This is a genomic window from Streptomyces sp. NPDC058274 (genome assembly GCF_042881375.1).
Lineage (GTDB): Bacteria > Actinomycetota > Actinomycetes > Streptomycetales > Streptomycetaceae > Streptomyces.
The window spans coordinates 536,249-626,642 of sequence record NZ_JBHVXW010000003.1 but is presented as its reverse complement, the minus strand read 5'-3'; the positions used below and the strand labels follow the sequence as shown (position 1 = coordinate 626,642).

The 90,394-nt window shown below is 71.5% G+C and carries 66 protein-coding genes and 4 pseudogenes; 37 read left to right on the top strand and 33 right to left on the bottom strand.

Annotated elements, in window-relative coordinates:
- Positions 1-93: 93 nt before the first annotated feature.
- Together ACFVYF_RS10005 and ACFVYF_RS10000 are read right to left on the bottom strand one after the other, a co-directional pair.
- The gene (locus ACFVYF_RS10005; RefSeq protein ID WP_389453550.1) at positions 94-726 is read right to left on the bottom strand and encodes an MBL fold metallo-hydrolase; all 633 of its coding nucleotides are present in this window, start codon (positions 724-726) and stop codon (positions 94-96) included.
- Complete coding sequence (locus ACFVYF_RS10000; RefSeq protein ID WP_389453547.1) at positions 726-1,811, bottom strand: S-(hydroxymethyl)mycothiol dehydrogenase; 1,086 nt, start codon at positions 1,809-1,811, stop codon at positions 726-728. Before ACFVYF_RS10000 ends, ACFVYF_RS10005 begins: the two co-directional genes overlap by 1 nt.
- A gap of 345 nt (positions 1,812-2,156) precedes the next feature.
- Here ACFVYF_RS10000 and ACFVYF_RS09995 point away from each other — a divergent pair, with 345 nt between their 5' ends.
- Positions 2,157-3,911, top strand: a complete 1,755-nt coding sequence (locus ACFVYF_RS09995; RefSeq protein ID WP_389453544.1) for an ABC transporter ATP-binding protein — start codon at positions 2,157-2,159, stop codon at positions 3,909-3,911.
- A gap of 15 nt (positions 3,912-3,926) precedes the next feature.
- Here the strand turns inward: ACFVYF_RS09995 and ACFVYF_RS09990 are convergent, their stop codons facing one another.
- Both ACFVYF_RS09990 and ACFVYF_RS09985 read right to left on the bottom strand, forming a co-directional pair.
- Entirely contained in the window at positions 3,927-5,387 is a 1,461-nt protein-coding gene (locus tag ACFVYF_RS09990) for an aldehyde dehydrogenase family protein (protein WP_389453541.1), read from the bottom strand.
- 235 nt (positions 5,388-5,622) lie between these two features.
- On the bottom strand, positions 5,623-5,919 hold the full coding sequence (locus ACFVYF_RS09985; RefSeq protein WP_389453538.1) for a hypothetical protein: 297 nt from the start codon (positions 5,917-5,919) through the stop codon (positions 5,623-5,625).
- A gap of 171 nt (positions 5,920-6,090) precedes the next feature.
- On the opposite strand from ACFVYF_RS09985, the gene ACFVYF_RS09980 reads away from it, so the two are divergent.
- Positions 6,091-6,456 (top strand): nuclear transport factor 2 family protein, encoded by a 366-nt coding sequence (locus ACFVYF_RS09980; RefSeq protein ID WP_389453535.1) that lies wholly within the window; start codon positions 6,091-6,093, stop codon positions 6,454-6,456.
- 285 nt (positions 6,457-6,741) lie between these two features.
- Here the strand turns inward: ACFVYF_RS09980 and ACFVYF_RS09975 are convergent, their stop codons facing one another.
- Positions 6,742-7,737 (bottom strand): CU044_5270 family protein, encoded by a 996-nt coding sequence (locus ACFVYF_RS09975; protein ID WP_389453532.1) that lies wholly within the window; start codon positions 7,735-7,737, stop codon positions 6,742-6,744.
- A gap of 370 nt (positions 7,738-8,107) precedes the next feature.
- Positions 8,108-8,614: pseudogene (locus tag ACFVYF_RS09970) on the bottom strand (RNA polymerase sigma factor); the annotation flags it as partial.
- Positions 8,615-8,719: 105 nt separating this feature from the next.
- Between ACFVYF_RS09970 and ctaD the strand changes: the two are divergent.
- Together ctaD and ACFVYF_RS09960 are read left to right on the top strand one after the other, a co-directional pair.
- Positions 8,720-10,411, top strand: coding sequence for a cytochrome c oxidase subunit I (gene ctaD, locus ACFVYF_RS09965; protein ID WP_389453529.1), 1,692 nt, complete (start codon positions 8,720-8,722; stop codon positions 10,409-10,411).
- A gap of 5 nt (positions 10,412-10,416) precedes the next feature.
- Positions 10,417-10,758, top strand: coding sequence for a hypothetical protein (locus ACFVYF_RS09960; RefSeq protein ID WP_389453526.1), 342 nt, complete (start codon positions 10,417-10,419; stop codon positions 10,756-10,758).
- 96 nt (positions 10,759-10,854) lie between these two features.
- Here the strand turns inward: ACFVYF_RS09960 and ACFVYF_RS09955 are convergent, their stop codons facing one another.
- On the bottom strand, positions 10,855-11,517 hold the full coding sequence (locus tag ACFVYF_RS09955; RefSeq protein ID WP_389453523.1) for a TetR/AcrR family transcriptional regulator: 663 nt from the start codon (positions 11,515-11,517) through the stop codon (positions 10,855-10,857).
- A gap of 254 nt (positions 11,518-11,771) precedes the next feature.
- Here ACFVYF_RS09955 and ACFVYF_RS09950 point away from each other — a divergent pair, with 254 nt between their 5' ends.
- Entirely contained in the window at positions 11,772-13,019 is a 1,248-nt protein-coding gene (locus tag ACFVYF_RS09950; protein ID WP_389453520.1) for a YncE family protein, read from the top strand.
- On the opposite strand, the gene ACFVYF_RS09945 is transcribed toward ACFVYF_RS09950, so the two are convergent.
- Entirely contained in the window at positions 13,016-14,884 is a 1,869-nt protein-coding gene (locus ACFVYF_RS09945; protein ID WP_389453517.1) for a cellulase family glycosylhydrolase, read from the bottom strand. The genes ACFVYF_RS09950 and ACFVYF_RS09945 overlap by 4 nt on opposite strands.
- A gap of 164 nt (positions 14,885-15,048) precedes the next feature.
- Positions 15,049-17,031, bottom strand: coding sequence for a GTP-binding protein (locus ACFVYF_RS09940; RefSeq protein ID WP_389453514.1), 1,983 nt, complete (start codon positions 17,029-17,031; stop codon positions 15,049-15,051).
- A 304-nt stretch (positions 17,032-17,335) separates the two neighbouring features.
- Here ACFVYF_RS09940 and ACFVYF_RS09935 point away from each other — a divergent pair, with 304 nt between their 5' ends.
- Positions 17,336-18,652: an XdhC family protein gene (locus ACFVYF_RS09935; protein WP_389453511.1), complete on the top strand. Its 1,317-nt coding sequence runs from the start codon at positions 17,336-17,338 to the stop codon at positions 18,650-18,652.
- A gap of 71 nt (positions 18,653-18,723) precedes the next feature.
- Here the strand turns inward: ACFVYF_RS09935 and ACFVYF_RS09930 are convergent, their stop codons facing one another.
- Entirely contained in the window at positions 18,724-18,924 is a 201-nt protein-coding gene (locus tag ACFVYF_RS09930) for a hypothetical protein (protein ID WP_389453508.1), read from the bottom strand.
- A gap of 294 nt (positions 18,925-19,218) precedes the next feature.
- Here ACFVYF_RS09930 and ACFVYF_RS09925 point away from each other — a divergent pair, with 294 nt between their 5' ends.
- Positions 19,219-21,243 carry a sigma-70 family RNA polymerase sigma factor gene (locus tag ACFVYF_RS09925; protein ID WP_389453506.1) on the top strand — a complete coding sequence of 675 codons (2,025 nt, stop codon included), beginning with the start codon at positions 19,219-19,221 and terminating at the stop codon, positions 21,241-21,243.
- A gap of 47 nt (positions 21,244-21,290) precedes the next feature.
- Here ACFVYF_RS09925 and ACFVYF_RS09920 read toward each other — a convergent pair whose 3' ends face one another.
- Positions 21,291-22,514 (bottom strand): Ig-like domain-containing protein, encoded by a 1,224-nt coding sequence (locus tag ACFVYF_RS09920; protein ID WP_389453504.1) that lies wholly within the window; start codon positions 22,512-22,514, stop codon positions 21,291-21,293.
- Positions 22,515-22,865: 351 nt separating this feature from the next.
- On the bottom strand, positions 22,866-23,705 hold the full coding sequence (locus tag ACFVYF_RS09915) for a helix-turn-helix transcriptional regulator (protein WP_389453502.1): 840 nt from the start codon (positions 23,703-23,705) through the stop codon (positions 22,866-22,868).
- A gap of 101 nt (positions 23,706-23,806) precedes the next feature.
- Between ACFVYF_RS09915 and ACFVYF_RS09910 the strand changes: the two genes are divergently transcribed.
- A complete protein-coding gene (locus ACFVYF_RS09910) occupies positions 23,807-24,514 on the top strand; it encodes an SDR family NAD(P)-dependent oxidoreductase (protein WP_389453499.1) in 708 nt (235 codons plus the stop codon).
- A 56-nt stretch (positions 24,515-24,570) separates the two neighbouring features.
- Here ACFVYF_RS09910 and ACFVYF_RS09905 read toward each other — a convergent pair whose 3' ends face one another.
- The 3 genes from ACFVYF_RS09905 to ACFVYF_RS09895 form a co-directional block, all read right to left on the bottom strand.
- Positions 24,571-25,479, bottom strand: a complete 909-nt coding sequence (locus ACFVYF_RS09905) for an aminoglycoside phosphotransferase family protein (protein ID WP_389453496.1) — start codon at positions 25,477-25,479, stop codon at positions 24,571-24,573.
- A gap of 148 nt (positions 25,480-25,627) precedes the next feature.
- Entirely contained in the window at positions 25,628-26,131 is a 504-nt protein-coding gene (locus ACFVYF_RS09900) for a metallophosphoesterase family protein (RefSeq protein ID WP_389453493.1), read from the bottom strand.
- A 32-nt stretch (positions 26,132-26,163) separates the two neighbouring features.
- Positions 26,164-28,596 (bottom strand): SpoIIE family protein phosphatase, encoded by a 2,433-nt coding sequence (locus ACFVYF_RS09895; protein ID WP_389453491.1) that lies wholly within the window; start codon positions 28,594-28,596, stop codon positions 26,164-26,166.
- Positions 28,597-28,802: 206 nt separating this feature from the next.
- Between ACFVYF_RS09895 and lanKC the strand changes: the two genes are divergently transcribed.
- From lanKC to ACFVYF_RS09875, 4 genes are all read left to right on the top strand, one after another.
- The gene (gene lanKC / locus ACFVYF_RS09890) at positions 28,803-31,535 is read left to right on the top strand and encodes a class III lanthionine synthetase LanKC (RefSeq protein ID WP_389453489.1); all 2,733 of its coding nucleotides are present in this window, start codon (positions 28,803-28,805) and stop codon (positions 31,533-31,535) included.
- A 35-nt stretch (positions 31,536-31,570) separates the two neighbouring features.
- Positions 31,571-31,690: a SapB/AmfS family lanthipeptide gene (locus ACFVYF_RS09885; RefSeq protein WP_383272885.1), complete on the top strand. Its 120-nt coding sequence runs from the start codon at positions 31,571-31,573 to the stop codon at positions 31,688-31,690.
- A gap of 104 nt (positions 31,691-31,794) precedes the next feature.
- Positions 31,795-33,537: an ABC transporter ATP-binding protein gene (locus ACFVYF_RS09880; RefSeq protein ID WP_389453486.1), complete on the top strand. Its 1,743-nt coding sequence runs from the start codon at positions 31,795-31,797 to the stop codon at positions 33,535-33,537.
- Positions 33,534-35,528 carry an ATP-binding cassette domain-containing protein gene (locus tag ACFVYF_RS09875; protein WP_389453483.1) on the top strand — a complete coding sequence of 665 codons (1,995 nt, stop codon included), beginning with the start codon at positions 33,534-33,536 and terminating at the stop codon, positions 35,526-35,528. The genes ACFVYF_RS09880 and ACFVYF_RS09875 overlap by 4 nt, the downstream gene beginning before the upstream one ends.
- Here ACFVYF_RS09875 and ACFVYF_RS09870 read toward each other — a convergent pair.
- Positions 35,451-36,029: pseudogene (locus ACFVYF_RS09870) on the bottom strand (LuxR C-terminal-related transcriptional regulator); the annotation flags it as partial. The gene ACFVYF_RS09875 and the pseudogene ACFVYF_RS09870 sit on opposite strands and share 78 nt — an antisense overlap.
- Positions 36,030-36,240: 211 nt before the next feature.
- Between ACFVYF_RS09870 and ACFVYF_RS09865 the strand changes: the two are divergent.
- A complete protein-coding gene (locus tag ACFVYF_RS09865) occupies positions 36,241-38,388 on the top strand; it encodes a SpoIIE family protein phosphatase (protein WP_389453480.1) in 2,148 nt (715 codons plus the stop codon).
- A gap of 138 nt (positions 38,389-38,526) precedes the next feature.
- On the opposite strand, the gene ACFVYF_RS09860 is transcribed toward ACFVYF_RS09865, so the two are convergent.
- A complete protein-coding gene (locus ACFVYF_RS09860; protein WP_389453477.1) occupies positions 38,527-39,891 on the bottom strand; it encodes a S1 family peptidase in 1,365 nt (454 codons plus the stop codon).
- Between the two features lie 628 nt (positions 39,892-40,519).
- Between ACFVYF_RS09860 and ACFVYF_RS09855 the strand changes: the two genes are divergently transcribed.
- From ACFVYF_RS09855 to ACFVYF_RS09840, 4 genes are all read left to right on the top strand, one after another.
- Complete coding sequence (locus ACFVYF_RS09855; protein ID WP_389453474.1) at positions 40,520-40,735, top strand: type A2 lantipeptide; 216 nt, start codon at positions 40,520-40,522, stop codon at positions 40,733-40,735.
- A 91-nt stretch (positions 40,736-40,826) separates the two neighbouring features.
- Positions 40,827-41,636: an HlyD family efflux transporter periplasmic adaptor subunit gene (locus ACFVYF_RS09850; RefSeq protein ID WP_389453471.1), complete on the top strand. Its 810-nt coding sequence runs from the start codon at positions 40,827-40,829 to the stop codon at positions 41,634-41,636.
- Positions 41,633-43,870: an NHLP family bacteriocin export ABC transporter peptidase/permease/ATPase subunit gene (locus ACFVYF_RS09845; RefSeq protein ID WP_389453468.1), complete on the top strand. Its 2,238-nt coding sequence runs from the start codon at positions 41,633-41,635 to the stop codon at positions 43,868-43,870. The genes ACFVYF_RS09850 and ACFVYF_RS09845 overlap by 4 nt, the downstream gene beginning before the upstream one ends.
- A 1-nt stretch (position 43,871) precedes the next feature.
- Positions 43,872-46,688: an NHLP bacteriocin export ABC transporter permease/ATPase subunit gene (locus tag ACFVYF_RS09840; RefSeq protein WP_389453465.1), complete on the top strand. Its 2,817-nt coding sequence runs from the start codon at positions 43,872-43,874 to the stop codon at positions 46,686-46,688.
- Between the two features lie 46 nt (positions 46,689-46,734).
- Here the strand turns inward: ACFVYF_RS09840 and ACFVYF_RS09835 are convergent, their stop codons facing one another.
- Positions 46,735-47,271 carry an SRPBCC family protein gene (locus tag ACFVYF_RS09835; protein WP_389453462.1) on the bottom strand — a complete coding sequence of 179 codons (537 nt, stop codon included), beginning with the start codon at positions 47,269-47,271 and terminating at the stop codon, positions 46,735-46,737.
- A 6-nt stretch (positions 47,272-47,277) separates the two neighbouring features.
- Positions 47,278-47,631, bottom strand: coding sequence for an ArsR/SmtB family transcription factor (locus ACFVYF_RS09830; RefSeq protein WP_389453460.1), 354 nt, complete (start codon positions 47,629-47,631; stop codon positions 47,278-47,280).
- A gap of 187 nt (positions 47,632-47,818) precedes the next feature.
- Here ACFVYF_RS09830 and ACFVYF_RS09825 point away from each other — a divergent pair, with 187 nt between their 5' ends.
- Positions 47,819-49,318: an MFS transporter gene (locus ACFVYF_RS09825; protein WP_389453457.1), complete on the top strand. Its 1,500-nt coding sequence runs from the start codon at positions 47,819-47,821 to the stop codon at positions 49,316-49,318.
- Between the two features lie 55 nt (positions 49,319-49,373).
- Here ACFVYF_RS09825 and ACFVYF_RS09820 read toward each other — a convergent pair whose 3' ends face one another.
- On the bottom strand, positions 49,374-50,957 hold the full coding sequence (locus ACFVYF_RS09820) for a bifunctional phosphatase PAP2/diacylglycerol kinase family protein (RefSeq protein ID WP_389453454.1): 1,584 nt from the start codon (positions 50,955-50,957) through the stop codon (positions 49,374-49,376).
- Between the two features lie 418 nt (positions 50,958-51,375).
- Between ACFVYF_RS09820 and ACFVYF_RS09815 the strand changes: the two genes are divergently transcribed.
- The 6 genes from ACFVYF_RS09815 to ACFVYF_RS09790 all read left to right on the top strand — a co-directional run bounded on the left by ACFVYF_RS09815 (position 51,376) and on the right by ACFVYF_RS09790 (position 55,494).
- A complete protein-coding gene (locus ACFVYF_RS09815) occupies positions 51,376-52,395 on the top strand; it encodes a Ppx/GppA family phosphatase (protein WP_389453451.1) in 1,020 nt (339 codons plus the stop codon).
- Between the two features lie 504 nt (positions 52,396-52,899).
- Entirely contained in the window at positions 52,900-53,895 is a 996-nt protein-coding gene (locus ACFVYF_RS09810) for an iron-containing redox enzyme family protein (protein ID WP_389453448.1), read from the top strand.
- Between the two features lie 21 nt (positions 53,896-53,916).
- Entirely contained in the window at positions 53,917-54,570 is a 654-nt protein-coding gene (locus ACFVYF_RS09805; protein ID WP_389453445.1) for a HemK2/MTQ2 family protein methyltransferase, read from the top strand.
- Positions 54,551-54,760 carry a CDGSH iron-sulfur domain-containing protein gene (locus tag ACFVYF_RS09800; protein WP_383272853.1) on the top strand — a complete coding sequence of 70 codons (210 nt, stop codon included), beginning with the start codon at positions 54,551-54,553 and terminating at the stop codon, positions 54,758-54,760. The genes ACFVYF_RS09805 and ACFVYF_RS09800 overlap by 20 nt, the downstream gene beginning before the upstream one ends.
- Positions 54,761-55,018: 258 nt before the next feature.
- Positions 55,019-55,288: an STAS domain-containing protein gene (locus ACFVYF_RS09795; RefSeq protein ID WP_389453442.1), complete on the top strand. Its 270-nt coding sequence runs from the start codon at positions 55,019-55,021 to the stop codon at positions 55,286-55,288.
- Positions 55,285-55,494 carry a hypothetical protein gene (locus ACFVYF_RS09790; protein WP_389453439.1) on the top strand — a complete coding sequence of 70 codons (210 nt, stop codon included), beginning with the start codon at positions 55,285-55,287 and terminating at the stop codon, positions 55,492-55,494. Before ACFVYF_RS09795 ends, ACFVYF_RS09790 begins: the two co-directional genes overlap by 4 nt.
- Before the next feature lie 261 nt (positions 55,495-55,755).
- On the opposite strand, the gene ACFVYF_RS09785 is transcribed toward ACFVYF_RS09790, so the two are convergent.
- Complete coding sequence (locus ACFVYF_RS09785) at positions 55,756-56,190, bottom strand: protease inhibitor (protein WP_389453437.1); 435 nt, start codon at positions 56,188-56,190, stop codon at positions 55,756-55,758.
- Between the two features lie 320 nt (positions 56,191-56,510).
- On the opposite strand from ACFVYF_RS09785, the gene ACFVYF_RS09780 reads away from it, so the two are divergent.
- Entirely contained in the window at positions 56,511-57,065 is a 555-nt protein-coding gene (locus ACFVYF_RS09780; RefSeq protein WP_389453434.1) for a hypothetical protein, read from the top strand.
- A gap of 67 nt (positions 57,066-57,132) precedes the next feature.
- On the opposite strand, the gene ACFVYF_RS09775 is transcribed toward ACFVYF_RS09780, so the two are convergent.
- A complete protein-coding gene (locus ACFVYF_RS09775; protein ID WP_389453431.1) occupies positions 57,133-58,173 on the bottom strand; it encodes a LacI family DNA-binding transcriptional regulator in 1,041 nt (346 codons plus the stop codon).
- Positions 58,170-58,484 carry a fibronectin type III-like domain-contianing protein gene (locus tag ACFVYF_RS09770; RefSeq protein ID WP_389453428.1) on the bottom strand — a complete coding sequence of 105 codons (315 nt, stop codon included), beginning with the start codon at positions 58,482-58,484 and terminating at the stop codon, positions 58,170-58,172. Before ACFVYF_RS09770 ends, ACFVYF_RS09775 begins: the two co-directional genes overlap by 4 nt.
- 291 nt (positions 58,485-58,775) lie before the next feature.
- On the opposite strand from ACFVYF_RS09770, the gene ACFVYF_RS09765 reads away from it, so the two are divergent.
- A complete protein-coding gene (locus tag ACFVYF_RS09765; RefSeq protein ID WP_389453425.1) occupies positions 58,776-60,581 on the top strand; it encodes a coagulation factor 5/8 type domain-containing protein in 1,806 nt (601 codons plus the stop codon).
- Positions 60,582-60,647: 66 nt separating this feature from the next.
- Here the strand turns inward: ACFVYF_RS09765 and ACFVYF_RS09760 are convergent, their stop codons facing one another.
- Positions 60,648-63,782, bottom strand: coding sequence for a discoidin domain-containing protein (locus tag ACFVYF_RS09760; protein WP_389453422.1), 3,135 nt, complete (start codon positions 63,780-63,782; stop codon positions 60,648-60,650).
- A 455-nt stretch (positions 63,783-64,237) separates the two neighbouring features.
- Between ACFVYF_RS09760 and ACFVYF_RS09755 the strand changes: the two are divergent.
- The 7 genes and pseudogenes from ACFVYF_RS09755 to ACFVYF_RS09725 all read left to right on the top strand — a co-directional run bounded on the left by ACFVYF_RS09755 (position 64,238) and on the right by ACFVYF_RS09725 (position 72,501).
- Positions 64,238-65,555: pseudogene (locus ACFVYF_RS09755) on the top strand (ABC transporter substrate-binding protein).
- Positions 65,552-66,502, top strand: coding sequence for a carbohydrate ABC transporter permease (locus ACFVYF_RS09750; protein ID WP_389453419.1), 951 nt, complete (start codon positions 65,552-65,554; stop codon positions 66,500-66,502). The pseudogene ACFVYF_RS09755 and the gene ACFVYF_RS09750 overlap by 4 nt, the downstream one beginning before the upstream one ends.
- A gap of 1 nt (position 66,503) precedes the next feature.
- Positions 66,504-67,376 carry a carbohydrate ABC transporter permease gene (locus tag ACFVYF_RS09745; protein ID WP_389453416.1) on the top strand — a complete coding sequence of 291 codons (873 nt, stop codon included), beginning with the start codon at positions 66,504-66,506 and terminating at the stop codon, positions 67,374-67,376.
- Between the two features lie 3 nt (positions 67,377-67,379).
- Positions 67,380-68,015 carry a hypothetical protein gene (locus ACFVYF_RS09740; RefSeq protein ID WP_389453413.1) on the top strand — a complete coding sequence of 212 codons (636 nt, stop codon included), beginning with the start codon at positions 67,380-67,382 and terminating at the stop codon, positions 68,013-68,015.
- 8 nt (positions 68,016-68,023) lie between these two features.
- Positions 68,024-70,150 carry a hypothetical protein gene (locus tag ACFVYF_RS09735; RefSeq protein ID WP_389453410.1) on the top strand — a complete coding sequence of 709 codons (2,127 nt, stop codon included), beginning with the start codon at positions 68,024-68,026 and terminating at the stop codon, positions 70,148-70,150.
- A 226-nt stretch (positions 70,151-70,376) separates the two neighbouring features.
- Positions 70,377-71,243: pseudogene (locus ACFVYF_RS09730) on the top strand (family 16 glycosylhydrolase); the annotation flags it as partial.
- A 73-nt stretch (positions 71,244-71,316) separates the two neighbouring features.
- A complete protein-coding gene (locus tag ACFVYF_RS09725) occupies positions 71,317-72,501 on the top strand; it encodes a glycoside hydrolase family 64 protein (RefSeq protein WP_389453408.1) in 1,185 nt (394 codons plus the stop codon).
- Between the two features lie 6 nt (positions 72,502-72,507).
- Here ACFVYF_RS09725 and ACFVYF_RS09720 read toward each other — a convergent pair whose 3' ends face one another.
- The 5 genes from ACFVYF_RS09720 to ACFVYF_RS09700 all read right to left on the bottom strand — a co-directional run bounded on the left by ACFVYF_RS09720 (position 72,508) and on the right by ACFVYF_RS09700 (position 79,274).
- On the bottom strand, positions 72,508-73,869 hold the full coding sequence (locus ACFVYF_RS09720; protein WP_389453405.1) for an MFS transporter: 1,362 nt from the start codon (positions 73,867-73,869) through the stop codon (positions 72,508-72,510).
- A gap of 206 nt (positions 73,870-74,075) precedes the next feature.
- The gene (locus tag ACFVYF_RS09715) at positions 74,076-75,242 is read right to left on the bottom strand and encodes an alpha/beta hydrolase fold domain-containing protein (RefSeq protein ID WP_389453402.1); all 1,167 of its coding nucleotides are present in this window, start codon (positions 75,240-75,242) and stop codon (positions 74,076-74,078) included.
- Positions 75,243-75,784: 542 nt separating this feature from the next.
- A complete protein-coding gene (locus ACFVYF_RS09710; RefSeq protein ID WP_389453399.1) occupies positions 75,785-76,468 on the bottom strand; it encodes a TetR/AcrR family transcriptional regulator in 684 nt (227 codons plus the stop codon).
- 117 nt (positions 76,469-76,585) lie between these two features.
- Complete coding sequence (locus ACFVYF_RS09705; RefSeq protein ID WP_389453396.1) at positions 76,586-78,046, bottom strand: glycoside hydrolase family 76 protein; 1,461 nt, start codon at positions 78,044-78,046, stop codon at positions 76,586-76,588.
- Between the two features lie 238 nt (positions 78,047-78,284).
- Positions 78,285-79,274 carry a LacI family DNA-binding transcriptional regulator gene (locus ACFVYF_RS09700; RefSeq protein ID WP_389453394.1) on the bottom strand — a complete coding sequence of 330 codons (990 nt, stop codon included), beginning with the start codon at positions 79,272-79,274 and terminating at the stop codon, positions 78,285-78,287.
- A 536-nt stretch (positions 79,275-79,810) separates the two neighbouring features.
- Between ACFVYF_RS09700 and ACFVYF_RS09695 the strand changes: the two genes are divergently transcribed.
- A complete protein-coding gene (locus tag ACFVYF_RS09695; protein ID WP_389453392.1) occupies positions 79,811-81,391 on the top strand; it encodes a purine-cytosine permease family protein in 1,581 nt (526 codons plus the stop codon).
- Between the two features lie 9 nt (positions 81,392-81,400).
- Positions 81,401-82,081, top strand: coding sequence for a cyclase family protein (locus tag ACFVYF_RS09690; protein ID WP_389453389.1), 681 nt, complete (start codon positions 81,401-81,403; stop codon positions 82,079-82,081).
- 26 nt (positions 82,082-82,107) lie between these two features.
- Here ACFVYF_RS09690 and ACFVYF_RS09685 read toward each other — a convergent pair whose 3' ends face one another.
- Positions 82,108-83,298 carry a PucR family transcriptional regulator gene (locus ACFVYF_RS09685; RefSeq protein WP_389453386.1) on the bottom strand — a complete coding sequence of 397 codons (1,191 nt, stop codon included), beginning with the start codon at positions 83,296-83,298 and terminating at the stop codon, positions 82,108-82,110.
- A gap of 113 nt (positions 83,299-83,411) precedes the next feature.
- On the opposite strand from ACFVYF_RS09685, the gene ACFVYF_RS09680 reads away from it, so the two are divergent.
- Together ACFVYF_RS09680 and ACFVYF_RS09675 are read left to right on the top strand one after the other, a co-directional pair.
- Positions 83,412-84,581: a lactate 2-monooxygenase gene (locus ACFVYF_RS09680; RefSeq protein WP_389453383.1), complete on the top strand. Its 1,170-nt coding sequence runs from the start codon at positions 83,412-83,414 to the stop codon at positions 84,579-84,581.
- Positions 84,578-85,579 (top strand): 2-hydroxyacid dehydrogenase, encoded by a 1,002-nt coding sequence (locus tag ACFVYF_RS09675; protein WP_389453380.1) that lies wholly within the window; start codon positions 84,578-84,580, stop codon positions 85,577-85,579. The genes ACFVYF_RS09680 and ACFVYF_RS09675 overlap by 4 nt, the downstream gene beginning before the upstream one ends.
- Positions 85,580-85,689: 110 nt before the next feature.
- Here ACFVYF_RS09675 and ACFVYF_RS09670 read toward each other — a convergent pair whose 3' ends face one another.
- The 3 genes from ACFVYF_RS09670 to ACFVYF_RS09660 form a co-directional block, all read right to left on the bottom strand.
- Complete coding sequence (locus tag ACFVYF_RS09670) at positions 85,690-87,618, bottom strand: ricin-type beta-trefoil lectin domain protein (RefSeq protein WP_389453378.1); 1,929 nt, start codon at positions 87,616-87,618, stop codon at positions 85,690-85,692.
- Between the two features lie 552 nt (positions 87,619-88,170).
- Entirely contained in the window at positions 88,171-88,779 is a 609-nt protein-coding gene (locus ACFVYF_RS09665) for a hemerythrin domain-containing protein (RefSeq protein ID WP_389453375.1), read from the bottom strand.
- Positions 88,776-90,389, bottom strand: a complete 1,614-nt coding sequence (locus tag ACFVYF_RS09660) for an MFS transporter (protein WP_389453372.1) — start codon at positions 90,387-90,389, stop codon at positions 88,776-88,778. Before ACFVYF_RS09660 ends, ACFVYF_RS09665 begins: the two co-directional genes overlap by 4 nt.
- Positions 90,390-90,394: the final 5 nt, after the last annotated feature.

Genomic DNA, 90,394 nt, shown 5'->3' with positions numbered 1-90,394 from the left:
GGTGCGGGTGCGTTGTGGCATCCGTCCGCCCTCGTGGGGGCGAGGGCCGCCCGGCCGGCTGACCGGTCGGCCGTCGCCGCTGCAGGTGGACCGTCAGTGGCCGCGGGCGATCCACTCCTCCAGGTGCGGAGCCTCCGCGCCGATGGTGGTCGTCTCCCCGTGCCCGGTCCGCACGACGGTGTCCGCCGGGAGGCCGAGCAGCCGCTCCCGGATCGAGTCGACGATCGTCGGGAAATGCGAGTAGGAGCGGCCGGTGGCTCCCGGGCCGCCCTGGAAGAGGGTGTCACCGGTGAACACGGTGCCGAGGCCGGGGGCGTACAGGCAGACCGCGCCCGGCGCATGGCCCGGCGTGTGCAGCACGGTCAGGTCGGTGCCGGCGGTCTCGATCACCTGCCCGTCGGCCAGCCAGGCGTCCGGCAGCCGGTCCGGGTGGGTCTGCTTCCACAGCGGCAGGTCGTCGGGGTGCAGCCAGATGGTGGCTCCGGTCCGCTCCGCGAGGGCGGGCGCGGCGTCGATGTGGTCGTTGTGAGCGTGCGTGCACACGATGGCCCGCAGCCTGCGGTCGCCCACCGCTTCGGCGATGGCGTCGGCGTCGTGGGCGGCGTCGATGACGATCGCCTCATGGTCGTCGCCGACGATCCAGACGTTGTTGTCGACGTCCCAGGTGCCGCCGTCGAGCGAGAAGGTGCCCGAAGTGACCAGGTGATCGATACGCGCGTGCGTCATCAGAACACCACCACCGAACGCAGGACATCGCCCTGGTGCATCCGGTCGAAGGCCTCTTCGACCTGGTCGAGTGCGATCGTCTCGGACACGAACGCCCCCAGGTCCAGCCGTCCCTGGAGGTGCAGGTCGATCAGCATGGGGAAGTCGCGGGACGGCAGACAGTCGCCGTACCAGGACGACTTGAGGGCTCCGCCGCGCCCGAAGACGTCCAGCAGGGGCAGTTCGAGCCGCATCTCCGGGGTCGGGACGCCGACGAGGACGACCGTGCCGGCGAGATCGCGGGCGTAGAAGGCCTGTTGGTACGTCTCCGGGCGGCCGACCGCATCGATGACGACGTCGGCGCCGAAGCCGCCGGTCAGTTCGCGGATCGCCTCGACGGGGTCGCTCTCGCGGGAGTTGACCGTGTGCGTCGCGCCGAGCTTTCGGGCGGTGGTCAGTTTGCGGTCGTCGATGTCGACGGCGATGATCTTCGCCGCACCCGCCAGCCGGGATCCGGCGATCGCCGCGTCGCCGACGCCACCGCAGCCGATGACCGCGACGGCGTCCCCGCGTCCCACGTTCCCGGTGTTGATGGCCGCGCCGATGCCGGCCATCACTCCGCAGCCGAGCAGTCCGGCGACCGCGGGGGAGACCGCCGGGTCGACCTTGGTGCACTGTCCGGCGGCGACCAGGGTCTTCTCGGCGAAGGCGCCGATGCCCAGGGCCGGGGACAGCTCCGTGCCGTCCTTGAGGGTCATCCGCTGCCGGGCGTTGTGCGTGTCGAAGCAGTACCAGGGCCGTCCACGCAGACACGCACGGCACTGACCGCACACCGCACGCCAGTTGAGGATCACGAAGTCGCCGGGCGCGACGTCCGTGACGTCCGAGCCCACCGACTCCACGACGCCCGCCGCCTCGTGGCCGAGCAGGAAGGGGAACTCGTCGTTGATCCCGCCCTGTTTGTAGTGCAGGTCCGTGTGGCAGACCCCGCAGGCCTGGATCTGCACCACGGCCTCACCGGGCCCCGGATCCGGTACGACGACGGTCTCGACACGCACCGGCTGGTCCTTGCCCGGTGCGATCACGCCACGTACTTCCTGCGCCATGGTGATGAGCCCTTCCGTAGGTCGACGTTCCGTCGAACGACCCTACGGTGTGACCGGCCGGAAGAAGGGCAGGTGGCGTTCGTCCGACCCGGTCTCCGCGAACTCGGCGGGTGCCGTCGGGGCCCGGATGACGGGCGGCGCCTTCGACGGCTCGGCCGTCGTCCTCGGGGGGCCGGGTGTGCCCGGCGGCCAGGGTCTCCCGCGCCTGTGCGCCCACCTCGCCGGCACCCGCACCGACGGCTCGGGGCCTCGCGAACGCCGCCAGGTCCCACCGCCTGGCCGGTCCGGGCGGGCACGTCGGCGACGTAGCCTGAATACTCCGCGTCGACTGCCGCTAGGAGCACTGTGAGCATTGCTGCAACGGAAGCCCCACCGCCCGCCTGGCGGCTGCTTCTCGGGTATGTACGGCCGCATCGGTGGGCGCTGCTGACGGGCGCGCTGCTGGCGCTCGGGACAGGAGCCACCGGTCTGGTGCTGCCGCTGGTGGCGCGGGGCCTGATCGACGATCTGTCGCACGACCGGCCCATCACCGGCGCCCTCATCGGCATGGCGGCGCTGGTGGTGGTCAACGCGGCGGTCGGCGCGCTGGGTTCGTACGTCCTGCGGCGCACGGCGGAGTCCGTGGTCCTCGGCGCCCGGCGCAATCTGTCGTCGTATCTGCTGCGGCTGCGCATACCCGCCGTGGACCGCAGCGAGCCGGGCGATCTCATGGCCCGCATCACCTCGGACACCACGCTGCTGCGCGAGGTGACGACCGACTCGCTGGTGGGGGTCGGCACCGGCGGTCTGACTCTGGTCGCGACGGTGGTGATGATGGGCCTGGTCGATCCGGTGCTGCTCGGCGTCACGCTGGCCGTGATCGTCGGCGCGGGCACCGTCCTCGGCGTGATCGTGCCGCGTATCAACCGGGCGAGCCGCCGGGCGCAGGACGCGGTCGGTGTGATGGGCGCGTCCCTGGAACGGATCCTGGGCGCCCTGCGCACGATCAAGGCGTCCGGGGCGGAGCACCGCGAGGAGCAGAGCATTCACGCGGCCGCGCACGAGTCGTGGCGGCAGAGCGTCAGCGCGGCCAAGTGGTCGGCGGCGGCGGGCAATACGGCGGGCCTCGCGATGCAGATCGCCTTCATCACCGTGCTCGCGGTGGGCGGTGCCCGGGTGGCGACGGGCTCCATCGCCGTCGGCACGCTGGTCGCCTTCCTCCTCTACGTCTTTTATCTGATGTCGCCGATCCAGCAGGTCGTCGGCGCGGTCACGCAGTACCAGACCGGCGCCGCGGCGCTCGCCCGGATCCAGGAGGCGCTGACGCTGCCGGCCGAACCGGCCGCCTCCCCCGCCGCGTTGCCGTCCCCCGGCGCCGAGCCGGCCGCGCTGGCCTTCGAGGACGTCCGCTTCCGTTACGCGGACGACCTGCCGTACGTCCATCACGGGGTGACGTTCGCCGTCCCGGCCCAGGGCATGACCGCGTTCGTCGGACCTTCCGGGGCGGGCAAGACCACGGTCTTCTCCCTCATCGAGCGGTTCTACGACCCCGAGGCGGGCCTCATCACGCTCGACGGCCGCCCGCTGGAGGAGTGGCAGCTGCCCCAACTCCGTGCCGCCATCGGCTACGTGGAGCAGGACGCCCCGGTCCTGTCGGGTTCCTTGCGCGACAATCTGCTGCTGGGCAATCCGGAGGCGGACGAGGCCGAGCTCAACCGGGTGCTGAAGACCACGCGGCTCGACGGCCTGATCGGACAGCTGCCCCGTGGTCTGGACACGCTGGTCGGCCACCGCGGCACCAAGCTGTCCGGCGGCGAGCGCCAGCGGGTCGCCATCGCCCGGGCGCTGCTGCGCCGCCCGCGCCTGCTCCTCCTCGACGAGGCCACCTCGCAGCTGGACGCCGTGAACGAGGCCGCGCTGCGCGACACGGTCGCCGATGTCGCCCGCACGACCACGGTCCTCGTGGTCGCCCACCGGCTGTCGACCGTCACCATGGCGGACCGCATCGTCGTGATGGACGCGGGCCGCGTCCGTGCGGTGGGCACGCACCGCGAGCTGGTCACCGGGGATCCGCTCTACGCCGAACTGGCGGCCACGCAGTTCCTGGCCACGACCGGCTGAGGCTCCGGTCAGGTCTCAGAAGGGGAAGGGCGCGTGCTGCGTGGCGATGGTCACCCAGCGCGTGCTGGAGAACGACTCGATGCCCCAGCGGCCGCCGAAGCGCCCGTAGCCCGAGCCCTTGACGCCGCCGAAGGGCGCGTGCGGCTCGTCGGCGACCGACTGGTCGTTGATGTGCACGATGCCGGTGCGGATACGGCGCGCGACGGCGAGTCCGTGCGTCGCGTTCTCGGTGATGACACCGCAGGTCAGGCCGTTCTCGGTGTCGTTGGCGACAGCGATGGCGGTGTCGTCGTCGGCGAAGGTCTCGATGACGCAGACGGGACCGAACGCCTCCGCGTAGTACAGGTCCGCGTCCTTGGGGACGGCGGTGAGCACGGTCGCCGGGTGCACCGCGCCCTCCGGCTCGCCGCCCCCGGTGAGCACTTCGGCGCCCTTGGCGACGGCGTCCTTCACGAGAGCGGCGACGCGCCGGGCGGCGGAGGGGGTGACCAGTGGACCGATGACAGTGTGCGGGTGGCCGGGGTCTCCGGCCTGGAGCGAGGCGACCTTCGCGGTGAACTTCCGGGTGAACTCCTCGGCGAGGGACTCGTGGACGAGGACGCGGTCACCGGACATGCAGATCTGGCCGGAGTTCAGGAGCACGCTGAAGGTGACGGCCTCGACGGCGTAGTCCACGTCGGCGTCGTCGAGCACGACGACGGCGTTCTTCCCGCCCAACTCCAGTACGGCGGGCTTGAGGTGAGCGGCCGCGTGGGTGCCGATGATCCGGCCTACGCCGGTGGAGCCGGTGAAGTTGACGGCGCGGACGCGGGAGTCGGCGATCAGCACCTCGGCGATCTCGGCGGCGTCCTCGCGGGCGTTCGTGATCACGTTCAGCACGCCGTCGGGCAGCCCCGCCTCGCGCAGCACGTCGGCGACGAACAGGGCGCAGGCGATCGGCGCGTCCTCGCTTGCCTTCACGACGACGGTGTTGCCCGCGGCGAGCGGGGCGGCGACGGCGCGAACGCCGAGGATGACGGGCGCGTTCCAAGGTGCGAAGGCGGCGACGACGCCGAGCGGTTCGCGGACCGCGAGGCCGAGCGTGCCCTCCTGCTGGGCGCTGAGCACCTCGCCGCGGGGCGCGGTGATCGCGGCGGCCGCCTCGCGCAGGAAGTTCGCGGCGAGCCCCACGTTGAAGTATGCCCAGGGCCGGGTGGCGCCCGCCTCCCGTGCCATCAGCTCCGCCACCTCTTCGCGCTTGGCGTCGACGAGGTCCGCCGCCCTGAGGAAGATCGCGCGGCGGGCGAAGGGGGCGAGCGCGGCCCATTCGGCGAAGGCGGCGTCGGCCGCGTCCACGGCTCGTGTGACGTCCTCGGGTCCGGCGGCGGCGACCGTCGCGTACAGCTCACCCGTAAAGGGGTCGATGTCCTCGGCGGTGCGGCCCGAGACGGCGGGCACGTCCTTGCCGCCGATCAGCAGTTCACGGGTGAGGGACATGGCGTGGGTTCCTTCGTTACGTGCGTACGACGGTACGCAAGTGGGGCGCTCGGGGGCGAACGAGACGGCTGTTCGCCCGGTGAAATTTGATTCATCAACCATTCGGATGCTCTGACCGAGCCCCGGGAATGTCAAGGGCCCCCGCCGTGGCGGGGGCCCTGGGGCGCGTACGCGCGTGACGCGGTGAAGCGGTGCGGGACCGGCCTGGGGCCTGTCCTGATCCGCCCGGCGGTCCCTAGTACTCGAGGCCCGGGAGGAGGTTGGTGACGGGCGCGACGAGGTCGGTGACCTGGTGCAGCTGGTTGAGGTCGTGCAGGCGGTTGAGGCCGGCGATCTGCTGGGAGACCCGGGGCAGCTTGTCCCGGTGCTCCGCGGGGATCTCGCTCACGGCGAGCGAGTCGAGCATGGTGACCGGGTTCAGCTTGCCCGCGCCCGGGGCCTCGGGACCGGCCGCGTTCGCCATCGGAGCGGCAAGGCCGGTGATTCCGACGGCAAGACCAACGGCGGCGACGATACGTCGTGTTGAGATCATGCATTCTGCAACGGCGCGGAGCCTCGGCCGGACACGGCCGGGCCGCCCCCCTCACCCGAGAGGCGCACAGGGCGGCAGCGCTTGCCGTCCGCCGCCCGGCGGAGGAGTCTCGGAGGAGAGGCCCTTCGCGGCCCGCTCCTCACCGGGCCGCGGCCTTCTAAGGAGGTCACCATGGGCACCGCGGCAGGCCCCGCATTCGACGCCGAAGCGCTGCGTCGAGGCATTGAAGGACAGAGCGCAGCAACTCTTCTGTCGCTCTACGCGGACGACGCGGAGATCCGCGTAGTCGACCACAACTCCCAGCCCAGCCATCCGATGGTCATGCACGGACGCGACAAGATCGGCGAGATGCTGAACGACGTCTACAGCCGGGACATGACTCACAAGATGGAGCAGTGCATCGTCCAGGGCGACCACGTCGCCTTCACCGAGTCCTGTGAGTACCCGGACGGCGTGAAGGTGTACGCCAGCTCGATGATGTCGCTGCGGGACGGCAAGATCGTCGACCACACCATGCTGCAGGCATGGGACGAGTAGGAAGGAACTGGCCGAAGGTCCAGATCAACTCCCGTGTGACCTGGACCTTCTCGGCGCGAGCGGCGATGGGACGCTCGCGTCCCGGCCCGGCCCGGCGGCCACGCCCACTGTCCGCGGCAGGCCGGCACGCGTCTCTATCTCTGCTGCGAGCACTCCTGCGGGCAAGGCGTTCCCGTCCGCTTGCTCCGATGCCGCGTACTGCTCCACGGCGGCACATCCGGCCCCGCTGAGCCGCATCCGGACGCGACGACGGTCGGCGACCGGCGATGCCCGCTGGGCCTGTGATCAGCGCATCCACGCGCTGTACGACATCACGTCGCCGGCCTCGAGGCCGTACTCGGGATCGTTCCTCGTGACGGTGTCCTCCAGCCCGAGGACGGCGCCGGTCGCCGGATCCAGGATCAGCATCCGGCGCACGGAGTGCTCCGTGTCGTCGTACACGTACGCCTGTCCCTCGCGTCCCAGCCGGTCGGTGACCTCGCCGACCGGGCGCAGTCCTGGCGCGTCGGCAAGGACCCGCGCCAGCGCGGCGGACTCACGGCTGCCGAGCGTCCAGTGGTCGAGCAACTCGGCCATGGCGTCCAGGAGTTCGGGGGTCCGCAGGGTCCCGGTGGTGTCGATCTCGTCCAGGTAGGCGCGCAGCCGCGCGGCATTGTGCGGCGGCCGCGCCCGCGGTGGGGCGTCGCTCCAGCTCGGCGGGTAGGACTGCCGGCTCAGGACGTGCCCGTCCTCGACCGTGCGCGGGGTGTCGTCACTGTCGGTGATGACCGGCCTGCCCGGGTGGCGCGGGTCGGTCGCCACGACGAGTTCCGTGTGACTCCCGTCGGCCTTCCAGCGCACGATGCGCTCCTCGGGAAGCGTGATCGGCGGCCGGGCGCCGGGCCCGCTCGTCATGGACAGGCTCCACGACTGGACGTGCGTTCCCTGGCGCAGAGGGAGCGCGGCACCGGACGCGGCGGCGCGCTCCGCCACCTCGTCCAGGGGTACGGCGGCGGAGCCCGCCTCGACGACCAGGGGGCGGGGTGCGGCCACGGCGGGAGTGGTGGTGGTCCCCGACAGGAGGAGCGTGAGGGCGATCGCCGCGACCACGGCGGTGGTGGCGAGGCTCCAGGCCCAGCGCCGGGCCTGCCGGGATCGCCGGGATCGCCGGCTCCCCTGCTCACCGTGCAGCAGCTGGTTCAGACGGCGTTCCGCGTGGTGGTCCAGCGGCCGGTCCTGGTAGCGGGTCTCGCCGGCCGGGACCGGGTTGGCGCGGCGCAGCAGTTCGAGTTCGTCAGCCATGGCCGTGCTCCTTCGGGGTGCCGCGGCGGTGCGCCTCGGCGCCGTGGGCGAGGGTGAGCGGCGTGCGGTCGCCGCTCGGCGCGGCTTCGCTGATCGGCGCGGCTTCGCTGCTCGGCGTACGGTCGGCCGCTCGGCGAATGCGGTCGGAGTTCTGGCGGTCGCATCGGGAGCTCTGGTAGTCGCCACCGGAGTGCGGGCGCTCGCCGCCGGAGTTCTGGTAGTCACCGTCGGAGCTCTGGTAGTCGCCACCGGAGTGCGGGCGGTCACCGCTGGAGTTCTGGTTGTCGTCACCAGAGTTCGGGCGGTCACCGCCGGAGTTGAGGCGCTCGCCGCCAGATTTCAGGCGCTCGCCGCCAGAGTTCGGGACTCGGCCGCTGCTCCGCATACGGTCGATCTCGGCTCTCAGCCGCCGCCGGGCCCGGTGCAGCCGCATCGCCGCCGCCCTGCTGCCGCAGCCGAGTGCGACGGCGACCTCGTCGACTCCGAGCTCCTCCCACACGGTCAGGCGCAGCACCTCCTGGTCGGCCGGGCTGAGCCGGGCCAGCGCTTCGTGCACCCAGGCGCCGGGAGCCTCGGCGTCGGGGCTGTCCACGGTCTGCCGGCCCTGCGCGGTCTCGTGGTTGCCGATCCGGTCGAGGAGCCGGCGCCGGCGGCCGTAACCGCGTACGGCATTGGCCAGGCAGTTGCGGGCGACGCCGTACAGCCAGGGCAACGGGGTGGCGGGCAGTTCGGACCGCCGGCGCCAGGCGACGGTGAACACCTCGGCCACCACTTCCTCCACCTCGCTCGTCCGGCCGTCCAGTCGCCGCGCAACGTAGCGGCTGACCGCCCAGTAGTGCTCGCGATAGGCAGCGGCGAAGATCTCGTCGTTGCTCATGTTCCGTAGGTGTCCGGCGGGTGGGAGTTCGTCACACCCGCCGATGTGACGCTCGTCGCTTCCCCCGAGTGTGACGGCCGGGTGGGCCCCGGACACAGGCGGGTCATGGAGAGCAACACTGTTTCGACGACGCGGCCCGCGCCGTCCGTCCCGGTACGCACGCGCCGTCCGGGAATCACCGTGGTGAAGTGGCTGACCACCACCGACCACAAGACGATCGGCACGCTGTATCTGGTCACGTCGTTCGCGTTCTTCTGCATCGGTGGCGTCATGGCGCTGCTGATGCGCGCCGAGCTCGCGCGTCCTGGTCTGCAGATCATGTCGAACGAGCAGTTCAACCAGGCGTTCACGATGCACGGCACGATCATGCTGCTGATGTTCGCGACGCCGCTGTTCGCCGGTTTCACGAACTGGATCATGCCGCTGCAGATCGGCGCGCCCGACGTGGCGTTCCCGCGGCTGAACATGTTCGCCTACTGGCTCTACCTGTTCGGCTCGACCATCGCGGTCGGCGGCTTCCTCACCCCGTCGGGCGCGGCCGACTTCGGCTGGTTCGCCTACAGCCCGCTGTCGGACGCGGTCCGCTCGCCGGGCGTCGGCGCCGACATGTGGATCATGGGTCTGGCCTTCTCCGGCTTCGGCACCATCCTCGGCGCGGTCAACTTCATCACCACGATCATCTGCATGCGCGCACCGGGCATGACGATGTTCCGCATGCCGATCTTCGTGTGGAACGTCCTGCTGACCGCGGTCCTGGTCCTGCTGGCCTTCCCCGTGCTCGCCGCCGCGCTGTTCGCGCTGGAGGCGGATCGGAAATTCGGGGCACATGTCTTCGATGCCGCGAACGGCGGTGCGCTGCTGTGGCAACACCTCTTCTGGTTCTTCGGCCATCCAGAGGTGTACATCATCGCCCTGCCGTTCTTCGGAATCATCTCCGAAGTGATCCCGGTGTTCAGCCGCAAGCCGATGTTCGGCTACATGGGCCTCATCGGCGCCACCATCTCCATCGCGGGTCTCTCCGTGACGGTGTGGGCGCACCACATGTACGTCACCGGCGGCGTACTCCTGCCGTTCTTCTCCTTCATGACGTTCCTCATCGCCGTGCCGACGGGCGTGAAGTTCTTCAACTGGATCGGCACGATGTGGCGGGGGTCGCTCAGCTTCGAGACCCCGATGCTGTGGGCCACCGGATTCCTCGTCACCTTCGTCTTCGGTGGTCTGACCGGCGTGATGCTCGCGTCGCCGCCGATGGACTTCCCTCTCTCCGACTCGTACTTCGTGGTGGCGCACTTCCACTACGTGGTCTTCGGTACGGTCGTCTTCGCGATGTTCTCCGGATTCCACTTCTGGTGGCCGAAGTTCACCGGGAAGATGCTCGACGAGCGGCTCGGAAAGATCACCTTCTGGACGCTGTTCATCGGATTCCACGGCACGTTCCTGGTGCAGCACTGGCTGGGCGCGAACGGAATGCAGCGCCGGATTCCCGACTATCTGGCGGTCGAGGGGCTCACGGCTCTCAACACGGTGTCGAGCATCTTCTCCTTCCTCCTCGGCCTGTCGTTCCTGCCGTTCTTCTACAACATCTGGAAGACCGCCAAGTACGGCGAGAAGGTCGAGGCCGACGACCCGTGGGGCTACGGCCGTTCACTCGAGTGGGCGACCTCCTGCCCGCCGCCGCGGCACAACTTCGTCTCGCTTCCCCGGATCCGCTCCGAATCCCCGGCGTTCGACCTGCACCACCCGGAGGTTCCGGCCGCCGGCGCGCAACTCGGTACGGCACAGCGGGCCCTGCGATGACAGCGATGGACGAGCGCCCCCTGGACACACGCGGACTGATCGACGAGCTGGAGGGACATCTGCTCGTCGAGGCCGCGCGCACCGAGGCCCGCGCCGAAGCCGCCCGCTTCAGCCGCTCCCTGGCCTGGCTCACGGACACCCAGCGCGCGGAGGTGGAGGAGCGCTACGCGGACAACCACCTTGCGGTCACCCGTCGTTCCTGGGAGCGGACGGCCCGGCGCGGCGGGGAGCTGAAGGCCGAGTACGAGGCGGCGTACCGTGCGCTGCGACGACGGCTGTGCGGCGGGATCCTGCTCGGTGCCGTCGTGATCGTGATGGTCACAGCCGGCCTGGCCGCCACAAGATGACCCTGCCGCCCGGGGGTCGGAACCGCACCGCAGCAGAACCGCTGCCGGAATGCTGCCCCGGGCGGTCGAGAGGGCCGGGGAGCTCGTCGGCGGCGGTCACGAGCGCCCCGGCCCCCAGCCCTGAGGGCGCAGGATGCCCAGCAGCTGGCGGACCAGTTCCTCGACGACCTGGTCGAGGGTCGCGTCCACCCAGCCGGCGCTCCAGTCGTGGAGGAGTCCGTTGACGCTCCCGATGAAGGCCGCGGCGGCTATCCGGTAGTCGCGCTGGGCCGCCTCGCCGCGTGCGGCGGCCGCCTCGGCCTCGGCGCAGATGAGGTCCACCCAGCGGGCGCGGCGGGCGAGCCGCTGTTCCTCCATCCGGGCGCTGACGCCGATGATCTCGACGAACGTGATGCGGACCCGCCGGGGGTCGCTGGTGACATCGGCCGCATAGGCTCGGAAGATCGCGGCGGCGCGCTCGGCGACCGGCAGACCGTCGACATCGGCCAGGGCGGCCAGGGCGGCTGTCTCGGCCCAGTCGTTGACCTGGAGATGCAGGGCGGCCAGCACGTCTTCGAGGGTGCGGAACGCCTCGTAGAACTGGCGGGTCGACAGGCCCGCCGCCTCGCTGAGCGCCGCGACGGTGGTGGACCGGAAGCCGGGGCTGTCGCCGAACAGCTGGAGCGCGGCGTCCAGGAAGCGTTGGCGCCGCTCGGCCTGTCGCTCCTCGGCGGTCTTACCGCCGTAACGGCCGGTCGGCTGTTTGAGCCTGCCCGCCACACGTCCTCCTTCGCCCGGCCCGACGACGCCGGTGCTCCCGTGGCCGGACAGTCCGTCCGTCGGGGCTCAACTATGCGCCCCGGCCCAGCCGTTGATCCATTCGACAGTTGTCAATTTTGTCTCGTCCGGAGTCTTGTGGAGAGGCCGCCCCCTTCCTTACTTTCCAGTAAATCGACTCTGAATGTGCGCCTGTTCAGATTCACCCTTGTCATGCCCCTTCCACCCCACACTCCCCACCTACGACAAGGACCGCCATGTCTGCCCCCAGATCCAGACACCTCTGCACCCTCACCACCGCGCTCGTCCTCGCCCTCGGCGCCACGGCGACCTCGGCCACCGCTCAGGACACCTCCGCCGATCTGCGCGAGGTGATGTTCGTGGGCAACAACTGGGACGGCACCGCCGACGTCATCAAATCCACCGGCGACTTCGCGAAGATCGGCCGGGTCAACGTCGTGCCGGACAAGGAGGCACGCCTCGCGGAGATCAACGCCGACCCGGTCAAATGGGCCTATTTCATGGGCATTCGCAGCGGCGTCGGGGAGGGCCACGACCAGTTCGTCGACGACATGTACGCCACCCCGGACGGGAGGTCCATGGTCGTCTCCCGCCCGAGCTTCGCCGACGTGGTCTCCATCGACCTCGCCAGCGGGAGGATCAACTGGCGCTTCGCCGTGTCCGGTTACCGTGCCGACCACATGGCGGTCTCCCCCGACGGCAGCCGCGTCGCGGTCTCCGCCTCGACCGCCAACACCGTGCATGTCCTGGACATCACCACGGGCAAGCAGCTCGGATCCATCGCCACCGGCGACAAGCCGCACGAGAACATCTTCACCCGGGACGGCAAGTACATCTGGAACATGTCCATCGGTGACGTCACCACCGCTCTGGACGAACCGTGGCTGGACTGGACGAAGGGCGACCGCCGCATCACCGTCGTCGACGCGACCACCTTCAAGCAGGTCAAGGTGATCGACATGCGCCAGCGGCTCGACGCCATCGGCCTCACCGACTTCTCCGACGCCGTGCGGCCCGCCGTCTTCAGCCCCGACGAGTCCAAGCTCTACTTCCAGGTGTCGTTCTTCAACGGCTTCCTGGAGTACGACGTCGCCACCGACCGGATCACCCGGGTGAAGACCCTCCCGAAGAACCCCGCGACCAGCACCGACCGCACGACCTGGGTCAACGACTCCCGTCACCACGGGATTTCGATGAGCCCCGACGGCACCAAGCTCTGCGTCGCCGGCACCATGGACGACTACGCCACCGTCGTCGACCGGGCCACCCTCCAGGAGGGCCCGCTCGTCACCGCCTCCAAGCCGTACTGGGCAACCGTCAGCGGTGACGGCAAGTCCTGTGTCGTCTCGGAGAGCGGCGCCGACCAGATCACGGCGATCGACTTCGCGACCGGCCGGAAGACGGTCTCGGTCCAGGTCGGCGACCACCCCCAGCGGGTGCGGCTGGCCCATGTCCCGGCGAACTGGACAGGGGCCGTCGGCTAACCGGCCTTCGCCGCGGCCCATGCCGACAGTTCCGTGCGGGCCGCGCTCAGCAGGCCGTCCGAAGGGGCCGAAGCGCCGTTGGTGATCAGTGCGTAGTGCAGGGTCCCCGAGTCCGGGGCGGTGAGCAGGAGCCGGCGGGCTCCGGTGCCGCCGGGCTCGGGGGCCGCCGCCACGGGAGTCGCCCTCGTGTACGCGGGTGGGGCCGAGGTGGTGCCGAGGTCGGAGACCACCGTGGTGGCCGCGGCAGGGAAGGACGCCGGCAGGTGGACCTCCGTGGGAGCGTCCGTGCCGTCGGAGCGCCAGAGCAGAAGGCTGTACTGGCCGCCGCCGACCAGCTGCGACACCTGTGGAAGCGAACTCGGGACGGGGTTCCAGGTCAGGGTGGTCGAGCCGTCCCGCGACCGGTCCTCGTAGGTGAAGGCCACCGTCGTGCCGGCCGTGGCACTGGGGTACACGCGGTCCAGCAGACGGGCGTCCTGGCGCAGGACGGGCTGCCCCGAGCCGTCGAGCGCCACCGCCGAGAGGTCCTCGTCATTCCAGGCGTCGCCGGATGTCAGAACCTTGTCGGGGTTGTCGTTCATCAGCTCCTGGTGGCGGCCGTTGTAGAGGTCCCACTGCCACTGGGTGCCGGACAGGACCGGGCCCGAGGAGGCCGGCCGGTCCCACCAGGTGGAACCCGGCAGCCGGGAGTCGAGTGCCTGGTACATGGCCTTGAGGACCGTGGGGGCCTTGTCCGAGACCGAACCGGACAGCGGATGGCCGAACTCGCTGACGACTCCCGTCGTACCAGCGGCGGAGGCACGGTCGCGCACCGTCCCGAAGTCGGTCGCGTACTGGCCGTCGCGGGCCTTGCCCCACATGAAGACGCCGGAGATCGCCTTCTGGTCGTAGAAGTGGGTGTTGAACACATAGCGCGGGCCCAGGGTGCCCGCGTCCAGCAGCCCGCCCTCCTGCTTCTGGAAGTCGAGGTTGGCGTTCCAGAAGAGGTTCGGTTCGACGAAGGCCGGCTTGGCCTGCCAGCCGGCCGCGTCCATCCGCGCCCGGAACTTCGTGTAGAAGGGCCACAGCACGTCGCGTTCCCAGGTCCGGCTGGTCTGTCCGGAGTCGTACGTGCCCGCGTACGGCTCATTCAAGGGGTCGAAGCCGACGACGCCGGCGAACTCGGCTGCGGACAGGTGCTGTTGGACGTACGCCATCGTCTTCTGAGCCGTGGTGAGGAAGGCGTCCTGGACTCCGTTCGCGTTGTGCCAGAAGTCGTACGACGCCTGTTTCACGGCCTCGTTCTGGGTGATGTTCTGCCCCCAGAACAGGCAGACCCCGCAGGACTCGTCGGGATAGTCACCGGCGTCCACGACCCACTTGGGCGCGCCGTCACCGCTGTACCAGCTGTCCGGGTCGAAGAGATGGCGGGAGTAGAGGTCCTGGTGGAAGTCGGGGAACACCCGGATCCCGGCGTCGAGGAAGGCGCGCAACTGGGCGGTGGCGGCTGCGAGATACGCGGTGTCCACCTGCCCCCGTACGGGTTCGGCGGCCGCCCAGGAGAGCAGGAAGCGGACCGAGTTGCCGCCGCCGAGAGCCCGCAGCGCGGTGGCGGACTTCCTGGCGTCCGCCACCGAGGCGAACGGCAGTCCGTCGTTCTCCGCCAGTTTCGTCTCACCCGAGACGTTGTAGCCGCGGAGCACCACCTCACGGCCGAGGCCGTCGGTGAAATGGCCGTTGTCCGCCGTGAGGGTGGCGGCCGCGGGTTCGTCGAACCACAGGGAGTCGGGGAGGCCGTCCGCCGTGGCGGGCTGGACGCCCGTCACGGTGAGGAGGCCGGTGAGGAGTACGAGGACGCCGAACAGACGTGCGCGCAACTTCGCCATGTCCACAACAGTCGCGGTGGCACCTCGGCACGTCAACACCCCCTGACTCCGCGGTCGTTGCTCGCCTCACTCCGGGACCGGGCGCACCGCGGCGATCGGAGACTCGGCGCACCCGATCCGGCCCGGGGGACGGCGACGGGATGCCGCCGCCCCGCCCGCTCGGCTCAACTCCCGACTCTGCGCGTCACGTTCAGCAGGTACTCCTTGCGGTCGAGCGGGTTGTGGTCGGTGCGCGGCCGGTGCGGGACGACGCCGCGGGCGACCGGTGCGTAGTGATCGAAGGCCCCCTCCAGTTCACCCTCCCCGCGGGTCAACCCGGGGAGCAGCTGCTCCAGTTCATGGACCTGGGCCGCCGGGATCCGGCCCTCCAGCACACTCGCCTCCCCCCTTGTCTCCGTCGTCTGCGGTACGGCGCGCAGTCTCGCCAGCACCGGCAGGACCGCGGCCAGCGTGTCCCCGGGCGTCTCCAGCCGGAAGCGGTGCATCGGCTCGTGCACCCGGCTGCCCGCCCGCCGCAGCGCGGCCATCAGGACCAGCGGGGTCACCCCGCGGAAGTCGGCGCCCGTGCTCGACATGCTCTTGTCGAAGCCCTGGTGGGCGTGGCTCTGGCGGGGCGAGTAGCCGGAGTGGGTCACGGTGACCGTGCAGTCGGTGACCTGCCAGCCGTGGATCCCCTGCCGCAGGGTGTCCCGCACCGAGTCCTCGATCGCCTTGAAGAAGGCGTACGGCATCGACCCGAGCTCGACCTCCAGCCGGAACTCCACACCGCTGCCGACCGGCGCCGGATCCACCCGCAACCCGACCGTCGCGAGGAAGGGATTCGGATCCTTGCCGTTGAACTCGACCGCGCTGCCCGTGCCTTCGGGCCGCTCGATGCAGATGGTCGTCGTCTCCTCGAAGGTGACGTCGAGGCCGAACTCGTCGGCCAGCGTCGCCTGGATGACCTCCTTCTGCACCTCGCCGTACAGCGATACGGAGATCTCCTGCCGCACCTCGTCCCGGCGCAGGTTGATCAGCGGGTCCTGCTCGGCGAGTTGGGTGAGCGCGAGATGCAGGGCGCCCCTGTCGCCGGGCCGGGCCGCGACGACGACCGTTTCGAGGGTCGGCGGGGCGAAGAGATGCTCGCCCTCGGTCTTCGCCGGCACCCCGAAGGTGTCGCCGATCCGGATGTCACCGAGACCCCAGAGCTTGCCGATCCGGCCGGCGGCGACGGACGTGCCGCGGACCTCCGCACCGCGGTCGAACACGCTGATCGCGGTGACCTTGCCCTCCTCGCCGTCCCGGAAGGGGATCCGGTCACGCGTGCGCAGGGTCCCGGAGAACATCCGCGCGTACGCCACCTTCTCGCCTTCGGGCCCTCGCTCGACCTTGAAGACGGTGCCCGAGACCGGGCCGCCCGCATCACACTCGGCGGCGGGGAGCAGCTCCTTGATGCCGGCGATCAGGTCCGGGACGCCCGCCCCGGTGATGGCCGAACCGAAGAACACCGGGTGCACCAGGGCCTGCCCGGTCTGCCGCGCCAGGGCCGAGCGCAACCGCTCGTCGGGCACGCCTCCTTCGACGTACGCGGCGAGCAGCTCGTCGTCGTGCGCGGCCAGTACGTCGAGCAGGGGTGTCCGGAGGCGGGCCGCGGCGAAGGGGGTGAAGCCGGCGTCCCGTGTGCCCCGTAGAGCGACCTCGCCCATGGGGACGATCGCCGGGGTGAGCCTCGCGGAGATGCTCTCCAGCAGCTCCTCGTACCGCGCTCCCCGGCGGTCGATCTTGTTCACGAAGACGAGCGTCGGGATCCGCAGCCGCTGCAGCGTCCGCATCAGCACACGGGTCTGCGCCTGCACGCCCTCCACGGCCGAGACGACGAGCACCGCGCCGTCGAGCACGCCCAGCACGCGCTCCACCTCGGCGATGAAGTCCGGGTGGCCGGGTGTGTCGATCAGATTGACCGTGGTGTCGTCGATCGCGAAGGACACCACGGCGGACTTGATGGTGATCCCGCGCTGCCGCTCGAGTGCGAGGGAGTCGGTCCGGGTGCTGCCGGCGTCGACACTGCCGACCTCGTCGATGATCCCGACGGAGTGCAGCAGCCGCTCGGTCAGGCTGGTCTTACCGGCGTCTACGTGCGCGAGAATTCCCAGGTTCAGCATGTGCACCGCGTGTCATGTCCTTTGAAGAGGGGGTCATTCCTTCCGGGGTGGACATGAACGGTGCGCGCATTGCTGCTCCTGGCATCGGGACGACTGGTTCCCCGTAGTGCAGCAGGCGAGCGTGTGCGACGGCAACGGATTAACGCTCGACAAAGGCCGCGCGGGCAAGGCACTGGTCGTGTCCGGCCCGCGCCCGGATGCGAGGCCGGCCGCGACCCCCGTACGGTCCGGCCGGCCGTTCCTGCTGGCGGGAGTGGTGAAGGGCGCGGAACCTTGAGGGAGATCGTCGTCGCGCCGAAGGGAGCGGGAGATGCGCGAGATCCTTCCGGCGCTGAGCCGGTGGTACGCGGGCGGTGAGCCGTTCGGCCTCGCCACGGTCGTCGCGGTCAGCCGCAGCGCGCCGCGGGACCCCGGGGCGGCCATGGCCGTGGGCCCGGGCGACGAGGTGGTGGGCAGCGTGTCCGGCGGCTGTGTCGAGGGGGCGGTCCTCGAGCTGGCGCGGGAGGTCGTGGCGAGCGGCGAGGCACGTCTGGAGACCTTCGGCTACAGCGACGAGGACGCCTTCGCCGTGGGGCTGACCTGCGGAGGCGAGATCACGGTCCTCGTACGCCGGGTGACACCAAACGAAGACCCGTCCTTCGGGGCGGTCGCCGATTCGGTGGCGGCCGGGCGTCCGGTGACCGTCGCGACGGTGATCGACGGACCGGCACCGCGCGGAGCGACCCTCGTCGTCCGGCCGGACGAGGAGCGCGGCGCGGCCGAGGGAGGGGCGGGCCCGCCCGGCTTCGTCGTCCGGCCTCCGGACGAGGAACCCGGCGCGGCCGAGCGCGGGGCAGGCGCGCTCGGCTTCGCCGACCGGCCGGACAAGGAACCCGGCGCAGCCGAGGAAGTGGCGGCCACACCCGGCCCTGCCGTCCCCCCGGACCAGGAACCCGGCGCGGCCGAGGTACTGGCAGGCACGCTCGGCCCGGCCGGTCTCGACGCCGCCGTCGCCGCCGACGCTCGGGGGGAACTGGCCTTGGGCGCCACCGGACTGCGTCACTACGGCCCGAACGGCGAGCGCCGCGAGGACGACGTCACCGTCTTCCTGCACTCCTTCGCCCCACCGCCGCGGATGCTCGTCTTCGGCGCGATCGACTACGCGGCGGCGGTGGCCCGAATCGGGGCCTTTCTCGGCCATCGGGTCACGGTGTGCGACGCCCGCCCGGTCTTCGCGACACCCGAGCGCTTCCCGGCGGGTGTCGAGGTCGTCGTCGACTGGCCGCACCGCTACTTGAGCGGTACGGACACCGACGCGCGCACGGTGATCTGCGTCCTCACCCATGACCCCAAGTTCGACGTTCCCCTCCTGGAGGAGGCGCTGCGCCGCCCGGCCGCGTACATCGGGGCGATGGGCAGCCGCCGTACCCACGACGAGCGGATGCGACGACTGCGGGAGGCCGGGGTGGGTGAGCGCGAGCTGTCGCGGCTGCGCTCACCGGTCGGGCTCGATCTCGGGGCGCGGACACCCGAGGAGGTGGCCGTATCCGTGGCCGCGGAGATCGTCGCTCTGCGCTGGGGCGGCACCGGGGTCCCGCTGACGGCCACGGCGGGCGCGATTCACCCAACCGGCACGCCAGCGCGGTGAGTTGCGGGACCGCCTGCCCACCGGGGAACAGGCGGAGCCGCACCGCGTGTCACGGCCCGCTCAGCCGGAGGTCAGCGTCCGCGCGTGGTCTCGCGCCGCCGGCGGGCGGGGAAGGACGGAGCGGGCTCGGACACGTCGTCCTCGTCCTCCAGGGGCGGGAGCTCCACTGTGTAGCGCGGCTGGAGAAACAGATCGTGGTGCTGCGGCGCGGCCGGCGCGCCGGCCGTGCTCGGAACGGCAGGCGCGGGTTCGCGACGGGGAGAGGCAGGCATCCATAACCATCCGGAGTCGAGGGCCGCACGGATCAAAGGAGGAGTTGTCGACCGGTGATGCCCGGCATCCGTCCACCCAGCGTGCGGCTGCCCATTAGATCCTATGGACGGCGGAAGGACGACAGGGCACGAAGGTTGGCGCGGTTTCTCCCGATACACGGCGCCGGGACCGGCCCGCTTTCTCTGCGTCGGGCGGGTGAGGACGGACACGGTCGGGCCCGCCGGAACGGGCGGTGCGAAGCTGATGCGCGGATTTCTGTTATGCCGACGCCGAGCGGGAGCCCTCCTCCAGTCATGACCGAGAATTCACCCAGCGGATACGACGGACCGGCCGCGTCCCGGTCGCAGCTCGCGCTCGTGCGTGCCGCGCAGAAGGGCGACCAGCGGGCCCTGGACACCCTCGTGGCCGACTACCTGCCCCTGATCTACAACATCGTGGGACGCGCGCTGGACGCTCCCGCCGACACCGATGACGTCGTGCAGGAGATCATGCTGCAGATGATCCGCGACGTGCGGACGCTGCGGGATCCCGAGGCGTTCCGCTCCTGGCTCGTCGCGATCGCGATGCGGCAGGTGCGCCGGCACTGGCGGGTGCGGCGCGAGGCGCCGGCGACCGCCGGCTTCGAGGGCCTGGAGGAAACGGCCCTGCTCGCCGATCCGGGAGCCGACTTCGTCGATCTGACGATCACCGTGCTGAGCCTGTCGGGACAGCGGCAGGAGACGGCCGAGGCCACCCGGTGGCTGGACACCGACGACCGGCAACTGCTGTCCCTGTGGTGGATGGAGGTCGCCGGCCGGCTGACCCGGGCCGAACTGGCCACGGCGATGGAACTGCCGATGCCGCACGCCGCGGTCCGGGTGCAGCGGATGAAGGCCCGGCTGGAGGTCGCGCGGGCGGTGGTCCGCGCACTCGGCGCGGTCCCGCGGTGCCCGGAGCTGGACGCGGAGCTCCGCGGGTGGGACGGGCGCCCCGCCGGCCTGTGGCGCAAGCGGATCGCCAGGCATGTGCGCACCTGCCCGGCGTGCGCGGGCCTGCCCCTCGACATGGTGCCCGCGGAGCGCCTGCTCGCGGATCTGGCGCTGGTGGCCGTGCCGCCGATCCTGGCGGCGCTGATGGGCTGGGGCGCGGACGGCGGTGGTGCCGGGCCGGCCGGGAGCGATTCGTCCACCGTGGCCTTCCAGGGCTCCTCCGGGGCCGGGCGGGCGGCGGTCCGGGCCGCCCGGAGGTCCGGCGGTGTCCCGGCGGGCAAGGCCGCGGTACTCGCGTCCGCGGCCGCGCTGGCCCTCGTCGCGACCACCGTCGCCTACGTCCTCGGCGTGTTCGGACAGGACGAGCGGGACGGTCGTACGGCGTCCGCTGCCGCCGCCTCGGCCCCGGCCGCCGCCGGCACCCGGCCCACCGCCACCCCGTCCGCCGCGAAGACCACGGCCTCCTCGACCGCACGGCCCAGCGCGAAGGCCTCCCCCAAGTCCGCGGCACCGAAGGCGGCTCCCGCGAACACGGCTGCCGTCACGAACACGAAGCTGCCGGTACGGGCCGCCTTCTACTACCCCTGGTATCCGGAGAACTTCGCCGGCGCAGGCAGCCAGTACACGCCCTCGGCGGGCAAGTACGACGTCGACAGAGCAGCCACCGTCGAGCGCCAGATCAAGGACATGCAGTACGGCGGCCTCCAGGCCGGCATCTCCTCCTGGTGGGGTGAGGGCAAGCGCGAGGACGAGCGGCTGCCCCTGCTGATGTCCAAGGGCGCGGAACTCGGCTTCTCCTGGACGGTCTACTACGAGCACGAGGCGTACGCCGACCCGTCGGCGACGGAGATCAGGAAGAGCCTGGAATACCTGCGCAAGTACTCCGGCGAGAAGACCTGGCTGCACGTCGACGGCAAGCCGGTGATCTTCGTGTACGGCGGCGGCGGCGACGCGTGCGACATGGCCACCCGGTGGACCCGGGCCAACAGGACCGAGGGGTACTACGTCGTGCTGAAGGTGTTCGGCGGCTACCGGAACTGCGCCGCCCAGCCGGAGGGCTGGCACCAGTACGCCTCCGGCCTGGACGTGCAGAAGGGGTACTCGGCCATCGTGTCCCCGGGCTTCTGGAAGAACACCGACAAGAAGCCGACGGTCGCGCGCGACCTCGGCCGGTTCCGCGCCGACGCCACCACCGTCGCCACGTCGGGCGAGCCGTTCCAGCTGGTCGTGACCTACAACGAGTGGGGCGAGGGGACCTCGGTCGAGTCGTCAACGGACTGGCCCAGCTCCAGCGGTCACGGCGCCTATCTGGACATCCTGCACGAGGTCTTCGCCCGGCATCCGCGGTGAGGCGTGGCCGGAGGTGACAGGGGGCGGCGCGCGGTGTCCCTCCCGGGTCACTTGAGCGCGCTGCCCGCCTGCCACTCGGCCCAGTCCACGTTCCAGTCGCCGTAGCCGTTGTTGACCGGCACCGTGTCGTCCTTGGAGTGGACGACGGTGACCGGGTCGCCGTAGTGGACCTGGCTGAAGAACCACTTGGCGTCGGAGGTGCTCATGCCGATGCAGCCGTGGCTTCCGTTGACCCGGCCGAACTTGCCGTCGTTCCAGGGCGCCGCGTGCGCGTAGGTGCCCGAAGTGGTCAGCTGGACATCCCACTTGACCTTGCCGAGGTCGTACGCCTCGGGGCCGAAGATGCCGACGGTCGAGGAGTCCATCCGGATGGTGGGGACCTTGCTCAGCACGACCATCGTGCCGTTCCACGTCTCGAAGCCCTTCTTGCCGGTCGAGACGGGCAGCGTGCGCAGCTTCTCGCCGTCACGCGTGACGGTCATCGTCTTCTTCGTCACGTCGACGGTGGTGACGACGGCTTTGCGGACGGTGAAGTCGATCTTCCGGGTCTGGGTGCCGTACAGCCCGCCGCCGGCTGCGACACCGTCGAGGTTCATGCGCAGGGAGACCTTGGTGCCCGGCTTCCAGTACGTCCGGGGCCGGTAGTCGACCCGGTCCTTGCCGTTGCGGTCCTTGAGCCAGCTCCATGCGCCCACCACGGCGGGCGACGAGGTGACACGGAGGTGGCGCTCGACGGCCGCCTTGTCGGTGACCGGCTTGTTGAAGACGACCGACACGGGCAGGCCGACGCCCACCGTGGAGTCCCGCTCGACGTTGTACTCGCCGATGACGGTCTGCGCCTTGGTGGGCTCGGCGGTGGTGAACTTCTCGTGTTCGGTGAGCTTCTTGCCGTCGGACGCCGTCGCGCCGGCCGTGACCGCGTACGTCACTCCGGGAGCCGGCCCGGCCGTGGACGTCCAGGTACTCCTGTCCTTGGAGAACGATCCGTGGAGTGCGCCGGGTCCGGGGGCCGTCACCTGCACGGAGGTGAGCTTCCCGCTGCCCGCGCGCACGGTCACCTTCTTCTGCACGGAGACCGCCGAGGCGCCGGACGCCGGCGCGACGGATATCCGGTGCGAGACCGGGTCCCCCTTGGCGTCGTCGCCGCCCGACGTCCCGCTGCAGGCTGTCAGGGCGACCGTTCCGGCGGCCGCCACCGCGGCGACTCGGATCCGCGTACGGTGCCCGGCCGCCCCTCCAGCGAGGCTGTGCAGTGTGGACGCCCGGTCCATGACCACCTCCATCGACAGAGCCGCCCAGCGGGTGCGCGGACGGTCTCGTCGCCCGGGTGACCGCGGCTCGTACACCGCGTACCCCTCGACGACACTTCACGTTCGATGACCGCGTACCCCTCGATCGGCCTCTCAGCGCTGCCAACGCGCCCCGAAGCGGGACGAGTCCGGAAACCGCGCACACGGGAGGTGCCGGCGCCGGTTCGGGAGGAGGGCGTGTTCGGGCGACTGGAAGACTCGGACCCGGCCGGAGCCGGAGACGTGCGTAGGACCTGCCGGGCGCCGGAAACTCGTCGTCCGGCGCGAACGGGCCGCGGGATCCGGTGCGCGGTCGCCTCGCCCGGTGGGCGGTTATCCGACGAGCCGCTGGGTGCCGAGCGCGGTCAGCAGGGCAAGGCGGTCGGCGTCCTCGGTGCCGGGCTCGGCCGTGTAGACCATGATGCGCAGGTCGCTGCCGGTCACGGTGAGCACATCGCAGTCCAGCGTCACGGGGCCTGCCTGCGGATGATCGATGGTCTTCTGCGCCGCCTCGTGATGACCCACCGCACCGGACTCCCACCACTCGGCGAACCGGTCGCTGCCGGCGCGCAGCTCCGCGATCAGGCGCCGCAGCTGCCGGTCGGCGGGATACCGGGCGGCGGCCGCGCGCAGATCGGCGACGAGCGCGGCCTCGAACGTGCGCAGGGACTCCGGGGTGTGCCGGGCCCGGCTGCCCGGGCCGACGAAGTGGCGCCACACGCCGTTGCGTTCGGGGCCTCGCCAGCCGGACGGATCGCCCATCAGCGCCGCGTACGGCGGGTTGGCGAGGAGCAGCGTCCAGGACGCGTCGTAGACCGCGACGGGTGTGCCGGTCAGTCTGTCCAGCAGCCGCTGGACGCTCGGCGAGATGTGGGCGGGCACCGTTTCCGGTCCTGGCGGCACCAGACCGGCCAGCCGGAACAGGTGGGCACGCTCCTCGCCCGACAGCCGCAGCGCTCTGGCCAGCGCCTCGACGACCTGGGCCGACGGGTGCGACGCGCGACCCTGTTCGAGGCGGGTGACGTAGTCGACGGAGACGCCGGCCAGCAGGGCCAGCTCCTCACGGCGCAGTCCGGCCGCGCGCCGCTGCCCACCGGCGGGGAGCCCGGCGGCCTCGGGTGGGACCCGGTCGCGCCAGCGGCGCACCGCCTGTCCGAACTCCGCCGTTGCCATGTCTCCAGTGTGCCTGGGGCACCGGCCGGGTGCCTGGTACTGCCGGTCCCAGGAAGACCGGACGCCTGGCTGACCGCGGGCACGGGCCGGAACCTGGGGGCATGACAACAACACTGATCACCGGAGCGAACAAGGGTCTCGGGTTCGAGACCGCCCGCCGGCTCGTGGCAGCGGGCCACACGGTCTACGTCGGCAGCCGGGACGCGGAGCGCGGACGCCGGGCCGCCGAGCGACTCGGCGCGCGGGCGCTGGTCCTGGACGTCACCGACGACGCGTCCGTCGCGGCGGCCGCGCGAGCCGTCGAGGCGGACGGCGGGCTGGACGTGTTGGTCAACAACGCCGGGATCGAGGGGAGGCAGGAGGGCAACACCGTGGTCGGTGCCGCGGACGTGACGGCCGACCTGATGCGGACGCTGTTCGAGACGAACGTCTTCGGCGTGGTGCGCGTCAGTCACGCGTTCCTGCCGCTGCTGCGGCGGTCCGCTGCCCCGGTCGTGGTCAACGTGAGCAGTGGTCTGGGCTCCACGACGCTGGTCAGCGCGGTGGGCACGCCGTCGTACGGCTACCCGGGGGTCGCATATCCGGCGTCGAAGGCCGCGGTCAACATGATCACCGTGCAGTACGCGAAGGCGTTCCCGGGCATCCGGATCAACGCGGTCGAGCCGGGCTACACCGCGACGGACCTGAACGGGAACACCGGCACGCAGACCGTCGAGGAGGGCGCCGAGATCATCGTCCGCATGGCGCGGATGGGGCCCGACGGTCCCACCGGCGGCTACTTCAACGCCGCGGGTCCCCTGCCCTGGTGACCCTCCGGCCGGAGGAACGCGCGGGCCACCGCCGCTCTCCCCGGCCGGCGGCCCGTTCAGGCCCCGTTCTCCCGGTGGTCCTCGATGAGCCCGTCCAGGTGCCGCAGCGCGGCCGTGATCCGGGCCGGATCCTTCTGGAAGAAGGGGTCGTCCGGCACGGGCAGGGAACCGGCCAGCGCCCAGCCGCGGCCCCGCGCCCAGGTCGCGTCGTCGACACCGAGCGCCGCGCGGAAGAGGCCGCGCGTCTCACCGGGCAGGAACTGCCAGGCGGGCAGCAGGTCGACCGCCGGGTCGGCGACCGCGAGTGTCCCGAAGTCGATGACGGCGCTCAGCCTGCCGTCCACCGCGAGGAGGTTGCCGGTCGCGAGGTCACCGTGGATCCACACCGGCGGACCGTCCCAGGCCGGCGCGGCGAGGGCCGCCTCCCACACCGCAGTGACCGCCTCGACGTCGACCATGCCCTCCAGTGCCGCGATCTTGGGCCGGACGCGCGCCTCCGAGGCCAGCGAGTCCCGGTCGTCGCCCAGCGGAACGCCACGGAAGGCGTTGCTCCACTGCGGGCCGGGGCCACCGGTCGGGTCGATCTTCTGCAGGGCCGTGATGAACTCGGCCAGTTGCAGGGCCACTTCGGCCGGATCGGCGAACCCCTGCGGTGTCGCCGTCTCCCCCTCCAGCCATCGGTAGACGGACCAGGGATACGGGTAACCCTCTCCCGGCCGGCCCTGCGCGACCGGTTCGGAGACGGGCAGGGGCAGGTGGGGGGCGAGGCGCGGCAGCCACCTGTGCTCCCGCTCCACCTGCCCCGCCCACCGCTCGAACCGCGGCAGGCGTACGGACAGTTCCTCGCCCAGCCGGAAGGTCGCGTTGTCCATCCCGGACAACGGGACCGGCGAAAGCGGCAGTTGGGCCCACTGCGGGAACTGCGCGGCGAGCAGGCGGCGGACGAGGTCGGCATCGATCAACACCCCGCCATCCCAGCCGCGTACGGGCCGCGTGTCCACTCAATTCCGGGTGACGCGAAACTCCGGGTGACGCGACCCGCCGGCTCCTGACGGATCTGCCCCGGCGCCGGCCCGGCCGACGCCCTTCGTGGCGGACCGGGAGCCGCCGCGGTCAGGTCCGTGGCGGCAACCGGTGCAGGTGTACGTCCGTCAGCGCGCCGTCGGCGACCACCGCGGTCAGATACGTGCAGTGGGGCTGCCGGCGGCGGTCGGTCGGCGAACCGGGGTTGAGGAGGCGCAGCCCGGTCTCTGTCGTCGTGTCCCAGGGGATGTGGCTGTGGCCGAAGACGAGGACGTCGAGGTCGGGGAAGCGCTCGGCGCAGCGGCGCTCGCGGCCCTGGGCGGCGCCGGTCTCGTGGACGACGCCGAAGCGCAGGCCGCCCAGTTCGGCGCGGGCGATCTCGGGGAGGCGGGTGCGCAGATCCGGCCCGTCGTTGTTGCCGTACACGCCGAGGAGCCGGGCCGACCGGTCCTCCAGCAGGTCGAGGGTGGCGGTGTCCACCCAGTCGCCCGCGTGGATCACGACGTCGGCGAGGGGAAGTTCGGCGAGGAGCCGGGCGGGCAGCTCCTTGGCTCGCTTGGGCAGGTGGGTGTCGGACATCAGCAGCAGGCGCACGCTTTCAGGGTGTCATCCGGGGCGATCACGCGTCACTCGAGAACGAGTTCGCTCCACACCTGCTTGCCCCCGCTCACCGGTACGGTCCCCCAGGTCGCCGACATGGCCTCGACGAGGAGGATGCCCCGGCCTCCGGTGGCCTCCCAGCCGATGCTCGTCGGCTTGATCGGCGTACGCGGTGAGTTGTCGGCGACGGCGACCCGCAGCCGGCTGTTGATGAGCGTGAGGTCGAGCCGGACCTGGCCGTCGGTGTGCACGAGGGCGTTGGTGACCAGTTCCGAGACGACGAGGAGTACGGCGTCCGGCTCCTCCGCGACGCCCCACTGGCGCAGGGTGCGCCGGGTGAAGCGGCGGGCGTGCCGCACCGCCTCGGGGACCCGCCAGACCGACCAGCTCTCCCGCAGCGGACGCAGCGCCATGCCGTCGTAGCGCATCAGGAGCAGGGCCACGTCGTCGCTGCGGTTGGCGTCCGCGAGCAGGGCGTCGGCCACGAGGCCGAGGTGTGCGGGGTCGGCGGCGGCGAGCTCGGCGGCGAGCCGGTTCATGCCGTCCTCGACGTCGAGTTCCGCGGACTCCACCAGGCCGTCCGTGGTCAGCGCCACCACGGTGCCGGGCTGGAGGCGCAGCGGGCTCATCGGGAAGTCGGCCTGCCGGATGACGCCGAGCGGGGGGCCGCCCTCGGACTCGGCGATCTCGGTGCTGCCGTCGGGGTGACGCAGTACCGGGGGCACGTGTCCGGCGCGGACGAACCAGGCGGAGCCCTCCTCCATGTCGATGTCGACATAGCAACAGGTGGCGAAGAGGTCGGTCTCCATGTCCATCAGGAGGCGGTTGGCGAGCGAGACGACGACGTCCGGGGGGTGCCCTTCGACGGCGTACGCGCGCAGGGCGGTGCGCATCTGGCCCATCAGGGTGGCGGCTCCGGCGTTGTGTCCCTGGACGTCGCCGATGACCAGGGCCACGTGGTTGTCGGGCAGCGGGATCACGTCGTACCAGTCGCCGCCGACCTCCAGGCCGGCCGTGGTGGGCAGATAGCGGGCGACGGCGACCGCGCCGGGCAGCCGGGGCAGCCGGCGCGGCAGGAGGGTGCGCTGGAGCATGCCGACGAGTTCGTGTTCGGCGTCGAAGGCGTGGGCGCGCATCAGCGCCTGCCCGGCGAGACCCGCGGCGGCGGTGAGCAGGGCGCGCTCGTCGGGGCCGAAGTCGTGCGGGTCGTCCCAGCCGATCAGACAGGCGCCCGCCATGCGTCCGCCGGCGGGCAGCGGCAGCACGGCGAGGCCGCCGGGCCCGACGTCGGCGAGCGCGGGTTCCAGCGGGGTGCCGGCGGGCCAGATGGCGGCCCGGCCCTCGCGCAGGGCCGCCGCGAGGGTCGGCATGGTGCGTACGGGTGCGTCCGGCCACTCCGAGCGCCACTCGTTGCGCCACAGCTCGGGCCACACGCCCGGCTCCGGGGGGTCGAGGACGGTGACGACGAGGCGGTCGCCCTCCAGCTCGGCGAGGGCGATCCGGTCGGCCTGGAGGGGCTTGCGCAGGGCGGCGACCACGGCGTGGCTGACGTCGCGGACCGTGCCGGCGGTGGCCAGTGCGGCCGCGAGCCGCTGGACGCGGGCGACGTCGTTGACCCCGGAGCGCAGTTTCGAGGCGTCGGCGACCGTGCCGACGAGCCGCGCCGGACGGCCGTCACCACCGGGGAGCAGTCTGCCGCGCAGCCGCAGCCACCTGGGCTCGCCGGACGGCTGGAGGATGCGGAACTCCAGTTCGCGGTCGCCGATGGACATGTGGTCGGCCTCGACCACCGACATCAGCGAGGGCAGGTCCTCGGGCACGGTCAGCGCGAGCAGGGTCTCGACCTTGCCGTCGAACTCGTCGTGGTCGATCCCGAACAGGTCCAGCATCTCGTCGTCGACGTCGACCCGGCCGCTGTCCATGGCGAGGCTGAAGGCGCTGGCGGCCAGTTCGTCGGGCTCCCCCGCCGGGGTCCGCGCGGGGCTGGCGGCGGCGTCGGCGAGCAGGGCGAGGCACTCGCGGTCGTCGGTGTCGAAGCCGCCCTCGTGCTCGCTGACGGCGACCAGGCTGCCGCCGTCGCTCAGCGGCAGCACGGCCAGCGAGAACTCCTGGGTCGGCAGCCGCCGGGCGTCCGCCCAGCGGCCGAGGTCCTCCGGAGTGAGCCACAGCGGCCGGCCGGAGCGATGCACCTCGGCGGCGGGAGCTCCCCCGGACGCGGGATAGCTGTCACGCATCCCGTACAGCGTCCTGGGTACGCCGGCCGACTCGACGAGGCACAACTCGTCACCGTTCTCCCCCGGGGCGTACACGGCGGCGAGGGTGGCCCCGGCGAAGACGAGCGCCTGTTCGAGGACGCGGCGCAGTCGTTCGCGGGAGCCGAGGTCGGCGGTGAGCGTCTTGAGGGCAAGTTCGGCACGCAGCGTTCTCGTTCTGCGTCCCGCCACGCCCTCACTGACCACGTCCGCAATTACAGCGCTTCCGGGACGCTCGCGCAGCCCCTGTGACCGTTCCGGGCCCTTGGGGCCTGCGGCAAAGCCCTTTCACTCGAACAGATTCGAACGCTAATTAACTCGTGAGTTCCTCACGGGGATGTAGTGACAGGCGTGACTTTCGGGCTCCCGGACGGACTGGAAGCCTCGAGGACACCTGGCCGAGGGGGGATGGAATGGACAAGCGGTACGAGGTCTACGCGCTGGCCGACAGACACTTCTACGAGACGCCGGACCGCCTGTCCGCGGGCGAGCAGGGTGCCGCTCCCGTCTTCGAGACGGCCCGGCGCGAGGCGCCCGAGGGGTGGCAGGCGGACCGGATCGGCGACTGGCTGACGCTGACGCCGGTCGACGACGAGGGACTTCCGCTCGCCGGGCCCGCCCAGGGCTGGAAGATCCACGCTTCGGCCATCCGGGCGAACGCGGAGCGGATCGCCGCCACGGTGTGGGACTACTGCGTGCCGCGGCGCATCCCGTTCAAGTTCGTGCCGGGACCGCACCTGCTGCATCTGCGGAACACCAAGTACGCGGCCCGCGACACCAGTGGGAAGTTCGTCACCGTCTATCCAGCCGACGAGGAGCAGCTCCACCTCGTCCTGCGCGAGCTCGGCGAGCTCCTCGACGGCCTGGAGGGGCCCTACATCCTCACCGACCTGCGCTGGAACGAGGGGCCGCTGTACGTCCGCTACGGCGCCTTCACCCGGTCCTTCGTGGTGGACGAGCGCGGCACGCTGGTCCTCGCCGTGCGGGACGCCGAGGGCAGGCTGGTGCCGGACCACCGCAAGCCGTCCTTCCACGTCCCGGACTGGGTGAAGCTGCCCGCCTTCCTGGAGCCGCAGCTCGCCGCGCGCAACACGACGACGGTCGGCGACCTCCCGTACCGCATCGAGAAGGCACTCCACTTCTCGAACGGCGGCGGGGTGTACGCGGGCACGGACACCCGTGACGGCCGCAAGGTGGTCCTCAAGGAGGGCCGGCCCCACGCGGGTCTCGCTGCGGACGGGGCCGACGCGATCACGCGGCTGGCGCGCGAGAAGTACGCGCTGGAGCAGGTGTCGGGGCTGGGCGTGGTGCCCGAGGTGCGGGACTGGTTCACCCTCGGCGACCACCGCTTCCTCGTCATGGACTTCCTCGAGGGACGGCCCCTCAACTCCTTCTTCGCCGAGCGCCATCCCCTGCTCACGCCGGACCCGGACCCGGACGCCGTGGCCGCGTACACGGCCTGGGCGCTGCGCGTCCACCAGGGGGTCGAGGCAGCCGTCGAGGCGGTGCACGGACGCGGGATCGTCTTCAACGACCTGCATGTCTTCAACATCATGATCGGCCCCGACGAGGAGACCGTCTCCCTGCTCGACTTCGAGGCGGCGGCACCGATCGAGGAGAACGGCCGCCAGGTCGTCGCCCACCCGGGGTTCTTCGCACCGCCGGACCGCACGGGAGCGGACGTCGACCGTTACGCGCTGGCGTGTCTGCGGCTCGCCCTGTTCATGCCGGTCACCACGCTGTTCGTGGTGGACCGCGGCAAGGCGGCGCATCTGGCCGAGGTCATCGCGGGCCAGTTCCCCGACGTGCCCCGCGAGTTCCTCGACGAGGCGGTCGCGGAGATCACCCGCGACTGCGGCGTCGCGGGGACGGCCCGTGACCGTGCCGGCGCGGAGGACTCCGCGGGCCGCCCCGTCCCGGGAGCCGCAGATGACCGGCCGCTCGCGGGTGCCGCCGTCGGCCGACGCACATCCGCCGCGTCCCCCTTCGCCTCCCTCGCCGAACCGGGCGACTGGCCCTACAGCCGCGACTCGATGGTGAAGGCGATCCTCGCCTCGGCCACACCGGAGCGGGACGACCGGCTCTTCCCGGGCGACATCGCCCAGTTCTCCGACGGCGGCGGGCTCGGCCTCGCGCACGGTGCCGCGGGCGTGCTCCACGCGCTCGCCGAAACCGGCGCCGGGCGGTTCGAGGAGGGCGAGCGCTGGCTCCTCGCGCACACGGACCCGGTCCCGGCCGGGACGCCCCTCGGGCTCTACGACGGTCTCGCGGGCGTGGCGTACGTCCTCGACCGGCTCGGGCACCGGCAGCGCGCCCTGGACCTGCTCGACGGGATCCTGCGGGAGCGGTGGCAGAAGCTCTCCTCCGACCTGCACGGCGGCCTCGCCGGGGTCGGCCTGGTCCTCGGGCAGCTCGCCCGCACGACGGGCGATCCGGCACTGGCCGAGCGGGCGGCCGAGGCGGCGGCCCTGCTGGTGCGCCGGCTCGCCGAGCCACGCCCCGACACACGCCGGCGCCGGGCCGGGCTGCTGCGCGGTGCGAGCGGCCCCGCACTCTTCCTGCTCCGGCAGTACGAGACCACCGGTGACCCGGACTTGCTCGACGCGGCCACCGAGGCACTGCGCCGGGACCTGGAGTGCTGCGTGGTCCAGAAGGGCGGCAGTCTCGAAGTCGACGAGGGGTGGCGCACGTTGCCCTACCTCGGGGACGGCAGCGCGGGCCTCGGCATGGTCGTCGACGACTACCTCTCCCTGGCGCCCGGCGCACCACAGGCCGAGGAATGGGGGCACGTCCGTTCCGGCATCCTGACCGCCGCCTCCTCCCGCTTCTACGCGCAGCCCGGTCTCTTCCAGGGCCGCGCGGGCATGATCCTGCATCTCAGCCGCACCACCGCGCCGGGCGCCGTCCCGGAACGGCTGGCCGAACAGGTCGGCGCGCTGGGCTGGTTCGCCATGGCCTACCAGGGCCAACTGGCCTTCCCCGGCCATCAGATGATGCGGCTCTCCATGGACCTGGGCACCGGAACGGCAGGGTGCCTGCTCGCGCTCGGCGCGGCCCTCGACGAGGAGTCCACGGCCCAACTGCCGTTCCTGCCGCCCCTTTGGGCGGCCCACACACGCGGCTCCGCACAACCGGCGAAGTCGTGACTCAACCCCGTCCCCAGTGAACGAAAGGATCTGACATGGCACTTCTCGACCTGCAGACGATGGAGTCCGACGAGACCACCGGCGGCGGTGGCGGCAACAGCACCCTGAGCCTGCTCTCGTGTGTGTCGGCCGCCAGCGTGACGCTCTGTCTCTGACGACACCGCTTCCCAACGACTCCGGGCGGTTCCCTCCCTTCAACGGGGAGGGGCCGCCCGGGGCTCTGCACCGTGCCAGGACAGGATGCGAGGCCTGACGCGCCATGACCACGCCCGCTGTGCCCAAACCCCCGGGAGCCGACTCCGCGGGGCGGCAGCTGCTGCGTACGGCGACCCGGCACAGCGCGTCCCGCTGCCTCGCCCTGACGGTGGCGACCACGGCCGCGACGGGGGCGGCCCTGCTGCTCCCGGCCGCCCTGGGCCGGACCCTCGACCTCCTGCTGAGCCACCCCGGCAGCCCGGGCGCCACCCGGTGGGTGCTCTGGTGCTCCGGCCTCGTCCTGCTGCTCGCCCTGCTCGACGCCGCGGAGACCGTGCTCGGCGGAACCCTCAACGCCCGGGCCACCGCCTGGCTGCGCCGAAGGCTGACCGGACACGTACTGGCCGTGGGACCGCGAGCCGGCGGCCGGTTCGGATCCGGTGAGCTGGTGGCACGGCTGGTCGGCAATGCCGCTCAGGCCGGCACCGCGCCCGCCACGCGCGCCTCCCTCCTCGCCTCCCTGGCCGGACCGGCCGGAGCGGTCGTGGCGCTCGGCCTGATCGACCCGTGGCTCGCGCTCGTGTTCCTGGCCGGAGCCCCCGTCCTGACCATGCTGCTGCGGGCCCTCGCACGCGACTCCTCGGAGTGCGCGACGCGCTACCAGCAGATCCAGGGCCGGATCGCGAGCGCCTTGTCGGAGGCGATCGACGGGGCCCGTACGATCGCGGCCGGCGGCACCGCCGACAAGGAGGTGGCCCGGATCCTGCGCCCCCTGCCCGGCCTCTCCCGCGAGGGCCGCCGGATGTGGCAGGTCCAGGGTCGCGCCGCCGCGCGGGCGGTCGCCGTCGCGCCGCTGCTGCAGATCGGCGTGCTCGCCGTCGCGGGCGTCCTCGTGGTCCAGCACCGCCTGTCCGTCGGGGAGTTGCTGGCCGCCTCCCGTTACGCGGTCCTCGCCACCGGCGTCGGCGTGCTGGTCGGCCAGCTCTCGGGACTGGCCCGGGCGCGGGCCGGGGCCGGGCGGCTCGGCGAGGTGCTGAGCGAGCCGGCGACCGGCTACGGCGATCACCAACTGCCGCCCGGCGACGGCAGGCTGGAGCTGCGCGGGGTCACGGCCCGGCGCGGCGGACGCACCGTGCTCGACGCCGTCGACCTCGTCGTGCCCGGCGGAAGCACCCTCGCCGTGGTCGGCCGCTCGGGAGCGGGCAAGTCGCTCCTCGCAGCGGTCGCCGGCCGGCTCACCGACCCGGACGAGGGCGACGTACTGCTCGACGGCGTACCCCTGCGCGCGCTGACCCGCGCCACACTGCGCGGCGCCGTCGGCTACGCCTTCGAACGGCCCGCCCTGCTCGGCGAGACCATCGAGGACACCATCGCCTTCGGTGTCCCCCCGGCCCCGCCCGGCCGCGTCAGGGAGGCCGCCCGTACGGCCCGCGCCGACGCGTTCGTCCGCCGGCTGCCCGACGGCTACGCCACCCGCTGCGCGGACGCCCCGCTGTCCGGCGGCGAGTCCCAACGGCTGGGCCTCGCCCGGGCGTTCGCCCACGACAGCCGGCTGCTGATCCTGGACGACGCCCTTTCCAGCCTCGACACGGTCACGGAACACCACATCACCGAGGCCCTGTTGCGCCGCCCGTCCGGCCGCAGCCGCCTGATCGTCGCTCACCGGGTCTCCACGGCGGCCCGCGCGGACGCCGTGATCTGGCTGGACGGCGGACGGGTGCGGGCCCGGGGGACGCACACGGAGCTGTGGCGCATGGCCGCGTACCGGGCGGTGTTCGGGCAGGACGGGGACGGGGGTGCCCGATGACCGACGGGGTGTACCGGCGCGGACTGCGGTTTCTGCGCGGTCGGTGGCCGGTGGTCCTGCGACTGGCCGGCTGGTCCGTGCTGGAGACAGGGCAGACCTTCCTCATGGGCTACGCCCTCGCGCGGGCCCTCGACGAGGGGTTCCTGGCCGGCCGGGCGGGCGTCGGGCTCGGCTGGCTCGGTGTCGCCGCCTTCGCCGTGGTGGCCGGGGCGTTCGGCACCGGGCGCGTGTACGGGGGTGTCGCCGCGCTGGTCGAGCCGTTGCGCGACCGGCTCGTGGAGCGGGTGGTCGTCCGGGGTGTACGCGAGGCGGACCGGGGTGCGCTGTCGGGGCTCACCCAGCAGGTGGAGATCGCCCGGGACACCTTCGCGGGCCTGGTGATGGTGTCCCGCTCGTTCGTCTTCACGGCCGCGGGTGCCCTCATCGGGCTGTTCTCGCTCGCTCCGTCGCTGCTGCTCGTGGTCCTGCCGCCGCTCGTCGCCGGTGTGGCCCTCTTCGCGGTGAGCCTCGGGCCGCTGGCCCGCAGGCAGGAGGCGTTCCTGGTCGCCGACGAGGACATCGCCGGCCACCTGGGCACCGTCTGCCCGGGGCTGCGGGACGTCACGGCGGGCGGGGCGGAGGAGCGGGTCGCCGCCGAGACGGGCGAGCGCATTCACGCCGAGCTGCGCGCGGCCCGGGCGCTGGCGCACTGGGGGGTGCTGCGGGTGGCCTCCCTCGCCGTCGGCGGGCAGCTCCCGATCGTGCTGCTGCTCGCCGCCGCGCCATGGCTCCTGGCCCGGGGCGTCACCGCGGGCGCCCTGGTGGGCGCTCTCGCCTACGTCACCCAGTCCCTGCTCCCCGCCCTGCAGAACCTGGTCCACGGCCTGGGTACCAGCGGCTCCCGGCTCGCCGTGGTCCTGCGCCGGCTGGCCCCCCAGGAGCAGGCCCACCCGGCCGAGCCCCTGCACCGGACCGAGGACGCACCCGTCGACGGCGCCTCGATCCCCGTGGCCCGGCAGGACGGGCCGCCTCCCGACGCCGGCGTCCCCGTCGACCACGCCCAGGTCCCCGCGGCCTCGCAGGACATGCCGCCCGTCGGTGTCCCGTCAGGCGAGGACACCCCGGCCGTCTCCCTCTCCGCCCTCACCTTCGCCTACGGTCCCGGCAGCGAGCCCGTCATCAAGGACCTCAGCCTCACCGTCCCCCGTGGCACCCACCTCGCCGTCGTGGGTCCCAGCGGGATCGGGAAGTCGACGCTCACGGGGCTGGTCGCCGGGCTGCTGGAGCCGGGGCACGGCAGCGTCCGCGTGTGCGGCCATCCGGTCCCCGGCCGCATGTCCCGCACCCGCCGGGTCCTCATCCCGCAGGAGGCGTACGTCTTCCGGGGAAGCGCCGCGGAGAATCTCGCTCATCTTCGGCCGGATTCCGTGCCCGAGGCGGAGCTGTGGGCCGCCGCCGAGGCGGTAGGCCTCGTTCCGCTTCTTGCCGCGCTGGGCGGCCTCGCGGCCGAGATCGACCCGGGCACACTGTCGGCGGGCGAGCGGCAGCTGATCGCGCTCACCCGTGCGTATCTCTCGTATGCGCCGGTCGTGCTGCTCGACGAGGCGACCTGTCATCTGGACCCCGGGGCGGAGGAGCGGGCCGAGCGGGCGTTCGCCGCCCGCCCCGACACCACTCTCGTGGTCGTCGCCCACCGCATCAGCTCCGCCTGCCGAGCCGGCCGGGTGCTGGTCATGGACGGCCGGCGGACCGAGTTCGGCGGCCATGAGGAGCTGCTGCGGCGCTCCCCCCTCTACCGTGACCTGGTCGGCACCTGGTCACCGCCGTCCGCCCTCCCCCGGCGGACGGAGTCAGAGCCATCCCTCCCCCTGCGAGATACGGATGGCGTCGACGCGATTGCGCGCCCCGGTCTTACGGGTGATGGCCGCCATGTAGTTGCGTACGGTCCCATGGGACAGATGGAGGCTCCCGGCGATCTCCGCGACGGAGGCGCCCTCGGCGGCCAGGGATAACACGCTCAACTCCCGCCGGGTCAGCGGCATCTCCGCGGCCTTGAGGAAGCCGAACCCCAGCGAGTCGTCGACGAAACGTTCCCCCTTGGCGACCCTGCGTATCGCGGAGACCAGCCGCTCCGGAGAGCCCCCTTTGTCGACGTATCCCAGCGCCCCGGCCTCCGCGGCCCGCTTGAGGAGGCCCGGTCTGTGCGCGGTGGCCAGAACGAGCAGTCTTGGCTCGTCCGGGCCGCCGCCGCGGCCGAGCAGATCGGTGAGCGGGGGGACGCCGTAGGAGTCGGTACAGTCCAGGTCCGCCGCGCAGACGTCCGGCCGTAATGACCCGACGCGGCCGGACGCGCTCCGCCAGGGAGAGTCGTACACACCCAGGTCCGGTTCGCGGCGGAGCCACTCCGCCAGCGCCAGTCGGACCAGACAAGCATCGTGCACCAGTAGTACGCGGATCACGTCCGTCCCTTCAGGTTCGCTTCGCCTTGTCCCGTCGGCTGAGCGCGTGCCCATTGTTGGCGCCGCCGACCGTCTCCGGGCGCGAATAACCGGCCATCAGGGGGCGCGGGGGCGCACTTAGGGCGCCCGTGCGCCACGGCGCGCTTCTATTGCGGGGGCATGTCAACGGGCCGAGGGGGTATAGAGCCCCGCTCCGCTCGCCGTGCGGGAAACGCCGCCAGGAGAGAGCCTTGACCCCGGGGACCCGTCGCGGCCATGCGAGGAGGTGGTCGGCGTGTCGGACTGGCAGGTGTCCGGTCAGGCGCCGGCGCCCAGCCCGGTGCCGGTCGGCCGGCCGCTGCTCTCCCTCACCCTCGCCTCGATCCTCGACGACGTGCACGCCCACTCCGGTGCCGTGTATCTGCTGGCTCCCGGCGAGCCGGTGCTGGAGATCGCGGTCATGGCCGGGCTGCCCCGCGCGTTCGCCGCGCCCTGGGAGCGGGTGGGGCTCAACGCGCCGATCCCGGTCGCGGAGGCACTGCGGGAACGGCGGCTGATCTGGGTCAACGGCGAGGAGGAGATGGCTCGCCGCTATCCGCGTATCGCCGTGGTCCTGCCCTACCCCTTCGCGCTCGCCGCGCTTCCGGTGGCGACCAGGACCACCGCGTACGGGGCGATCTTCGTGACCTGGCCCGGCGCGCACCCGCCGGAGCTGTCCGACCGGGAGCGGGACCATCTCACGGCGGCCTGCGACCGGCTCGCGCTGCGTCTGGAGCGCGCCGCCGAGAAGGGCCGGCCCGCCCGGCGCGAACCTGATCTGATCGCCCCGGCCGCCGAGGTGACGGCCCCCGGCACGCTGGGCACGGTGCAGGCGGCCCGGATGGTGGCGCGGCTGCCGTACGGGCTGTGCGCGCTGGATCTGCACGGGCGGGTCAGCTTCGCCAACGCGGCGACGGCCGAGCTGCTCGGTGTCCCGGTGAGCAGTCTGCTGGGGACTCAGCTGTGGTCGTCCGTGCCCTGGCTCAACGACCCGGTCTACGAGGACCGTTACCGTGCGGCCCTGCTCAGCCAGCAGGTGACGTCGTTCGTGGCGCTGCGCCCGCCCGGCGACTGGCTGTCGTTCCGGCTGTATCCGAGCACCAGCGGGCTGAGCGTCCGCATCTCCCGGGCCCGCGCGGTGTCCGAGATGCGCCGGGCCGGGCCGCAGCAGGGTGACGACCCCCCACGCCTCGTCACGATCTCCCACATCCTGAGCCTGGCCAGCGCGCTCACCGAGGCGGTGGGGGTGCAGGACGTGGTGCAGCTGGTCGCGGACGAGATCGCGCCCGCCGTCGGCAGCCAGGCCCTGGTGGTCCTCGGCACGCAGGGCGGCCGGCTGCACGTGCTCGGGCAGCGCGGATATCCCGACCCGCGGGTGGTGGAGCGCTTCGACGGCGTGCCCCTGACCGCACAGACCCCCGGCACGCAAACGCTGATCAGCGGAGTTCCCGCGTTCTTCGACTCGCGCCGGCAGCTGGAGCAGATCTACCCCGCCCGGAACGCGACCCCCGACGGCATGAACGCGTGGGCCTATCTGCCGCTGGTCGCCTCCGGCCGTCCGGTCGGCACCTGTGTGCTCGCCTACGCCGAACCGCATCCCTTCCCGGCCGACGAACGGGCCGTGCTGACCAGCCTCAGCGGCCTCATCGCCCAGGCCCTGGAGCGGGCGCTCCTCTACGACGCCAAGCACCAGCTCGCCCACGGCCTCCAGGCGGCCCTGCTCCCGCACTCCCTGCCGTCGCTGCCCGGTATCGAGGCGGCGGCGCGCTATCTGCCCGCCACCCAGGGCATGGAGATCGGTGGCGACTTCTACGACCTGGTGTCCACGGACGGGCGGGCCGCCGCGGTGATCGGGGACGTACAGGGGCACAACGTGACGGCCGCGGGCCTGATGGGACAGATCCGGACCGCCGTACGCGCCTACACGACCGTCGGCCAGGCACCCGAGGAGGTCATGCGGAGCACCAACCGGCTGCTGATCGACCTGGGCAGCGAGCTGTTCGCCAGCTGCCTCTATCTGCGTCTGGAGCCGGGGCGCGGCCGGGCCGTGATGGCACGCGCGGGGCATCCGCCGCCACTGCTGCGCCGGCCCGACGGGCGGGTGCGGGTCCTCGACCTGGCCGGCGGCCCGCTGCTCGGGATCGATTCGGCCGCCACGTATCCCACGACCGAGGTCGCGCTCGCTCCCGGTTCCGTGCTGGCCCTCTACACCGACGGGCTCATCGAATCGCCCGGCGTGGACATCGAGGACGCGCTGGCCGAACTCGGGCAGCGGCTCGCCGAGCTCGGCGACCAGCCGCTGGAGACGCTCGCCGACAGTCTCGTCCGGGACACCGAGACGGCGGCGGAACGGCCGGACGACGTCGCCCTGTTGCTGCTGCGGGCACGGGACTGACCCGGCCGTGCCCGGTGGCGGTGCGGCGCACCGTACACGGAACGGCCCAGCCCTCCCGCCGGAGAGCCGGACCGTTCCGCTGCACTGACCTGGATGAAACCGCCGGCGCGTCCGGGTCAGTGGGTCCCTGGCCAGGAGTCAGTGACCACCCTGGCCGGTGAGGCCGGCGCCGTTGTCCACGCCGCCGTCAGCGGGGGCCGACGGGTCCTCGGTACCTCCGGCCGCGTCACCGGCACCGCCGGCCTGCTGCTCGTCGGCGCCGCCGGCCTGGTCACCGCCGGCCTGGTCACCGCCGGCCTGGTCGTCCGCGCCGCCGGCCTGCTGGTCGCCGGCACCTGCACCGGCACCGCCGGCTTCGTCACCTGCACCGGCACCTGCACCGGCACCCGCGCCCGCGTCGCCGAGGGTCGCGCCGACCGCCGTCAGCGCGGTGGTGACCGGCTGGAAGAAGGTCTCACCGCCGGCGGTGCAGTCACCGCTGCCGCCGGAGGTCAGGCCGATCGCGCTGCCGTCCTGGGTGAACAGGGAGCCGCCGCTGTCCCCGGGCTCGGCGCAGACGTCTGTCTGGATCAGACCGGTGACCGTGCCCTCCGGGTAGTTCACGGTGGCGTCGAGGCCGGTGACGTTGCCGTCGTTGAGGCCCGTGGTGCTGCCCATGCGGAGGACCTGCTGGCCGACGGCCGCCTCGGCGGCCTGGGTGATGTCGACCGTCTGCCCGCCGCCGACGTTGACGGTGGAGGCGGCCTGGGTGTTGGGGTCGTCGTACTTCACGAGTGCGAAGTCGCCGTCACCGGGGAACGTGGCCTGGTCGACGGTGGCGATGGGCTCGCCGTCCTGGGAGTCGGCCCACGCGGCGGCCGCGACCCCGCAGTGACCCGCGGTCAGGAACGCGGGGCTGCCGTCTTCCGCGGTGACGTTGAAGCCCAGGGAACAGCGGGCCCCGCCTCCGAAGATGGCGTCACCGCCCTCCACGAACGTCTTGAACGTGCCCGCCGACTTCTTGACGGTCGCCGTGTCGGAGCCGAGCGACTTGACCGTGGACGTGAGCTGGTTCCACTTGGCGCCGGTGACGGTGCTGTCCGCGGTGACCCGGATCTCGTTGGTCTTCGGGTCGACGGACCAGGCGGTGCCCGGGATCGTCGCGTCGGTCCTGAGCGTCTTGGCCGCGGCCTCGAGCTCGGCGGTGCTGTTGTTCACCTCGTTCGGGACCGCACCGGCCTTTCTGATCTGGTTGACCACGTTGCTGTCGTTGCCGACCACGTTGATGATGATCTGCTGCTTGCCGGCGTCGTAGTACGAACCGGCGAAGGCGTCACCGAGCTGGGAGGCGAGCTGTCCGGCCACGTCCGAGACGTCGGCCGCCTTGAACGTCTGGGGAGCGGACCCGGCCGGGTCCGTCTGGGACGCCATGGCGTTGGGCAGTATGAGTGCCGCCGCTCCGAGCGCCGCCACGCTTCCTGCCGCTATCGCAGCCTTGCGCTTGGGTATGCGTTTGTGACTCAACTCTCGACCTCCTGGGGACGGGGTCCGAGCCGCCGTCCGGCAGCTGACTTCGGGGCGCCTGGATGGCAGTTGGTACGCACGAGCCGTGCGGGGCGTTCAACGGGAGACCGGATCGCGCTCGAACCGGGGCTTTCACCCGGGGAGTTGAGGCAGACCGGTTTCGGCCATCCGCGGCACCGTCCGCCACCGACTGGTGACCGTCCGTTCCGGCAGGGGAGCGGAATCCCGGTTTCAGCGAATCTGCACATCGACTGCGCAACCAAGTCACCGCGGGTGGCGGATCTGCACACGCTCCCGCGGCACGTCCCGCCGTTACGACCGGACTGTCCCATTCCGCCCCCGCGGGGCAAGAGGTGGTACGAACCAATGCCGTGCAGCATGTGAAGAACTCGCCGCCGAGGCGTGCGCACACCTGCACGGTTGGGTCGCCGGGACGCTCAAGTGCCCAGGTGGGAGCCCAGGTTGATTGGATGCCTGCCGCGCCACCGTGCTTTGATCCGTTGCACCGCGGAGCTCGCACCATGGTTCCCGGCAACGGGCGCCGCACGCTCGCGGTCGCGGCCGTCCACTGTCCCCAGAGGGGGCCGCTCCCCCCTTATGAATACCCATTACGAAGGGAAGTTCCATCATGAACTCCACCCCCCAGGTTGAGACCGTCGAGATCTCCGACGCCGAGCTCGACAACGTCTCGGGCGGCCTTGCCGTGCACGCCGTTGGCACCGTCACGGACCTCGTGGACTCCGTTGCCCCGGTTTCCGGCCTCGTGGGCACCGTCGTCGGCACGGTCGAGGGTGTCACCGGCCTGAACACCGCGCCGGTCACCGGCCTGGTCGCCGGTCTCTGACCGCACCTTGTACCGCTGAGTCCCGGAGCCGATCCACGGTTCCGGGACTCTCGGATGTCGTAAATCTCCCTAGTCAGGTGAGGGAAGTCCCGTGCAGTTCCGCCAACAGGCCCTCGCCAAGCTGCAGTCGCCGGAGGAGCTCGACCTCCCCGTGCGCTTCGCCCGGCCGCAGGGCTGGCTCGTGCTGTCCGTGACGGTGCTCGTCATGGCGGCCGCTTCGGTCTGGGCCGTGACCGGCACGGTGGCGTCCACGGTCAGCGCACCCGCCGTCCTCACCCACGGCGAGGGCAGCTATGTGCTGCAGAGTCCGGTCGCCGGGCAGGTCACCGCGGTCCTCGCCAAGGAGGGCCGACGGCTCGCCGCGAACGCGCCGGTCCTCAAGGTCCGTACGGCGGACGGCAGGACGGCCGTCGTCCGCACGGTCGCCGCGGGCCGGATCACCGCCCTCGCCGCCGCCATCGGCGCGATCATCCAGACGGGGGCCAATGTCGCCGCCGTCGAGAAGGTCGCCAAGGCCGACGATCCGCTGTACGCGACGGTGTACGTCCCGGCGGAGAACGCCACCGGCATTCCGGTGAACGCGGCGGTGGACCTGACCGTCCAGTCGGTGCCCACCCAGCAGTACGGCGTGCTGCGCGGTCATGTGAAGGCCGTCGACCGGACCGCCCAGACCCAGCAGCAGGTCACCGCCTTCCTCGGTGACAGCCAGCTGGGCGAGCAGCTCACGAAAGAGGGCAGGCCTGTGGCGGTCCTGGTCCGGCTCGACCCCTCCGCCGGCACGAAGAGCGGCTACAAGTGGTCGTCCGCGGACGGGCCGCCGTACGCACTCGACTCCATGACCCTGGCCACGGGCTCGATCCGGCTGGCCGATCAGCGCCCCGTCGATTGGCTCCTGCCGTGACCGCCCCCCAGGAAACGCTGCCCCCGCCCGTCCGGGGCAGACGGCGTGCCGCCGCGCCGAAATCCCCCAGGCCCAAGGGCAGACAGAAGACCGTACGGACGCCCACCGTCCTCCAGATGGAGGCCGTGGAGTGCGGTGCCGCGTCCCTCGCCATGGTGCTCGGCCACTACGGACGGCACCTTCCGCTCGAAGAGCTGCGGATCGCCTGCGGTGTCTCGCGGGACGGCTCACGGGCCAGCAATCTGCTGAAGGCGGCGCGCAGTTACGGCCTGACGGCCAAGGGCATGCAGATGGACACGGCCGCGCTGGCCGGGATGCGGGCGCCCGCGATCCTGTTCTGGGAGTTCAACCACTACGTCGTCTACGACGGCATGGGCCGCCGCTTCGGCCGCCGGGGCGTGCACATCAACGACCCCGGCAAGGGCCGCCGGTTCGTCCCGATGGAGGACTTCGACTCCAGCTTCACGGGTGTCGTCCTCGTGATGGAGCCGGGCCCCGACTTCCGCAGGGGCGGCCGCAGACCGGGCGTTCTCGGCGCCATGCCGGCGCGGCTGCGCGGTACGTCGGGCACCATGCCCGCGGCCGTCCTCGCGAGCCTGCTGCTGGTCGCGGTCGGCGCGGCGGTCCCCGCCCTCAGCCGTACCTATATCGACATGTTCCTGATCGGCGGCCAGACCTCCCTGCTCGGGGTGCTGTTCGCGTCGATGGGCACATGCGTGCTGCTCACGGTGGTGCTGACCTGGCTGCAGCAGGCCAATCTGCTGCGCGGCCGCATCATCTCCTCGACGCTCAGCAGCGCTCGCTTCCTGCGCCATCTGCTGCGGCTGCCGGTCACCTTCTTCTCCCAGCGCAGCCCGGCCGACCTGGTGCAGCGGCTCCAGTCGAACGACGCGGTGGCCGAGACCCTGGCCCGCGACCTGGCGGCGGCCGGGGTGGACGCGGTGGTGGTCGTGCTCTACGCCGTCCTCCTCTACACCTACGACCCGCAGCTCACGGCCGTGGGCATCGGGGTCGCGCTGCTCAACGTGGTGGCGATGCGGGTGGTGATCCGGCTGCGCGCGACGCGCACCGCGAAGCTGCGCGCGGACAGCGCCCGGCTGACCAACACGGCATACACCGGGCTGCAGTTGATCGAGACGATGAAGGCGACCGGCGGCGAGGACGGCTACTTCCGCAAATGGGCGGGCCAGCACGCGACCACCCTCGAGGAGCAGCAGCGCCTCGGTGTACCGAGCGCCTGGCTCGGGATCGTCGCGCCCACGCTGGCCACGCTCAACAGCGCGCTGATCCTGTGGATCGGCGGTCTGCGCGCCGTCGAGGGCGGGATCTCGGTGGGTCTGCTCGTCGCCTTCCAGGCGCTGGTGACCCGCTTCACCGCCCCCATCACGCGACTCAACGGCGTCGCGGGCCGCATCCAGGACTTCGCCGCCGACGTGGCACGGCTCAAGGACGTGGAGAACTTCGAGGCCGATCCGCTCTACGCCCGGTCCGGTACGGGCGAGTCGACCCGCCGGCTGCGCGGTCATGTCGAGCTGGAGAACATCACGTTCGGCTACAGCCCGCTCGACAAGCCCCTGCTGACCGGCTTCTCGCTGACGGTCGGCCCGGGCCAGCAGGTCGCGCTGGTCGGCGGCTCCGGCAGCGGCAAGTCCACGGTGTCCCGGCTCATTTCGGGCCTGTACGCGCCCTGGGAGGGCGTCATCCGCATCGACGGACAGCGCCTGGAGGACATCCCGCGCGGCGCCCTCGCCGCCTCGGTCTCCTTCGTCGACCAGGACGTCTTCCTCTTCGAGGGGTCCGTCCGGGACAACGTGGCGCTCTGGGACCCGTCGATCCCGGACGACGCCGTCATCGCGGCCCTTGAGGACGCGGCCCTGTACGACGTGATCGTGCGCCGACCGGGCGGGATTCTCAGCCGGGTCGAGCAGGACGGACGCAACTTCTCCGGCGGCCAGCGTCAACGCCTGGAGATCGCGCGGGCGTTGGTGCGCCGGCCCAGCATCCTGGTGCTCGACGAGGTGACCAGCGCCCTGGACGCGGAGACCGAGCAGACCGTGATCGACAACCTGCGCAGGCGCGGCTGTGCCTGTGTGGTGATCGCGCACCGGCTCAGCACCGTGCGCGACAGCGACGAGATCGTGGTGCTCCAGCACGGCACCATCGTGGAACGCGGGCGTCACGACGCCCTGGTGGCGGCCGGCGGCCCGTACGCCGAGCTGGTCAGGGAGCGGTGAGATGACGACGGTTCACGAGGGTGACCTCGTCCTCGGCGCGCTCGGCGGCATGGGCACGCCGGTCGACTGCTCCGGGCTCAACCGCCTTGATCTGGAAGGCCCGCAGGTGCTGTGGCTCGTGGCGGCCGGCGCCATGGACCTGTTCGCGGTCGACGCCGCGCAGCAGGGCCACTGGCACCATCTCGGCCGCCTCGAAGCGGGCTCACTGCTGCTCGGCCCGGTCGCGGGACCGCAGCACACCCTGGTCGGCCGGCCGTTGCGGGACTGCGTGGTGCACCGGATCGTGCTGCGTGAGCTGTACCAGCAGGCGGGCACGGAGACCTGGTCGTACGACGCGTACGGCAACCCCCAGTACGTACCACCGACGACGAGCCCGCTGGAGTACGCGCTCGCACTCGGCGTCGGCCGGAGTCTGTCCATCCTCTTCCAGGCGCCGATGGCCTCCGAGCGGGCCGCGGCGCCGACCGACGACGACGTCTTCTGGATGCAGGTGCCGCCGGGGAGTGTGCAGTACGGCTCTCTGTACGGCGCCGAGGCGGCCGCCGACCTGCTGATGGACCCGGGGGTCTGGCAGGGCATGGTCGACCAGCAGTACCGGCTCCTCGCCACGCTCGACCGGTGGATCGAGCAGCTGGAGGCCGGCCACGAGCACCGTACGGCCGCGGGGATCAAGGCCGGTGAGGCCGTCCGCGCCCAGGCCGACCGCACTCTGCTGGCGTCGATCGGCAGGCCGTCGGCGAAACGGCCGACCGCGGCCGATGCCGACGCCACGTACGCGGCCTGCAGGCTGGTCGCCGGCGCGACCGGCATCACGCTGGCGGAGCCCGCGCAGAGCGGCACCGAGAGCGACCGGCTCGACCCCGTCGAACGCATCGCCCTGGCCTCCCGTGTCCGGGCCCGGGCCGTACGGCTCGACGGCCGCTGGTGGCACGACAACATCGGCCCGCTGGTGGGCCACCGTGCCGTCTCGGGCGCCCCGGTCGCGCTGCTGTGGCGACGCGGCGGATATGTGGCCGTGCACCCCTCGTCCGGGCGCGAGACACCGGTGGAGAAGGCGAACGCGGCGGAGTTCGAGGCGCGGGCGGTCATGTTCTACCGTCCGCTGCCCGAGAGCCGGATGAGCCCGCTGCGGCTGATGCGGTTCTGCCTGCGGGGCACCGGCGGCGATCTGCGCAATCTGGCGATCAGCGGTCTGGTGACCGTGGCGATCGGCGCCCTGGTGCCGATCGCCACCGGCAAGGTGCTCGGCGAGTACGTGCCGAAGGCGCAGCACACCCTCATCGTGCAGGTCTGTCTGGCCATCATGATCACCAGCGTGGTGTCGGCGGCCTTCATGCTGCTGCAGAATCTGACCCTGTTGCGGATGGAGGGGCGGATCGAGGCCACCCTCCAACCGGCCATGTGGGACCGGCTGTTGAGGCTGCCGACGAAGTTCTTCACCGCGCGCTCGACCGGTGAGCTCGCCAGTGCCGCCATGGGCATCAGCGCGATCCGCCGGCTCCTCGCGGGCGTCGGCCCGACGGTCGCGCAGGCGGGCACGGTGGGCGCGATGAACCTGGGGCTGCTGCTCTGGTACAGCGTTCCGCTGGCGCTGGCCGCGATCGGCATGCTCGTCGTCATCGCCGCGGTGTTCCTGGGACTCGGCCTGTGGCAGGTGCGCTGGCAGCGGCGCCTGGTGGTGCTCGGCAACAAGCTGAACAACCAGGCGTTCCAGACGCTGCGCGGCCTGCCCAAGCTGCGGGTGGCCGCGGCCGAGAACTACGCGTACGCCGCCTGGGCCTCGGAGTTCGCCCGCAGCCGTGAACTGCAGCAGAAGGTCGGCCGGATCAAGAACCTCACGACGGTGCTGGGCGCGGTGTATCTCCCGTTCTGCTCGCTGCTGATGTTCATGCTGCTCGCGGGCCCGGCACGCGGCTCGCTCTCGGCGGCGGAGTTCCTCACCTTCAACACCTCGGTGACCATGGTGCTGACCTCGGTCACCCAGCTGACCAGCGCGTTCGTCTCGGCGGCCGCCGCGCTGCCGATGTTCGAGGAGATCAGGCCCGTCCTCGACGCCACCCCCGAGGTGCGCACGGCGAGCACCCGCCCGGGGGTCCTCTCCGGCGGTATCGAGGCCCGGCGGCTCTCGTTCCGGTACTCGGACGACGGCCCGCTCGTCCTCGACGACGTGTCGTTCGACATCGCGCCGGGCGAGTTCGTGGCGATCGTCGGCCCGAGCGGCTGCGGCAAGTCCACCCTGCTGCGCCTGCTGATCGGCTTCGACAAGCCGGTCTCGGGCAGTGTGCTGTACGACGGCCAGGACCTGGGCGCCCTCGACCAGTCCGCCGTACGCCGTCAGTGCGGTGTGGTGCTCCAGCACGCGCAGCCGTTCACCGGCTCGATCCTGGACTGCATCTGCGGCACCGAGCCGTACACGCCCGAGGAGGCGATGGCGGCGGCCCAGATGGCCGGTCTCGCCGAGGACATCAAGCGCATGCCGATGGGGCTGCACACGATCGTCTCCGGCAGTGGGGCGGTCTCCGGTGGTCAGCGCCAGCGGCTGATGATCGCCCAGGCGCTGATCCGCCGGCCGCGCATCCTCTTCTTCGACGAGGCGACGAGCGCGCTGGACAACGAGACCCAGCGCACGGTCATCGAGAGCACCAGGGCGCTGAACGCCACCCGTGTCGTGATCGCCCACCGGCTGTCCACCGTGATGGACGCGGACCGCGTGATCGTGATGGAGGACGGCCGGGTGGCCCAGCAGGGCCCGCCCGCGCAGCTCCTCGCGGACACGGGCGGACGGCTGCACGAGCTGGTGCGGCGGCAGATGCGGTGAGGTGGACGCCCTTGAAGCGGGCCTCCCCAGGAGTAGGCACCTGCGGTCAGTCGAGACCCGGGACCGGGGCGCCGGAAGGGACTCCGGCCGCCAGATAGCCGCGGTAGAACTTCTTCCACGGCGCGGGCGATCCGGCGTGCGGCCCGCCGGCGTCCTCTCCGCGCGCGTGCGCGTCGAGGGCGACGAGGCAGACCTCCCAGCCGGCGCCGTTGCGGGCGGCGGTGTTCTCGGCCTCCAGGATCTGGGTGAGGGTGAAACGCGTGCGCTGGTCGGCCAACGGCTCCAGGTCGAAGTGCAGTTTGTCGCCGCCCCAGCTGAAGGAGACGTGCCGGGGCGGGTCGACGGCGAGGACGCGTCCGGTGGAGTCCTCGATGTTGGGGTCGCCGCTGAACGTGACCGTGCCGCCGGGCCGCAGCTCGATCTCGGCGCGGGAGGGGAACCAGTGGACCAGTTCGCCGGGGTCGGTCACGAACTGCCAGACCCGGTCGACGGGGTGGTCGTAGGTGCGGCTGAAGCGGATGGCGGGGCGGCCGTCGTCGAGGGTGAGATAGGTGCCGGTGGGGGCGGTGGATTCGTCGGACATGGCGGCTCAGTCCTTCGGGGAGGGTGCTTCGTGGTCGTCCGACGGCTCTCCCGCCGCCCGGTCCAGGCGGCGGCCGAGGGCGTCGAGGCTCTCGTTCCAGAGCTTCCGGTACGGCGCCAGCCAGGCGTCCAGCTCGGCGATCGGTGCCGGATCGAGCGCGTAGACACGGCGCTGGGCGTCCTGCCTGACCCGCACCAGACCCGCGTCACGCAGCACCCGTAGATGCTTCGAGGTGCTCGGCTGGCTCAGTCCGCACGCCTCGACGATCTCACCGACGGCCCGCGGCCGCTCCAGGAGCAACGCGACGATGGCACGCCGGTGGGGGTCGGCCAGGGCACTCCAGAGCGGGGTATCGGACACCCTCCTCAATATGCCCCACTGGTTATATTCCTGTCAAGGCATAGGCGGGGTGCGCGTCCGGCGCGGCCTGACGCGGCCACTAAACGAAACGTTGCCGTTTCGCAGAAAGGGGTCTAGGCTCTACGTGTACGAAACAGTTTCGTTTACCTGCACGTAACCCTGAGCACTTCCCTGGAGTGGTTCTCTGATGTCTCAGACGGCAACCGAAGGTGCCCCCACGGGCACCGTGGACTCACCGGCCGCGCATTCGTCGAAGCGGTGGTGGATCCTCGCGATCATCGGTATCGCGCAGCTGATGGTGGTCCTCGACGCCACCATCGTGAACATCGCCCTGCCGTCCGCCCAGGCGGACCTCGGGTTCTCCGACGGCAACCGCCAGTGGATCGTCACCGCGTACTCGCTGGCGTTCGCCTCCCTGCTGCTGCTCGGCGGACGCATCGCCGACCTCTTCGGGCGCAAGCCCGCCTTCCTCATCGGGGTCGCCGGATTCGCCGGGGCCTCCGTGCTCGGCGGTGCGGCGAGCAGCTTCGGCATGCTCGTCGCCGCCCGTGCCCTGCAGGGTCTCTTCGGCGCGCTGCTCGCGCCCGCCGCACTCTCGCTGCTCAACACGACGTTCACCGAGGCGAAGGACCGCGCCAAGGCGTTCAGCGTCTACGGCGCGATCGCCGGTGCCGGCGGTGCGGTCGGGCTGCTGCTCGGCGGCGTACTGACCGACGCGTTCGACTGGCGCTGGACCCTGTTCGTCAATGTGGCCTTCGCGCTGGTCGCCTTCGTCGGCGGCTGGATCCTGCTCACCAACCACCGGGACGCGGCGAACTCCAAGCTCGACCTCCCGGGCACCCTGCTGGTCTCCTCCGGTCTCTTCTCCCTGGTCTACGGCTTCTCCAACGCCGAGACGCACGACTGGAGTTCGCCCGAGACCTGGGGCTTCCTGGTCGCCGGCGCGCTGCTGCTGACCGCCTTCGGCTGGTGGCAGACCCGCGCCAAGCACCCGCTGCTGCCGCTGCGCGTCCTGCTCGACCGCAACCGTGCGGCCTCGTTCATCGCCGTGCTGATCACCGGTGCGGGCATGTTCGGTGTCTTCCTCTTCCTCACCTACTACCTGCAGCTGAACCTGGGCTTCAGCCCGACCAAAACCGGTGTCTCCTTCCTGCCGATGGTCGCGGCGATGATGGTCATGGCGCAGCTCTCCACCGTCGTTCTCGTACCGAGGATCGGACCGAAGGCCGTCATCCCGGCGGGCTTCGCGATCGCCGCGGTCGGCATGGCCTGGCTGACGGACATCGGTGTCGCCTCGGACTTCTCGACCTCCGTGCTGCCGCAGCTGATCCTGATCGGCGCGGGCCTCGGCATCGTGATGCCGCCGGCCATGTCGCTGGCCACGAACGGAGTCGCCCCCGAGGACGCCGGTGTCGCCTCCGCGACGGTCAACACCATGCAGCAGGTGGGTGGTTCGATCGGTACGGCCCTGCTCAACACCCTGGCCGCGAGCGCCGCGACCAGCTATCTGGCCGGCAAGGACGCGACGAACAAGCTGGTCCAGGCGCAGGCGACGATCGAGAGCTACACCACCGCCTTCTGGTGGTCGGCGGGCTTCTTCGTCGCGGGTGCGCTGATCGGGTTCCTGCTCTACCGCCGCGGGACACCGGACCACAACCCGGACGCCGCACCGGTCGTCCACATGTGATCACCCGCTGATCCCGCGGGCGCCGGACAGGCACTCGCGGGTCCGCGACCACTGATCACCACCGAGCCGGGGGGTCGCCGTCCGCAGGGAGACGGCGGCCCCTCGTCCGTGCGCGGTAGCGGGCCCTCGCGGTGGCGAGACGCACCTGCTGGGCCAGCTCGTTCTGCGGCAGGGCCGGCCGGTAGACGACCAGGGCCCGGTGCTTCTTCTCCAAGGTCAACTCGGCCGGGGTGGGGGCGACTTCGCCGTCATGGGCGAGGGTGTCCGTACCGCGCAGGCCCTCCAGCCGGACCCGTGACACGGCCTCGGCGCTGTAGACACGGGAGCGGCCCAGCGCCCCGGCGAGCGCGGAGACGACCACCCGGGTACGCGCCAGCCGGTGGCCGCCGTCGATCATGCGCAGATCGAGCAGCCCGTCGTCGAGGCGCGGCCGGTAGGTGGGCGCGAAGCCGTCGGGCCGGTACCGGCCGTTGCCCGCGAAGAGCAGCCACAGCCGCCGGGAACGGCCGTTGACGCTCAGTTCGATCGGTGTCGCCGTACGCAGGACCCGGATCAGCGCGACGGCCGCGGCCGGCCACTTGCCCAGCCTCTTCTCCAACCGCTCACGGAGCGCGACGAGTTCGGGGTACAGACCGATGCTGAAGGTGTTCACGAACCGCACCTCGTCCCCGGTCACCGAGGTCGCCACGCCGATGTCCACGGCCACCGCCTCTCCCCGCGCCACCGCGACCGCGGTGTCCTCGAACTCGGGTACGCCCACGTCCTGGGCGAAGTGATTGAGGGTGCCCCCGGGGAACACCGCGAGTGCGAGCCCGTGCCGGGCGGCCGCGTGGGCCGCCGCGTTGACGCTGCCGTCGCCCCCGCACACGCCCAGCGCGCCGCCCGCCTTCCGGGCCCGGTCGACCGCCCGGTCCAGCAGCTCCGTGAAGTCGTCGTCCGGTCCGACCTCGATCAGTTCGGCGCGGGGCAGCAGCCCCCGCAGATGCTCCGCCGGCGGCAGGGAGGAGCCGGGCGCGCCGGACCCGGCCCTGCTGTTCATGAAGACGACCAGTCCCTCGCCGTCGGGCAGCGCGGGCGCCTCGGCCGCCGGCCGTTCCCGCTCGGGGACACCCACGCGGGCGGGCCACCAACGGCAGGTCAGCGCGGCGGCCCCGGCTCCGATCGCGATGCCGGCCAGGACGTCGCCGGGGTAGTGCACGCCGACGTACACCCGCGAGAAGGCGACCGCCGCGGCCAGGGGCGCGACCATGACGCCGTACCGGGTGGATTCCAGGGCGACTCCGGTGGCGAAGGCCGCGGCGGAGGCGGAGTGCCCGGACGGGAACGACGTGGTGTGCGGCTGGCGGGTCAGCTGCCGGATCGGCGGTACGTGGTCGAGCAGCGGGCGCGGGCGCCGGGCACCCCACTTCACGACGGTGTTGACGGTGAGCGAGGCCAGCGCGAGCGAGCCGGCACCGCGCAGGGCGGCCCGCCGGGCGGTGCGGCCGCCGGCCAGGGCGAGTCCGGCCGCGCAGCACAGCCACAGCCGGCCGTGATCGGCGGAGTGGCTGAGCCGGGTCAGCGCCGGATCGGCGCCGGGCAGCCGCGCGCCGGCGACCCGTGTGAACAACCGCTGGTCCAGCTCGCCCAGAACACCCATGCTCCACCGCTACGGCATCGCCGCCGCGTCGGCATCCGGGGCGACTCGGACCGGTGACGGGGCTGCTCCGGGCGGCGCACGGACCGCCGGGAGCGGTCACCGGCGCGCCTCCGCAGCAACGGATGGGGCAACCAGCGTCCAGTGGCCGGGCGGGCGTCGGGGCAGCCGGGCCGGCGTCCCGGCCGGGCGTTTCAGCCGAGCCGGCCCCGGCGGCGTGACCGGATGCGCGCGCTTCGCGCCCCGGTGTCACGGCACGCCGGAGCCCGTCGGCCAGGTGGGGCGGACCGGTTTCCGGTGCCCCGCCCCGGTCAGGGCCCGCGCGCTCCGGCCTCCGCGGCCCCATGTGACAGGCTCACGTCGGCAACGGTCCGCGACTCGGCTCGGGCGTGCCGCGACGGCAGAGGGGTACTTCCCGGACATGCGACTGAGCGTGGTGGATGTGGGTTCGAAGACGGTCCGGCTGGTGGTGGCGGATGCCGAGGGCGGGGTGCCGCTGCCGGTGCACACCGCGAAGTGGCGGCTGCGGCTGTCCGATCACGTGGAGCCCGGTGGGGTCATTCCGGAGGAGTCCGTGCGGGAGCTGGTGCACGCGGTGCGCGGAGCCACCAGGACGGCTCAACGGTGGGGCGCGGCTGCCCCGTTGGCCTTCGCGACCGCCGTGATCCGCAATGCGCCGAACCGCCAGGAGATCCTGCGGACCGTCCGGGCGGATACCGGGGTGCCGCTGTGCACGCTGCCGGGCGAGGTGGAGGCCGAGCTCACGTTCCTCGGGGCGCGCCGGTGGATGGGCTGGCGTTCGGGGCCGCTCGCGCTGATGGACATCGGCGGCGGCTCGCTGGAAGTCGCCTTCGGGCGGGGCCGGCTGCCGGACTTCGTGGCCTCGCTGCCCCTCGGTGCCAGCCGGCTGACCCATGAGTTCTTCCAGGGGGAGGACCCGCCGACGGCGGAGTCGGTGAAGGCGCTGCGGCGCAAGGTGCGCCATCAACTGCGCGACGTGGCGGCACGGATCCGCTGGGAGGGACCGCGTACCGCCGTGGCCACCTCGCGGACGTTTCAGCAGGTGGCGCGGTTGTGCGGGTCCGCGCCCGGACGTCGTGGCCCGTTCGTGGAGCGGGAGTTGCACCGCAAGGAACTGCGCAGATCACTCGACCGCCTGGCCGCTCTTCCCGCCGCCGACCGGGCGCGGCTGCCGGGCATCTCGGCACCACGGGCCGCCCAGAGTCTGGCCGGTGCGGTGGTCGGACACACGACCATGAAACTGACGGGCCTGAAGTCGGTCGCCATCTGCCCCTGGGCGATCCGTGAGGGCATTCTCCTGCGCCATATAGAGGACGGCGCGTCGTGGTGGACGGAGCTGACCGATCGCGGTGACGACCTCTCACCACCGCCCACCGACACGGGGGCGGTGCCCCTGCGTCTCGCGACCCCGGCGGGCTGACGGCCGGGGTCCGGCACGGTGGGGCTGACGCGGTGGGGCTGACGCGGTGGCGGCTGACGCGGTGGGGCTGACGCGGTGGCGGCTGACGCGGTGGGGCCGACGCGGTGCCGGCTGACGCGGTGGGGCCGACGCGGTGCCGGCTGACGCGGTGGGGCCGACGCGGCAGGTCCGGCCTGCGGGAGCCGACACGGGGCCCGGCACAGCGGGAGCCGACGCGGCGGGCCCGGTACAGCGGAAGCCGAGCCTGCTCAGGCACTCGCCCACTCGCCCAATCACCCACCCGCCCACGGGCCCCGCCCCACCCGGACCCCGCACCACGGGGCCCCGGGAACCGCGAGTGACCGCACGCAGCACAGGCGACCCCGGGCACAGCGGGGAAACCGCAGGCACGCACCGCTGGCTCCCCGCACCACAGGTGCCCCCAAGCAACACGGCCGACCCCACCCACCTGCGTAGACCCCAACCGCCACGGGTGACCTCACGCGCAACGGGTACTCGGCCCGCATGACAGAAGATCGTCCAGGCCCCGAGCTGCCCCCGAGCCGCGGCCCCGTGTCCGCAGCCGTCCTCGCGTACCTGCGTGCCACGGGCCCGCTCCCCCGCGCCGAGGACGCGCGGCGGGCGTCGCCGTACGGGGACGATCTGCAGCTTGCCCTGTACCTCTGCTACGAACTGCACTATCGCGGCTTCGCCGAAGTGGACGCGGCCCGTGAATGGGACCCCGACCTCCTGCGGACCCGGGCGCAGCTGGAGGACCGCTTCCTGTCCGCCCTGCGCGCCGACACCCCCGTCCACGACAGCGTCGAGGCCGCGGTGAAGGAACTGCTCGTCGAGCCCGCCGAGGGCACGGGGGTCAGCCACTACCTCCGGGACGAGGGCGAACTCTGGCAGGTGCGGGAGTACATCGCACAGCGGTCGCTCTATCACCTCAAGGAGGCGGACCCGCACGCGTGGGTCCTGCCGCGCCTGTGGGGCCGGGCGAAGGCCGGCATGGCCGCGGTGGAGTTCGACGAGTACGGCGGTGGCCGTGCCGAGCGGGTGCACGCCCGCCTCTTCGCCGACATGATGGCGGACCTGGAGCTGGAGACCACGTACGGCCACTATCTGGACGCGGCGTCCGCGGAGATGCTGGCCACCGTGAACATGATGTCGCTCTTCGGCCTGCACCGGGCCCTGCGCGGAGCGCTGGTCGGCCACTTCGCGGCCGTCGAGATCACCTCGTCACCCGGGTCCCGCAGGCTCGCGGAGGCCATGCGGCGTACCGGCGCGGGGTCCGCCGCCGAGTTCTTCTACGACGAGCACGTGGAGGCCGACGCCGTCCACGAGCAGGTCGTACGCCATGACGTGATCGGCGGCCTGCTGGAGGAGGAACCGCACCTCGCGGCCGATGTCACCTTCGGCATCGACGCCACGGGTTTCGTCGAGGACCGTTTCGCCCGGCATCTGCTCACCGCGTGGCACGCGGGGAGGCCCACGCTGAGGAATACCCATATTTCATGATTCCCCGGGTACTCGTCCCGCGTGAAACCTCTGGCACTCCCGGGCGTGTACGCCCCACAGGACGACACATCTCTGCTGGTCGGCGCCTTGTCCGACGAGCCGCTCGCTCCCGGAGCGCGCGTCCTCGACATCGGTACGGGAACCGGCGCCCTGGCACTCGCGGCCGCACGCCGGGGCAGCCGGGTGACCGCGGTGGACGTGTCCAGGCGGGCCGTGTGCAGCGCCCGCGTGAACGCACGGCTGGCGGGGCTGTCCGTCCGCATCGTGCGCGGGAACCTCTTCGCGCCGGTCGCGGGCCAGTCCTTCGATCTCATCCTCGCCAACCCGCCCTATGTACCCGCACCCGATCCGCAGCTTCCCCCGCGGGGTCCGGCGCGGGCGTGGGACGCGGGTCATGACGGCCGTCTCGTACTGGACCGGATCTGTCACGGGGCCCCCAGGCGACTGCGCCCGGGGGGCGTGCTGCTGATGGTCCACTCCGCGCTCAGCGGGACCGAGCCCACCCTGAAGCGGCTGCGCGCCTCCGGGCTGAAGGCCGCGGTGACGGAGCGCCGATGGGTCGACTTCGGGCCCGTGCTGCGCGAACGGGAGAAGTGGCTGCGGGAACGCGGCCTGCTCTCCGCCCACGAGGAGAAGGAAGAGCTGGTGGTCATCCGTGCCGAACGACCCGTCTGACACGCCCCGTCGGATCACCGTGCAGCGGCAGGGCCCCCTGCTGGTGGAGGGCCCGGTCGAGGTCGAGCTGGAGGACGGCACCGTCGTCTCCTCCGACCGCTTCCGGGTCGCCCTGTGCATGTGCCGGCGCAGCCGCCGCTACCCCTGGTGCGACACCAGCCACCGACGCTCGAAGCCGGCCGAGCGATAGTTCACCCCCGGCCGAGGCGGAGCCGACATGCCACCGGAATTACCTGACGACCGTGCTGTCGGCCCATTGGAGAGCCCGGCCGGCGAAGCCGGGCTCCCGGCGGCGAAACCGTATGCGCGCAGCTATCGCAGTGATCCGTTCATCGTGGTCGCAGCGATCCGTTCATCGTGGTCGAGGTGTCCGGCGAGACAGACCTGGCGACGGCGGGCTCGCCGGCCGCGCATCCGGACGGCGGCGACCGCGGGGTCCGCCCCGGACGTGCTGGTCGACCTGCGGCCGGTCGCCTTCTTCGACTGCTCGGGGCTGCGGGTGCTGTGCCGGGCCGATGACCGGGCCCGGCAGCGCGGCGGCCGTGTCCGCGTCGTCTCCGGCCGGCCCCGCACCCACCGGCTCCTGCGCGCCGCGGGCCTGCTGCAACGCTTCCCGCCGCTCACGGACCTGCCTCCACCGCCGCAAACCCTCAACCCGCAGTTCAATGAAACGATTGAAGGAACGGCGCATCGATCCGAAGGCGGAGGCACGACGTGAAGTTCCTTCTGGAAGTCGACATGGGCGAGACGGGCTGGGACGGGAACGCCGTCCAGGAGCTCGGGCGGATTCTTCGGTACTGGGGCGGCAACCTCGGGCACTACGAGTTGAAGCCCGGCGACGGCACGGCCGTGTACGACTCCGACTACCGCGAGGTGGGGCACTGGACGATCAGCTCCGGCCCGGCACCGGAAACATCGGGCTGATCCACCGGGGCTGCGATCCTGTGCGCGGCCGGGCTCGGCGTCTCCGACCCGCTTCGTGCGGCGCCGCAGTCCCTGTGAACGGGGAACCCACTCGCCCGTGACACGGGCACTTCACTTCCGACGCAATGCCGAGGGCCGGCGGACGGCCCCACTCCGTCCGACCGGCCCTCGGTGCGAGGTCGCGTGATGCTCCGCGACGGGGGCTCGCACTCCCCAGCTACGGCCCTCGGTCAATGCTCACGGGACCGCGCGACCCCGGTCTCAGAACGTGAAGACGGTCATCCCGTAGGAGTTCTTCACGCACTCGTTGGCGAAGGTGCGCTCATAGGAGACGCGCTTGCCCTGCCAGACGCCGTCGACGGTGACGACCACCGGATCGAACTGCTTGGTACACATCACCCCGTCTCTCGCCTCCAGGGCATCGAAGTCCCCTCCGGACGCCCGCAGTTCGGCACAGGCGTCGACGGCGGCAGGGTGGGTGCCCGAGGCGGTGGGCGCGCAGTTCAGGGTGACAGCACGCTCGGGTGTCACGGTGGCCGCGCTGTAGCCGTGGCCCGTGGTGAGGACCAGGGCCGACGGGGCGTAGAGCGCGGCAGGGGCGGAGCCCGGGGCGGCGAGGGCGGACCCGGCAAGGGGTCCGCAGACGGCGGTGGCCGTCAGGGTGAGAGTCGCTGCCCAGCGCGCGGTGTTCGGCATTGTGTGCATCCTTCCGCTGTGGTGAGTGCTGCACCGGCTCGGTTGTGTGCCGGTGCGGCGAGCGCGAGTCTGCCGAGTCCGGCCCGGAAACACACATCGACCCCACGCGTTTCAGTAACTTTCAGTATTGAATCAGTGGCGTGAAGTCACAGAATTCGAACGCGCAATCCCCGTAACTGTGGGGTAGTTGATCTCTGGACTTGGCCCGCTGGCCGGATTTCCACGGCTCTGCAATAGGCCTGAAACATTCCGGTTCAGCTCAGGGCAGACCCCTCCCCGACCGCTTTGCGGGCCCGCGATCGAGGAGTAATTTTCATTACATGATTACTCAGGAGCAACGAGAGAAGCTGCGCGGCTGGTTCGCCGGCCGCCTGCCCGACGAGCTGTTCGAGAGCCTGACGGAGGTCACCGTCGACCGGGAGGAGATCACGGTCGTGGGCCGGATCGGCGAACCCCGGCTCGCCGAGGGCGCGTCGGCCGCCGAGAAGGAGGCGGCCGTCCAGGCACGTATCCAGGAATTCCGGGAGCGCACCCGCGAGGAGCGGGTGGCGGTGGCCCGCGAGGCGGAGCACCGCTTCCGCAAGAAGGTCTCGTGGGGCGTGGAGTGCGGCGGCGAACGCGCCCTGTTCACCCATGTCGCCGCGCCGGTGATGACCCGGCTGCGGCAGCCCGAGCGCGAGGTGCTGGACACGCTTATCGCGGCCGGGGTCGCCCGCAGCCGCAGCGACGCCCTCGCCTGGTGCGTACGCCTCGTCCAGCGCCATACGGACGACTGGCTCACGGAACTGCGGGACTCCCTGGAGCAGGTGCGGCGCGTCCGGTCCCAGGGCCCGGACACCGAGGAGCAGGACACCACTTCGGCAGCGGACGAGTGAGCGCTACGAAGAGGGGGGCGGTGGGGCATCGGGACGGTGAGCCGGTCCGCGAGCGCGCCGGTGCGTCCTATGCCGAGGCGCGCACCACGAGTTCGGGCTCGAAAATCAACGACGTGGGCTCGGTGCGGACGCCACGGATGTGTTCGTCGAGCAGTTGGGCCATCGCCGCCGCCATCTCCTCGACCGGCTGACGCACGGTCGTCAGCGGCGGGCGGCAGACGACCGCCACGCTGGAGTCGTCGAAGCCGACCACGGCGACGTCGTCCGGTACGCGCCTGCCCCGCTCCCGCAGTATCTGGCACACGCCCTGGGCCATCAGATCGTTGGCCGCGAACACCCCGTCCACGTCCGGGTGTTCGGCGAGCAGCCCGGACATCGCCGCCATACCGCTGTCCACGGTGAACCCGCCCTCGGCGACCGGTACGTACGGGTGCCCCCGGCGCGCCATCGTCTCGCGGAACCCGGCGAGCCGGTCCTGGCTCGCGGAGACGGCCAGCGGCCCGGAGACGGTGACGATCCGCCGGCAGCCCCGGCGCAGCAGATGCTCGGCGGCCAGACGGCCGCCGTCCCGGTGCGCCAGATCGACATAGCTCAGCGGCACCGGACGGGACGGCCGCGCGAACAGCACGGCGGGCACCCCGGCGTCGGCGAGCAGCGCGGGCAGCGGATCGTCCGCGTGGGTGGAGACGACCAGCGCGCCGTCCGCGCTGCCCTGCCGCACATACGCCAGCGCCTGATGCCTGCCCTCCGCGGACTCGGCGAACATCAGGACCGGATGCATCGAACGGGGCCGCAGATGACCCACGACTCCGCCGACGACCCGGCCGAAGAACGGGTCCGCGAACACCCTTGCTGCGAACGCGTTCTGCTCCTCCTCGGAGGCGTCGCCCGCGCCGGAGACGATCAGCGCGACGGTCTCGGTGCGCCGGGTCACCAGGGACCTGGCGGCGCGGTTGGGGGCGTAGCCGGTGCGCTCGACGGCCTGGCGCACGGTGTCCCGGATGGCCGGGTCGACGTTGCGGACGCCGTTGATGACCCGTGACACCGTCGCCCGGGAGACCCCCGCCTCCCGCGCGACGTCCTCCAGCGTGGGAGCCTGTCTGCTCATGCCCGCACCCTAGCGGCCGGCGAGCGGTATAGAGCGCTCTCCCGAGAAGAAAAGAGAGCGCTCTCTTCGTCAGGTGGCGCTTCAGTCGGGCGCTGTGACCTCGAAGGCCTCGTCAGCGGGAGATCGCCCGCCGAGCGGCCCGCCGACACGTGGTACGGGCCGGGTTCCGTGCGTAGGACGCACTCGTCCCCCGCCCAGTTCCGGAGCGCGCGTGCCGGGCCACGGATCCGTGCCGCGCCCCTCTCCCCCGGTGCCGCGCGGACGGCTGCCCAGCCCGCGGGCCATCGCTCGGGGAGAGCGCTCTCCCACATGGAGTGCCGGGGCGGCTGCGCAAGGGGTGCCAAGGGAGCGGGCCGGGGATCATGCCCGACTTCGAGCACCTCTTGAACGCAACGCCCGAGGCGGCCCGACAGTGATCCCTGGATTGTTGAATCTCCGAACTACCGTAAACCGGCATCTAGTTGTTCATCTGTCGGCAACAACCTTGAGGACTCCGGTCACACCTATTGACGCGTCGTTCACCCGGATGAAGCATTCATCGGCGAGAGAGCGCTCCCAGACACCCCACACCGTTCATTTCCTGAACCAGGAGAGTCGCCCCCATGCCCCCTGAGTCCACTGACCCCGCGTCCACCGACCGGTCTCCCCTGGCCCGTCGCTCGGTTCTGGGCGCCATGGCCGCCGCCGCGGCCGCGCCCGGCCTGCTCGCCCTGTCCTCACCCGCCGAGGCGGCGCCCGCACCGAGTGGTGTCCGGGCCGCCCTCCCCGGCGGCGGCGATCTCGGACCGAACGTGATCGTCTTCGATCCCTCCACCCCCGGCATCCAGGCCAGACTGGACCAGGTGTTCGCGCAGCAGGAGACGGCTCAGTTCGGCACGGGCCGCTACGCGCTGCTGTTCAAGCCGGGTACCTACAACGGGCTCAACGCCCAGCTCGGCTTCTACACCTCGATCGCCGGCCTCGGTCTCTCCCCGGACGACACCAACATCAACGGGGACGTGACCGTCGACGCCGGCTGGTTCAACGGCAACGCCACGCAGAACTTCTGGCGCTCGGCGGAGAACCTCGCGCTGAACCCCGTCAACGGCACCAACCGCTGGGCGGTCGCACAGGCCGCCCCCTTCCGGCGCATGCACGTCAAGGGCGGTCTCAACCTCTCCCCGAACGGCTACGGCTGGGCCAGCGGCGGCTACATCGCCGACAGCCGGATCGACGGCACCGTCGGACCGTACTCGCAGCAGCAGTGGTACACCCGCGACAGTTCGGTCGGCGGCTGGCTCAACGCCGTGTGGAACATGGTGTTCTCCGGCGTCGAGGGAGCCCCGGCCCAGACCTTCCCGAACCCGCCGTACACCACGCTCAACAACACCCCGATCTCCCGCGAGAAGCCCTTCCTCTACCTCTCCGGGAGCGAATACCGGGTCTTCCTGCCCGAGTTGCGCACCAACGCGCGCGGCACCACCTGGGGCAACGGCACCCCCCGGGGCACGTCGCTGCCGCTGAGCCAGTTCTACGTGGCCAAGCCCGACGCGACCGCGGCCACCCTGAACGCGGCCCTCGCCCAGGGGCTCCATCTGCTCCTCACGCCGGGGATCTACCGTCTGGACCAGCCGATCCAGGTCAACCGCGCGAACACCGTGGTGCTCGGGCTCGGTTACGCCACCCTGATCCCGAACAACGGAGTGACCGCCCTCAAGGTCGCCGACGTCGACGGCGTGCGGCTCGCCGGCTTCCTCGTCGACGCGGGGACCGTCAACTCCACGACCCTGCTCGAAGTCGGCCCCACGGGTGCGTCGGCGAGCCACGCCGCCAACCCGACCACCGTGCAGGACGTGTTCGTCCGCATCGGCGGCGCCGGCGCGGGCAAGGCCACCACCAGCATGGTGATCAACAGCCGCAACACCATCGTCGACCACACCTGGATCTGGCGCGCCGACCACGGCACCGGGGTCGGCTGGGAGACCAACCGCGCCGACTACGGCCTCCGCGTCAACGGCGACGACGTGCTGATCACGGGCCTGTTCGTCGAGCACTTCAACAAGTACGACGTCCAGTGGTACGGCCAGCGCGGTCGCACCATCTTCTTCCAGAACGAGAAGGCGTACGACGCCCCGAACCAGGCCGCGATCCAGAACGGGAGCATCAAGGGGTACGCGGCCTACAAGGTCGCCGACTCCGTGACCACACATGAAGGCTGGGGCCTCGGCAGTTACTGCTACTACAACGTCGCCCCGACGATCCTCCAGCACAACGGATTCGCCGCCCCGAACACACCGGGCGTCAAGTTCCACAACCTGCTGGTCGTCTCGCTCGGCGGCCAGGGACAGTACGAACATGTCATCAACGAGACGGGTTCACCGACCTCCGGCACCACGACCGTGCCTTCCACGGTGGTTTCGTATCCCTGACCGGACCGCCCTGCCCGCCCTCGGCTGTTTGCGGCGACGGGCGGGGCTCTCCGGCCCCCTGCGGCATCAGGTCACGCTGAGGGCGGTGAGGGCGGCACGGCCTCCGGCTGTTCCGACGACCCGCAGCGCCACATAGCGGGCCGTGCGGCCGGCGCGCAGCACCCCGCGCGCCGACAGCCGTGCCGCCCCGCTGTAGGTACGGCCGTCCCGGCTGAACTCGGCTTCCGCCAACGGGCTTTGGCCGCCCCGCCACTGGGTGCGCACCTCCGTGAGGTGCCGTTCGGCGCCCAGGTCGACGACCATCCGACCGTCGGGCCCTGGCGTCCATGCCGTGCCCTCGTCCCCGTCCACCGCGGCCTTCGGATCCGACATGCCGGGCGGCAGGGGCGCGGTCGGGAAAGTGGGCCGGCCGAGTGCGAGGTCGGCGAGGGGATACGCGAGCGCGCGCGGCACGGTGACCGTGGTCGTACGGCCCGCGCGGACCGTGGCCTCGACGCTTCTGCCCTGCGCCGAGACGGTGACACGGCAGGCAGGTCCGCTGAGCCGTACGGTGCGGCCGTCGGTCACCTCGGCGCGCAGACCGGCCGGGACGCGGTCGCCGGAGAGGGTCAGCCGTGGCGGCAGCAGCACCGCGGACGCGGCGGCTGCCTCGGCGCGGTACTCCGTGCCGGTCCCGGTGACGGTCTGCGTCCCCTCGTAGAGGCGGATTCCCTCGTCAGGAGCGCGCGGGACAGTGACCGTGGTGGTCACCGCGTCCGAGGAGAGGTTGAACAGGCTCAGATGGTCGTCGGTGAGGGCCGCCTTCACCTGCGCGGACCGCACTGAGGGGGCCCTGCGTGCGGCCAGTGTGCGCAGCTCGTGCGGCGTCGCCCCGGGCAGTCCCTCGATCAGCAGGCTTCCGGCCGGCCCGTCGGACAGGACGACCGTGTCGCCGTACACCGAGATCGGGTGGGCGGCGCCCCGCACCACGAGACCGGCACGACCGTCGATGTCGAGCCAGCCGCCACGGCTGGTGAGATCCGGCCGCGGCCAGGCGGCCAGGTCGGTCCACTCCTGGCCGTCGGCCGACCCCTGCAACCGGTACGCCCGGCCGGCCGCCGCCTCCCAGCGCAGCGTCACCCGGTCCACATATCCGGCCTCTCCCAGGTCGACGGCGATCCAGCTGTCGGCCCGGGAGCGGTCCGCCCGGGACACCGCCCATGGGGTGGAGCCGTCACCGTCGGCGGCGAGCACCGCTTCCCGGCCGGGATCGGAGGAGGACGCCGAAACCGTGGCGCCGTCGTCGCGTGCCAGGTCGGCCCCTGAAGCCCCGTCGCGTATCTCGAAGGCGTACAGCGAGTAGCCGTACGACGGGTCGGGGCGTACGCCCAGCATGCGCAGTCGCTGGAACTGGCCCCGCTCAAAGGTGAGTTCGTCGACGCGCGGGCCTCCGGGTGTGGCGGTGCCCGCCGCGGCCGGAATCACCGTGGTGCCCTCGGCGGACCGGTAGGTACGGGTACCGTCCAGCCCCGGCATCCCGGGCATGTTCAGATTGCGTACCTCCAGGTGGCCCTCCCCGTGGGCCGTCCCCGAGGTCGCGTACACGACGGCGCCCGAGGGCAGGGTGGTGAAGCCGGCGAACCCGGTGTCGAGTGAGAGGAGGCTCGCACTGCCGTCGAAGCCGTCCCGCAGCCGCGAGTACACGGCCACGGACCGTCGCACGACCTTCGCCCCCGCGTTCGGCAGGAACATCGGGGTGGTACCGCTGAGCGCCAACAGCCAGTCGTCGTGGGCCGGTTGCCAGGCGAACTTGACGAAGCCGGACTTGCTGACGACGCCGGCCCAGGCGCCCGACGACTGGTGGGAGACCAGGCCCGGCCCGGTGCCGTAGTCGGTGACGCCGCTCGCCTGCTCGAAGAGCGCCCGCTGCGAGAGGGGCCGCACGGGAGGGCGGCCCGCCCGGGCCCGCCACTCGTGCAGCAGATAGCTGATGGCCAGTTCGGCGCGGGCTTCCGGCTCGTATTTGGGCTCACCCGAGAACTTCGCGAGCCGGTATTGCGGCGGATACTGCTGATACGCCTCCAGGCGCTCGGCCAGGGCGAGTTCGCAAGCTGCGGCGGCGCGGTCGCCGAGCACCTGCGCCAGGAACGCGAGCGGGATGACGTCACGGCCGTAGAGGTGCTCACGGTCGGCGACCATCGGCATCAGGGGCTCCCCCGCGTCGCTCATCACGCCGAGCAGGGTGCGCCACAGGGGTCCGGCGTTGGGCTGTGCGGTGAGCACCTGGGGCAGGGGGCGCCCCGCGGTCAGGAAGTGCGCGGCGTTGCGCCCGGAGGTGCGCCAGAGCTCCTCCTGGTAGTGCGGGCCGAACGAGCCGTGGTTCTCCACGATGAACGTGTCGTACAGGTTCTGTGCGGTGTTCTCGCTGACGGCGATCCCGTCCACCCGGGTTGGGTTGGCGAGGTCGGCGGCGGGCAGACCCGCCTCGTTGCGGCTCCAACGGCCGAAGGCGGTCCGCCACGCCTCGTAGCGCCGGTCGTCGCTCGCCCAGGCCAGGCCCGGGGCGAGCGCCTGGGCGTAGACGCCCATCTCCTCCAGCTTGGTGTCGCCCTCGAAGCCGCCGCCGGGGCCGTGCGGGGTCCAGCCGCCGGAGTCGGGATCGTCACCGGTGCCCAACTGCGCCGTGTACGCGGCCTGTTCGCGGGCGATGGTGTCGACGTTCCGGCGCGTCGGTTCGTCGAGGTCGTCCCAGAGCAGCCGGGCCGCCAGGACGAAGTACGACTGAAAGGTGGTGTCGAAGAACAGTTTGCGGCCCCACTGGGTGCCCCCGGTCAGCCTGTTCGACGCCGCGAAGTGTCTGAGGGTGGCGAGCGTGCGGGTGCGCAGCGTGTCCCTGTCGGCCCCGGCGCGTTCGGCGTCGTAGGTGCCCCGGGTCAGCAGCACGGCGTTGCCCAGCACGACGGCGAAGCCGAAGTCCTTGTCGGTGTAGTGGCCCTGAGCCGTGTCCCACTGCCCCTCGGACCAGCGGGTGTGGGAGAGCAGGACGCGGTAGTACGTGTCCTGGACGGGGTCCGCCGCCGGGGCGGCAGGGGGTGCCGCGGCCGAGGCGCGCGCCGGGTTCAGCGCGAACGGGACGGCCGTCAGGGCGGCCGGGACACCGATCAGGTGCAGGGCTCGGCGGCGCGTGAACCCGTGGGGGAACCCAGCAGCGTGCTGCGACATCGGCGAGACCTCTTTCGACAACGTTGTCAGAGAGCTCGGTCATTGTTCGGCCGTCCCCCGGCGCACGTCAAGGGCCTCGGCGTCTCTTGCGACACACGGGCCCTCGCGTGGGCGATCGCCCTCAGCGAGCAAGAAGGCGGCCGTGCAGCACTGTTGACCGGCCGGTCGGAGGCCGCTTAGGTTTCGCGGTGGCGAAAGCGCTTGCTGTCGCCCGCCGTTCAGCCCTTTCGGCCCAGCCCGACCGCAGCCCCGCGTCATGTCAGCCGCACGCCTGATGGAGTGTTGATCGCGACGATGCGCATCCCACGAATCTCCCCGCAGCCCGCTCAGGCCAGCGATGGGAACGTTGCCATTGCGGCTCCCGGCGGGTCGGCAGCACGCGTCCGGCCCGGGGCAGCCGGTCCGCCCCTGCCTGCCGACAACGATGTCAGGACCGCTCGTCAGGAGACATCGCCATGACACGATCCCGCATCCGCCGCAGAGCGGGCGCTCTGGCCGCGGCACTCGCCCTGCTCCTCGTGGGCCTCACCGGCTGCTCCGGGAACAACGGGACCACCGCGGAGACCGGCGGCCAAGTGACGCTGAGCTTCGCCTGGTGGGGCAACGATGACCGCGCCCGGCGCACCGAAGCGGCCGTGGATCTCTTCGAGCGGCGGCACCCGGGCGTCACCGTCCGCACCTCCTTCGCCGGTTACGAGGCGTACGTGCAGAAGCTCGCCACCCAGGCGGCGGGCGGCGATCTCCCGGACGTGGCACAGCTCGACTACCGCCAGATCTCCCAGTACGCGGGCAGCGGCACGCTCCTGGACCTCGGCCCCTTGATCAAGGGCGGCACCATCCGGACCGGTGACTTCGACCGGGGCCTGACGCGCACCGGCGCCCATGAAGGCCGGCAGTACGCCTTCCCGATGGGCCGGGGTTCGACCGGATTCGCCTACGACGTCGGTGTTCAGGAAGGCGGGGGTCGCCGCGCCCGAGCCCGGCTGGACCTGGGACGACTGGGTGGACGCGGGCCTGAGGATCAGCGCGCTGCGGCTGACGGGCCCGGGCGGCCGGGCGTACACCGGTCTCACCGACATCGGGGTGAACGAGGACGCCTTCGAGAACTGGCTGCGCGGACAGGGCAAGAAGCTCTACGCGTCCCAGCGCCGACTCGGCTTCAGCGCCGACGACTTGACCGCGTTCTGGACCTTCACCGACCGGCTGCGCCGCCAGGGTGTCGTCTCCCGCGCCGAGGACACCGCGCAGATCAGCGGCGCGGTCGAGGACACCCCGATGGGCCGTGGGCTGGCCGCCACCGACTTCAACTGGGACGGCCCCTTCCTCGGCTATCCACCGCTGCTCGGCGAGAACGTCCACTTCGCGCCCGTGCCCACGACCGACGGCAGGGCGGGCCAGTACTTCAAGCCGACGATGCTCGTCGGCGTCGGCGCGGGCACCCATCACCCCAAGGAGGCCGCCGAGTTGATCGACTTCCTGCTCAACGACCCGGCCGCGGCCGAGATCCTCGGCGTCACGCGGTCGACGCCGCCCAACCGGCGGCTCGCCCGGGCCATCGGCCAGAAGCTCAACGGGCCCGAAAAGGAGGTCTACGACTACGGCCGCAGGATCGCCGCCTACGGCACGGACGCCCCGCCCGCGGCCCCGCCACGCGGTGACGTCGTCCTCCAGGTCTCCTTCACCCGCACCTACCAGCGCGTCATCTACGGGATGCAGAGCCCGCGGGGAGCGGCCGAGGAGTTCGTGGCCGAGGCGAAGAGGGAGCTGCGATGACGACCACCACCGCCCCGCCCCGCAAGGCGCCCGCAGTCACAGCGACGAAGGCGCGCCGTGCGCGCGGTGGTCACCAGGGATCCGCCTATGTCTTCCTGTCGCCGTGGATCCTCGGCGTCCTGCTCCTGACGCTCGCGCCCATGGCGGTCTCGCTGTATCTGTCCTTCACCGACTACAACCTCTTCGACGCCCCCAGGTGGGTGGGGCTGCGCAACTACACCGACATGTTCACCGCGGATCCGCGGTACTGGCGGTCGGTGGGCACCACGCTCCTGTTCGTCGTGGTCGCCGTCCCGCTCAAGCTGGCGCTCGCGCTGGGCGTCGCGCTTGTGCTCAAGGGGCTGCGCGGCGGCAAGGGGGTCTACCGGTCGGCCTTCTACGCCCCGTCCCTGCTCGGCGCGAGCATGTCGATCGCGCTGGTGTGGCGGGCCCTGTACAACGACGGCGGCACGGTCGACGACCTGCTGTCCTCCGTCGGCATCCACACCGGCGGCTGGGTCGCCGACCCGCATCTGGCCGTGTTCGTGGTCGCGTTGCTGTCCGTCTGGCAGTTCGGCGCCCCGATGGTCATCTTCCTGGCCGGGCTCCAGCAGATCCCGGCCGACCTGTACGAGGCCGCCGCCCTCGACGGCGCGGGGCGATGGCGGCGCTTCGTGTCCGTGACGCTGCCCATGCTCTCGCCGGTCCTCTTCTTCAACCTCGTGCTGGAGACCATCCAGTCGTTCCAGGTGTTCACCCCCGCCTTCGCGATCAGCGGCGGCAAGGGCGGCCCGGCCGACTCGACCATGTTCTACACGCTCTACCTCTACGAACGCGGCTTCTCCGCCTCGCACATGGGCTACGCCTCCGCCATGGCGTGGGTGCTGCTCCTCGCCATCGGCGCGGTGACCCTCGTCCTCTTCAAGACCTCGCGCGCCTGGGTCTTCTACGCCCATGAGGGGGCCTGAGATGACCACGGCCACGTCCGCCGGCACGGGCGCACGCACCCGTTCGCGTACCGCCCTCACGGTGAAGCACCTGGGTCTGGTGCTCGTGCTCCTCGTCCTGCTCTACCCGCTGGTCTGGCTGCTCGCCACGTCCCTCAAGCCGGCGGACGAGGTCCTCACCAGTCTCAAGCTGCTGCCGAGCCGCTTCGAGTGGTCGAACTACACCACGGCGCTCGACGGGGTCGGCGGCGTCACCGTCTCCCGGCTGCTGGCCAACTCCCTGCTGATCAGCGCGGGTTCGGTCGTGGGGAACGTGCTGTCCTGCTCGCTCGCGGCCTACGCGTTCGCCCGGCTGCGCTTCCGGATGCGGGGCGTGACGTTCGGATTCATGGTCGCGACGATGATGCTGCCGCACCACGCGGTGCTGATCCCGCAGTACATCATCTTCAACAAGCTCGGCATGGTGGACACCTACTGGCCCCTGGTCCTGCCCAAGTTCCTGGCCACGGAGGCGTTCTTCGTGTTCCTGATCGTGCAGTTCATGCGCGGGCTGCCACGGGAACTGGAGGAGGCAGCCCGCATCGACGGGTGCGGCCCCTTCCGGATCTTCTGGTCGGTCGTCCTCCCGCTGACCAGGCCCGCGCTGATCACCACGGCGATCTTCACCTTCATCTGGACCTGGAACGACTTCTTCACCCAGCTGATCTACCTGTTCGACCCGGAGAAGTTCACGATCACCCTGGCCCTGCGCAACTTCGTCGACCAGTCCAGCAGCTCCGCGTACGGCCCGATGTTCGCGATGTCGGTGATCTCCCTGCTGCCGGTCGTCCTGTTCTTCCTCGCCTTCCAGCGCTATCTCGTGCAGGGCATGGCGACGTCCGGACTGAAGGGCTGAGCCGTGCGCGCTCTCGTACCCCAGCGCCGTGAGCCGGGCGAACTGTTCGGTCCCCGCTTCACTCTCTTCGCCGACATGCTCGCGGTCGGCCTGGCGGCGGCGGTCGCCTCCCTGCCGCTGGTCACCGCCCCGGTGGCCCTGGCCGCCGCTTGTACGGTCCTGCGACGCGCGATCGGCGAGGACCGTCCGGCGACGCTCGGCCACTACGTCGCCGAACTGCGGGCGCACGGGCTCGTCCGCTCCCTTCTCGCGGGCGCGACGGTCCTCGCGGCCGCCGCGCTGCTCGCCCTGGACCTGCTGCTCACAAGGGCAGGGCTGCCGGGCGCCCGCCCGATGCTCTGGGTGCTGGCGACGCTGACAGCGGCCGGGCTCGTCGTCGCCCTGCGTACCGCCGCGGACCCCGACGTCGTACGCGGCTGGCGTCCCGCCCTGCACCGAACCGCCGCGCGTTCCGCCGCCGATCCGTCCGGGTGCGCCTGGGTCGCGGCGGCCGTCGTGCTGTGCCTCGCGTTCGCATGGATGCTGCCTCTGCTCGCCCCGCTGCTGCCCGGTCCGCTGGCCTTCGCCGTCACGGCCGTCGAACTCCGCAGAACGCCCGAGGACCTCCGCCTCGCTCCTCCTGCCCCCGACGAAGGGTGATGTCCCCCATGTCCCCTCTGAGCCGCCGTCTCTTCCTCGGCGCGACCTCGGCCGCGTTTCTGGCCGCCGGCGCCGTCCCCGCAGCCGCCGTCACGGACTCCATCCGACGTGGAACCAGAAGCTGGACCTTCGAGAACGACTCCCTGCGCGCCACCGTCACCTATGCGGGCGGCACGGTCCGCCTCACCGGGCTCTTCAACAAGCGTGCCGGACGCGGCTACTTGAGTGCCCCGTCGCTGCTCTTCGCCCATGAACTCGACGGATCCGAAACCGTCCGCGCCGACGACGGAGGATGGAGTCTCGGAGCGGTTTCGACAGAGCTCGTCACGGTGCTCACGAAGGAGCGGTCGTGGCGGGTCGGTGAGCGCGTCCGCATCCCCCTGCACCGCACCACACCCCGCCCCTTCACGGTCACCCTGGTCTTCGAGATCTACGACGGTGACGCCGGCCTGCGCTACTTCACCCTCGTCCGCAACGACGACCGGGCCCGCGAACTCACCCTCACCCGCTCGACCGTGATCGACCTGCGGCTGCCGGACCTCCCGCACACCCTGCACTACGTCCCGAACATGAAGTGGTTCAGCACCCGCGGATCGCTGGGCACCGGGCCGGTCGGCACCTCCTGGCCGAAGAAGGCGCTCACCGTGTACGACACCGGGGACGGCTGGAGTCTGAGTCCCGAGCTCAACTGGAAGACGCAGCGCGGCAACGGCAACTACCCGGCCGACTACATGCTGCCGCCCTTCGCGGGCATCAACGCCTGGTCCGGGCAGGACACCGTCTCCGTCGACACCCACCCCGAGTCGCTGCGGCTGACGCTGTTCCCGGGTGAGGAGTTCGAGTACCTCGCGGTGAACCTCACTGTCTTCAAGGGGGACGTCGTCGACGGGAAGATGGCCGACGAACTGCACTTCCGCAAGCGCTTCAAGTACCACCACACCACAGCGCTGTTCCACCAGAACGACTGGGACTACCGCGGCGGCCCGGGCCGCGAACTGCCCGCCGGCTACTACTACGACACCGTCATCCCGCAGACGAAGCGGGCCGGCCTCGACATGGTGATGCTCGACGACTACTGGAACACCACCCGCGACTCCATCGAGCCCAGCGACTCCATGAAGAAGGCCATCACCGGCCTCGACATCCTCGCGAGGACGCTGAAGGACAACGGGCTCGGCTTCGGCCTCTGGTTCTCGCTGACGGGTGACGGCCATCTCAAGGGCCGCGACCTCGCCGACCCGACCCAACTGGCCTACAAGCGCGGCCAGATCGAGACGCTCCTCAACGACTACGGCGTCACCCAGCACATGATCGACCTCACCGAGTACTGGCAGAACGAACGGACGACCGCCTCCTCGCACGCCGGCGACAACGTCTACCGCAAGGCACTGCGCACCCGGAACATGCTCAACGACCTGGTGACGAAGAACCCCCAGTACTTGCCCAAGCTCACCAGCGAACTCGACATCGCCCCCACCCAGGGCGACCGCAACAACGGCCTGCTGCACATCGCGTACAACGGCTGGAACACCTCCAACGGAGGCATCACCGGCGAGGATCTGTCGCTGCGCACCGCGCTCACCGCGTTCGGGCACCTGCCGATGGCCGCGACCTACATGAACGGCGGCCGGATGACCGGCCGGATGGAGGACTACTACTCGTACATGGCCGTCCGCGCCGTCAAGTTCCCCCAGGACCCAGGTGACCCGGCCAAGTGGCCCGAGGCGGCGGTGCAGCTGATGGGTGTCTTCAACGCCTGGCGCAGGCGGCCCGAGATCACCGCGCTGACCGACGGCCCTTTCCTGCCCGTCCACTTGGGCCAGGGCTGGGACACGACGGCATGGGACAGCAGCAAGGGCCCGTACGTGTGGATGTGGGCCGACACCGCACGCCGTACCGCTCTCCTCGTCGCGACCGCCGCGGGCACCCCGGGGACCACCGTCGACGCCAAGGTGCGCTGGCTCAAGGACCGTACGTCGTACGCCGTCACGGACATCACGATCGACGACGACGGCACCCAGGCGCACAGCCCGAGGGGGACGTTCACGGGCGAGCGGCTGCGCACCCGGGGCCTGCCGGTCGACCTGTCCGAGAACACCTCGAAGGGCAAGGCGTTCTGGCTGTCCGCGCGGTAACTCGGTTGCGACGGAGGCCCGTTGCGGCCCCACGGAAACTTTGCTTAAGCGGGCCCTAAGGGAGCCTTATGCATCCGAGTCAAGCGAGAAAGGCCAGGCCGGCGGGAAAATTAGCTCTCGCGCACACCATTGGCCAGAGCAACGCTTCTGCGTAGCATCAGACGCATTGGACACACCCCCCACCCGTGTCCCCCGTGTCCATCTTCCCCCCACATTGAGGTTCGGCATGGCTGTACACCGTTCACGTTCACTGCCCTTCGGCGGCCTGGCCACCCTGGTGGCCGCCTCCCTCGCCATGGCGGTCGGCTTCTCGCTGACCGGCCCCGCAACTCCCCGGGCCGACGCGGCCGTCGGCGCACAGACCTGGTCGGACGAGTTCGACGGCGCGTCCGGCAGCGCGCCCGACGGCGCCAAGTGGACGCGCGAGACCGGCGGTTCGGGCAACGGCAACAACGAACTGCAGTACTACACCAACAGCACCGACAACGCGGCCCTCGACGGCAACGGTCATCTGGTGATCACCGCCCGCGCCGTCGGCTCCTCCTCCGGCCTGAACTGCTGGTACGGAGCCTGCAAGTACACCTCCGCCCGGCTCAACACGGCCCAGTCGTTCACTCAGGCGTACGGCCGTTTCGAATCCCGCATCAAGATCCCCCGCGGCAAGGGCGTGTGGCCGGCGTTCTGGATGCTCGGCGACGACCTCGGCAGTGCCGGCTGGCCGAACAGCGGTGAGCTCGACGTCATGGAGAACATCGGCAGCGAGCCGGGCACCGTCCACGGCACGATCCACGGCCCCGGCTACTCCGGTTCCGGCGGCATCGGGGCCGCCTACAACCTGCCGAACGGCCAGGCCTTCGCGGACGACTTCCACACCTTCGCCGTGGAGTGGTCGCCGGACGCCATCAAGTGGTCGGTGGACGGCACGACGTACCAGACCCGGACACCGGCCGACGTGGGCTCCAACAAGTGGGTCTTCGACCACCCGTTCTTCCTGATCCTCAACCTCGCCATCGGTGGCAGCTGGCCCGGCGACCCCGACGGATCCACGTCGTTCCCGCAGACCATGACGGTCGACTACGTGCGCGTCTCGGCCTGGAACTAGGACCCGTCCGGTCGATCACGCCGTCTCGCACCAGAACCGTTCTCCGCACAGGAACAGGAACCACATGATCACCCGCAGAAGGATGTTCGCCTCACTCGCCGCGGCCGCCGTGGCCGGGCCGGGCCTCGCCCTGATCGCGCCGCGCGCACTGGGCGCGGGCGTCTCCGACGGCTCCGGCACCGACGCCGCGGGAGCGCTCCCACTCACCATCACCAACTCCACCGGCGAGTACGGCAACGCGTCGGTCCACGTCTACATCGTCGGCAACCAGGACGGACGGCAGGTGCGGGTCACCGCCGACGGCACCCTGGCGCCCGTCGCGCTGTCCGACAACGGCGCCGACGGATTCACCGACTACGCCATCCCGTTGGCCTCCAGTGGCGAGACAACGTTGTCCCTTCCGTACATGTCGGGCCGCGTGTACGTCTCGCTGGGCAGCAAGCTGAAGTTCAAGGCGGTGACGGACGGCGCGGGGAACGCGGCCCTCCAGTACCCCGCGGGCTGGGTCTCCTCCGATCCCAGCTACGACGTGCTGCACGACTGCGCCGAGTTCACCTACAACTCGTCCGGAATGTTCTGCAACACGACGATGGTCGACATGTTCAGCGTGCCGATGTCGATACGGCTCACCGGCTCCGCCGACCAGACCACCGGCACACTCGTCGCCGGCGGACGCGACCAGGTCTTCGCCGCGGTCAAGGGTGTCGACGCGTTCGCGCCGCTGGTCGTCGACGATCTGCGGGTCGTCGCGCCCGGACACGGCCTGGACGCCGGGCTGTTCGCGAAGGACTACTTCGCCTCGTACATCGACGAGGCCTGGAGCACGTACGCCGGAAAGGATCTGTCCATCACCACCAACGCCGGGAAGTTCACCGGCCGCGTCAGCGGTGACACCCTGTCCTTCACGGGACCGGCGTCCGCTTCCTTCGCCAAGCCGTCCACCCGCGATGTGCTCTTCTGCGACGGCGCCCTCGCCGCCCCCAACGACGGCAGGACCGGCCCCGTAGCTGCCGTCCTGGGCGCCGCCTTCAACCGTACGACGCTGGTGAGCACCGCGGCCCAGCCCACCACCGACCCGGCATCCTTCTACCGGACCGCGGTCACCAACCACTACGCCAAGGCGGTGCACGCCGCCACGGCCGACGGCAAGGCCTACGGCTTCGCCTTCGACGACGTGGCGGAGTTCGCCTCGTACATCCAGGACACCGCCCCCACCGGCATCCACCTCGACCTGACGTCGTTCTCGTAGTCCCTGTCAGGCGTCCGTAGCCGCAGCGGTCTTCGCCGGCGAGCCCGCGCGAAGACCGCTGCCGAGGCGACCGGCAAGGGGTACGAGTGCGATCGCGACCGCGCCCGTCACCCCGGCCAGGGCGAAGGCGATGAAGCCCCAGCTCTGGCTGCCGTTCGAGGCGAGGGTTCCGACGAGCGAGGGGCCGACGACGGCGCCGGCGCGGCCCACACCGGTGACCCAGCCGAGGCCGGTGGCGCGCTCACTGTCCCGGTACAGGGCGTTGGAGGTGGCGTACACCATGACCTGCGCACTGAACAGCCATACGCCGGTGATCGCCACGACGGCGTAGGTCAGACCGAGCGGCATGTGCGTCTTCAGCAGCAGCGCGCCGGCCGCGGTCAGCGTGAACCAGATCGCCGAGACCCGTACCGGCCCGAAGCGGTCGGCGGTCCGGCCCGCGATCAGCATGCCGACGATTCCACCCGCGTTGATGACCAGCAGGAAGCTGACGGAGGACGTCATCCCGTAGCCGGACGCCTTCATCATGGTGGGCAGCCAGGTGCTGACTCCGTAGACGAGGAGCAGCCCGCAGAACGACGCCACCCACAACAGCGGGGTGGCCCACCGGGATTCGGGACGGAACAGCGCGCGTACGGCGTCCAGCCGGCCGCGGGCTCCGGCGGCCGGGCTGGCGACCGGCGTGGGCCGGGGCAGCCCGTAGCGGTCGGCGACCCGGTCGGCCCCTTCCCGGTTGCCCCGGGAGAGCAGGACGCCGGGCGACTCGGGCATCAGCTTCAGCAGCAACGGGACGGTGATCACGGCCGGCAGCACACCGGCCCAGAACACCCAGCGCCAGCCGAAGGAGGGGGCCACGGTCAGTCCGAGGACCGTCGCCGCCATGCCGCCGGCGTGGTACGAGGTCATCAGCAGCCCGGTGGTGAGCGCGGCCCGGCGGGGCGGGGCGAACTCCATCACCATGGCCAGGCACAGCGGCATCAGACCGCCGAGACCGAGTCCGGCGATGAACCGTCCGGCGCCGAAAACGGCGGTGCTGCCGGCCACGGCACACAGCGCGGAGCCCAGGGAGAACAGCGCCACACTGCAGGCGAGGATCGGTCGCCGGCCCAGCCAGTCGGTGATGTTCCCGGCGGTGAGCGCGCCGATGAGCATGCCGAACGTCGTCCAGCTGCCGATGGTGCCGGCGAGCGAGGTGGTCAGGCCGAGCCCGCTGTCCTCGAGCATGTGCGGCATGACGGCGCCGTAGATGTTGACGTCCATCCCGTCGAAGAACACCGCCAGCCAGCACAGGGCCAGGACCGGGAAGACGGAGCGGAAGGTGTGCCGGGGACGGGCGGGCAGCGCGTCCGTGGTGTCGGAGAGAGTCATCGTCGACCCCTTGCGTGGGAGCGGAGTGCCGGAACGGCGGGAAGGCGGTGACACAGGGCGAGGCCTTTTGGGGTTCGCCTTGTGAAGTTCTCTTCACCCAGAAATCGGCGAGCTGCGCTCCCACGATTTCCGGGTGACCGGTGGTCACTGCGTCCGAATGACCTGGTGAGGGGGTGCTTCGGGGAGGGCCGGACGGGCAGGGCCCGTCAGCCGTTGAGGTGCTTGCCGAGGAACGTGACGATGTCGCCCATCACCTCCTGGGACGACCACTTGAGGCCGGTCTTGGAGTCGCCGCCCATGAACGAGAGATCGCCGTGGTCGGCGCCCTTGACGACGTAGCGGGTGCTGTCGGCCCCCTTGTCGCGCAGGGTGTTGTGCAGCGTCAGGGTCTGACTCGGCGAGACGAGGTGGTCGTCACTGCCGTGGAGGATCACGAAGGCGGGGTCGGAGGAGTCGGCGTAGGTGCTCGGGTCGGCGTCCTTGATGGCACTGGGGTCATCGGTGAGCTTCTTCTTGCTGTCGGCCCCGAAGACGAACTTCGCGGTGCTGCTGCCGGCTTCCACGTACGTCTTCTGCGTCGCGGCGTCGAAGTCGGACGCCGTCTTGGACAGGTCACCCGGTCCGAACTCGTCGACGACCGCCTGCACATCGCTGCTCTGGCCCAGGTTGTCGCCGGCCTCGAACTGCTTGAGGCCGTTGGTGGTACCGGTCATCGCGGCGAGATAACCGCCGGCGGACTGCCCCCACACGGCGACGTGCGCCGAGTCGATGCCGTATTCGTCGGCATGCGCCCGCAGATAGCGGATCGCGGACTTCACGTCCTGGACGGCCTCTTTGTAGGTGCCCCCCGTGGTGGCGGTCCGGTACTGGATGCTGGCGACGGCGTACCCCTGCTCGGCGACGTAGGTCCGCTGGTTGAGGTTGCCGGTCTTGTCCGCCATGGCGAAGCCGCCACCGGTCATGTAGACGACGAGGGGCTTCTTGCCGTCGGTCTTGGGGAGTTGGAGGTCCAGCTTCAGATCCGTCTTCTTGCCACCGGTCGTCGGGCTGGAGTAGACGACGTCGCTGTGCGTCGTGACCCCCGTCTTTCCGCACTCGATCTGGGCGCCGCCGCCGTCGATGACGGTGCTCGTGCTGGTGTCGCTCGCCTTGACGGACTTCGCGATGGTGATCGAAGGGCCGCCCGCCGCCCTGCTGGGAGCGCCGGATCCCGTCTGCCCGGCCGCTGCGCCGCCCGGACCCTGGGACGCCGGGCAGTCCGTCGGCTTCGAGGACGAGGGTGAGGACGACGCCGCGCTGGAGGCGGTGCTGTCGCTGTCCGAGGAGCAGGCCGTGACGACCAGCCCGAGCACCACGGAGGCGGCGAGGCCCATGCCGACCCGCCTGCGCCTCCTGCTTCCGGCCCGCGTTCCGTTCCCGTTACCGTCCCCGCTCCCGGTCCCGGTCCGGGTTCCGGTCACGATCTTGTCTTCGCCCGTGGTCATGGCTCTCCAGTAGTCGCTCGGACACAATAAGTGGAAAACTCGTTCCCACTTTCGAGAGCCACGGTAGCACTAAGTGGGAATCCAATTCTCACTTAGTTTCGGAACAGTTCTGGGCAAGGCCCCTCACCTGGGGAGCGACCGGTGGGACGGGGCGGCCGAGGCGTAGATACGGGCGGGCCGGGCCCTGGCCGTGACCGGGGCGAGCCTTGCGAGAGGGCGGGGCGGGAGGGGAGCGTGGGCCGCGGGTTCGGGGCGGAGAAGACCGCGGGAGACGTCCACGAGGGCGCGAGGGTGGCGCGGGCCATACGTTCCGGGCGGTGGACACCGCGGGAAACGTCTGCGGGCGGGACGGTGGCGCGGGCCCCACGAGAAGGCAGCGGAGTCGGTACGCAGCCGCCGCGGAGTCGGCGTGCGTGCAGAGCAGAACCGCGTCAGGGCGAAGTGCGCCGCTCACGGACCTCGCGTGCGCTCGACTCGTCCATCGCGTTCATGAACTCGGAGTCGCCGATGGCGATGTCGGGCAGCGGGGCGCTCGCGCCGGGCTGCGCCCGCAGACCGTCGAGCAGCAGCCGCAGATACCGGCGCCAGAGGTCGGGTTGCCCGGTCCGGTCGGTGACCGCGGCGAGCATCAGCTGGATCATCGGGATGTCCACGGGCGAGATGTCGGCGCGCAGGGCGCCCTGCTCCTGCGCCCGGGTGATCAGCGCGTGCATGACCGGAGTGATCCGCGCGAGGACCAGGGCCTGCCGCTCCGGACTCTCCCCCGCCCCCATCATCACCTCACGCAGGCCTCGGTCGAAGGCCTGGACCTCGCAGGCCTTCTCCAGGCTGGTGACCAGTCCGCGCCAGGCGTCCGGGTCGGCGAGCCCTTCCTCCGCCACGCCGGCGAGGGTGCCGACCATGTCGTCGAAGAGCGCGTCCACCAGCTCCGCCTTGCTGGAGAAGCGCCGGTAGACGGTCCCGAGGCCCAGCCCGGCGTGGGCGGCGATGTCACTGAGGCTCGCCTCGACGCCGCGCTCGCGGAACACCTCACGGGCCGCGACGAGGATGCGACGGCGGTTGGCCTCGGCGTCCCGCCGCAGCGGGGGCCGGTTGGTGCCGGGGCTGGACGCCATGTCGATCGCTTGACTCCCAAAGCGGCGGAATTTTTCCGTTTCATGCTACAGCCGGCCGATGACCACCCTGCCGGGACGGCTCCGCGGCCCGGCCGTCCCGACACCCCTCCCCCGCCCTCAGGGCGCCGCGTTCATCAGATCGAGCGCGCTCTGCTGACGGGCGGCGTCGGTCGAGTCGACCGGCCCCGCCCAGTGCAGCCCGTACGCGTCGAGCGTGTTGCGGTCACCCGCGTATGCGGCGGCGGCCTGCCGTGTGAGGTACGAGCTGTAGGGGCGGTCGGAGAGCTGGGCGTTGAAGGCGCTCAGCCCGCGGACGTACGCGCCCTTGAAGGAGGGTCCGTCGGCCCCGCAGCCGCTCGTCTCGCACGGCTCCCGCAGGATTCCGCCCGAGTTCAGCGCGGTGGAGGTGGTCGAGGCGGTGCCGATCTGACGGCCCGTGGTGAGGAGCGTCGAGTCCCCTGTGGCGCGGTACAGCTCGGCCAGTCCGCCCAGCAGGACGCCCTGGTTGTACGACCAGGCGGTGGACCCGTTGCTGGCGCAGGTCGACAGGTTGATGCCGTCGTTGACGAGGTGCGAGCTGTTGATCATGCCGGTGCCCTTGAACCACGCCCACTCCGTCGTGGCCCGCCCGAGGTAGAGGGTGTCGCCGGCGATGCGGTTGTGCAGTGCGGCATTGAGCTCCAGGTAGAGGGAGTTGGCGATCGCGTTCTTGTACGTCTTCGCCGTGCTCCACCAGACCCCGCCGCCGCAGGTCGAGTCCCAGTAGCGCGCCATGTGGTCGGCGTCGGCGCGGGCGGTGGTCAGATAGCGGCTGTCACCGGTCAGGTCGTACGCCGCGACCCAGGCGAGCCCCCACCATCCCGTGTCGTCGATGTAGTCGTTCCTGAACTGGCCGCCCTGGGCGTTCAGTTGGCGGTCGTAGGTGCGGGCGATGGCGTACTTGTAGCTGGGCATGCCGGTGACCCGGATGTTGTCGACGAGGGCGGTCAGGGCGTTGGCCGAGTTCCACCAGCCGGTGGTGTCGAACAGGCCGGTGGAGTTGTTGTAGAACTGCATGAGCGCGGTGGCCGCCGCGGTCGGGCGGCTGTACGCGTTCCAGGTCGTACGGGCCCACGCCGTGCAGGCGATCTCGGCCCGGTCCCCCGCCTTCCCGCAGGCGCGCAGCGCACCGACGCCATTGCCGTTCCAGTCGTCGACGTTGTACATCAGGGTGCGCCAACCCGCCTGCCCCGAGGGGACGGTGGTGTCGCCGAGTCTGCTGCCCGAGCTCCAGGTACGGCCGCCGTCGAAGGAACGGTCGAGCCAGACCTCGTCGCCCGGGCCGGCGTTGCCGATCGAGGCCCAGCCCATCGCGTCGGTGTCGTCGAAGTGCAGGGCCAGGGTGCGGGAGTAGAGGGTGGCGGTGACCGGTTGCCGGTCCTGCGGGGACAGGGCGGGGTCGCGGGCGTCGCAGTACTTGTTGCAGACGGTCGCCTGGGCGGCGGCGGTGGCCACTCCACCGGTGGCCGGGACCAGGAGGGCCAGCGCCGTGATCAGACCCGTTCCGAACCTCCGGCGCCGCCTTGCGGATGAGTTCATGCCGACTCCATGGATGTGGGGGGTGGGGTCTGTCGGCTTCGCCGTGGTGCGCCGACCCCGGGTCGGGAGCGATGGAAACGTATCCATCGCGAAGGTCCCACCGGCAGGCGAAGCCGTCAATGGTCCGTACTTGAAAGGCCGTTGGCGCCACCCGAAGCGAACTAACGTCCCTGCCGCGGCTGTTGCCCGCACCGATGCCGTCGGTGGCGCCCGCCCCCGAAGGGTCTGTCGCCTCCGGTTACCGGGGCCCGGTCTCCCCTGTGCCGCGGGCGATCAACCGCGAGGGCAGTACCGTCCGTTGGAAGGGAGTGTCGTCGCCGTCGATGCGGTCGATCAGCAGCCGGGCGGCGCGGCGGCCGAGTTCCTCGGTGTCCGAGGTCACCACCGTGACCGGGGTGGGAAGCAGATCGGCCAGCTTGAAGTCGTCGAACCCCACCACCGCGATACGGGCGCCGAGCCGCAGACTCGTCCGCAGGACGCCCTCGGTGAGGAAACTCGTGGTCGAGAAGACCGCCGTGGGCGGGTGGGGCGAGGTGAGCAGGGCGTGGGTGGCGGCGGAGGCCTCCTCCGTGGTCCCGCGCCGCAGGGTGACCACGAGGGCCTCGTCGGCCTCGATGCCGCTCTGCCGCAGGGCTTTGCGGTAGCCGCGCAGCCGACGGCCGGTGGTGTAGTAGGACGGGGCGACGATGATCGCGATCCGGCGGTGGCCGTGGTCGATGAGGTGCTGGGTCGCCGTGCGCCCCCCGCCTTCGTTGTCGACGAGGACGACATCGGCCTCGGCTCCCGTGGCGGGCCGGTCCACGAAGACGACCGGCACCTCGTCGTGGCCGTTGACCTGCTGCAGAAAGGCGTGGTCCCCCTGGTCGGGCACGATGATGAGACCGGCGACCCGTCGCCCGATGAGCTCCCTCACGGCCCGCCGTTCCACGGCGGGGTCCTCGTCGGCGGTACTGAGCAGGACGGCGTAGCCGGCCTGGGCCGCCACTTCGACGGCCGCCTTGGCCAGGGAGGCGTAGAAGGGGTTGGTCAGGTCACCGAGCAGCAGGCCGAGGGTCATCGAGTTCTGCCCGGGCCGCAGGGAACGCGCGATCTCGTTGCGCTGGTATCCGATCTCGCTGATCGCCGCGTGCACCCGGGCGGCCGTCTCCTCGCGGACCGCGCCGAGGCCGTTGACCACGCGCGACACGGTGACGAGGGCGACTCCCGCCCGCTCCGCGACATCGCGCATCGTCGGCCGGGTGCTCTGACGGTGCCGAGGACGACTGCTCACGTGGGGCGACGACCAACTTTCCTCACAGGCCGGGACGAGCTGACACATACCGCGAGACGTCCGGCCGGGCGAACGTCACCAGGATACGTTTCCTGATTCCGCCGCAGGCCCGGTCGGCGGGACCGGTCCACCACCCCCGACCGGCGCGAACCGGGGCCGGGCGCCCGCCTGTTGTCCCGGCGTACCGCACCGAGGAACACGGCCGCCGGGGTCCTCCTCCATGAACGTCCGGTGCCGTGCCGCCAGGACACCCGGCCGGCCGGACGCACGGCACGGAAGTCGCCGTACACATGGAGCATTGGTCCATTCGTACGGCGAAAGATGGATGGTCCGTCACCTGGTGCGGGGCTCGCCCGGCGCCATAGCTTCGGCAGACCCCTCGGGACGACGGGCGCAGCCGCCACGCACTCCGGTGGCACCGCCCCGCCGTCCCCACCCCCGCGCCACCACGCGCTCGGCCGCCCTTCGCGTACAGGTACCTCGCTGGAGCACCTTTGTCCGAGAACTCCCCCGCCGCACCGCCGCCGTCGCTCACCGAGGTCGAGACCTACGGTGTCGAGCGGATCCCCGACGCGGACCGCAGCGCGTCGCCGTTCGACCTGTTCCGGGTCGCCTTCGGCGGCGCCAACACCTTCTCCACCTGTGTCCTCGGGGCCTTCCCCATCCTTTTCGGCCTCTCCTTCTGGCAGGGGCTCGCGGCGACCCTCCTCGGCGTCGTCGTCGGAGCGCTGATCCTGTGCCCGATGGCGGTCTTCGGGCCGGTCAACGGCACGAACAACGCGGTCGCCTCCTCCGCGCACCTGGGCGTGCACGGCCGGGTGGTGGGCTCGTTCCTGTCGCTGCTGACGGCCATCGCGTTCTTCTCCATCTCCGTGTGGAGCTCCGGCGACGCCCTGGTCGGCGGAGCTCACCGGCTGTTCGGCCTGGAGCGCAGCACGCTGTCGTACGTCGTCGCCTACGCGCTGTTCGGCGGTCTGGTGCTCGCGGTCTGCGTGTACGGCTTCCGGTTCATGCTGTTCGTCAACAAGATCGCGGTGACCTCGGCGACCGTGCTCTTCCTGCTCGGCGCGGTCGCCTTCGCCGGTGACTTCGACCCGTCGTACGCGGGCGTCTTCACCGCCTCGGCCGACTCCGCGACGCAGGCGCTGTTCTGGCCGTCCTTCATCGGCTCGGCGCTGATCGTGCTGTCGAACCCGGTGTCCTTCGGGGCGTTCCTCGGCGACTGGTCGCGCTACATCCCGGCGGACGCGCCGCGCCGCAAGGTCGTCGGTGCCGCGTTCCTGTCGCAGATCGCGACGCTGCTGCCGTTCGTCTTCGGCCTGGGAACCGCGAGCATCATCGCGACGAAGGCACCGGAGTACATCGACCCGGCGGCCCCGGACTTCGTGGGCGGGCTGCTGGCCATCTCGCCGAGCTGGTTCTTCCTGCCGGTGTGTCTGCTGGCCCTGATCGGCGGCATGTCGACGGGCACGACATCGCTGTACGGGACCGGGCTCGACTTCTCGTCGGTGTTCCCGCGGCTGTCGCGGGTCCAGGCGACGATGCTGGTCGGGGTGCTGTCGATCGCGTTCATCTTCGTCGGGCGCTTCGGCTTCGACCTGGTGCAGAGCATCTCGACCTTCGCCACCATGATCATCACCTGTACGACTCCCTGGATGGTCGTGATGATCCTGGGCTTCTTCACCCGGCGCGGCTGGTACGACCCCGACGCCCTCCAGGTCTTCAACCGCCGTCAGCGCGGCGGCCGTTACTGGTTCACGCACGGCTGGAACTGGCGGGGCATGACGGCCTGGTGGGTGGCCGCCGTGACCGGCGTGCTGTTCACCAACATCCCGGGCCAGTTCGTCGGTCCGCTCGGCGACCTCGCCAACGGCGTCGACATCAGCCTGCCGCTGTCCCTGGCGGTCGCCGCGATCCTCTTCCTGGCACTCCTGCGGCTGTTCCCCGAACCCAGGGCGGTGTACGGCCCCGAGGGTGCGCGCCTGGCCCGTACCGTCGACGTCTCGGTGCCCCCGATCACCGGCCCCGGCATCCCGGCCGAGGGGGCACCCGCGCTCGCCGTCGAGGGGAGCTGACGCAAGCCGATGGAGGACTGGCTCGATCTGTCCGTGCCGGTGGTCACCGGGATGCCCGTCTATCCCGGTGACCCGCCGGTCGAGGTGTCCAGGGCGCTGCGGGCCGCCGACGACGGCGTCAACGTGCTGCGGCTGCACATGGGTTCGCAGTCGGGGACGCACGTCGACGCGCCGTACCACGTCGACGAGGCGTGGCCCACGCTGGACGACCTGCCGCTGGAGCGTTTCGCGGGCCCGGCGGTCGTGGCCGACCTCCGGGGGATGGCGGACCGGGTTCCTGTCACACCCGAGCTGCTCCTGCCGGCCCTGGGGCGACTGCGGCTGCTGCCGGGCGGGATCCTCCTGCTGGCGACCGGGTGGTCGGCCCACTGGGGCACCGACCGGTACCAGGCGCATCCCTGGCTCACCACGGACGCGGCCGACGCGATCGTCAACGCGGGCGTCCGCACCGTCGGCGTCGACGCGTTGAGCGTGGACCTCACCGGGGGCACCGGGCTGCCCGCCCACCGCGTCCTGTGCGGCGCGGGCGGTGTGATCGCCGAGAACCTGACCGGCCTCGACCGCGTCCTCGCGGCCCAGGAGGCCGGGCACGCGGTGGAGGTGTTCCTCTTCCCTCTCCGCCTGCCCGGCGCGGACGGCGCACCGGTCCGCGCCACCGCCCGTGTGCGGCAGCGGATGGGCTGCCCCTGACCGCGCCGGGTTCTTCGGGGCAGCTGTCAGGCCCGGATCGTGCGGGCGATGTCCAGCGTGAGGCGCTGCCAGGGGTCCCGGGGGTCGCGGCCCGTCAGGTCGTGGATGCGGCGCAGGCGGTAGCGCAGGGACTGCGGGTGCAGGTGCAGCGCGCGTGCGGCGGCGCTCGCCGAGCCGGTGTCGATGTAGGCGGTGAGGGCTTCGAGCAGGTGGCGCCGGCCGGGGTCGGCGAGCGGGCCGAGGACGAGCCGGCCGATGTGGTCCGGGGCGGCGGCGGGGTGCCCGGCCAGCAGGGCGAGGACATGGGCGTCGGCGTCGGTGAGCAGCCGGCCGGGGTGGTGGGCGTGCGCGGGCGCCGTGTCGAGGGCGTCGGCGGCGAGACGGTGGGCGACGGCGACCCGGTCGAGGCTCTCGTCCGAGATGGCACAGCCCCGCCACGACTGCCCGCCCAGCACGGAACCGGCGTGCGCCGCGGCGGCGGCCGGCAGCAGCAGAACGGCGCGTGAGCCCCGTACCGTCGCCAGCGCGGTGGTGTCGCCGCCCGGGGCGGTCAGCGCGTCGAGCAGTGCGGCCACCGCGTCGTGCGACATGTCGGCACCGTCCGGGGCGACGGGCTCCGCGACCAACAGGCAGTAGGGGTCGGGGAGTTGGACACCCAGCCGGGCGGCACGGTCGGTGAGCGCGCCGACGGAGGCGTGCCGTCCCGCGATCAGGTCGTCGAGCAGCAGTCGCAGCGCCCGGTCACGGTCCCCGGCGAGATCCTCGCTGGTGGTGGCATAGGCCGCGGCCATCTCCTCGGAGAGGGTGTCGAGCGTGCTCAGCAGCATCCGCGCCAGCGCGAAGGCGTCCGCGGCGGCCAGCCGCGGTGCCCGGGCCGCGATCTCGTCCGTGAGGACGGTCGCCGCCACCCGGTAGGCACGCAGCACCGCCTGCACGGGACGGCCGTCCGCCGCGCGGGCCGCCGCGATGCCCCGGAACCGCCGGAGGTCCGAGGGGTCGAGAGCGCCGTCGGTAGCCCACAGGTGCAGCAGCCGGTCCAGCCCCCAGGCCGCGATGGCCCGCACCTCGGGCAGCCTGCGGTCGTCGAGGGCCGCGTAGACGGGCACCTGCTCGTGCACCGCCGCGACGACCGCCTCCACGACGCCCGGGTCGGCGGCCATCTCCTGCCGGACGCGCTCCCTGGCGTCCGAGGGCTTCCTCGCGGGCTTGCTTGTCACAGGGTGATAGTCCCAGCCGCGCGATGTGCGCACCACTGTGGACTGGCCTTGTCACACTCGCCAGGATCAACGGTGTACAGCGCGATCTCAGGGACGAGAGGCGGGACGTACGGATGACGAGGCACTGGGCCGATTTCCAGTACGAGATCTATCTGAACGGCATGACGGGCGCCGTACCGCGGCTGCCCACCGATCTGACGCGGCTGGAAGAGCTCACCGAGCAGCGGCTCGGGCCCGGTCCGGTCGGCTATGTGGCCGGCAGTGCGGGCAACGGCAGCACCGCACGCGCCAATCGCGCGGCGCTGGAGCGGCGCAGGATCGTGCCTCGCATGCTGCGCGACGTGCACGAACGGGATCTGTCCGTCGAGGTGTTGGGCCGGTCCCTGCCCGCGCCGCTGGCGCTCGCGCCGGTGGGGGTGCTGTCGATCATGCATCCGGACGCCGAGTCCGCCGCCGCGCGGGCCGCCGCGGCGCAGGGCGTGCCGTACATCCTGTCCTCGGCCTCCAGCACCCCGCTGGAGCAGGTCGCGGAGGCGATGGGCGACGCGGAGCGCTGGTTCCAGCTGTACTGGGCGAAGGACCGGGAGGTCACCCGGAGCTTCCTGAACCGGGCGAAGGCAGCCGGCTTCAGCACGCTGCTCGTCACCCTGGACACCCCGCTCCTCGCCTGGCGGCCGCGTGACCTCGACCAGGCGTATCTGCCGTTCCTGCACGGCGTGGGCACCGCCAACTACTTCACCGACCCGGCGTTCCAGGCGGGTCTGGCCAAGCCGGTGCACGAGGACCCGAACGCGGCGGTGATGCATTTTGTGAGCATGTTCGCGGACCCGGGCAAGACCTGGCCCGACCTGGAGTTCCTGCGGGAGAACTGGGAGGGGCCGATCGTCCTCAAGGGGATCCTGCATCCGGACGACGCCCGTCGCGCGGCCGGCGCCGGGATGGACGGTGTCGTCGTCTCCAACCACGGCGGCCGCCAGGTCGCGGGTTCCGTCGCGGCGGCGGACGCGCTGCCCCGCGTGGCCGAGGCGGCCGGCGAGCGGCTGACCGTCCTGTTCGACAGCGGCATCCGCACGGGCGACGACATCTTCAAGGCGCTCGCCCTCGGCGCGAAGACGGTCCTGGTCGGACGCCCGTACGCGTACGGGCTCGGCCTCGACGGACAGGCCGGCGTCGAGCACGTGATCCGCTGTCTGCTCGCCGAGTTCGACCTCACCCTCGCCCTGTCCGGACACGCCCGGCCGGGCACGCTCAGCCCCGACGACCTGATCGAGGAGACCGCATGACCACCGCGCCGAGCTCCGCCGAGCCCACCGTGAAGAACGTCCTCGCCGTCGTGTCGCCGCACGTCGGCGGCCGTACGGCGGGAGCCGGGCTCGCCACCCTCTTCCCCGGGCAGGCACGGGTGACCGTCGTCGAGGCGGTCGACGAGGATCCGGCCGCCCTGCGCGAGGCGCACGTCATCATCACCGGGCTGAGTCCGGTCACCGCCGAGCACTTCGCCGCCGCGCCCGGGCTGGAGCTGGTCCAGTGCGCGAGTCACGGCTTCGACTACGTCGACCTGGAGGCCGCGCGCCCCCGGGGCATCCCGGTCTGCAACATCGGCTCCAGCGGCGCCGAGAAGCAGAACGTGGCCGAGCAGACCTTCGCCCTGATGCTCGCGCTGGCCAAGCAACTGGTGCCGGCCCACACCGCGCTGACCGAGGCGGACTGGGCGCTGCCCCGACTGCAGCGGTCGATCACCGAACTGTCCGGCAAGACGCTCGGCATCGTCGGGCTCGGTCACATCGGCGAGGAGGTCGCCCGGCGCGCGGTCGCCTTCGACATGACCATCGTCTACGCGGGCCCGAAGCCCCTGAGCGCCAAGACCGAGGCCCGGCTCGGCGGCGCCCGCCATGTCGGACTCGACGAACTCCTGCGTACGTCCGACTACGTCACCCTGCACGCGCCGCTCACCGAAGCCACCCGGCATCTCCTCGACGCGGAGCGGCTCGCGCTTCTCAAGCCGACCGCGTTCGTCGTCAACACCGCGCGCGGCGCCCTGATCGACCAGGACGCCCTCGCGGACGCGCTGGAGTCCGGGGGGCTGGCCGGTGCCGGTATCGACGTCTTCGATCCCGAACCGCCCACCGCGGCCCTGCGGTTGCTCAGGGCTCCGAACGTGGTGCTGTCGCCGCACGTCGCGGGCGTCACACGCGAGACCCTGGTGCGGATCGCTCTGGCCGCCGTCCAGAACGTCGCGGACTTCGTCGAGGGCAAGCCGCCGCGGGACGTGGTGTCGTGAGCCGGCGCACCGTGCGGGCCCGGTTGCCCGGGGGGCCGCACGGTGCGGGTGGTCCGGATCGGCACGCGGTGCGTGCCGTCCTGGTGCCGGACAGGTCCTGGAGGCAGGTCCTAGAGGCCGACGCCCGTCAGCACGTCCGACAGCGGGGCGGGCAGGGGCACCGGCAGGGCGGGCGCGGGCTGCGTGTCGTGGTCGACGGGCACGGCACGGAGCTCGTCGTGGGTTTCCGACGGAGCCGGCTCCGGATCCGGTCGTGACGGAGCCGTCCGCTCCTCGTCCGGTTCCCCGGGCGCGCCGGCGGTGGGCGGCGGATCGCTGGCGGGCTGCGTCGACGGCGTGGCCGTACCGGCGATGGACAGCGAGTCGGGGGCGGCCAACGGGGCGTCGGTCTCCCAGCGCTGGTCGTCGGAGCCGCTGCGGTTCTTGGAGACGACGTCCGCGTTCGGGTCCTTGGAGGCCGGCGCGACGGCGAGCTCCTCCTTCCAGCGGGGCAGCAACTCCCCGCGCACGGTGAGGTCGTAGCGCACGTCGTCCGCGCGCTTCGCGCTCGCGGAGACGCAGTGGCCAAGGACGGCGATGCCGGAAGCGTCGGCATGGGAGTCCAGGCACAGTCCGGGATCGGCGACGCTGCGCAGCAGGCCGTCCTCCTCGTACGACCACTGCTGGGTCCCGGCGGACGAGCACACCGCCAGCTTGGTCCCGGCTCCCGACTTGGGATCGGTGCCCCTTATGTCGAGGCAGAGGTCGGCGGCGACATTGCGCAGCCGGGTCTGCTGGGGGGCCGTGGGGTGCCCGGCCGAGCCGGGCGGGTTCGAGACCCCCGGGGCGGGCGAGGCCGCCGTACGGCTGCCGGTCGCGCTGGTGGAGGCGGGGCCGGCGGGGCCGTCGTCGTCCGACCAGAGGGTGGTGGTGAGCACGGTGGCGAGCACGGCGGCCGAGGCGAGGCCGGCTCCGGTGATGAGCACGTTGGCGTGGTGGTGCTGTCCGTGCCGGCTCCGGCGGCCCTGGGCGGGGAGACGGGACAGGAGGCGATGGCGCCCGCCGCTTCCCCCACGGCCGCTTCCCTCGCCGGCCAGGGTCCGGCCGTCTCCCCCGCCGGTTTCCGCGCCGGTTTCCGCGCCGCCGGTGCCCTCACGGCCGGTGCCGGCTGCGGAGACCCGGCCCTCGCCGTGGGCGGCTCCGCGGGCGCGCGCGCCCTGCCGGGCGCGGCCGGGGCGCGATTCCAGATAACGCCGGGCACCCCAGCCGAGCACCGCTTCGGCAAGAAGGGTGTCCAACCCGCCCTCGAAATGGCTCAGTTGTTCAGCCGCGAAACGGCAGTAGCGGCACTCGAGCAGATGCTGTTGGACATCGGGCAGCAAGGCACCGCCGCGGCGAATCGGAACGTCCAGCAACCGGTTGTAGTAGCGGCATTCCTGGCTCGGTGCGAGTTCGTGATGCGCACGTACACATCCTGCTCGGAATTGTTCATGTGCCTGCTCAAGAGTGACCGACGCGGTGTCGGTATCCATGCCCGACAGACCAGCCGGTACGGATATGTGTTCGGCTTCGACCTCGGTGTGCCACAGCAGGCACTGGGCAAGTGCCGGGAGGCCGAGGAATGCGCGTTCGGAGAGCTTGCGGTTTTCGGCCGTCATCGACTTCGCCGCACGCATCCCGCGTCCCCCGGCGGGCTTGCGCACCTGCGGCAGAGCGCCGGCTGTCGCGTCGTCGCCGGCCCACGCCCGGACCGTGTCCCGCACGGTCACGAGCAGTCTGGGCCGCAGGGCGGCTCCTGCCCCGCCCCTCGTCAGACCGTCCAGAACCTGGTGGAAGGAGGCGGCGGTGGCCATCGAGGCTGCGGCGGCCGAAGAGGCGAGACAGATGACCGAGTAGTCGTACGCCGGCTGCCAGTGGCGCGCCATCAGCAGTGCGACGGGCTGGGTCGCCTCGCCCTCCGGCCGGCCTCTCAGCTGAGCGGCCAGGCTCTCGTCCGATTCACCGGGAGCCGCCGCGGAGTGAGGCGGATAAGACGGGCGTGGGGGGTGGGGGGTGTGCACAGAGCGGTTTCCTTCCAGGGCACAAGGTGGCACTCAGTAGTTTCTGTTGTGCCAAAAGGACCCTCGTTGGTGCGTACCTTTTCGGCGAGCGCCGGGAAAACGACCGGAGACGAAGGCCGCGCGATGACCGTCCGCCGAGGGCCGGTCGAGCCCGTCGACAGCCTGGAATACCGAACGGAGATTCAGACCCGGCCATTGCCCCTGCGCAAGGAAGTTCACCCTCGCACAACACGCCGACGGCCAACAAGGCACTTGAGCAACATGCGCATCATTGAAAGAGAGCCGGGCCGGATCGCAACTTGCTTCGCTCGCACCGGTTTTCGACATTTCATGCGCCCCGTGTGAACCGCGCGCACGCTCCGGCGCCCCGCGCACGCTCCCCGCGCACGGAACTTGGCAGTCCACTGGAAGCGGCCCTTCTCGGAGGCCCCGCGCAGGACGGCGGCTCTCCCGCGCGAAACCGGCCGCCGGCCCTGATCCTCCCGCCCTCGGTCGGCGGCCCCGAGGACGGGTTGGCCCGGAGGGGCCATGGACGGCGAGGGACCGACCCCATCAGGCCCGCCACAGCCCCCTTCTGCGATATCCCGCCTCCCAGAAGAGCCGGTTCAGTACGCGGACCGGCGGCGGCAGCGCACCGAGGAACGCGGCGCGGTCGGCGGCCGGGACGCCGTCGACGATCCACGGCACGAAGACCGCGGCTCCGCGCAGCCCCTGGGTCTCCCGCATGCGTCCGGTGAAGGCGCCCCAGTCCGCGGGGGTCAGTACCCGCTGGATCAGCGGCAGGGCGCTCTTCTCCTCGTGCTCGAGGTGGTCGCCGAGCGCCGTGGCCAGCACGTCGACGAGTGCGGCGACATCGGCCGAGCCCTGGCGCAGCGCCTGGTCGACAGCGGTGAGCAGCGGGTCGAGACGGGCGTGCTCCGCCTCCATCTCGGCGAGCAGGGCGATGTCCTGCGGCCGGTCCGCGACGGCGCGTTCCACCCGCGGCCAGAGGTCACTGTCCTCGGCGGTGTGGTGGATGTGCAGCTGCCGCCTGAAGTTGTCCCAGCCGGCGTGCACCGGGGGCGTGTCGGCAGTTCCTCGCGCGGCCGCCTCGGACAGCCGTTCCAGATCTCGCCGGAAGGCGTCGTGGGCCGCGTACATGACGGTGAGGTCGATGGTCATGAGGTGGCTTCCTCCAGTTCGGGCGCGTGCACGGGAAGGGCGTGCGGGTTCGCGGACGGACCGCGGTGCCGGCGCAGGGCGAGACAGGCGAGCGCGCCGGTCAGCAGTGCGGCGGCCGACACCAGGACGGCGGGGCCCATCGCGTCCACGAATCCGTGGCCGAAGACCTGGCCGCCGAGTTCCCGCATCCGGTCGGCGACATCGTGCGGCACTCCGCTCGGGACACCGCCCGCCTGCCGGGCGTTCACGTCGGGCTCCGCCCCGGCGAACGCGGCGACGAAGCCGTCGCGATAGGGGGCGGGCAGCCGGCCGGCGCGCTGTTGGGCCTGGTCGGTGAGCGAGGAGGCGAGCCGGGCCTGGAGCACGGCACCGACGACGGCGCCCGCGAGCACCGAACCGACCTGCCGCAGCGCGTTGTTGACCCCGGACGCCGCTCCGGAGAGCTTGGCCGGCACATTGCGCATGACTTCCGTGGCCATGGGCGCGAAGGTGCAGCCGGCCCCCAGGCCCGCGAGGAAGAGCGGAAGGGCCACGGCCGGCCAGCTCGCACCGACGTCGGCCGCGGCGACGATCCACACCAGGGCCGCCGCCCAGGCGAGCAGTCCGGTCAGCAGGATGTACTTGCCGCCGATCCTGTCCGCGAGGACTCCGGCGGGGCCGGCCATCACGAACGAGCCGAGCGCGAGGGGCAGCAGCACCAGTCCTGACTTGAGCGCGCTGAACCCGAGCACCGACTGCAGATAGATGGTCAGCGGCAGGAACATCCCGATGACGCCGAACGACACCGTGACGCCGACGAAGTTGACGAGGGTGAAGTCGCGGTCCTTGAAGAGGGAGAACGGGACGAGGGGATCGTCGTTCTGCCGGCCGCGCTCGTGGCCGAGGAAGCCCGCGAAGAGCAGCGCCGCCGCACCGAACAGGGCCAGGATCCAGCCGTTCCAGTCGTATCGCTCCCCCTCGGTCAGGGCGAACGCCAGGCAGAACAGCGCACTTGAGGCGAGCAGCACGCCGAAGGTGTCGAAGCGGTGGCGGACCGTGCGCCGCGATCCGGGGATGAGCGCCACGGCGAGTACCAGCACGATCACCCCGAGGGGCAGGTTGACGAAGAAGATCCACCGCCAGTCGAGGTGGGTGATCAGCGCGCCGCCGATGATCGGGCCGAGGGCTCCGGAGATGCCCGCGACCGCGCCCCAGACCCCCATCGCGACGCCTCGGCGGTCGGCCGGGAACACCTCGGCGATGATCGACAGGGTCTGCGGCATGAGCAGCGCGGCGCCGAGCCCCTGGACCGCGCGGAACGCGATCAGCTGGGCCGGGTCCTGAGCGAGGCCGCAGGCCAGGCTTGCCAGGGTGAACAGCGCGACGCCCGCGATGAACAGCGTGCGTTTGCCGCGCAGATCGCCGAGCCGGCCCGCGGTGATCAGCAGGACGGCCAGGGCGAGGGTGTAGGCGTTGACGACCCACAGGATCTCGTCGAGGGAGGCATCCAGGTCCTGGCCCATGTCGGGGATCGCGATGTTCACGATCGTCAGGTCGAGGAGCGTCATGAAGAACCCCAGGGACAGGGTGAGGAGGATCGCCCAGGGATTGCCGTGCCATTTCCGGAACACGATGT

Excerpts from the sequence above, each read along its gene's own strand:
- ACFVYF_RS09825 (WP_389453457.1), top strand. The coding sequence starts at position 47,819 with ATGTCTCAGACGGCAACCGAAGGTGCCCCCACGGGCACCGTGGACTCA.
- ACFVYF_RS09915 (WP_389453502.1), bottom strand. The coding sequence starts at position 23,705 with ATGGCAACGGCGGAGTTCGGACAGGCGGTGCGCCGCTGGCGCGACCGG.
- ACFVYF_RS09770 (WP_389453428.1), bottom strand. The coding sequence starts at position 58,484 with ATGTGGGAGAGCGCTCTCCCCGAGCGATGGCCCGCGGGCTGGGCAGCC.
- ACFVYF_RS09875 (WP_389453483.1), top strand. The coding sequence starts at position 33,534 with ATGACCGACGGGGTGTACCGGCGCGGACTGCGGTTTCTGCGCGGTCGG.
- ACFVYF_RS10000 (WP_389453547.1), bottom strand. The coding sequence starts at position 1,811 with ATGGCGCAGGAAGTACGTGGCGTGATCGCACCGGGCAAGGACCAGCCG.
- ACFVYF_RS09760 (WP_389453422.1), bottom strand. The coding sequence starts at position 63,782 with ATGTCGCAGCACGCTGCTGGGTTCCCCCACGGGTTCACGCGCCGCCGA.
- ACFVYF_RS09820 (WP_389453454.1), bottom strand. The coding sequence starts at position 50,957 with ATGGGTGTTCTGGGCGAGCTGGACCAGCGGTTGTTCACACGGGTCGCC.
- ACFVYF_RS09785 (WP_389453437.1), bottom strand. The coding sequence starts at position 56,190 with ATGCCGAACACCGCGCGCTGGGCAGCGACTCTCACCCTGACGGCCACC.
- ACFVYF_RS09690 (WP_389453389.1), top strand. The coding sequence starts at position 81,401 with ATGGAGGACTGGCTCGATCTGTCCGTGCCGGTGGTCACCGGGATGCCC.
- ACFVYF_RS09705 (WP_389453396.1), bottom strand. The coding sequence starts at position 78,046 with ATGAACTCATCCGCAAGGCGGCGCCGGAGGTTCGGAACGGGTCTGATC.
- ACFVYF_RS09930 (WP_389453508.1), bottom strand. The coding sequence starts at position 18,924 with ATGCCTGCCTCTCCCCGTCGCGAACCCGCGCCTGCCGTTCCGAGCACG.
- ACFVYF_RS09975 (WP_389453532.1), bottom strand. The coding sequence starts at position 7,737 with ATGGCTGACGAACTCGAACTGCTGCGCCGCGCCAACCCGGTCCCGGCC.
- ACFVYF_RS09960 (WP_389453526.1), top strand. The coding sequence starts at position 10,417 with ATGGACGAGCGCCCCCTGGACACACGCGGACTGATCGACGAGCTGGAG.
- ACFVYF_RS09910 (WP_389453499.1), top strand. The coding sequence starts at position 23,807 with ATGACAACAACACTGATCACCGGAGCGAACAAGGGTCTCGGGTTCGAG.
- ACFVYF_RS09950 (WP_389453520.1), top strand. The coding sequence starts at position 11,772 with ATGTCTGCCCCCAGATCCAGACACCTCTGCACCCTCACCACCGCGCTC.
- ACFVYF_RS09665 (WP_389453375.1), bottom strand. The coding sequence starts at position 88,779 with ATGACCATCGACCTCACCGTCATGTACGCGGCCCACGACGCCTTCCGG.
- ACFVYF_RS09780 (WP_389453434.1), top strand. The coding sequence starts at position 56,511 with ATGATTACTCAGGAGCAACGAGAGAAGCTGCGCGGCTGGTTCGCCGGC.
- ACFVYF_RS09925 (WP_389453506.1), top strand. The coding sequence starts at position 19,219 with ATGACCGAGAATTCACCCAGCGGATACGACGGACCGGCCGCGTCCCGG.
- ACFVYF_RS09835 (WP_389453462.1), bottom strand. The coding sequence starts at position 47,271 with ATGTCCGACGAATCCACCGCCCCCACCGGCACCTATCTCACCCTCGAC.
- ACFVYF_RS09810 (WP_389453448.1), top strand. The coding sequence starts at position 52,900 with ATGACAGAAGATCGTCCAGGCCCCGAGCTGCCCCCGAGCCGCGGCCCC.
- ACFVYF_RS09720 (WP_389453405.1), bottom strand. The coding sequence starts at position 73,869 with ATGACTCTCTCCGACACCACGGACGCGCTGCCCGCCCGTCCCCGGCAC.
- ACFVYF_RS09680 (WP_389453383.1), top strand. The coding sequence starts at position 83,412 with ATGACGAGGCACTGGGCCGATTTCCAGTACGAGATCTATCTGAACGGC.
- ACFVYF_RS09885 (WP_383272885.1), top strand. The coding sequence starts at position 31,571 with ATGGCACTTCTCGACCTGCAGACGATGGAGTCCGACGAGACCACCGGC.
- lanKC (WP_389453489.1), top strand. The coding sequence starts at position 28,803 with ATGGACAAGCGGTACGAGGTCTACGCGCTGGCCGACAGACACTTCTAC.
- ACFVYF_RS09775 (WP_389453431.1), bottom strand. The coding sequence starts at position 58,173 with ATGAGCAGACAGGCTCCCACGCTGGAGGACGTCGCGCGGGAGGCGGGG.
- ACFVYF_RS09920 (WP_389453504.1), bottom strand. The coding sequence starts at position 22,514 with ATGGACCGGGCGTCCACACTGCACAGCCTCGCTGGAGGGGCGGCCGGG.
- ctaD (WP_389453529.1), top strand. The coding sequence starts at position 8,720 with ATGGAGAGCAACACTGTTTCGACGACGCGGCCCGCGCCGTCCGTCCCG.
- ACFVYF_RS09710 (WP_389453399.1), bottom strand. The coding sequence starts at position 76,468 with ATGGCGTCCAGCCCCGGCACCAACCGGCCCCCGCTGCGGCGGGACGCC.
- ACFVYF_RS09715 (WP_389453402.1), bottom strand. The coding sequence starts at position 75,242 with ATGGGCCTCGCCGCCTCCGTGGTGCTCGGGCTGGTCGTCACGGCCTGC.
- ACFVYF_RS09675 (WP_389453380.1), top strand. The coding sequence starts at position 84,578 with ATGACCACCGCGCCGAGCTCCGCCGAGCCCACCGTGAAGAACGTCCTC.
- ACFVYF_RS09700 (WP_389453394.1), bottom strand. The coding sequence starts at position 79,274 with ATGCGCGATGTCGCGGAGCGGGCGGGAGTCGCCCTCGTCACCGTGTCG.
- ACFVYF_RS09840 (WP_389453465.1), top strand. The coding sequence starts at position 43,872 with ATGACGACGGTTCACGAGGGTGACCTCGTCCTCGGCGCGCTCGGCGGC.
- ACFVYF_RS09855 (WP_389453474.1), top strand. The coding sequence starts at position 40,520 with ATGAACTCCACCCCCCAGGTTGAGACCGTCGAGATCTCCGACGCCGAG.
- ACFVYF_RS09725 (WP_389453408.1), top strand. The coding sequence starts at position 71,317 with ATGATCACCCGCAGAAGGATGTTCGCCTCACTCGCCGCGGCCGCCGTG.
- ACFVYF_RS09945 (WP_389453517.1), bottom strand. The coding sequence starts at position 14,884 with ATGGCGAAGTTGCGCGCACGTCTGTTCGGCGTCCTCGTACTCCTCACC.
- ACFVYF_RS09985 (WP_389453538.1), bottom strand. The coding sequence starts at position 5,919 with ATGATCTCAACACGACGTATCGTCGCCGCCGTTGGTCTTGCCGTCGGA.
- ACFVYF_RS09980 (WP_389453535.1), top strand. The coding sequence starts at position 6,091 with ATGGGCACCGCGGCAGGCCCCGCATTCGACGCCGAAGCGCTGCGTCGA.
- ACFVYF_RS09880 (WP_389453486.1), top strand. The coding sequence starts at position 31,795 with ATGACCACGCCCGCTGTGCCCAAACCCCCGGGAGCCGACTCCGCGGGG.
- ACFVYF_RS09750 (WP_389453419.1), top strand. The coding sequence starts at position 65,552 with ATGACGACCACCACCGCCCCGCCCCGCAAGGCGCCCGCAGTCACAGCG.
- ACFVYF_RS09815 (WP_389453451.1), top strand. The coding sequence starts at position 51,376 with ATGCGACTGAGCGTGGTGGATGTGGGTTCGAAGACGGTCCGGCTGGTG.
- ACFVYF_RS09765 (WP_389453425.1), top strand. The coding sequence starts at position 58,776 with ATGCCCCCTGAGTCCACTGACCCCGCGTCCACCGACCGGTCTCCCCTG.
- ACFVYF_RS09745 (WP_389453416.1), top strand. The coding sequence starts at position 66,504 with ATGACCACGGCCACGTCCGCCGGCACGGGCGCACGCACCCGTTCGCGT.
- ACFVYF_RS09990 (WP_389453541.1), bottom strand. The coding sequence starts at position 5,387 with ATGTCCCTCACCCGTGAACTGCTGATCGGCGGCAAGGACGTGCCCGCC.
- ACFVYF_RS09935 (WP_389453511.1), top strand. The coding sequence starts at position 17,336 with ATGCGCGAGATCCTTCCGGCGCTGAGCCGGTGGTACGCGGGCGGTGAG.
- ACFVYF_RS09735 (WP_389453410.1), top strand. The coding sequence starts at position 68,024 with ATGTCCCCTCTGAGCCGCCGTCTCTTCCTCGGCGCGACCTCGGCCGCG.
- ACFVYF_RS10005 (WP_389453550.1), bottom strand. The coding sequence starts at position 726 with ATGACGCACGCGCGTATCGATCACCTGGTCACTTCGGGCACCTTCTCG.